Source organism: Streptomyces sp. DT224, from assembly GCF_049844595.1.
Taxonomy (GTDB): Bacteria; Actinomycetota; Actinomycetes; order Streptomycetales; family Streptomycetaceae; genus Streptomyces.
This window is the reverse complement of sequence record NZ_JBNCLI010000004.1, coordinates 1-115,343: the sequence shown is the minus strand read 5'-3', so window position 1 is coordinate 115,343 and position 115,343 is coordinate 1. Positions and strand designations below refer to the sequence as shown.

Here is a 115,343-nt window from a genome sequence, read left to right as displayed (position 1 = left end):
TCCGGTGGCGGACGCCTCACCGGTCAGTCCGACGAGGGAGCCGAGGGGTGTGGCGGTGAGTGCGGTGAGCCCGAGGCCGAGGCCGAGGACCGATCTGCGGGTGGTCCGGCGGGACGTGCCGGGGCCGGAGGTGCCGGGGCCGGGGGTGTCGCTGTCCATCCTGCTCTCCTTCTCCGTACTCAGTTACGGCCGCCGGCGAGCAGCAGGTCGTCGCGCAGGGCGCTGTAGGCGGGCTTGGCCTTGTAGTCCTCGTCGAAGAGGTTGGCCGCGCCCTCGCCCTCGAAGGTGTCGGGCACCCAGGAGTACTTGTCGGTGAAGCCCCACACCGTGAAGTCGGTGCACTTGCGGGTGAGCAGGCAGCCGCGCAGCAGCACGTCGTAGCCTTCGGCCTGGGCCTCCTGCTTGGTGCTGTCGGAGGGCATCGGGACGCGGACGTCGGCCTCGGTGATCGCGGTCTCCAGGCCGAGGTCGTCGAACCGCTTCATGTTCTCGGCGATGTCGTGGGGCGCGTTGTACTGGACGGACAGGTGGCCCTGGATGCCGACGCCGTGGATCGGTACGTGCTGCTTGCGCAGCTTGACGACCAGGTCGTAGAGGGCGGTGCTCTTCGCGTTGACGCCCTCGATGTTGTAGTCGTTGATGAAGAGCTTGGCCTTGGGATCGGCCTCGTGGGCCCAGCGGAAGGCGTCCGCGATGTAGCCGGGGCCCAGCTTCTGGAGCCAGATGCTGTCGCGCAGGGTGCCGTCGTCGTTGAACACCTCGTTGACGACGTCCCACTGCCAGATGCGGCCCTTGAAGTGGCGGGCCTCGTCGGTGATGTGCTTGCGCAGGATGGCGCGCAGCTCGTCGGCGGTGAAGTCGCCGGTGGTGAGCCAGGCGGGCAGCTGGTTGTGCCAGAGCAGGGTGTGGCCGCGCACCAGCTGGCCGTTGGCGCGGGCGAAGTCGACCAGTTCGTCGGCCGCCTTCCAGTCGTACTGTCCGCGAGCCGGCTCGACGACCTCCCACTTCATGACGTTCTCGGGGGTGACCGAGCTGAACTCGCTCGCGGCCTTGGCGCGGTAGGGCGCGTCGTCCGCCAGGGCCGCCATGTCGACGGCGGTGCCGATGCGCACGCCCGACCGCAGGCCGAGGGCGCCGAGGGTGGTGGCCCGCGTGTCCTGGTGTCCGCGTCCGTGGTCGTCGTGGGCGAAGGCGTTGATGGTGCACGGGGCGAGCAGAGCGGCGGCGGCGGTGCCGACCAGAACGGCCTTGATTGGCTTGCGCATGACAGAAACCCTTCGAGAGAGCGCGCACGGCCGGACCCGGTGACCGGGGGGCGTGCGCGGGTGTGGGTGTTTCGAAAGTTTCGTGGAGCTCTGGACCGGGCGGGGGTGCTGCGGTAAGGGCCGCGGCACCCCCGCCCGGGGTACGGGTGCGGTCAGCCCTGTACGGGGGCGACCGCCGGCACGGCTTCGACCTCCGCGTCGCACACCAGCCGGCGCCGGTGATCCACCGTGCGCTCGGGGCCGGTCAGGCGCAGGTGCACCGTGTGCCGGATGTCCTCGGCACCGCTGGACGTGGCGAGCCGCAGCTCCAGCGCGCCCGGCTCCACGACGCGCCGCCCGCCGATCCCGGTGAAGGACACCAGGTCGGCGTGGAACCGGAAGCGCACCCGCGCCTCCTGGCCCGCGTCGAGCGGGACCCGGGCGTAGCCGATGAGCCGTGTGTCGGGCCGGGTCGTCTGGGCGACCGGGTCGTGCACGTAGAGCTGGACGACCTCCGCGCCCGCCCGGTCCCCGGTGTTGCGGACGGTCAGCTCGATGTCGGCGGAGCCGTCGGTGGGGAGCTCCTCCGGGGCGGGGGCGCCGGGCTCCCAGGCGAAGGAGGTGTACGTGAGGCCGTGGCCGAAGGGGTACAGCGGCGTCGGGTCCAGGTTGCTGACCCCGTTGGCGAGCCCGAGCGGCGGCTGGAGGTAGGTCCACGGCTGGCCGCCCGGGTGGCGCGGGACGGAGACCGGCAGCCGGCCGGAGGGGCTGACCCGGCCGGAGAGGACGGAGGCCAGGGCCGGGCCGCCCTCCTCACCGGGGAAGAACGCCTGGACCACGGCGGCGGCGCGGTCCGCCCAGCGGCCGAGCGCGTACGGGCGGCCGGTCAGCAGGACCAGGACGACCGGGGTGCCGCTGTCCAGCAGCGCGTCGAGCAGTTCGCCCTGCACGCCCGGGAGCGCGAGGTCGTCGGCGTCGCAGCCCTCGCCCGAGGTGCCGCGCCCGAACAGCCCGGCCCGGTCGCCGAGTACGGCGACGCACACGTCCGCGTCCCGGGCCAGGCCGGCCGCCTCGGCGATGCCCGAGGTGTCGGTGCCGTCCACCTCGCAGCCGGGGGCGCCGGTGACCGTGGCCCCGGGGAACTCGCCGCGCACCGCGTCGAGCACGGTGGGGATGTCGATGCCCATGGCGGTCTCGGGGTGCAGGACGCCGACGTGGCTGGGGAAGGAGTAGCAGCCGAGCATGGCGAGCGCGTCGTCGGCGCGGGGGCCGATCACCGCGATCCGCCCGGTCCCGGCGAGCGGCAGCGCCCCCTGCGGGTTGGCGAGCAGGACCACGGCCTGTTCGGCGAGCTCGCGGGCGAGGGCGCGGTTGCGCGGCGGGTCCAGGTCGATGGTCTCGCGGGCCTGCTCCGGGTCGGTGTCGCGCAGGAGCGCGGGGAGCGGGGTCCAGTCGGGGTCGAGCAGCCCGAGTTCGCACTTCTGGAGGAGGACCCGGTGCAGCGCGCGGTCGACCAGGTCCTCGGGGACCGTACCGGCCACGACGGCGGCGGCGAGTTCATCGCCGTAGCTGCGGACGGTCGGCAGTTCCACGTCGACCCCCGCGTGCAGTGCGAGGCGGGCGGCGTCGGCGCGGCCCTCGGCGACCTTGTGCAGGGTCTCCAGGAAGCCGATGGCGAAGTAGTCGGCGACGACGGTGCCCTGGAAGCCCCAGGTGTCGCGGAGCAGCCCGGTGAGCAGGGCGGGGTCGGCCGCCGACGGCACGCCGTCGATCTCCGCGTACGACTGCATGACGGAGCGGGCGCCGCCGTCGAGGAGGGCCATCTCGAAGGGCGGCAGGATGACGTCGGCCAGTTCCCTGGCCCCGGCCCGGACCGGCGAGAGGTTGCGGGCGCCGGCCGATGCCGCGTACCCGGCGAAGTGCTTGAGGGTGGCGACGATGCCGGCGGACTCCAGGCCCTTCACGTACGCGGTCCCGATCGTGGCGACGAGGTAGGGGTCCTCGCCGATGGTCTCCTCGACGCGGCCCCAGCGCAGGTCGCGCACGACGTCCAGGACCGGGGCGAGGCCCTGGTGGATGCCCACGGACCGCATGTCGCTGCCGATCCGGTGGGCCATCTCGGTGACCAGGTCCGGGTTCCAGGCCGCGCCCCAGGAGAGCGGGACGGGGTAGGCGGTGGCGCCCCAGGCGGTGAAGCCGGCCAGGCACTCCTCGTGGGCGAGCGCCGGGATCCCGAAGCGGCCGGCGCCCGTGATGGCCCGCTGGGCCCGGGCGAGCGAGATCGCGCCGACGGCGGGGTCGACGGGGGCGGTGCCGAAGGGGCGGGTCAGCTGACCGAGACCGCGCGGGATCAGCGCCTCCCAGTCGATGTCGTCGACCATCTCGTTCTGGTGCGGGGCGACCCCGTCCCCGTCGGCGTCGGCGCCCACCCAGATTCCGTACAGCTGGGCGGTCTTCTCCTGGAGGGTCATCCGGGAGACGAGATCGGCCACGCGCTCCTCGGGGGCGAGCGCGGGGTCCTGCCAGGGGCCGTCGACGGCGGTGGCCGCTTCGGTCCTGCGGGCATGCGGAACAGGGGGGTTTGCCATGGCGGCGAGGATTCCTCTCGAGAGTGCGGTGGTACGCGGCGGCGTGGGTGTGTTACTTGCCGCCCACCCCCATCAGTCCGTTGACCAGTGCCTTACGTGCCACGAGGTACACGGCGAAGATCGGTACGACGGAGAGCACGATCGCGGCGAGCACGGCCGGGATGTTCACCCCGAACTGGGACATGAAGTTGAAGAGCCCGAGGGTCAGCACGCGCTTCTCCTCCGACTGGGTCAGGATCAGCGGGAACAGGAAGCCGTTCCACGCCTGGAGCGCCGTGTAGATCGCGACCGTGCTGATGCCCGCCTTGGACATCGGGATCGCCAGCTGCCACAGCATCCGCAGCGACGAGGCGCCGTCCAGCGCCATGGCCTCGTACATCTCCTCGGAGACGTCGCGCATGGTTCCGCTGAGGATCAGCACCGCCACGGGCATCGCGAAGGCCGCGGTCGGCAGGATGATGGCCGGCAGGCTGTCGTACAGGCCCATCTTGGTGATGAGCAGGTAGAGCGGCACGATCACGGCCTGGGCGGGGATGGCGACGCCGAGCAGGAAGGTGCGGAAGGCGAGCCCGGAGAGCCTGCTGCGGGTGCGTACCGCGACGTACGCGACGGGGATCGAGAGGACCAGCACGATCGCCGTGGTCGCCGCGGCGACGATCGCCGTGTTGGACAGCATCGTGGAGAAACCGCTGTCCAGCACCGTGCGGTAGTTGTCGAGCGTCGGGTTGGTCGGGAGGGCCAGCGGGTCGCCGTTCAGCGCCTCGTCCTGGTGCATCAGCGAGGACGAGACCAGCGTGTAGAGCGGGACGATCACGAGCACGAGCCAGACCAGCGAGCCGAGGCCGGCCAGCGGGTTGCCCCACCTGCGGCGGCGCGCGGCGGTGGCCGGGCGGGTGCGGGTCAGGGGCCGTGCGGGGCGCGCCGCGGGGCGGGTGTCGATCGACATCGCGTCACATACCTTCCCGGGTGGAGCGCATGTTCCCGAAGCCGCTGAAGCGGACGAGGATCAGCGAGATCGCGGTGGCCACGACGACGAGGGCGGTCGCGATCGCGGCGGCGTATCCGAGGTCGTAGGTCTGGAAACCGGTGCGGTACATCAGGTACGGCAGGATGGTGGTGTCCGTCCCCGGACCGCCCTTGGTCATGATGAGCACGGTGTCGAAGTAGGTCAGCGAGCCGACGATCATCAGGACCGAGGAGGTCGTGATGGTGTTGCGCAGCTGCGGCAGGGTGATGTGGAAGAACTGCCGGAACATGCCCGCGCCGTCGATCTCGGCGGCCTGGTAGAGGACCTGCGGGATCTGCCGGGTGCCGCCCTGGTAGATCAGGGTGTGGAAGGGCATGAACTGCCAGCCGCCGACGAACGCCACGGTGAGCAGGGCGCCGGTGGACGAGCCCATGATGTTCGGGTCGATGCCGAACCAGGGCCCGATCTCCTTGATGACTCCGAAGTTGGGGTCGAGCAGCGCGTGGAACAGCATCGCGATGGCGGTGGTGGACAGCAGCAGCGGGATGAAGAAGATCGCGGACAGCACGGCGCGGCTGCGCTGCCGGCCGGCCGCCCAGACGCCGAGGAGCAGGGCCACCGGGGTCTGGAAGGCCCAGCTGATCGTGGTGAGGAGCAGGCTGAGCCAGGCGGCCTGGCGGAACTCGGGGTCCTTGAAGAGCCGGGTCCAGTTGGCCGTGCCGGCGGAGGTCGGGGAGTTCAGCCCGTCCCAGTGGCAGAAGGAGAGATACACGGCGATCGCCAGCGGGACGATCGCGAAGAGTGCGAAGAAGAGGATGCCGGGCAGCGCCCAGGCGACCGGGGGGCGGCCGACGTTTCCGGCGGCCGCCTTCCGTCCTCCGCGCACCTTCGGTGACGAGGAGACGTGCGACATCGTTACTTGACGGCCTTCATTGCGGCGACGAACTGCTCGGGCGTGGACTTGCCGGCGAACAGCTTGCTGATCTCGGTGAGCAGCGGGGTGGCGATCTTGGACTCCAGCGCCTGGTCCCAGGACAGGGTGAAGTCGGGGGCCTTCTGGACCATCTCGTACTGGTCGGTGGCGAACTTCGGGTTCGGCGATCCGCTCAGCATGGAGGCGGCGTTGGAGGTGGTGGGCACGTCACCGTTGTCCACGAGGGCCTGCGCGTAGGACTTGGAGGCCATGGCCTTGAGGAAGGCTATGGCCGCGTCCTTGTGCTTGGTGCGGGCGTTCACCGACCAGTAGTTGGTGGGGTTGCCCACCACGTCGGCCGGGTCGCCGACGCCGCCGGCGACGGTCGGGAAGTTCGTCCAGCCGAGGTCCTTCTTGGCGAACTCGGGCGCCTTGCCGAGCTGGGTGGAGTACTCCCACGAGCCCATCAGGTGCATGGCCGCCTTGCCCTTGTTGAGCAGGGTGGGCGCACCGCCGTTGCCGTAGTCGACGGAGTTGAAGTTCTTGCCGAACGCGCCGTCGTCGACGAGCTGCTTGACGGTCTGGGCGGTCTTCAGGACGGCCGGGTCGCCCCAGGCGGAGCTGTCACCGTTCTGGATCTTGCGGAAGACGTCGGGGCCGCCGATCCGGTCGAGCAGGTACTCCAGCCACATCAGCTCGGGCCACTTGTCGGAGCCGCCGAGGGCGAACGGCGTGATGCCCTTGGCCTTGAAGGTCTTGATGGCCTTCTGCAGGTCCTCCCACGTCTTGGGGACCGTGACGCCGTTCTCGGCGAAGAGGGTCTTGTTGTAGAAGAGCATCACGGGCTGCATCCCGCGCATCGGGACGCCGTAGACCTTGCCGTCGAGGCTGCCGGCCGTGACGATCGAGGGCAGGAAGCCGTCCTTCAGGGTGGCGTCGCTCTTGAACGTCGACGTCAGGTCGACCAGCTGGTTGGCCTCGACGTACGGCTTGATGGAGCCGCCGCCCCAGTTGAAGAAGATGTCGGGGGCGCTGGGAGAGCCCATGGCGCTGCGGAGCTTGTTGACGTAGTCGGTACCGGGCACCGAGACGAGCTTGACCTTGACGTCGGAGGTCTTGTTGAACTCCTTCACCGCCGCCTGCTGCACCTTCACCGCGTCGTCGCCGTAGACGTACGCGGTCAGCGTGCCGCCGCCGTCACCGCCGCTGCCGCTGTCCGATCCGCAGCCCGCCAGGACCCCCGCCATGACCATGGCCGCACCGGCGGCGGTCCATCTCGCCGCACGCTTGCCCTGAGTGAAAATTCCCGACCGCATGACCGCACCTCTGTCGAATCTTTCGGAGTTGCTTGCGAATGTTGCCGGAACCGTACGGTTGGGTTTCCGGCCAGTCAAGAGGTCGCGGACAGCGAATTTTTCGCCGGGGCTCTCGCCGCCGATGGGCCGCGGGGCGGTTACGATTCGCTCTATGAGCCCCGCAAACGTCCAGTCACATCAGGAGAATGCGCCTGCCGCAGCGCCGTCGGACGGCACTGCCACGCTGGCGGAAATCGCCCGAGCGGCCGGAGTCTCGGCTCCGACAGTTTCGAAGGTGCTGAACGGGCGTGCCGATGTCGCGCCCGGTACGCGCACGAAGGTCGAGGAGCTGCTGCTCCAGCACGGCTACCGCCGCAGACGCGGCTCGACCACGCAGTCGCAACTCATCGACCTGGTCTTCCACGAGCTGGACAGCGCGTGGGCCATGGAGGTCGTACGCGGGGTGGAGAACGTCGCACGCGAGGAGGGGCTGAGCCTGGTCCTCTCGGAGAGCGCGGGCCGCCTCAGCCCCGGGCAGACCTGGGTCGACGGGGTCCTGGCCCGCCGGCCGGTCGGGGTCATCCTGGTGCTGTCCGACCTCACCGCCGCCCAGCGCGCACAGCTCACCAGCCGCAGCATCCCGTACGCGGTGGTCGACCCGGCCGGAGACCCCGGCGACGACATCCCGTCGGTCGGCACGACGAACTGGCAGGGCGGTCTGGCCGCGACCCGCCACCTCACGGGCCTCGGCCACCGCAGGATCGGCGTGGTCAGCGGACCGTCCCGGATGATGTGCAGCCGGGCCCGGGTGGACGGCTACCGGGCCGCCCTGGAGACGGCGGGCATCCCGATCGACCAGTCGCTGATCCGCGAGGGCGAGTTCTCGCACGAGGCGGGGTACGCGGCCGGGATGGAGCTGCTGCGCTCGGCGGACCGGCCGACCGCCGTCTTCGCCGGCAACGACCTCCAGGCGCTCGGCGTGTACGAGGCGGCGCGCGAGCTGGGTCTGCGCATCCCGGAGGACCTGAGCGTCGTGGGCTTCGACGACCTGCCGCTCACCCGGTGGATCGGCCCGCCGCTGACCACGGTGCGCCAGCCCCTGATCGAGATGGCCGAGACGGCCGCCCGGCTGGTCCTCGACCTGGGCCGGGGCCGGCAGCCCGCCACGACCCGGGTGGACCTGGCGACGAATCTGGTGGTCCGCAGCAGCACCGCCCCGCCCTGCCGCTGAGCCGCGGTCCGCCCGGACCGGAACATTCCGGGCCGTGGTCCGGGCCGCTGTCAGTGCCGGGGTGCAGACTGACCGGTATCCGGCACAACGGCGTTTCGGGAGGTTCGGTCATGACCGGGGTACTGCTCACCGTGGGCACCCGCAAGGGGCTCTTCATCGGCCGCAGGCGCGGCGGCACGTGGGAGTTCGACGGGCCGCATTTCAACGCCCAGGCGATCTACTCGGTCGCCATCGACACCCGGGGCGGCAGGCCGCGGCTGCTGGTCGGCGGGGACAGCGCGCACTGGGGCCCGTCCGTCTTCCACTCCGACGATCTCGGGGCGAGCTGGGTCGAGCCGAAGACCCCGGCCGTGAAGTTCCCGGAGTTCACCGGGACCTCGCTGGAGCGGGTGTGGCAGTTGCACCCGGCGGGGCCCGAGGCGCCCGGCGTGGTCTACGCGGGCACGGAGCCGGCCGCGCTCTTCCGGTCCGAGGACGGGGGCGAGTCCTTCGAGCTGGTGCGTCCGCTGTGGGAGCACCCGACGCGTTCGCGGTGGGTGCCCGGCGGAGGCGGCGAGGGGCTGCACACGATCCTGACCGACGAGCGGGACGCGCGCGCCGTGACGGTCGCGGTCTCCACCGCCGGGGTGTTCCGGACCTCCGACGGCGGCGCGAGCTGGGCCCCGGCCAACAAGGGGGTCTCGGCGGTCTTCCTGCCCGACCCGGACCCGGAGTTCGGCCAGTGCGTGCACAAGGTCAGCCGGGACGCGGCCGACCCGGACCGCCTCTATCTCCAGAACCACTGGGGCGTCTTCCGCAGCGACGACGCCGGGGGCCACTGGACGGACATCGGCGCGGGCCTGCCCTCGGACTTCGGCTTCGCCGTGGCCTCCCACCCGCACCGCGCGGACACCGCGTACGTCTTCCCGATCAACGCCGACGCCGACCGGGTGCCCGCCGAGCACCGCTGCCGGGTCTTCCGGACCACCGACGCGGGCGCCCACTGGGAGCCGCTGTCGGCGGGCCTGCCCGAGAGCGCGCACTACGGCACGGTGCTGCGGGACGCGCTCTGCACGGACGACGCGGACCCGGCCGGGGTCTACTTCGGCAACCGCAACGGCGAGTTGTACGCGAGCGCGGACGACGGGGACAGCTGGGAGCAGCTCGCCTCGCATCTCCCGGACGTGCTGTGCGTACGGGCGGCGGCGGTCGAGGTGTGAGCGCGTTGCGGAGCCCCTTTACGGAAGCCGCCAGTCGACCGGCTCGGCGCCCTGGGCGACGAGGAGTTCGTTGACCCGGCTGAACGGCCTGGAGCCGAAGAAGCCGCGGTCGGCGGACATCGGGGAGGGGTGGGCGGACTCGATGGCCGGCAGGTCGCCGAGCAGCGGCCGCAGATTGCGGGCGTCGCGGCCCCAGAGCACGGACACCAGTGGCTTGCCCCGGGCGGCCAGGGCACGGATGGCCTGCTCGGTAACCTCTTCCCAGCCCTTGCCGCGGTGCGCGCCGGGCGAGCGGGGCGCGGTGGTCAGCGCCCTGTTCAGCAGCAGTACGCCCTGGCGGGTCCACGGGGTCAGGTCGCCGTTCGACGGCCGGGGCAGCCCGAGGTCGGCGTTGAGCTCGCGGTAGATGTTCTCCAGACTGCCCGGCAGCCTGCGGACGTCCGGGGCGACCGCGAAGCTCAGCCCGATCGCCATCCCCGGTGTGGGGTACGGGTCCTGACCGACGATCAGGACCCGTACGTCCTCGAACGGCTGCTGGAACGCGCGCAGCACGTTCGCCCCGGAGGGGAGGTAGGTGCGGCCGGCCGCGACCTCCGCGCGCAGGAAATCGCCCATCGCGGCGATGCGCCCCGCCACGGGGGCCAGGGCGTCGGCCCAGCCGGGCTCGACTACTTCGTTCAACGGTCGCGCTGTCACGGAAGATCACCCTACCGGCGCAACGCGGTGCCCCGGGGATAGGGTGCTGCCCGTCCCTCACCTCTTCGCCCCCGGGAGCCGGTCCATGACGTCACACGGCCAACCGGGCGCCTTCGTCCTCGGCGTGGATTCGGGCGGCTCGGGGCTCCGGGTGGCGCTGGGCACGGCGGAGGCCGACGCCCCGCTGACGACCGTCGCGTGCGGCGGTCCGGTGCGCACCGGATCGCGCGGCATCGACGCCGCGCACCTCCTGGAGCAGGTGCTGCCCGCCGTACGCGGCCTGCTCGACGAGCACGGCCCCGGCGGGCGGATCACCGCCGCCGCGGTCGGCGCCGCGGGGATGGCCACGCTCGGCGACGAGCTGCGCGCCGAACTCCCGGGCGCCCTGGCGGACGCGCTGGGGGTCCGCCGGATCGCGCTCGCGGCGGACGCGGTGACCGCGTACGCCGGCGCGGTCGGGCAGCGGCCCGGTGCGGTGGTGGCCGCGGGCACCGGCCTGATCGCGCTGGGCACGGACCTGACGCGGTGGCGGCGGGCGGACGGCTGGGGGCACCTGCTGGGCGACAGCGGGGGCGGTGCCTGGATCGGGCGGGCCGGGCTCGACGCCGCGATGCGCGCGTACGACGGGCGGCGCGGCGGTTCACCCGCACTGCTGGCCCGGCTGGAAGCGGTGTTCGGGCCGCCTCAGGAGCTGCCCGGTCTGCTCTACCCGCGCACCGACCGGCCCGCGCTGCTGGCCTCGTTCGCACCGGAGGTGGCCGCGTGCGCGGACCGCGATCCGGTCGCGGCGGGCATCCTGTGGGGAGCCGCCGCGCACATCGCGGAGGCGGCCGCGGCGGTGTGCCCGGAGGCGAAGGCGGACGAGGACGCCTGCGAGGTCGCGCTGACGGGCGGGCTGTTCCGGATGGGCGAACCGTTGCTCGTACCGCTGCGCGAGGAGCTGGCACGGCTGCTGCCCCGGGCACGGGCCGTCCCCGGTTCGGGTGATCCCCTGATCGGTGCGCTGCGCATCGCCCAGGCCCTGGACGCCGGAGGGCTCAGGCTGCCGCACCACCCGACGCTGCTCTGCGTTCCGGCGCCCGGGCCCCGCCCGTAGGGCGACGGGCGCCCGGACGCTGACAGCAGATCAGGGCAGTCGCCCGGTAAGCCGCTGATCGGATAAAAGCGGACAGAGGCCGCTCGACCGGACCCTCCCCGCGCGGGGCGCCGTCCAAAACCAGTAGCATGCGGCGCCATGAGCACCCCCACTGGGCCCGCTTCCGGCCTGCCTGTACGAATGCCGCGACCTCGCCAGTCCGGACGGCACCGCCGCCCGGAGCCCGTGGTCGCACCCGAGGGCGCTGCCGCGCTCGTTCTCGCCGTTCCCGGTACCCCCTCCTCGACGAGCCGCGCTCTGGCCGAAGAGGTCATCAGCATCGCCCGTTCCGAGCTGCCCGGTCTGAACGCCCTGATCGGTTACGTGGACGGGGACGGCGCCGAGTACCCGGCGCTGGCCTCCGTGATCGCGCATTCCGCCGCCGAGCGCACCGCGCGCTACGAGCAGGCGCTGGCCGTGGGCCGTGAGGTCGCCGAGCCCGAGGGCCCGGCCGCCGTGGTGGTCCCGCTGCTCGCGGGCCCGGACAGCTCGCTGGTGCAGCGGATACGCCAGGCGATCACCGACAGCGAGGCCCCGGCGGAGCTGACCGACGTGCTCGGCCCGCACCCGCTGCTGGCCGAGGCGCTGCACGTCCGGCTGTCGGAGGCCGGGCTGGCCCGCGCGGACCGGGCCAGGCTCTTCACGGTGGCGACGGCCGCCGACGGCATCGTGCTCGCCACGGTGGGCGGCGAGGAGGCCGTGCAGGCGGCGGGGATCACGGGCATGCTGCTCGCGGCCCGGCTCGCGGTGCCGGTGATGGCCGCCGCGCTCGACGTGGAGGGTTCGGTCGCCGCGATCGCCGATCAGCTCAAGGGCTCCGGCTCGCTCCAGCTGGCCGTGGCGCCGTACCTGGTGGGCCCGGAGGTGGCGGAGGGCCTGCTGGACTCCGCGGCCAAGGAGGCCGGCTGCGCGAGCGCCCAGCCGCTGGGCGCGTACCCGGCGATCGGCAAGCTGGTCCTCTCGATGTACACCTCGGCCCTCGGGATCGTTCCCGCGGTGGCCCAGGGGGCGCAGGCCCGCTGACCCCTTCGGCATGCGTGAGGCCCCGGCCCGGACGGCAGTCCGGCACCGGGGCCTCGCCGGTTTTCAGCCGAAGACCACGCAGGACGCGGCCGGGGCCTCCAGGGTGCCGTCGTGGCGCGGGACACCGGTCTGGGGGTCCACGGTGAACCAGGCGACGTTCCCGCTGCGCTCGTTGGCCGCGTACAGCCGGTGCCCCGCCGGGTCCAGCGCGAGGTCGCGGGGCCAGTGCCCGCCGCAGCCCACGGTCGTGACCAGGGACGGCTTCTCACCGCTCGCGTCGAGCGCGAGGACGGAGATGCTGTCGTGGCCCCGGTTCGCCGCCCACACGAACCGGCCGTCGTGGGAGACGACGACCTCGGAGGCGTAGCTCTCACCGGTCACGCCCTCGGGGAGCACCGGGGTCTCGCCGAGCGGTTCCAGGACGCCGGCCGTGGCGTCCCAGCGGCACACAGTGAGCGTGGGTTCCAGTTCGTTCAACACGTAGGCGTGGCGGCCCGAGGGGTGGAAGGCCAGGTGGCGGGGGCCGGTGCCGGGGCGCAGGGCCGTCTCGCCGTGCGGGCGCACCTCGCCGGTGGCCGGGTCGACCGCGCAGACCCGTACCGAGTCGGTGCCGAGGTCGACGCTGAGCACCCAGGCCCCGGAGGGGTCGGGCAGGACCTGGTGGGCGTGCGGGCCCTCCTGGCGGTCCGCGACCGGCCCGCTGCCCTCGTGCGCGAGAACCGCCGCGACGGGGCCGAGGGTTCCGTCCCCGGCGACGGGCAGCACGCTGACGCTGCCCGAGCCGTAGTTCGCGGTGACCAGATGGCCGCCGGCGAGGGTGAGGTGGGTGGGGCCGTCGCCGTCCACCGCCCGGACCTCGCCGAGCGGACGGGGTTCGTCGGTGGTGACGTCCAGGGCCGCCGCACCCCCCGGCTCGGTCTCGCTGACCGCGTACAGGACCGTGCCGCCGGCGCCGAGCGCCAGGTAGGAGGGGTCGGGCACGGCGTCCGTGGCCCCCAGGACGGTGAGCGCGCCGGTCTCCGCGTCCACGGCGGCGACGGTGACGCCCCGCCCTCCCGCCGAGGTGAACGACCCGATGAATGCCCGTACCGCTCCGCTGCTGCTGTCCACCGCTGCTCCTCCCCGCCGGCTCTGCGCGGCGGACGTGGCCGTCGTGATCTTTTGCCGCGACGGTAGCAGCGTGCCGGTGCGGTCTAGACCAAGGGTGCCGGGTCCGGGCCCGGGCCCCAGGGGGTCAGGCGGTGACCAGGGGTGCGCTCGGCGGGCTGTGCAGCGGCGCGGCGAGTTCGGCGAGCGCGCGTTCCAGGCTGTGCAGATGGGCGAGGGCGGGTTCGGTGGTGACGGGGTGCGCCGGGACGGCGGACGCGACGGCCGTGCGGCCGGTCAGCGCCTCCACCGCGTTCTCGACGCGCCAGCAGGCGGCGGCGAGCCTGGCGTCGTGGGACGCCTCCGGGTCGGCGGCCACCGAGGCGAGGCCCCGCACCTCGCGGGCGCACGCGTCGAGCAGGGCCAGCACGTGTCCGGCCCGGGACCGGCGGGCGCGGAGCGGGCTCAGCGGGTGGACCAGCGGAGCGAGCGAGAGGCGGACGCGCCCGAGGAGCGCCTCCAGCTCCGCGATGCGCGGGGCCGGGTCGGCGGTGGCGGAGCCGGAGAGCCGGGCGGCGGCCTCCTCGGTGCAGGCGTGCACGCAGCGCAGGGCGCGCTGGATCCAGGCGTCGGTCGTGGCGTGCGTGGTGACGGGCAGGACGCACAGCACCGCGAGCATCGCCCCGAGCGCGCCGACGGCCGTCTCGCCGAGCCGCAGGGCGAGCAGCCCCGGGTCGAGCACGCCCAGCGAGCCGTAGAGCGCGCCGGCCATGACCGTCACGGAGAGCATCATCCAGGTGTAGGAGACCGCGGCCGTGTAGAAGATCCCGAACACCCCGGCGGCGACGACGAGGGCCGTGGGCACGGGCGCCCCGTGCAGCGGGACCACGACGGCGAGGCCGACCGGGATGCCGATGAGGGTGCCCAGCACCCGGCGGAAGCCGCGTACCAGGGTCTCGCCGCGCGAGGCGGTATTCACGAAGACCCACCAGGTGGCGCCGACGGCCCAGTACCAGCGCTGGTCGGACATCAGCTGCCCGGCCATGAGCGCGACGGCTCCGCCGGTGACCGCCTGGACGGCCTGGCGGGTGGTGACCCTGGCCAGGCCGGCGCCGGAGGGCGGGGCGGGCGCGGCGGGGACGGTCAGCCGGCGTTCGTAGCACCAGAGGCCGAAGCGGACGGCCGACGCGCAGAGCAGGGACAGGGCGACGGCGGAGTAGAGCCCGGGGAGCTGCCCGGGCAGCGTGTGGAGGAACTGCGCGGTGAAGAACGCCATGAAGGCGAAGATGCCGAGGGAGTGTCCGCGCGGCCCCCACCGCCTCGCGTAGACCCCCGCCCCCATCACCGCGAGGAACGCGGTGTCGCGGGCGAGCGGGTGGTCGTGGAGTACGGCGGCGAGCGCGAGTACCGGGAAGCCGACGGCAGGCAGCAGTGCGGTGGTGACCGCCTGGCCCCGGACCGTGGGGTCGGCGACGGTGAACAGGGCGAGCAGCGCGGCCAGGCCGCCGGTGATGGCCGCCACGAGCGAGTGGCCGACGAGTCCGCACACCACGACGGCGAGTCCGATGCCGAGCACCGCACGGCAGGCGAAGCGCAGGCGCAGCCGCCCCGGATCCCGGGCCACGAACGCTTTCCTCAGCACTGCTGCTCCCCCGGTCCGGTTCACCGGCTCTCCCTCCAGGCATGAAAAAGGCGCCGCGGAGGTCCGCAGCGCCATCGACAGATACATAAGACCACCCGAAGGGCGGTTGGCTCAAATTGAACTCGATTCACTGGACCATTGGCCCACTCCACAGCCCATCTGAACAACCAGCCGCCGGCCAACGGACCAGCACCACCGAGGGCCGCCCCGTGACGCACTTCCCTTGGTCTAGACATGTCAAATTGCCATCGCTACGCTCATCCTTGGTCTAGACCGCAGCACTCTCCGGACATCACCCCACACATCCAGGAGCGACGTATGCGCAAGAGGATCACTTCGTTACTGGCCGGGCTGGCGGTCGCCGGCGCGGCCCTGCTGGCCACCTCGGCCCCCGCCCAGAGCCACGGCTACACCGACTCCCCCATCAGCCGGCAGCAGCTCTGCGGCATCGGCACCGTCAAGCGCTGCGGGCAGATCCAGTGGGAGCCCCCGAGCGTCGAGGGCCCGAAGGGCTTCCCCACCCGGGGCCCGGCCGACGGCCACATCTGCTCGGGCGGCATCGGCCGCTTCTCCGAGCTGGACGACCCGCGCGGCGGCGCCTGGCCCGCCACCAAGGTCACCGCCGGCCAGAACTACACCTTCAACTGGCGGATCGAGGCCCGGCACGCCACGACCGACTTCCGTTACTACATCACCAAGGACGGCTACGACCCCGCCAGGCCGCTCACCCGGGCCGACCTGGAGACGCAGCCGTTCCTCACGGTGCCCTTCGGCGGACGGCTGCCCGGCTCGACGGTCAGCCACTCCGGCGTACTGCCGCAGAAGTCCGGCAAGCACCTGATTCTCGGCGTGTGGACGATCGCCGACACCGGCAACGCGTTCTACGCCTGCTCCGACGTGCAGTTCTGACCGTCCGGCCCGTGCCCCGCGCCACCCGCCCGCGCGCGGGGCACATCCGGCCGCGACGGTGACGCGGGGACCGTCGCGGACGGAGGCCGTTGGTACAGTCGCTGGCCCCCGGAGGACGCACCGAAAGAGGCCGGCGAAGCATGGCGGTGGACGCACTCGACACCCGTATCCTGCGGCTGCTCATCGAGCAGCCGCAGACGAGCGTGCGCGAGTACGCACGCATCCTGTCCATCGCCCGGGGCACCCTCCAGGCACGCATCGACCGGCTGGAGCGGGACGGTGTGATCACCGGGAGCGGCCCCTTCCTCTCCCCCGCCGCACTCGGCCACCCCGTCCTCGCCTTCGTGCACCTGGAGGTCACGCAGGGCCACCTGGACGAGGTCGGCGACGCTCTCGCCGCCGTGCCCGAGATCATCGAGGCGTTCTCGACCACGGGCGGCGGCGACCTGCTGACCCGGGTGGTCGCCCGGGACAACGGGCACCTGGAGGACGTCATCCAACGGCTCATCCGGCTGCCCGGCGTGGTCAGGACCCGGACCGAGGTCGCACTGCGCGAACGTGTGCCGCACCGGCTGCTTCCCCTCGTCGAATCGCTGGGCGGCGCCGCCCGTTGAGGAGGGCCGGTCGTACGGGGTCCGCGCGCCGGATATCCTGATCTTGCCGCGCTCCCCCACCCCGCTCTCGCCCCGGCGAGGCCGTCGCCGCGGCAGTCGAAGCGGTCCTCGGTCCGGGCCGCGCGAGGCCGAGCTATCGAGATTGGTGTGCACAGGTGCTGGTTGCTGGTCGGTACCGGCTGATATCCGCCATCGGCCGGGGCGGGATGGGTGAGGTCTGGCGGGCCACCGACGAAGTCCTCGGCCGTGCCGTCGCCGTGAAGCTGCTCCTCGGGGAACACGCCGACGAGTCGGCCACCGCCCGGTTCCGTCTGGAGGCCCAGACCGCCGCCCGCCTGAGCCACCCTCATCTGGTGGCCGTCTTCGACTTCGGGGCCTGGGAGAACCGGCTCTTCCTCGTGATGGAGCTGGTCGAGGGCCGGAGCCTGGCGGATCTGCTGCTGGCCCAGGAACGGCTGGGCCCCGAACAGGCCGCCCGCATCGCGGGGCAGGCCGCCGCCGGGCTGGCCGCCGCGCACCGCCAGGGCATCGTCCACCGCGACATCAAGCCCGGAAACCTCATGCTGGACGGCGAAGGCACCGTCAAGATCGGGGACTTCGGCATCGCGCAGTTCGTGGACGACCCGTCCGCCGCGCTGACGACGACGGGCCAGATCGTCGGTACGAGCCTCTACCTCGCCCCGGAGCGGGCGCTCGGCCGGACGGCCGACGCCGCGTCCGACATGTACTCGCTCGGCTGCGTCGTCTACCAACTGCTGCTCGGCGAGCCGCCGTTCCGTTCGGACACCGCGACGGCCACCCTCTACCAGCACGTGGACACGCCTCCGGTGCCGCTGCGCCGCCGCGGCGTGGACGTCCCCGCCGCCTTCGACACGTACCTGCTCGGTCTGCTGGCCAAGCAGCCGGAGGACCGGCCCACCGCCCAGCAGGTCGCCGACTGGTTCCACAGCGACGCCTGGCGGGGCCGCCCGGAACCGCTGCCGCCGCACCACCCGGAGCCCGCGCGGGTGCCGGCCCCCGCGCACTTCCCCGCCTCGCCCGCCCCGCTGCCCGGAGCGGACTCCGGTGCGCCGACGACGTACCGGCTGCCGCAGGCACCGGCGGGACACGGCACCCCGCAAGGACCTGGCGGGCACGGACGGCGTGCGGCGGCCAGGACCGGGACGGGCCGGCGGCGGACCGCCGGCGAGGCGATCCGGCGCCGGCCCAGGGTGGCCAGTGCCATCGCGGGTGCGATCGCCTTCCTGGCGGCCGTGTTCCTGGGGATGAGCCTGTTCTCCGGGCGGTGACTACCAGCGGTCGTGGACCGTCGCGCGGAACCTCCGGTCGTAGAGGTCGCGCACCGCGTCCAGCGTGCCCTGCGGGAGCGGGACGAGCGCGGCGGCGGCCGCGTTGGCCCGTGCCTGCTCCGTCGAGCGGGCGCCGGGGATGACGCTGGTGACACCCGGCTGCTGGATGATCCAGCGCAGCGCCGTCTGCGCCGGGGCCGCTCCCCCGGGGGCCAGCGCGGCGAACTCGGCAGCGGCGGCCACACCCGTTCCGTAGTCGACGCCGGAGAAGGTCTCGCCCTGGTCGAACGCCTCGCCGTGCCGGTTGAAGGTGCGGTGGTCCTCGGGGGCGAAAACGGTGTCCGCGGTGTACTTGCCCGAGAGCAGACCGGAGGCCAGCGGCACCCGGGCGATGATGCCCACACCGGCCGCCCGCGCCGCCGGCAGGACCTCGTCCAGCGGCTTGAGGCGGAACGGGTTCAGGATGATCTGGACGCTCGCCACCCCCGGGCGGGCGATGGCCGTCAGCGCCTCGGCGCACGTCTCGACGCTGACCGCGTAGGCGGCGATGCGCTGCTCGGCGACGAGCGTGTCCAGCGCGTCGTACACCTCGTCGGAGGAGTAGACCGCGGTGGGCGGACAGTGCAGCTGCACGAGGTCAAGGGTGTCGACGCCCAGGTTGGCGCGGGAGCGGTCGTTCCAGGCGCGGAAGTTGTCCAGGGTGTAGTTCTCCGGCACCTGGTCGACGCGACGGCCCATCTTCGTCGCCACGAAGACCCCGGCGTCGGGCCGCTCCTTCAGATAGCGGCCGATGAGCTGTTCGCTGCGGCCGTCCCCGTAGACGTCCGCCGTGTCGAAGAAGGTGACCCCCGATTCGACGGCCGCGTCGAGCACTCCGAGGGCGTCCTCCTCGCGGACCTCACCCCAGTCCCCGCCGAGTTGCCAGGTGCCCAGTCCGACGACCGACACATTGCGTCCGGTCCTGCCCAGTTCGCGCTGTTCCATGGGGATCATGCTACGTCCGCCCCGGTGGCCTGCCCGAGCGCGGTGAGGCGCGCCATCTCCTCGTCGGTCAGGCGCAGGGCGCCCGCCGCCACGTTGGCCTCCAGGTGGGCGGGGTCGCCGGTCCCCGGGATGGCCAGGACGTGCGGGCCCTGCTGGAGGCTCCATGCCAGCCGGACCTGGGCGGGCGAGGCGTCCCGGGCGCGGGCCACGTCGAGCAGCGCCTCGTGCTCGGCGACGACCCCGGACTCCCGGCCGGCGCCCGCGATGGCGTAGAAGGGGACGAAGGCGATGCCCAGTTCACCGCACAGGCGCAGGACGTCCTGGGAGTCGGCGCGCCGCTCGCCGACGCCGTAGCGGTTCTGCACGCAGACGACGGGGGCGATGGCCCGGGCCTCGGTTATCTGCTCCGGCCAGACGTTGGACAGGCCCAGGTGGCGGATGAGCCCTTCCTCGCGCAGTTCGGCCAGGGCGCCGAAGAGGTCGGAGACGGGGCGGTTGCCGTTCATCCGGAGGTTCACCACGTCGAGGTGGTCGCGGCCGAGCTGACGGATGTTCTCCTGGACCTGGCCGCGCAGCTGCTCGGGGCGGGCCCAGTCGAGCCAGTCGCCGGAGGGGCCGCGGCCCGGGCCCACCTTGGTGGCGATGACCAGGTCCTCCGGGTAGGGGCCGAGCGCCCGGTTGATCAGCTCGTTGGCCGAGCGCAGGGGCGAGAAGTAGAAGGCCGCCGTGTCGATGTGGTTCACGCCCAGCTCGACGGCGCGGCGCAGCACCGCGACGGCCCGGTCCCGGTCGTGCGGAGTGCGCTCGTCGCTGAACGCCCGGCCGTTCTGGGTCAGCCGCATGGCACCGAAGCCCATCCGGTTGACGGTCAGATCACCGAGCCGCCAGGTGCCGGCGGCCGCCGCGGTGAGGGAGTACGAGGTCAAGGCTGGTGCCTTCCTTGTGGGTTGGAGCAGGAGGAGGAAAGACAACACATGAAGGGTAGCCAGAAGTGCTTGCATGCCTGCCGATTGAGTGATATGATCGCCTCGACAGTTGCGTGCAGATCACCATTCTGGTGAGAGTGCAGGATAACGTCCCCCTCCTCGCCTGTCCATCCCCCCTTCTCGTGCGTTTCCCGCGGCACGTCCTCCCGACTTGACAGGACTTGCCAACTCCCTTGCGGGCGCCCGCAGTTCGTTGACGAGGTCATGACCACATGTGAGTGTTCGGTCGCTCGATCACGGACACCATGAGGAGCCTCGATGAAACGCAGACCGATGACGGCCGGGACGACCCTGGCCGTCCTCGCCGGGATGCTGGTCGCCGTCAGCGGCCCGTCCGCCTCGGCGGACCCCGCACCGCCGCCCGCCCCCAAGGCACTCACCACCGCCGTCTCGGCCGCCGACAAGGCCGCCGCCAGCGGGCTCGACACCCTGGCCAAGGGGCCGGAGGAGCGCTACGAGCGCCGGATGGTCACCCCGTGGATCAACGGCCTCTACTCCGTCGCGTACGAGCGCACCTACCGCGGCCTGCCCGTCGTCGGCGGGGACGCCGTCGTGGTGGCCGACTCCAAGGGGCGGGTGCGCGGTTCGCAGTCGGCGGTCTCGCGGCGCATCAACGTGCCCACCACCGCGACCGTCTCCGCGAAGACCGCCGAGGCCACCTCCCGCAGGCAACTGCGCACGGTGGACAAGGTCGAGAGCCACCGGCTCGTCGTCCGGGCCACCGGCAAGCGCTCCCGGCTGGCCTGGGAGACCGTACTCACCGGCCGGACCGCGAAGGCGCCCAGCCGGCTGCACGTGTTCGTGGACGCGGGCACCGGCGCGGTCCTCGACAGCTACGACGACGTGCGCGCCGGCACCGGCAACAGCCAGTGGAACGGGCCGAGCCCGCTCACCATCAACACCACGTCCTCCGGCGGAAGCTACGCGCTCCGCGACCCGAGTCGCACCGGCCTCAGCTGCGCCGACTACAGCACGGGGAGCGTGTTCACCAAGTCCACCGACTCCTGGGGCACCGGCAGCGCGTCCAGCAAGGAGACCGGCTGCGTCGACGTGATGTGGGCGGCCCAGCACGAGTGGGACATGCTGCGCGACTGGCTCGGCCGCAACGGCCACGACGGCAACGGCCGCAGCTGGCCGGTCAAGGTCGGCCTCAACGACGTCAACGCCTACTGGGACGGCTCCACGGTCTCCATCGGCCACAACCAGGCGAACCAGTGGATCGGCGCGATGGACGTCGTGGCCCACGAGTTCGGCCACGGCATCGACCAGTACACCCCGGGCGGCGCCAACAACGAGTCCGGGCTCGGCGAGGCCACCGGCGACATCATGGGCGCGCTGACCGAGGCGTACACCAATGAGCCGGCCCCGTACGACGACCCGGACTACACCGTCGGCGAGAAGATCGACCTCGTCGGCAACGGGCCGATCCGGATCATGTACAACCCCGGCCAGATCGGCGACCCGAACTGCTACAGCTCCTCCATACCCAACACCGAGGAGCACGCGGCGGCCGGGCCCCTCAACCACTGGTTCTACCTGCTCGCCGAGGGCTCCAGCCCCGGTGGCGGCAAGCCTTCCAGCCCGACCTGCAACAACTCCTCGGTGACCGGTGTGGGCATCCAGAGCGCCGGCAAGGTGTTCTACGGCGGCATGCTCCTGAAGACCAGCGGCATGACGTACAAGCGCTACCGTACGGCCACCCTCACCGCGGCCAGGAACCTCGACGCCACCTGCACGCTGTACAACCGCACGAAGGCGGCGTGGGACGCGGTCAGCGTGCCCGCCCAGAGCAGTGACCCGACCTGCTCGCCGAGCGGCAACAACGACTTCTCGCTGTCCCTGGACCCGGCGTCCGGCTCGGTGAAGCCCGGCAGCTCGGTGACGGCCACCGTGCGTACGACGGTCACCTCCGGCAGCGCCCAGACGGTGAACCTGTCCGCGAGCGGCCTGCCCAGCGGGGTGACCGTTTCGTTCAGCCCGTCCTCCGTGCAGTCCGGCGGCACCTCCGCCATGACCGTCTCGACGACGTCGGCCGCCGCCCCCGGCTCGTACACCTTCACCGTGAAGGGCGCGGGCACCCAGGACCACACCGCGCAGTACACCCTCACCGTCGATGACGGCGGCGGCACGCCCGGCGGCACCCCGCCCGACATCGACGTCGCCGAGGTGCAGGCGCACCTCACCCAGTTCAACACCATCGCCTCGCAGAACGGCGGCAACCGGCGGGCCGGGAGCAGCGGCTACAACGCCTCGCTCTCCTACGTGAAGGGCAAGCTCCAGGCGGCCGGCTACACCGTCACCGAGCAGACCTGCGCCACCTGCACCTACGCCGGCAAGAACCTCATCGCGGACTGGCCCGGCGGGCCCGCCGGCAGCACCCTGATGTTCGGCGCGCACCTGGACGGCGTGTCCGCCGGTCCCGGCATCAACGACAACGGCTCCGGCTCGGCCACCCTGCTGGAGAACGCGCTCGCACTCGCCCAGCAGAACCCCACCATGACCAAGCACGTCCGGTTCGCCTGGTGGAACGGCGAGGAGCAGGGCCTCCAGGGCTCCCAGTACTACGTGAGCCAGCTGAGTCCGGCACAGCGCAGCGCCATCACCGCCTACTACAACTTCGACATGGTGGCCTCGGTCAACGGCGGCTACTTCATCAACAACCTCACCTCCGCCGCGTCGGCCCCGATGAAGGCGTACTGGGACTCCCTCGGTCTCGCCCCGGAGGAGAACGTGGAGGGCCAGGGCCGCTCCGACGACTACTCCTTCCAGCAGGCGGGCATCGCGACCTCGGGGTACGCCACCGGGGCCAGTGACACCAAGACCTCCGGGCAGGCGTCCAAGTGGGGTGGGACGGCGGGCCGTTCGTACGACCCGTGCTACCACTCCTCCTGCGACACCACCGCCAACATCAGCGCCACCGCGCTGAACCGCAGCGCCGACGGGGTCGCGTACACGCTGTGGAAGTCCGCCGTGGGCTCCACCGCGCCCGACGACGACTTCTCCGTCTCGGTGAACCCGGTCTCGGGCAGCGTCCAGCCGGGCGGATCGGTCACCGCGACCGTGTCCACGGCCACCACCGGCGGCGACGCGCAGAGTGTCCGGCTTTCGGCGTCCGGTGCGCCGAGCGGCGTGACCGTCTCCTTCTCGCCCACGTCGGTGCAGTCGGGCTCGTCCGCCACGATGACGGTCTCCGCGAGCACCCAGACCGCGGCGGGTACGTACACGCTCACCGTGACCGGCACCGGCACGGCCACCCACACCACCACCTACTCGCTGGTGGTCGGAGGCGGCGGCGGCTGCCAGTCCCGGCAGGTCGTGACCAACGGCGGGTTCGAGAGCGGGACCGCACCGTGGACGCAGACCGACGGTGTGATCAACAACCGGACCTCCGAGAAGCCCGCGCACAGCGGCTCGTACCAGGCGTGGCTCGGCGGCTGGGGCAGCACCCACTCCGACTACGTCACGCAGTCGCTGACCGTGCCGGCCGGCTGCTCGTCGTACCGGCTGTCGTTCTATCTGCGCACCGATTCCGCCGAGACGCCCGACGGGAACGCGTACGACACGTTCACCGTGAAGCTGGGGTCCCGGACGCTGGCCACGTACTCGAACCTCGACGCGGCCGGGGGCTACGTCCTGCGGACCTTCGATGTCGCGTCGGCCGCCGGGCAGACGGTGACGCTGGGCTTCACCAGTAAGGAGGACGCCTACCTGCAGACCAGCTTCGTCGTGGACGACGTGGCCCTGGACGTGAGCTGACCGCCGAGGGCGTGTGTACGAGGGGCGGGGCGTGGACCACACGCCCCGCCCCTGTGCTTCAGCGGACGACTGCGGCCAGCCTGCGGACGAAGTCCCCGGTCTCCGCGCACCCGTCGAAGCGGCCGGCCAGTCGCCCGTACAGTCCGCGCAGCTCCTGGCCGAGCAGGGTCGCGGGGTGCACCGCGGTGCTGTCCAGGACCGGTCCGGCCACCGCCGGGACGGCGGCCGGTTCGCCCGCGCAGACGTACGCGTCCGCCGTGCGGGCCAGGAGCAGCCTGCGGGCCGAGTGCAGGCCCGGTGGCAGCAGCCGGATCGCGCTGCCGGCCGCGTCCAGGGCGCGCAGCGCGTGTTGGCGCTCCCCCGTCGCGGCGGCGAGGTCGCGCAGGGCGCCCGCCGCGCCGGACTCCACCCGCAGGCGCACGGAGGCGACGGAGAGCCAGGGCGCCTCGGCCTCGTCCCGCTCACCGGCCAGATCCATCTGCGACCAGGCCCGGGCGATGTGGTGCAGGGTGCGGTCGGCGTCGCCGAGCACCGCGTGGCCGCGCGCCTGGTACAGGTCGCTCATGGCTCCCGCCCAGTGGCGGCCCGCCGCTGCCTGGCGCACGGCCTCGCCGTACGCCAGGGCGGACGGGCCGTCGCCCTCCAGCCTGGCCAGGGTGCTCATGTCGCTGAGCGCCGCCACCCGGACGCCGACGTGGCCGGACACGGCCGCCCACACCAGGGAACGGTCCAGCCAGGCCATCGCCGTGCCGTTGCGGCCCCACAGGAGCCGGAGGCAGCCGGCCGACTGCGCGTACTCGGCGGCCAGGGCGGCGAGTTGGCGCTGGTACGGGGCGGCCGGGAGGGCCATCCAACGGAGCATCGCGTGCAGGGTGCGCTCGACCACGGCGGTCGCTCCGGGCCAGGCGCGCTCCTCGTCGGCGCGCAGGCAGACGGCGAGCAGCGCGGTCAGTGCGTGCACCGTGTCGGTGTCCAGGGCAGGGCGGTCGGCGGCGTCGGGGCCCAGAACGCAGAACCGCGCGTGCAGGGCGACGACATCGGCGAGCGCCGGGACCGCGCAGCCGTCTCGCCCGTGCAGCGGGCAGACCAGGCCGTACGCCGGGAGCCGTCCGGGCAGGACGGTATCCGGAGGCAGCATCGCCGGGAGTTCCCCGCCTCGGGGCTCGCCGGGCAGCGGGTCCTGCCGGACCGGGGCGGTAAGGGGTCCGGGCGCGACAGGGACCGCCGACGCCCGCTCACCCGCCTCCGCCTCCGCCTCCTCGCAGGCGGCGACGAGGTCACCGTCGGCCCGCAGCAGCTGATCCAGGCGGCGGGCCAGCGGGAGCGGGGTGCGGCGGCTGCCGTGTTCGAGTTTGCTGATGGCGGTGTGGTCGTAGCCGACCCGGGCGCCCACCTGGGCCTGGGTGAGACCGGCCCGCCTGCGCCAGCGACGCAGCCGGGTGCCGAACGACCGCCACGCCTGGATACCCCGGGCGTCCGCGGGTGCGGGGCCCGTCACCTCGGTCACCCCGGGCCTCGTCGCGCCTGGTCAGGGCTGCTTCTCGCGCCACGCTCACGGCTCATGCCCCGGAGGATAGCGAGGGGCCGGGGCCGCTGTCCCCACGGCGGGAACAACATGTCCGGTAACAGGCGCGGGAGTCGGCGGCGGAGAGGTCCGCGCGTCCGGCGCGCTCGCCCGGTGATTGCGGTGGCAACGACCCGCTCGGGCCCTACTCACTCCCGTACGCACCCCGTCATCACCTGAACCGACGGTGCGTCAGCTCTCGGGCACCGGCGCCCGCAAGATGTCCGCAAGGCGGACACTCGTGAGCTTTCCGTCGTCAACTGTTGTTCTCAGGGCCACGTGAACAAGCTGTTCCGGCACACCTATTGACGCGTCGGAAGCCAGGGTGAAGTATCCCCATCGGCCGGAGAGAGCGCTCTCCGGCTGTGTGTCGTGCACCCGTTCCGCGACTCAGGAGACAAGCCCCCATGTATGGACCCCCCTCGCTCCGCAGACCCGCACCTTCGACCGGAAGAAGACGCACCGGCGTACTGGCCGCCGTCGCCGGTCTCGTCGTCTCGCTCCTCGCCTTCGTACCCTCCACCCCGGCCGGCGCGGCCCCTTCCCTGCTCTCGCAGGGCAAGACGGTGACCACGTCCAGCCAGGAGAGCGCCGGCACCCCCGCCACCGCCGCCGTCGACGGCGACAACGGCACCCGCTGGTCGAGCGCGTTCTCCGACCCGCAGTGGCTCAAGGTCGACCTGGGCACCTCCGCCTCGGTCAGCCAGATCGCGCTGAAGTGGGAGGCCGCCTACGCCAAGAGCTACAAGATCGAGTTCTCCACGGACAACAACACCTGGAGCACGGCCTACTCGACCACCACGGGCCCCGGCGGCAACGAGACGCTGAACGTCTCGGGCACCGCCCGCTACGTGCGGCTGACCGGCACCGCCCGCGCCACCGGGTACGGCTACTCGTTGTGGGAGTTCCAGGTGTTCGGCACCACCGGCGGCGACGGTGGCCCGCAGCTCCCGGGCGGCGGTGACCTCGGCCCCAACGTCCTGGTCTTCGACCCGTCGACGCCGGGCATCCAGGCCAAGGTCGACGAGATCTTCCACCAGCAGGAGTCGGCGCAGTTCGGCAACGGCCGCTACGCGCTGCTCTTCAAGCCGGGCACGTACAACAACATCAACGCGCAGATCGGCTTCTACACGTCGATCGCCGGCCTCGGCCTCAAGCCCGACGACACCACCTTCAACGGTGATGTCACCGTGGACGCGGGCTGGTTCAACGGCAACGCCACGCAGAACTTCTGGCGTTCGGCGGAGAACCTGGCGCTGAACCCGGTCAGCGGCACCGACCGCTGGGCGGTCTCGCAGGCCGCGCCGTTCCGCCGGATGCACGTCAAGGGCGGCCTCAACCTCGCCCCGAACGGCTACGGCTGGGCGAGCGGCGGCTACATCGCCGACAGCAAGATCGACGGCCAGGTCGGCCCGTACTCGCAGCAGCAGTGGTACACCCGCGACAGCTCCATCGGCAGCTGGGGCAACGGCGTCTGGAACATGACGTTCTCCGGCGTCGAGGGCGCCCCGGCGCAGAGCTTCCCCAACCCCCCGTACACCACCCTGCAGAACACCCCGGTCTCCCGCGAGAAGCCGTTCCTCTACCTGGACGGCAACGACTACAAGGTCTTCGTCCCCGCCAAGCGCACCAACGCGCGCGGTGTCTCCTGGAGCGGGACCCCGCAGGGCGAGTCCATCCCGCTGAGCCAGTTCTACGTCGTCAAGCCGGGGGCCACCGCCGCCACCATCAACGCGGCCGTCCAGCAGGGCCTGCACCTGCTGTTCACACCCGGCATCTACCACGTGAACCAGACGATCAACATCGACCGCGCCAACACCGTCGTGCTGGGCCTCGGCCTCGCCACGATCATCCCCGACAACGGGGTCACCGCCCTCAAGGTCGGTGACGTGGACGGCGTGAAGCTGGCCGGACTGCTCGTGGACGCCGGACCGCAGAACTCCCAGGTCCTCGTGCAGGTCGGCCCCGAGGGCGCCTCCGCGAGCCACGCCGCCAACCCGACCAGCGTCCAGGACGTGTTCGTCCGGGTCGGCGGCGCGGGCGCCGGCAAGGCGACCACGGGCATGGTGATCAACAGCAACGACACGATCATCGACCACACCTGGCTCTGGCGCGCCGACCACGGCGAGGGCATCGGCTGGGAGACCAACCGCTCCGACTACGGCCTCCAGGTCAACGGCGACAACGTCCTGGCCACCGGGCTCTTCGTCGAGCACTTCAACAAGTACGACGTCCGCTGGTCCGGCGAGAACGGCAAGACGATCTTCTTCCAGAACGAGAAGGCGTACGACGCCCCCAACCAGGACGCCGTGCAGAACGGCAGCATCAAGGGCTACGCCGCCTACAAGGTGGACGACTCGGTCACCACCCACGAGGGCTGGGGACTGGGCAGCTACTGCTACTTCAACGTCGACCCCGGCATCCGCCAGGACCACGGCTTCGAAGCCCCGGTCAAGGCAGGCGTGAAGTTCCACGACCTGCTCGTCGTCTCACTCGGCGGCCAGGGCCAGTACAACCACGTCATCAACGACACCGGCGCCCCGACCTCCGGGACCTCGACCGTGCCGTCGAACGTGGTGTCCTACCCCTGACGGGGACACGCAGGACATCCGGCACCTGAGGTGAACCGGCGCGGGGCCCGGCAGTCCGCCGGGCCCCGCGTCCGCTCACAGCAGTCCGCCGGGCGGCGGGCCGCCGAGTGCCTGCTCGGACCAGATGACCTTGCCCCGGTCGGTGTACCTGGTCCCCCAGCGCTCCGCGAACTGGGCGACGAGGAAGAGACCCCGGCCGCCCTCGTCGGTGGTGGTGGCGTAGCGAAGGTGCGGGGAGGTGCTGCTGCAGTCCGACACCTCGCAGGTCAGGGCCCTGTCGTGCAGAAGCCGGACCGTGATGGGCCCGGAGCCGTAGCGGATGGCGTTGGTGACGAGCTCGCTCAGGATGAGTTCGGTGACGAAGCCCTCCTCTTCGAGGCCCCGGTCGGAGAGCCAGCGCATGGCCTGCTTACGGATTCCGGCGACAGCGGCGGGGTCCGGGGGCACGTCCCACTCGACGCGCCGGGACGGATCCAGGGTGCGGGTCCGGGCGACCAGCAGGGCCACGTCGTCACCCGGGCGGCTGGGCAGCAGGGCCTCCAGCACGTCGTCACAGGTCTCCTCGGGGGTGCGGTCGCGGTCGGCGAGCGAGCGGCGCAGCAGGTCCAGGCCGTCGTCGATGTCCCGGTCGCGGCGCTCCACCAGACCGTCCGTGTAGAGGACGAGGCGGCTGCCCTCGGGGACGTCCAGCTCGGTCATCTCGAAGGGCATGCCGCCGATCCCGAGGGGCAGTCCGGCCGGGATCTCCGGGAAGCCGACCGTGCCGTCGGGCAGCACGAGCGCGGGCCCGGGGTGGCCGGCCCTGGCGACGGTGCAGCGGCCGGTCACGGCGTCGTAGATCGCGTACAGGCAGGTGGCACCGGTGATCGCGCCGCCGTCCGACTCCTCGTCCTGGTCCATCCTGACCACCAGTTCGTCCAGGTGGCCGAGGAGTTCGTCGGGTGCCAGGTCGAGCGTGGAGAAGTTGAGGACGGTCGTGCGCAGCCGGCCCATGGTGGCCGCCGCGTGCAGCCCGTGCCCGACGACGTCGCCGACGACGAGGGCGACCCGGGCGCCGGACAGCGGGATCACGTCGAACCAGTCGCCGCCCACGCCCGCCTGGGCCGGCAGATAGCGGTAGGCGACGTCCAGGGCGTTCTGCTCGGGCAGGCCGCGCGGGAGGAGGCTGCGCTGAAGGGTGACCGCCATCTCGTGCTCGCGGGTGTAGCGGCGGGCGTTGTCGACGCTGACCGCGGCGCGGGCCACCAGTTCCTCGGCGAAGGAGAGGTCGTCGAGGTCGAAGGGTTCCTCGTTGTGCGCGCGCCAGAAGTTGGCGATGCCCAGGATGACGCCGCGGGCCCGCAGCGGCACCGAGAGCAGTGAGTGGTAGCCGTACTCCAGGACGCGGGCGGCCTGTTCCGGGTCGCTCTCGCACCACTGCCGGGAGGCGGCCAGGTCGGAGACGATCCAGGTGTGCCCGACGCCGGTGCCCAGGCCCTCGGCGGTGGTCGGGACGTGACCCACGACGTGCCCGGCCGGGTGGAACGGGTGATCCTCGGTGGCACTGCGGACGGCGGTGCGGCGGAGCTCCAGCGTGTCACCGGTGGGCGGTCCCGGCTCCCCGCCGCGCAGGACGGCGTCGGCCAGGTCGACCGTCACGCTGTCGGCGAATCCGGGGACGGCCACGTCCGCGAGTTCCTGAGCGGTGGTGGTGACGTCCAGGGTCGTCCCGATCAGGGCGCCCGCCCGGTAGAGGAGCGTCAGCCGTTCCCGTACGGTCTCGGCCCGGCCGGTGAGTGCCCGCAGTTCGGTGGTGTCGCGGAGGGTGGCGACCATGCCGGGCTGGCCGCCGCGCTCCTCGGTGGGGCGGAGGTTGACGGCCAGCAGCCGGTCCCCGGCGGGCCGCAGCTCGTCCGTGGCGACCTGCCCGGAGGCCAGCAGCTCCGCGGTGCCGGACGCCAGCCCGAGGTCGGTCACCGCGCGGCCCTCGGCGTCGGGCGGGAGGCCGAGCAGCCGCCGGGCCTCGTCGTTGGCGAGCAGCAGCCGGTGGTCGGCGCCGATGATGAGGACGCCCTCGCGCACGGCGTGCAGCACGGCGTCGTGGTGTTCGTACATCCGGGTCATCTCGGCCGGGCCGAGGCCGCGCGTCTGGCGGCTGAGCCGGCGGCTGACCAGGGCGGCGCCGGCCGTGGTGAGGGCGAGGGCGGCGACCCCCGCGCCGACGGTGAGCGGGATGCTCGGGTACGCCAGCTTGTTCACGGCCGCGACCTTGATGCCCACCGCGACCAGCCCGGCAGGCGTTCCGTCCCTGCGCGGGACGGGCACCGCCGAGCTGACGGCCTTGCCCCGGCTGGCGTCGACGGTCCGGGTGACCGGCCCGTGTTCCAGGGCCTCCTTGAACGGGCCGGGGATCTGCTTGCCGATGAGCGCGATGTCGGGGTGGGTGTAGCGGATGCCGTCGGTGCCGGCCACGATGACGTATTCGACGTCGGTGCTCTGCCGGATCTCCTCGGCGCGTGGCTGGAGGGCGGCCGTGGGGTCCTTGCTGTCGAGCGCCGCCGCCACGCCCGGGGCGTGCGCGAAGGTCTCCGCGACGCTCAGGGACTGGGCCCGCGCCGCGCTCATGCTGTCGCGCCGGCCCTGCACGACGAGGGCGACGACGGCGGCGGCGTCGAGCAGGACGACGATGCCGAGCATGAGGACGAAGAACTGTCCGGCGACGGTGCGGACGCTGAAGAGGAAGCGCGGACCGCGCCCCGGGGAGATCCGCCCGTGCGGCGGGCCGGCGGGCGCGGGTGCGTCACCGCCCGGGTGGCCGCCCTCGTGTCGCTGCGGACGCCGGGCGGAGCGGTGAAACCTCGCCCGGAATCGACCTGTGCCACCCACATATCCAGGTTTAACACGGATCGTCGCAGGGCGATCGGCGTGCGGGACCGGCCCATGTGCCCCGGCGGGCCGGGCGGGGCGCGATCGGGTGACACGCCGTCGGCGGGTGCGCGCCCGGGAGCCGGGAGCGCCGCCGTGGCCCGATGATCCGGAAATGGTGCCTGTATTCCTGACCAAGGCGGTCGAGCTGCTGCTCGGCCGGGAGAACCGCTCACTGCATCTGAAGGCGGCGGGCTGGGCGACGGTACTGCTCGCCCTGACCGTGCTGGCCGGCTCCTGGCTGGTGGTCCTGGCCGAGCGGCACGCGCCGGACGCCACGATCACCTCGTATCCGCGGGGGCTGTGGTGGTCGGTGGAGACCGCGACGACCGTCGGTTACGGGGACCTCTTCCCGGTGACGCTGTGGGGGCGGATCGTCGCCGTCGTCGTGATGGGTGTCGGCATCACGACGTACGGGATGGTCACGGCCGCCCTCGCGACCTGGTTCGTCGGGCACGAACAACGGCGCCGTCACCGGCTGACCGCCGAGGCCGAGCACGCCGCGCGCCGGATGCGGGACGACACGGAGCGGCTGCTGCACGAGCGCTTCGACCGCATCGAGCGGCTGCTCGCCGACGCGGGGCACAGGCCGCCGGGCTGAACGGCGGGGCGTCGGGCCGGGGCCGTGCCCCGCCCTTCCGGACACGGCCCGGGTCACCCGGCCGTGTATGAACGGCCCGGTACCGGGCGCCAGCATTTTTGATCACCCTCCCCGGGGCCCGGGAAACCGGCAGGATGGCGCTGTACAGGGTCGTCGTCCCCGGGCGGCGACGCCGGACAGAGGAGGGAGCCCCATGCGGGAGACGCGTGCAGAGCAGTCGCCGCCGGACGAGGAGACCGCTCACGACGCGGGCGAGGAGGCGCAGGTCATCGTGGTCGGTGCGGGCCCGGCCGGTTCGTCCGCCGCCTACCACCTCGCGAGAGCCGGGGTCGATGTGCTGCTCCTGGAGAAGTCCCGCTTCCCGCGCGAGAAGGTGTGCGGGGACGGCCTGACCCCGCGCGCGGTGCACCAGCTGATCCGCATGGGCGTCGACATCCAGGCCCCCGGCTGGACCCGGTCGCGCGGGATGCGCTGGGTGGCCGGGCCCCGGCAGGTGGAGATCGACTGGCCGGCGCTGGGCGGCTTCCCGGACTTCGGGCTCACCCGCAGCCGGCACGACTTCGACGACATCCTGGCCCGGCACGCCGTCGCGGCCGGGGCCCGGCTGCGTACCGGGGTGAAGGTGAAGGAGCCGGTGACCGACCGGGCGGGACGGATCACCGGGGTGGCGGCGGCGGCCGGGGCGGGCACGGTGGTGCACCGGGCTCCCGTGGTGATCGCCGCCGACGGCGCCTCGGCCCGGATCGCCCTGGCCATGGGGCTGGAGCGGGACGCCAAGCGGCAGATCGCCACGGCCGCCCGGCGCTACTACCGCAGCCCGGAGCGGTCCCGGGAGGACTTCCTCGAACTCTGGGCCGACCTGCGCCTCCCGAGGAGCGACGCCTATCTGCCCGGGTACGGCTGGATTTTCCCGATGGGGGACGGCCGGGTGAACGTCGGCCTGGGCGCGCTCCCCCACCGCCGGCACGGCAGCGCGGACCTGCGGGCCACGCTGGACCGGTGGCTCGCCCGTACGCCCGAGGAGTGGGGGCTGCGGGAGGAGAACGCCGAAGGGCCGGTGCGCAGCGCCGCCCTGCCGCTGGGCTTCAACCGCCACCCGCTGTACACCCGGGGGCTCCTGCTCGTCGGTGACTCCGGGGGCATGGTCAGCCCGTGGAACGGCGAGGGCATCGGGCAGGCGATGGAGGCGGGCGAGGTCGCCGCCGAGACGACGGCGCTGGCGCTGGCGCTGCCGCCGGGGCCGAGGCGGGAGCGTGCACTGCGCCACTACCCGGCCGAGATGAACCGGCGCTGGGGCCGCTACTACCGGCTCGGCAACACCGCCGCCGATCTGATCTTCAGCCGGTCGGGCTTCCAGCCGGTGCTGAACCGGTACGTGATGGGCTCGCCGGCCCTGCTCAACACCCTGGCCAGGCTCCTCACGAACCTCACGGAGCACCCCTCGCGCGACGCGATCGACCATGTCCTGAACACGGCGGTCCGCCTGGTGCCGGCGCCGGGCGCCCGGCGCCGCTGATCCGGAGCGTGCTCACCGTTCGCCGGTGGACACCCCGCACACCAGATGTGAGAACCGAAGGCAATCGATGCACAAGCAACAGACCGAAGAGACCGGCCGGGGAGCGGGCGCGCGCCCGGAAGCCTGGCTGCGCCGCTACCACGCCACGGACGCCCGCGCCGAGCTGGTGTGCTTCCCGCACGCGGGCGGTACGGCGGGGTTCTGGCGTCCGCTGTCCGAGGCCGTCCGGCACGCGCTGGACGTACGCGCGGTGCAGTACCCGGGCCGGCAGGACCGCTATCGCGAGGAGCCCGTCGAGGATCTGCACCGGCTCGCCGACCTGATCGCCGAGGCTTTGGCGGCCGGCCCCGCACCTGCCGGGCCGCGCGTCCTCCTCGGGCACAGCATGGGCGCCTCGCTCGCCCACGAGGTGGCGCTGCGGCTGTCCGGCGTACCGGGCCACGGGGCGTCGGCGCTGATCGTGTCGGGCAGGCGGGCGCCCACGCGGCTCGGCTCCGGCCGGTCGGAATCGGATGAGGCGCTGCTCGCGCGGGTCCGCAAGCTCGGTGGCACGGACCCGGCGGTGCTGGCCAGTCCGGAACTGCTCGACGTGATCCTGCCGGCGCTGCGCGCCGACTACGCGGCCGTCGCCGGGTACGTGCCGGGCGGCGGCCTCCTGACGTGCCCGGTCGTCGCCCTCACGGGGGACGGTGACCCGGAGGTGGCGCCCCAGGACGTGGGGCCGTGGCGCGAGACGACCACGGGCCCGTTCGCGATGCGGGTCCTGGCGGGCGGGCACTTCTTCCTGGACGACCATCTGCCGGTGATCGCGGAGCTGGCGGTGTCCCTGTCCGCCGCTCCGGCGCAGGGGCGGCTCAGCCGCTGACCCCGCCGGAAGCCCCCGACGCCGCCCCCGGCGCGTCGGGGGCTTTCCCGTGGGCGCCGAAGGCGCGCAAGAAGGTGTCGACGCCCGCCGTGACGACCTCGGCGACCTCCGCCGGGTCCAGCGGGCGGGTTCCCAGCGCGCTCATCCCCGGCAGCTCGTCGTAGACCAGCGCGATGAACTGGTTGGCCGCCCTGACCGGGTCCTCGACCCGCAGGTGCCCGGCGTTGGCCAGCCGGGCGAGGCGGCCCGCGAGCGCCTCGGTGAACTGGTTGGGCCCGCTGGCCCGTACCGCGTCGAAGAGGTCGGGGAAACGCACGGCCTCCGCGTACAGCAGCCGGCGTACGGCCTCGGACTGCTCGTCGCAGTAGCAGTCGACGAGCTTGGTGGCCAGGTCCTCGAGCGCGGGGCGCAGCCGGTCCGGGTCGCTGGGGAAGTCGGCGAGAACGTCCAGGGTCTTGGCGTTGGACCGGGCCGCCGTCTCCATAAGGACGTACCGGAAGAGCTTCTCCTTCGAGCCCAGGTGGTTGTAGATCGTCGGTTTGGAGACCCCGGCCTCGGCGGCGATCACGTCCAGGCTCGCCTGCGCGTATCCGGCCTGCGCGAAGACCCGCAGGGCCGCCTCCACGATCGCCCGGCGCTTGTCGAGGCGCCCGCGGTCCGCCGGGCGTCCGTCCGTCTCTTCCTTCTCGCCAACGCTCATGGGCCCATGCTACGGTGCCAGCCACCTAATTTAACTACCCAGTTAAATTTAATGACCGGCTCAGTTCAAAGGAGTTGCCGTGCCTGTAGCAAAGCCGGTAGGAAGCGGCGCCGCCCGGCTCGATGCCGCGCTGCTGACGCTGGTCGGGGTCATGGTGCTCGGCGGGATGATGTCGTATCTGGACGCGACGATCGTCAATGTCGGGATCAGCACGCTGGGCGGTGAGTTCCACGCGACGCTGGCCACCATCGAGTGGGTCACCACCGGCTATCTGCTCGCGGTCGCGCTGGCGATTCCGCTGGCCGGCTGGGCCGTGGTCCGGTTCGGCGCCAAGCGCATGTGGCTGATCGGCCTCTCGGTGTTCCTGATCGGCTCGGTGCTCTGCGCCTTCGCCCGGAACGCGGAGAGCCTGATCGCCTTCCGCGTCGTCCAGGGCTTCGGCGGCGGCATGGTCGACCCGATCATGATGACCGTGGTGGCGGGCGCCGCGGGACCCGCCAGGATCGGCCGGGTCATGGGCCTGGTCTCCGTTCCGATCACGCTGGGACCGGTGATCGGCCCGGTGGTCGGCGGGCTGCTGCTGGACACCTTCTCCTGGGAGTGGATGTTCCTGGTCAACGTCCCCTTCGCGCTGGCCGCGATCGTCCTGGCGATCCGGGTGCTGCCGGCCGACCCGCCGCCGGGCGGCGACCCCGTCCCGTTCGACGCGCTGGGCGTCGCGCTGCTCTCCCCCGGTTTCGCCGCGATCGTGTTCGCGCTGTCGCAGGCGGGCGGCGACGGCTTCGGCAGTACGAAGGTGATCATCGGGCTCGCGGGGGGCGCCGCCCTGTTCGTCGCGTACGCCGTGCACGCGCTGCGCACCTCGGGAACGCCGTTGCTGGACCTCCGGCTGTTCGCCGGCAAGGGCTTCAGCGCCAGCGTGACCACGATGTTCCTGCTCGGCGGCGGACTGTTCTCGCTGCTGTTCCTGCTGCCGCTGTACTACCAGCAGGTGCACGGCCACACCGTCCTGGAATCCGGGCTGCTGCTCGCCCCGCTGGGTCTCGGCACGCTGATCGGGATGCCGATCGCGGGCAACCTCGCGGACAAGGTGGGCGCGCGGCGGCTGGTGCCGACCGGTGCGCTGCTGATCGGCGCCGGCGCCCTGGTCTTCACCGGTTCGGGCTCCGGCACCTCCCAGGTGGCCCTGACCGCCGCGCAGTTCGCCGCCGGCTTCGGCATGGGCCTGGTGGGCGCGCCCACGATGGGCTCGGTCTACAAGACGGTCCCGGGCGAGTCGGTCGCCGGTGCCACGGGCGCGGTCTTCATCCTCAACCAGATCGGCGCCTCGCTCGGCATCGCCGTCGTCGCCCTCATCCTCCAGGGCGGCGGTTCCCACGCGGCTCCCACCGCCGGCTCCTTCTCCCACGCCTTCTGGTGGCCGGTCGCCGCGGCCGTCGTGGTCTTCGCCGCGGGGCTGCTGCTGCCCGGGAGGCCCAAGCCCGGACCGGCCGCCCCCGAGGCGCCGGAGGAGTCGTCCGCCGGCCCGGAGCCGGCCACCGGCCACGCCTGAGCCACCCGGCCGCCCACGCCCGCTCCCCGTACCCGCGAAGCCGTTCCGTTCCGCGCCGCCGGGTCACCGCCCGGCGGCGCGCTCCGGAGGTTTCCACGAGCCGTCCCACCGGCATTCCCCTGTCCTGCCCGGCCCGTACAAGGGCACCACCGTCAAGGGGAAATACGCGCGCGCCGGTGTCACCGCCGACGAGGTTCGGTACACCGAACTGCGGGGCACGGGTACGCCGGGCCCGGTCAGAGGTTCTCAGGCCGCCCGCCCACGGTCTCGCCGTCCTCGCCCGTCCACCGGGCCGCGAGGAGCAGGGCGATGTCGTCGGGGCGGTCCGCGGCCTGGCGGGCCCGGCCGATGACGTGGTCGGCGGTGTCGGCGAGCGGGGCGGTGCCCAGGGCCTGGAGGGTGGCGCGCAGCCGCTCGACCCCGACGTCGATGTCGATGCCCGCCTGTTCGACCAGGCCGTCGGTGTACAGGGCGAGCGTGGCTCCGGGGTCGAGGTGCAGTTCGGTGACGGGGTAGGCGGCATCGCCGTCGATGCCCAGGACGATGCCGCCGGGGAGCTCCATGACCTCGGCGGTGCCGTCGGGCCGGCGCAGGACGGGCTGGGGGTGCCCGGCGCGCACGGCGTGCGTCCGGCCGGTGGCCGGGTCCGTCACGATGTAGCAGCAGCTCGCGAACTGGCCGGTGTCCAGGTCGATGAGCAGGCGGTTGGTGCCGCTCATGACCTCCTGCGGGTCGTGGCCGCTGAGCGCGAAGGCCCGTACGGCGCTGCGGAGCTGGCCCATGGTCGCGGCGGCGGCCACGCCGTGCCCCTGCACATCGCCGATGACGAGGGCGAGGCGGCCGCCGGTCTCGATTACGTCGTACCAGTCGCCGCCGACGTCCATGCCCTGGGTGCCGGCGAGGTAGCGGCCCTGGGTGTCGATGCCGCGGACGGCGGGCAGCCGGTGCGGCAGCAGGGCGTCCTGGAGGCCACGGGCGAGGGCGGCCTCGGTGTCGTAGCGCTGGGCCCGCTGGAGGGCCTGGGCGATGAGTCCGGCCAGGGCGGTCAGGACCGTGCGCTCCTCGGGGCTGAAGCCGCGCGGCTGGTCGAAGCCGAGGATGCAGGAGCCGACGAGCCGCCCGGAGGCGATGAGCGGGAGGAAGGCGCGGGCGCCGACGTCGGTGTCCATGGGGATGCCCGGGTAGGCGGCGGCCAGGCGCTGCATCGACTCGAAGAAGATGGGGCGCCCGGTGGTGAGCGTTTCCACGCCGGGGATGCGGGCGTCCAGGCCGACCGCGTCGAACCGGTCGAGGAATCCCGGTGGGAAGCCGGTCTCCCACTCCAGGTAGAGGTGGCCCTCCTTGAGCAGGTAGATCGCCAGTTGCCGGCCGCCGAAGGCGGGCAGCAGCTCCTCGGTGACCACGCGGGAGACCTGCCGGGCGGTGACGGCCTCGGTGAGCGCGATGGCGAGGGCGACCGGCCGGTAGAGGGCGGCGGACCGGTCGGCCGGTGAGCCGAGCCCCAGTCCGGGCGTGACGACGGAGTCCGGGGCGTAGGCGGGCTTCTCGGCGGGCGTGAGGACGGCGGTCAGGCCGTCCTGCCCCGGGTACAGGGAGACGGAGAGCCAGGGGGGCGGGTCGCGGCGGGCGAGGAAGTGGACCGGGGCGTCGGAGATCATCGCGGACCGGTAGTGGTCCTCGTACGCCGGGTTCGCGAACCAGGGCAGCGCCTCCCAGAAGACCCGGCCGACCAGGGCGGCGCGGGACCGGCCGAGCATGTCCTCGGCGAGCGGGTTGACGTAGGTGAAGCGGCCGAAGCGGTCGAGCGAGAAGATGCCGCGCGGGAGCCGGTCGGCGGCCTCGGCGACGACCGGGTCCATGCCCAGGTCCACCAGGAAGCCGGTCAGGTGCCCGCCGGGCCCCTCGTGCGCCTGCCGGCGCCCGGACACCTCCAGCAGGTGGGAGCGCCCGTCCGGGCCGCGCAGCCGCATCCGGCGTACGACGGGGCCGCCGGATCCCGCCGCCTGCCGGGCGAGCGCCCAGAGCCCGTAGACGTCCTCCGGTGCGAGCCGGGCGGCCAGGGCGTCGATGGTGCCGGGGAAGCGGCCGGTCCCGGTGCCGAGGATCGCCGACAGGTCGTCGTCGGCCTCGACGGCACCGGTGGTGAGGTTCCAGTCGAAGCGGCCGATGCGCACGGGCGGGGACGTCCTGGCGGGCAGCTGTACGGGGAGCGGCTCGCCCTCCCACTCCGGCCGGACGCCCGCCTCCGCGAGGGCGGCAAGGTCGGCGCCCAGGCCGCGGGCGACGTGCTGGAGACGGCCCCGGTCGGCGGTGGGCACCGGCTCGTCGCCGGTCGCGGCGCGCAGGACGACGAGGACGCCGACCGGTGCGCGTCGGCGCAGCACAGGCACGTACAGGGAGCCGAAGGGGAACGGCAGTCCGGCCATCAGCTGCGGGAAGCGACGCATGGCGTCCTCGGCGTCGGCGAGGTACACCGGGCTGCCGGTGCGGAACGCCTCGGCGACCGGGAACGGCCGGTTCACGTGCATCCGCCACCAGGGGCGGAACAGGGGGCCGGGGAGCCCGGCGAGGACGGCGAGCCGGAGCAGGCCGGGGGTGCGCGAGGGGAGGTAGACCCCGCCGGCCCGGCCGCCGACCGCCTCGACGGCGTTCACGACGGACTGGGCGAGCACCAGGGACAGGTCGCCCGGCGCCCGGCCGTCCTCCGGTTGTGCGGGCGGGCCGTCGCTCGGGCCGAAGGGCAGCCGCCCGGCCGCGCCGTGCCAGGTCACACAGCCAGGATGCTCCCGGCCGGCCGGTGCGGCACGTCGGAGCCGCCCGGCCCATGCGCCCGGCGGGGCGCGGACACGCAGAAGCGGTGGACACCACGGCTGTGGCGTCCACCGCTCCCTCACGGCCCTGCGAGCGCCTACCGGCCCTCGTCGGGCGGGCGACGGTCACCGAGCTGGTCGTTCATCTTCTGCTGCGCCGAGTCGACCTGGCCGCCGTACTTGCCGCCGGTCTTCTTGTCGACGTAGTCGCCGCCCTTCTCGACTCCCTGGCGGGCCTGGTCCGGATGCCCCTTGATCATGCCCTTGATCTTGTCGAGCATGCTCATGACTGACCTCCTAGAGACGCTGACCGTTCCAGCATCCACGCCCCGCCGTGCCCGCGCATTCCGGGACGGACGGGCTCGGCGGCCCTACTCGTCGATCGCCTCGCCGAGGCGGGCCTTCGTCCGGGGGGCGCCGAGCGATCCGCCGTCGAAGGTCCACGATCCGGTGGCGCTCACACCGTCGGCCCCGGAGGGGAGCACCCAGACGACCCCGTTGCCCCCGTCCTCACCCGGAGCGGCGGCGAGCAGGTCGGAGCGCCCGTCGCCGTCGGGGTCGGTCAGGCGGACCCGGGCGCCCCAGGCGTCGTACGCCTCGGTCACCCCGGGCACCTCCCCGGAGTCCTGGTTCCAGGAGCGTGCGCCGGCCGTCGTGAGACCGTCCGACGCGCCGCGCAGCAGCCATACGGCCCCCGACTCGATGCGCGACATGTCCGCGCCCGGTGCTCCGACGTCCTCGCCGGGCGCTCCGACGACCACGTCCGCGTAGCCGTCGCCGTCGGTGTCGCCCACGGACAGGCCGGTGCCCCAGCCGTCGCCCTGCTCGGAGACGCCGGGGACGCCCAGGGAGTCCTGGGACCACCAGGCGGGCTCGGTGCCGGGCCCCGAGGCGCCGACGACCGGGCCGTCACCGGCACTGCCGTAGTAGACGCCGACCACGCCGCCCTCCGGCGCGTCGCTGCTGGTGCCGTCGGAGCGGTACGGGTCGCCCGTCACCAGGTCGTCGTAGCCGTCGTTGTTGATGTCCCCGGTGGCGACGGCGGGGCCGCCGCGCAGGGAGCGCTCGAAGCGGAGCCCCTGCACCTGGCCGGAGAAGTAGGCGGACCAGCCCTGCCCGCGGGCGGCGCCCGCGCTCGTCCCGGAGACGACGAGGTCGTCGAGGCCGTTGCCGTCGTAGTCGCCCGTGGTCAGGGACTTCGGGGCGATCTCGTGTCCGGGTTCGGCGGGGATCACGTTCTCGCGCTGGGCGGGGGCCAGGGGCGCGACCCCCTTCTTCAGCAGGGCCGGTTCGTAGCGGAAGAGCATGAGGTCGTACAGGTCGGTCACGGCCAGTTCGTCGCCGGGGATGTCGGGGCTGAAGTGGGCCGCCGCGAGCGCGCTGCCGAATCTCGCCCAAGCGCGGGGCTCGGCGGCCTGGAGCCAGTCGCTGTCGGCTCCGGTGAGCCCTTGCGGCGACCCCCACAGCACGACGGCGCCGCCCGCGTCGCCCACGGGCTCGATGTCCTCCCCGGGAACGCCGACGATCGCGTCGTCGTAGCCGTCGCCGTTCAGGTCTCCCGTGGCCAGGGACGCTCCGAAGGAGTCACCGGCCTCGGCGGCGCCGCGTACCCCTGGGGTGTTCTGGCTGAAGACGGCGGACGGGCTGGTGCCCAGGCCGTGCGCGGAGCCGTACTGCACGGTCACGAACCCGGCACCCGGCTTGGCGTCGATGGTCCCGCCGGGAGCGCCGATGAGCACGTCCTCGTGGCCGTCGCCGTCGAAGTCGCTGTGGCGGTCGTTCGCGTGCGTGGCGCCGGAGGTGACGGCGTAGGCGGAGGGCGCGGCGATGGCCGCACCCGTCAGCAGGAGGAGCGAGGCCGCGAGGACGGCGGCCGAACGGTACGTACGCACAAGTGGCTCCTTGGATCAAGGATGGCCGGGCGGGTCCGGGGGGCGCCGGGAAGAGCCCGCTGTCTTCCTGGACGCCCTGTTCGACACGTCTTGTGGCACAAGGGTTGTACGGTCTTTCCGCGACACGCGCGGTACGGCATGCGAAAGGGGTGGAAAGGAGCGCTTCCGCTCCTTTCCACCCCTGCTCACGGCCCTGCCCCGAGCGCGGGGCCGGTGTGGATCAGTACGCGCCGAAGACGTTGTCCATCGAGCCGTACGTGGCGGCGGCGTAGTTGCACGCGGCCGTGATGTTGGCGACCGGGTCGTAGATGTCCATCGACGTTCCGGGCACGTGGTAGGCGTCGAAGGTGGGCTGGATCACCTGGAGCAGACCCTTGGAGGGCGTGCCGTTGACGGCGTTGACGTCCCAGTTGTTGATCGCCATCGGGTTGCCCGAGGACTCGCGCATGATGTTGCGGTAGATGCCGTCGTAGCTGCCGGGGATGCCCTGCTGCGCCATGATGGCCAGGGATTCCTTGATCCAGCCGTCGAGGTCGTCGGTGTACGTGACGGCCGCCTGGGTCTCGGCGGGCTTCTCGGCGGCGACCGGGACGACGGTGCGCTCGGAACGGTCGGCGCGGTCGGCGCTCTCGGTCCGGGGAGCGGCGTCGCCGTTCTTCTCGGCGGTCTCCGCCTTGAATGCGCTCTTCTCCGCGGCCTTCGGGGCGGCGGCCTCGGACGTGGCGCCAATGGTCAGCTTCAGGCCCGGGTGAATGAGGTCGGGGTTGCTGCCGACAGCACCGCGGTTGTCCTTGTACAGCCGCTCCCAGCCGCCGCTGAGGGAATGCCCCTGGGCGATCTTGTAAAGCGAATCGCCGGACACCACGGAATAGGTGGAGGGCGCGGCCTCGCGGACGGCAATTCCCTTGCCGGCGACGGAAGTCGGGGCCGCCGCCTTTTCGGCGACGACGGACTTGGCGGGGGCGGCGGAGGCCGATCCGGCCGTGATCAGGGGGAGCGCGAGAACGGCTCCGCCCGCGCTGACGGCGATGAAACCGCGGGTCAGGGACGCGGACTTGGCACGACGGTGCTTACCCATGATGGGCATGGCGTATTTCCTCTCCGTCGCCTACGAGGTGAGCTGTCGGGTTCGGACTGGAGATGTCCGGTCGCGCATGGCGACTTCACCCCTAGCCGCTCCGGATTCCGGACCGGCGGCAAACCTGGGTCCCCCGCTCCTGCCGTACGTGAGTGGTCGGGTTCCCGGACGGCGGCAGGATTCGGCGTTCCATCCGGATTGATGACGGGACCGTAAGCGAGAAACGACGGCCGGAACAAGCCCGGAATTGCTGATCACAATTGTTTTGCAAGATCAATCAAAGGAAATGCTCATGATCGCCCGCGCCGGGGGAAGTCAAATTTCTTGGCACGACTGGGAACCGGGAGATCGGATCCTGCGTCAGAAACGGCCGACGTGACGCTGCCCACTGAAATCAGATTGCTCACGTTCGTCCGTTTTGAGGCGTTTGACCGCACCAAACCCTCTTTGATCGCCCTTCCTTGACCTTTTGCCCACTGGTCGACAAAAGGGGCATGGCGCGACGCGCGCGCGTCGTGGATCGCCGGTTCAGGCCCCCTCGCCCACGTGATCACCCTATGGTTAGGCTTACCTAAGTGTTGCCGTTTCCCGTTCACCGTCACATGGAGATCCCAGGACCATGGCGCCGCATTCCGCCTCTTCCTCCCGCCGTCCCCCCACCGCCGCGCCCGCCGTCGCCCCCGTCGAGCAGGAACTCACCGGCCGGCTGGCCCTCGTGACGGGAGCCGGACGCGGCATAGGCGAGGCGGTCGTGCGGGCCCTCGTCGCGCGCGGCTGCCGGGTTCTGGCGGCCGACGCGGCCCCGGAGGGGGTCGACGCCCTCGCCCGGGAGCACGACGGGGACGTCGTCGCCCGGACGCTGGACGTCACGGACGCGGCGGCCGTCGAGGCCCTGGTCGGCGAGGCCGAGCACACGCTCGGCGCCCTCGACATCGCGGTCAACGTCGCCGGGATACTGCGCTGTTCACCGGTCACCGAGCTGACCGACGAGGACTGGCGGGCGACATTCGCCGTCAACACCGACGGGGTGTTCCACGTCTCGCGGTCCGTCGCGCGCCGGATGGCGGACCGGGGCGCGGGCAGCATCGTCACCGTCGCGTCCAACGCCGCCGGCATCCCCCGCACGACCATGGCGGCGTACGCCGCGTCGAAGGCCGCGGCCGTCATGTTCACCAAGTGCCTCGGCCTGGAACTGGCCCCCCGGGGCGTCCGCTGCAACACGGTCTCGCCCGGCTCCACGCTCACCGACATGCAGCGCGGCATGTGGCCGGCCGATGAGGCGCACGACGACGGGCCAGCCGCCCAGCGCGTCATAGCCGGGGACCTGGCGAGCTACCGCACGGGCATTCCGCTGGGCCGGATCGCCGAACCGGCCGACATCGCCGAGGCGGTCGCCTTCCTCGTGTCCGACCGGGCCCGCCACATCACCCTGCACGACCTGTACGTCGACGGAGGCGCCACCCTGCGCGCCTGACCCGTCCGCCCGGCACCTCCGCAAACGCCCCCTGGAGTCCTGGAACGATGACCGCCTCACCGTACGAAGACGCCCCGACCTGGCCCGCCGAGTTCGCCGCCCGTTACCGCGCGGCCGGGCACTGGCGCGGCGAGACCTTCACGAGCATGCTGCGCGAACGGGCCGAGGCCCACGGCGACCGCGTCGCGCTGATCGACCCCGCGCCCGAGCGCCGCGCCTGGACGTACCGGGAGCTGGACGAGCGCGCGGCCCGGCTGGCGGCGGGCTTCCGGGCGCGCGGGATAGCCAGGGGCGACCGGGTCGTCGTCCAGCTGCCCAACATCGCCGAGTTCGCCGAGGTCGTCTTCGCCCTCTTCCGCATCGGCGCGCTTCCCGTATACGCGCTGCCCGCCCACCGCGAGGCGGAGATCGGCTACTTCTGCTCCTTCGCCGAGGCCGTCGCCTATGTCATCCCGGACAAGCACGCCGGATGCGACCACCGCGCGCTGGCCACCGCCGTACGGGAGCAGGCGCCCACCCTGAAGCACGTGTTCGTCGTCGGGGACCCCGGCGAGCACACCGCCCTGTCCGACGTGCCGTGCGACGCGGCCGGGGACCCGGAGGACGGGCCCGAGCCGCACGATCTGGCCTTCCTCCAGCTGTCCGGCGGTACCACGGGGGTGCCCAAGCTCATCCCCCGTACGCACGACGACTACATCTACTCGCTGCGCGGCTCCAACGAGATCTGCGGCGTCGACGCGGACACCCGCTTCCTGGTGGTCCTGCCCGCCGCGCACAACTTCCCGATGAGCTCGCCCGGCTGGCTCGGCACGCTGTACGCGGGCGGCACCGTGGTCCTCTGCCCGCGCCCCGACCCGGCCACGGCGTTCCCGGTCATCGAGCGGGAGCGCGTCACCATGACGGGCATGGTCCCGCCGCTCGCCCTGGTCTGGACGGACGCTGCCGCTTCGGCGGAGCAGGACCTGTCGAGCCTCGAACTGATCCTGGTCGGCGGCGCCAAATACAGTGAGACGGCCGCCCGACGGCTCGAACCGGCGCTCGGCTGCCGGCTGATGCAGGTCTTCGGGATGGCCGAAGGACTCGTCAACTACACCCGGCTGGACGACGACTACGAGACCGTCGTCACCACCCAGGGCCGCCCGATCTCCGAGGACGACGAGATCCGCATCGTGGACGACGCCGGACAGGAGGTTCCCGATGGGCAGTTCGGGCATCTGCTGACCCGGGGCCCGTACACGATCCGGGGCTACTGGCGCGCGCCCGGGCACAACAGGACCGCGTTCACCGAGGACGGGTTCTACCGCACGGGCGACATCGTGCGCCGCACCCCGAGCGGCCATCTCGTCGTGGAGGGACGGGCCAAGGACCAGATCAACCGGGGCGGAGAGAAGGTCGCTCCCGAGGAGGTCGAGAACATCATCCTCGCCCACCCGTCGGTGCACGACGTGTCGGTGGTCGGGGTGGCCGACCCGTATCTCGGTGAACGCACCCTCGCATACGTGATCCTGCGCGAGGGCGCCGAACCGCCCGGGGCGCTCGCCGTGAAGCGGCATGTGCGCGCACACGGGATCGCCGCGTACAAGGTGCCCGACCTCGTCGCATTCGTGGACGTCTTCCCGCAGACGGGGATCGGCAAGATCAGCAAGAAGGGCCTGCGGACCGATGCGGCCCCCGGCTCCACGTCAACTCCCCCCGCACAGCACTGAGTCCGCACCGCGCGGCACCGAAAGGCTTCCCCCATGGCACTTCCCGCCATCGCCCCCTATCCCCTGCCCGGCGCCGACGAGCTCCCGGCGAACCGGGTCGGCTGGACCGTCGACCCGGCGCGCGCCGTGCTGCTCGTCCACGACCTCCAGAACCACTTCCTGCGCGCCTATCGCCCCGGCGAGGAGCCGCTGACCGGCATGCTCGCGAACACCGCCCGCGTGATCGAGGCCGCCCGCCGCGCCGGAATCCCGGTGGTGCACTCGGCGCAGCGCGGCGGCCAGAGCGCCGAGGAGCGCGGTCTCCAGCTGGACTTCTGGGGGCCGGGGATGGCGGACGACCCGGAGGCGCTGGCCGCACCGGACCAGGTGGCGCCCGCGCCGGGCGACACGGTGCTCACCAAGTGGAAGTACAGCGCGTTCGTCCGCACCGAGCTGGAATCCCTCATCCGGAACGACGGCCGCGACCAGGTGGTGATCACCGGTGTGTACGCGCACATCGGCGTGCTGATGAGCGCCGCCGACGCCTGGATGCGCGACATCCAGGCGTTCGTGGTGGCCGACGCGGTCGCGGACTTCTCGCGCGAGGACCACGACATGGCGCTGCGCTGGGCGGCGGGCCGCTGCGCGGTCGTGACGACGACGGACGCGCTGCTGAAGGAGATGTGAGGGCCGGGACGCTCACGCCCGGAGGCGGCCGGCCGCCTCCGGCGTGAGGTGACGGGCGAGCACGTCGAGGGCGTCACCGACCGCGCGCAGCGTCTCCGGGTCGTCGGTGGCCAGCGCTGCGGCGAGCGCGCCGTCGATCCGGGCGGCCCGCACCTCGGCGACCCGGTCCGACACCTCGGAGGCCGTACGGATCAACTGCCGCCTGCCGTCCGCCGGATCGGGTGCGGACACGAGCGAGCCGGTCTCCTTCAGCCGGGCCACGGCTCCCGAGACCTGACTCTGCGGCAGGCCCGTGCGCGCGGCGATCTCGCTCACGGAGGTGTCCTCGTGTCCCAGGACGTCGCTCAGCACCACCAGGGCCGCACGCGTACCGCCGCGAGGCCCGGCGCCGGCCGGGGACGACGGCTCCGGAAGTGCCTCCTCACCGATCTTCATCAGCGTCCGGCCGAGCAGGAAGAGCTGGACCGGGGTCATCGAAGCGCTCATGGGCCGCCACCCTACCGCCCACCCATCACCGTTAGATGCATCTCTATTGATACATCTAAATAGATTCAGTACTGTGAGGGGCGCCGCCGGCGCTTCCCGCGCCGGTCACCTCACCGACCTGGGAGACCCGGATGTTCCTCGACACCGACGGCGCCACACTCCACTACGACGTCCGGGGCACCGGCCCCCTGCTGCTGATCGCGCAGAGCGGCGAGGGCGACGCCGACCGGAGCACGGACCTGGTGAACCACCTCACCGACCGGTACACCGTGGTCACGTACGACCGCCGGGGCCTGTCCCGCAGCACGCTCACCGCCCCCGAGCGGGGCGTGACCATGGAGGAGCACGCCGACGACGTCCACCGGCTGCTGGCCCGGCTGACCGACGAGCCCGCCCTGATGCTCGGATGCAGCATGGGCGCCGCCATCGGGCTCCACCTCGCGGTGGCCCATCCCGGGCAGCTGGGCACCCTCGTGGCGCACGACCCGGTCTCGCCGTCCCTGCTGCCGGCCGGGCCGCGCACCGGACACGCGGCGGAGCTCGCCCACCTCCAACGAGTCCACCGCGAGGGCGGCTTGAAGGCGGCGTTCCCGGAGATCGCCCGGGTCCTCGGCATCGACCCCGGCCGGCAGGAGACCGAGCCCGGTCTCACGCCCATGCCGCTCACCCCGGGCCGCGTCGCCAACTTCGGGTTCTTCATCGCACACGACTTCACGGCCGTCATCGAGGCGGAACTCGACCGGGAGGCCCTGCGGGCCTCGCCGGTGCGCATCGTGCCCGCGGGCGGTGCCACCACGGCGCCGGACGTCTTCGTCGGACAGTGCGCGCGCAGGCTGGCCGGTCTCGTCGGACGGGAGGTCGTCGCGTTCCCCGGCGGGCACAACGGCAACACCACCCACCCCCGGGCCTACGCCGAGCGGCTGCGCGAAATCCTCGCATAACCGCGCGGCCGTCGGCACTCCCGCCGCGCAAAGAGAAAATCCCCGGGCCCGAAGGGCCGGAGCGACGTTTATTGCGGACCGGGGTTTTCCCTGGGTATATTGAGTGGTTCTGTGCGCCCACAGAAAAAGGCCCCTCACTGGGGGCCAACAAGAATCACCATATCCGCCAGGGAGCTGTTTTGTCAACTCGGGAAAGCGCCGAATTGCAGAAGGAACAGGAATACGTCGACCGGCTCCACCACCGTGTCGACGTGCTGCGCGGTGACGCCGCCGAGCAGGTCCAGGACGCCCTGACGCCGGTCGGCACCGGCCAGCAGGCCCGCCTCGAACGCGATGTCCAGGTCGCCGAGCGTTCCGGTCTGCTCGCCGCTCTCAACGCGGTGGACGGCTCGCTGTGTTTCGGCCGTATCGATCTCACGGACGGCGTCGCGCACCATATCGGCCGTATCGGAATCCGTGAGGACGACAGCGACCACACGCCTTTGCTGATCGACTGGCGCGCCCCGGTCGCCCGCCCCTTCTATCTCGCCACCCAGCACACCCCGATGGGTCTGCGCAGGCGCCGCCACCTCACGACCGAGGGCCGCACGGTCACCGAGCTGCACGACGAGATCCTGGACGTCGGGGACCGGGAGCGCACCGGATTCGAGGACCCGAGCGGCGACACGGTCCTGCTCGCCGCGGTGAACTCGGCGCGGACCGGACGCATGGCGGACATCGTGCGGACCATCCAGGCGGAGCAGGACCGCATCATCCGGGCGCCCCACCGGGGCGTCCTGGTGGTGGAGGGCGGACCCGGCACCGGCAAGACGGCCGTCGCCCTGCACCGGGCGGCGTTCCTGCTGTACGAGCAGCGGGAGCTGCTGGCCAAGCGGGCGGTCCTCATCGTGGGCCCGAACCCCGCCTTCCTCAGCTACATCGGCGAGGTGCTCCCCTCGCTCGGTGAGACCGGAGTCCTGCTCGCCACCCAGGCCGAGCTGTTCCCCGGCGTCCACGCCCGCTCCACGGACACGCCCCGGGCCGCGGCCGTGAAGGGCGGCGCGCCCATGGCCGAGGCGCTGGCGCTCGCCGTGCGGGACCGGCAGCTGCTGCCCGAGCCGGGTGCCCCGCTGATCATCCCGCACGACGACGGCGACCTGGTCCTGGACTGGGAGATCGCCTACGAGGCCCGGCAGGCGGCCCGGGACACCCGGCTGCCGCACAACCTCGCCCGGCCGCACTTCGCGTTCCGGATCATCGACGCGCTGACCGCCCAGCTCACCGAGCGCATCGGCGCCGACCCGTACGGCGGGCCGAACTTCCTGGGCCCGGACGACATCGCCCAGCTCGGCAAGGCGGTGGCCGTCAGCCAGGAGGTGCACGCCGCGATCGAGGAGCTGTGGCCGGCCCTCACCCCCGAGGGCTTCCTCGCCGACTACCTGGCCGAGCCGGTCCACCTGCCGGAGGCGGACGCCGATGCCATCCGGCGGGCACCCGGCGAGGGCGGGTGGACCCCGGCCGACGTGCCGTTGCTGGACGAGGCCGCGGAACTGCTCGGGGTGGACGACAGCGCCGAACGGGCGGCGGCCGAGGCGGAGCGCCAGGAGCGGATCGCGTACGCCCACGGCGTCCTGGAGCTGTCCCGGGGCTCGGAGTCCTTCGAATTCGAGGACGAGGAGTCGGAGCTGCTCGCCGCCCACGACATCATCGACGCGGAGCGGATGGCGGAGCGCCAGGAGGAGGCCGACCGTCGCAGCGCGGCGGAGCGGGCCGCCGCCGACCGGACGTGGGCGTTCGGGCACATCATCGTGGACGAGGCGCAGGAGCTGTCGCCGATGGCCTGGCGGCTGCTGATGCGGCGGTCGCCGACCCGGTCGATGACGCTGGTGGGCGACCCCGCGCAGACCTCGGAGGAGGCCGGGGTCGGCTCGTGGCAGGAGATCCTGGAGCCGTATGTGGGCGACCGGTACGAGCATGTGCGGCTCGGGGTCAACTACCGTACGCCCGCCGAGGTGATGGAGGTCGCGGCGAAGGTGCTGCGGGCCGTGGACCCGTCGTTCGAGCCGCCGGGGTCGGTGCGCTCCACGGGCGAGGCGCCCTGGGTGCGCGACGCCGGGGCGGATCTGGCGGGCGCGGTGGCGCGGGCGGTCGAGGAGCTGACGCCCGGCAAGGGGCGCCTCGCGGTGATCGCGCCGCGCGAGCTGCACGAGGAGATCGCGGCGCCGCTGGACGGCGTGACGCCCGGCGGCGAGCCGGATCTGACCCGGACGGTGGTGCTGCTGGGGCCCCGGCAGGCCAAGGGACTCGAATTCGACCACGTCCTGGTGGTGGAGCCGGGCCGGTTCGGGACGAGCGACCTGTACGTGGCGCTGACCCGGGCCACGCAGCGGCTGGGCGTCCTGCACCGGGAGGCGCTTCCGGCGTCCCTGCGCTGACGGGGCCGCAATCGGGTGCGCGGGCCGGGCTGTTGTACGAGGACAGCCCGGCCGGACGGATGGATTCCGGGGAGCCTTGACACCTCGGACCGGCAGGAGGAGCATCCTCACGTCGTTGACAACGTTGTCGGGACGACGCCGTTCCCCCGCGGTCACGGCGCCGGCCTCGCGCCGCGTTGACCGTCCGTCACATCAGAAGGGCAGGAACGGTGCCACAGACGCACAAACGCCGTACGCACCCCGCGATCCGGGCCGTGGGCTCCCTCACGGCCGCCGCCATGGCCGTCGCGGGACTCGCGGCCGCCGCCGCCCCGGCTTCGGCCGCGCCGGGCAGGGACCTCGTCAAGAACCCGGTGTCGTACGTCGATCCCCTCATCGGCACGTCCAACGCGGGCAACACCTACCCGGGCGCCGTGCAGCCGTTCGGCATGCTGGCGTGGAGCCCGCAGAATTCGAGGGGCAAGCAGGTCTCGACGCCCGCTCCCGGCGGCTACCAGTACGACGCGAAGAAGATCCGCGGCTTCAGCCTCACCCACCTCAACGGGGTGGGCTGCTCGGGCGCGAACGGCGACATCCCGATCATGCCGTACGTGGGTGACGTGGACTCCTCCCCCACCTCGGACACCACCGACGCGAAGTACGCGAGCGGCTTCTCGCACGACGACGAGACGGCGGCCGCCGGGTACTACGCGGTCGGCCTGACCAGTGGCGCTTCGGCGGCGCTGACCACGACCGCCAGGACGGGGTCGGGAACGTTCGGATTCCCGGCGGACAAGCCGGCCAGCATGCTCTTCCGCACCTCCAACTCGGAGACCGGCAGCACCGACGCCACCGTGCGGATCGACAAGGCCGCGCGGACGGTGACGGGGTCCGTCACGGCCGGCAACTTCTGCGGGCCGCAGAGCGCGAACAACCGCAAGGACCTCTACACGCTGTACTTCACCGCCCACTTCGACAAGCCCTTCGCGAAGGTGGGCACCTGGAAGGACGGCACCCTCACCCCCGGCTCCACCTCCGCATCCGGTGGCACCGGTTACAGCTCGTCCGGCAACGCCGTGGAGGGCAAGGGCTCCGGCGGGTACATCACCTTCGCGGACGGCACCACCGAGGCGCGCGCCAAGGTGGCCGTCTCGTACGTCAGCGCCGCGAACGCCGAGGCCAACCTCCGTAAGGAGAACGGGCCCGGCAGGAGCTTCGACGCGGTGAAGCGGCAGGCCGCCGCGAACTGGAACAAGGCGCTGAAGGCCGTCGAGATCGGCGGCGGCACCGACACGCAGCGCACCGCGTTCTACACCGCGCTCTACCACTCCATGCTGGAGCCGACCCTCACCAGCGACGTGGACGGCCGCTACCTCGGCGCCGACCGCAAGCCGCACCGGCTGTCCAAGGGCCAGAAGGCGCAGTACGGCACCTTCTCCGGCTGGGACCAGTACCGGGCTCAGGTGCAGCTGATGGCGCTGATCAACCCGAAGGCGGGCAGCGACTACGCGCAGTCCCTGTTCAACTACGCGAACCAGCGGGACGGCGAGTGGGACCGCTGGCTGCTGGAGAACGGCAAGACGAGCGTGATGTCGGGCGACCCGTCCGACGCGGCGCTCGCCGGGATCTACGCCTTCGGCGGCCGTGACTTCGACGTCAAGGGCGCGCTGAAGTCGCTGGTGAAGGCGGCGACCGTGCCGACCGCCAACGACTCCGACAGCGCCGGCTGCAACGTGGAGTGCGTGGGCCAGCGCCCCGCGCTGGACAAGTACCTGGAGCTCGGCTACGTACCGGCGGACAACTGCCACTGCTGGGGCGGCGCGGCCGAGACGCTGGAGGACGCGGCGGCCGACTACGGCCTGTCGGAGCTGTCCCGGCGGCTGGGCGACAAGGCGGACGCCGAGAAGTTCCTGGACCGTTCGGGCAACTGGACCAACGTGTTCGACGCCAACGCCACGGAGCACGGCGGGTACATACGCGACCGGAAGTCCGACGGCAGCTGGGCGGGCACCTTCACGCCCGGCACCGGAGCCGGGTTCGTGGAGGGCACCAGCGCCCGGTACACCTGGATGGTCTACTCGGACGTGGCCGGTCTCGCCGGTGCGATGGGCGGCAACGAGCGCGCCACGGAGCGGCTCGACGCGTTCTTCCGTACGCCGGACGGGACGTTCGACTTCTCGGCGAAGGACGACACGCGCTACGACCCGACGAACGAGCCCGACATCAACGCGCCGTACCTCTACAACTACTTCGGCGCCCCGTACAAGACGCAGGAGACGGTCCGCGCAGAGCTGGACCAGCTGTGGACCGACGGTCCCGGCGGGATTCCGGGGAACGACGACGCGGGCACCATGTCGTCCTGGTACGTCTTCTCGGCGCTCGGCATGTACCCGCAGAACCCGAGCCGCGCCGATCTGACGCTGACCGCGCCGCTGTTCCCGCACGCCGTGGTGCACACCGGGCACGGCAAGAGGATCACCATCGAGGCGCCGGCCGCCTCCGCGGACCACACGTACATCCACGGGCTGAAGGTGAACGGCCGTACGTCCACGAAGCCGTGGGTCGGTGACTCGCTCGTGGAGCACGGCGGGCGGCTGGACTTCACGCTCGGTACGACGCCCGACACCTCCTGGGGCAGCGCACCGGCCGACGCGCCGCCGTCCTTCCCCGGCGGCGGGCTGAAGTACTTCACGGGCGCGTCCCCCGACCAGCTGAAGGCCGAGCCGGGCGGCGCGGGCACGCAGACCGTGCTCAAGGTGCAGAGCCTGGAGACGAAGGCCACCACCGTGCACTGGAAGGCCCAGGCGCCGGACGGCGTCACCGTGACGCCCGCCGAGGGCGACTTCACGGTCCCGGCGAGCGGTGCGGCGCAGGCGAAGCTCACCGTGTCGGCGGGGAAGGACACCGCCGAGGGCTACTACACGGTCCCGGTGACGCTGACGTCCTCGTCGGGGACGGAGCTGCCGAAGACGTCGGCGGCGGTGACGGTCGCCGAGAAAAACGGTCTGCTGTGGAACCGCAACAGCACCGGGATCTCGGCGGACGACGAGAACCCGCAGGCCAATTTCGACGGCGAGGGCTGGAGTTACTCGGCCCAGGCGCTCGCGGCGGCCGGTGCGAAGCCGGGCGGCACGGTCTCCTCGGGCGGCTTCGACTTCACCTGGCCGAAGGTGAAGGCCGGGGACCCCGACAACATCGAGGTGGCCGGTACGAGCCCCCAGGTGCTGAACGTCCCCTCCGACGGGGGTGACACGAAGCTCGCGTTCCTCGGCAGCGCCGCCGAGGGCAAGGCGTCGGGCACGGTGACGCTCACGTACACCGACGGCACCACGCAGCAGGCCGGGATCGGCTTCAGCGACTGGACGCTGGGCGGCGGCTCGCAGCAGCCGTCGTACGGGAACACGGTGGCCCTGCACACCGAGTACCGCGATGTGCAGGGCGGCGGAAAGGACCCGGTGGGCACCGAGGTCTTCACGACCGCGCCGATCGCGCTCCAGGCCGGGAAGCGGCTCGCGTCCGTGACGCTGCCGGCCACTACGGACGGCGGGATCATCCACGTCTTCGCGGTGGCCACCGCCTGACGGGATCAGGACAACGGCAAGGGCCGGCCCCCACGCGGGGGCCGGCCCTTGCGGCGTCGTCAGACGAGGTCGAACCGGTCCAGGTTCATGACCTTGTCCCAGGCGGCGACGAAGTCGCGCACGAACTTCTCCTGGGCGTCGTCGCTCGCGTAGACCTCGGCGACGGCGCGCAGTTCGGAGTTGGAGCCGAAGACCAGGTCGGCGCGGGTGCCGGTCCAGCGGACCTCACCGGTGACGGCGTCCCGGCCCTCGAAGGAGCTCTGGTCGTCGGCCGTCGACTTCCACGTCGTGCCCATGTCGAGCAGGTTGACGAAGAAGTCGTTGGTCAGCGTCCCCGGCGCGTCGGTGAGCACACCGTGCGAGGTCTGCTGGTGGTTGGCGCCCAGGACGCGCAGACCGCCGACGAGGACCGTCATCTCGGGCGCGCTCAGGTTCAGCAGGTTCGCCCGGTCGAGCAGCAGGTACTCGGCGGGGAGCCGGTTGCCCTTGCCGAGGTAGTTGCGGAAGCCGTCCGCGACGGGCTCCAGCTCCACGAAGGACTCGATGTCGGTCTGGTCCTGCGAGGCGTCGACCCGGCCCGGGGTGAACGGCACCTCGATCTCCGTACCGGCGTCCTTGGCCGCCTTCTCGACCCCGGCGGCGCCCGCGAGGACGATCAGGTCGGCGAGGGAGACCTGCTTGCCGCCACGCTGCTCGGCGTTGAAGGACTCCTGGACGGACTGGAGGGTGCGCAGGACGCCGGCGAGGCGGTCCGGGTCGTTGACCTCCCAGCCGTTCTGCGGTTCGAGGCGGATGCGCGCGCCGTTGGCGCCGCCGCGCTTGTCGCTGCCCCGGAAGGACGAGGCGGAGGCCCAGGCGGTGGAGACCAGCTCGGAGACGGACAGGCCGGAGGCGAGGACCTTCTCCTTGAGCGCGGCGATGTCGGCGGCGTCGATCAGCTCGTGGGTGCGCTCGGGCAGCGGGTCCTGCCAGATCAGGGTCTCCTGCGGGACCTCGGGGCCGAGGTAGCGGACGACGGGGCCCATGTCACGGTGGGTCAGCTTGAACCAGGCGCGGGCGAAGGCGTCGGCGAACTCCTGCGGGTTCTCGTGGAAGCGCCGCGAGATCTGCTCGTACGCCGGGTCGAAGCGGAGCGACAGGTCGGTGGTGAGCATGGTCGGGGCGTGGCTCTTGGACGGGTCGTGCGCGTCGGGCACGGTGCCCGCCCCGGCACCGTCCTTCGGCCGCCACTGGTGGGCGCCGGCGGGGCTCTTGAACAGCTCCCACTCGTAGCCGAAGAGGATGTTGAAGAAGCTGTTGTCCCAGGTGGTGGGGGTGTCCGTCCAGATGCCTTCGAGGCCGCTGGTGATGGCGTCGCCGCCCTTGCCGGTGCCGTGCGAGCTCTCCCAGCCGAGGCCCTGGCGCTCCATCGGGGCCGCCTCGGGGTCGGGGCCGACGGCGTCGGCGGGACCGGCTCCGTGGGTCTTGCCGAAGGTGTGGCCGCCGGCGATCAGGGCGACGGTCTCCTCGTCGGTCATCGCCATCCGGCGGAACGTCTCGCGGATGTCGCGGGCCGCGGCGATCGGGTCCGGGTTCCCGTTGGGGCCCTCCGGGTTGACGTAGATGAGGCCCATCTGCACGGCGCCGAGCGGGTTCTCCAGCTCCCGGTCGCCGGTGTAGCGCTCATCGCCGAGCCAGGTGGTCTCGGGGCCCCAGTACACGTCCTCGTCGGGCTCCCAGGCGTCCACGCGGCCGCCGCCGAAGCCGAAGGTCTTCAGACCCATGGTCTCCAGGGCGACGTTTCCGGTGAGGACGAGCAGGTCGGCCCAGGAGAGGTTCTTGCCGTACTTCTTCTTGACCGGCCACAGCAGGCGCCGGGCCTTGTCGAGGCTCGCGTTGTCCGGCCAGCTGTTGAGGGGGGCGAAGCGCTGCTGGCCGGAGCCGGCGCCGCCGCGGCCGTCGCTGATGCGGTACGTGCCGGCGCTGTGCCAGGCCATCCGGACCATGAAGGGGCCGTAGTTGCCGAAGTCGGCGGGCCACCAGTCCTGCGAGGTGGTCAGCACCTCGGCGATGTCCCGCTTGACGGCGGGCAGGTCGAGCGCGTCGAACGCCGCGGCGTAGTCGAAGTCCTCGCCGAGCGGGTTGGCCACGGCGGGGTTCTTGGCGAGAATCCGCACGTTGAGCCGGTCCGGCCACCACTGGCGGTTGCCGCCGCCCTGGGTGGGGTGCGGCGCGCGACCGTGCGCGACGGGGCAGCCGCCGGCCTCCTCCGACTTGGGGTCGGTGACGATCGCGTCGTGGTTCTCAGTCATGGAATTCCTTCCGGACGGGGCGGATCTCGGTGCTCTGAGAATGTGGGGGAATGGCCTGACCGGTCTCGTCCGGAGGACGTCCTGCCCTGGCTGCGGCCGGAACCGATCCTACGATGGACCAAGTCCAAGTCAATACGAACACGCGATGGAATGGATCAACGAGGGGCGTGACCGAGGCGCGCACCAAAGGGGCGACGGGATGATCTCGAAGCCCTGATCCGCTCGGATCCACGCGTGGCGACGCGCAGCGGGGTCGCATTCGGCGACGTGCCGATCGACCGAGCCGACGCGGGCCGCGCGGAGCGCCCCGGCAGCCGGAACGCACCACCACAGATCGCCACGATCACGACAAGGTCTCCGCCGCAGTAGATCCGGCACGTGCCGCGACCGGGCCGCAACGCGCGCTCTGCGGCGGCTTGTTCATCGTGTCCTGCGACGCAATCGCATGATGCGGCCGCTGGATCTCCCCCTTGACAGCTAACACCGGTAGCCATACATTGACGCACGCAGCTAACGCCGTTAGCCACATTGATGGGACGTCACGTGAAAGGGCCGCAGTGAGTACTGCCACAGCCAGCACCCTGCGCGGCAGCCCCCTGCCGCAGCCCCGCCGGAGAGCATGCGCAGCACTGGTGCTGCCCTTGGGGACGTGGGCGGTCTCCGGGGGAGAGCACCCGTCGCCGGCAGCCGCGCGCGCATGCCCTGCTGGGCCGAGCCCGTTCTCACCGAACCCCGCGAAGCACGCCGCGGACATCCGGTGCCCAGGTCTCGCCTCGTCCCCGGCTTCACCCGCCGCCCGGATGGCGATCGCGCGAACGGCCCGCCGTGGCTGACCGCGCGCAGCAGATCATGGTCGCCGCCCGGGAACTGCTTGACGCGGAAGGGCCGGATGCGTTGTCGATGCGGCGCATCGCCGAGCGCGTCGGCATCCGGGCGCCTTCCTTGTACAAGCACTTTCCGGACAAGGCCGCTGTCGAGGCCGGGCTTCAAGCGCAGGGAATGATCCGCCTGGCAGAGGACCTGGAGGCCGCTGAAGCCGGGATCGGCACCGACCCGCCCCTGCTCGTGCTCGCCCGCGCCTACCGACGTCATGCGCTCGCCGGTCCGCACCTCTACCGCATCACCCACAGTCGGCCGCTCGCCCGCACCGCGCTCCCCGAAGGACTCGAAGACCGTGCGGCGCTGCCGCTGGCCCGTGCGGTGCACGGCGACATCGACATCGCGCGCTCGTTCTGGGCATTCGCCCACGGCATGGTCGTGCTCGAACTCGACGACCGCTTCCCGCCCGGCGCAGACCTGGACGCGGCCTGGCGCACCGCCTGCGAGGCGTTCACCCAGGCGACCCGGACCAAGACCCGGGGAGAGTGATCTTGTGACACCCCCTTCGGCCCAGGGAGCCACCCGGAGTTCGGCCTCGGGTCCCGTCCGCGCAGCCTGGGCTTTGTTCGGCGCATTTCTGCTGTTCTGGCTCGTGTTGGAGATGGTCAACCACGGTGGCGGGACGATTCCGCTGGGGATTGCGGGCATCTTCGCTCCTGACCTGACGCTCTTCGTCGGGCCGTCGGGGGCGCACGAGCCCGGGCAGCTCACCCGCGGCCGGGTGCCCGGCTACAACCTCGTCCACCGGCCGATCGCGCCCGTTCTGTGGCTCGTCGTCTGCGTGGTGCTGCCTGACCCGCCTGGCACCGCACTGTTCACCTTCGGACTCGCCTGGCTGCTGCACATCTCCCTCGACCGCGCGCTCGGCCACGGGCTGCGCACCGCAGACGGCTGGCAGCGCTGAGCGATGGCCGAGCGACCCGCGCTTTCGGGCCTGGCACCCGAAGCCTCCACGACCTCGACCAAGGCTCTCACCTATGGATCTCGCTTACCTTCCCAGCCCTTCGACCGGCGTGCTTCACCTCGGCCCCGTCCCCTTACGGGCATATGCCTTCTGTATCATCCTGGGCGTATTCGCGGCAGTCCGGCTCGGCAGCCGGCGCTGGGTCGCCCGTGGCGGCGAGCCGGGCGTCATCGCGGAAGTCACCGTCTGGGCAGTGCCGTTCGGCCTCGCCGGCGGACGGCTGTACCACGTGATCACCAGCCCCGACGCGTACTTCGGCGACCGGGGCGAGCCCATCCGGGCCCTGTACATGTGGGAGGGCGGACTCGGCATCTGGGGTGCCATCGCCCTGGGCGGGGTCGGCGCGTGGATCGGCTGCCGCCGCCACCGCGTCCCCTTCCCCGCCTTCGCGGACGCGGTAGCCCCGGGCATCGCCCTGGCCCAGGCGATCGGCCGCCTGGGCAACTGGTTCAACCAGGAACTCTACGGCCGCCCCACCACACTCCCCTGGGGCCTGGAGATCGACCTCGCGCACCGCCCGTCCGGCATGCTCGACATCACGACCTATCACCCCACCTTCCTCTACGAGTCCCTCTGGAACATCGGCGTCGCCGCACTGGTCCTCTGGGCGGCACGCCGGTTCCCGCTCGGTCACGGCAGGACCTTCGCCCTGTACGTCGCCGCCTACACGGTCGGCCGGTTCTGGACCGAGTACCTGCGCATCGACGAGGCCCACACGTTCCTCGGTCTGCGCCTGAACAACTGGACCTCTGTCCTGGTCTTCCTCGGCGCTGTCGCCTGCCTCGTCGCATCGGACCGCCGCCACCCGGGCATCGAGGACGTGGCGCGGCTACAGGGCGAGGGTGCCATCGGGAGGGCCGATGAGCCGCGCCTGGCTGACGCCCCTGCCGGCCCCGCCTCCGGGCACGGGTAAGGGCCGAGCGCGAAGGGCGGCCGAGTCCCGGAGTGTCCGGAACGGATCGTGATGCGCTCGTGCGGACGGCAGACGGTGCTGGTGCGGCCCAGCCTCCCAGGGCGTCGAAAGGTGCATCACCGCGATGAACCGTGTGGGCTCATCAGCGGGCACGTTGAGGGCGGGGATCGGACGAGCGAATGGAACGAAGCCGGGAGCCGCCGACGATCGGCGTACATCCAGTACGAGGGACGCCGGCCGGTCTGGTGCATCCACGAGGTCGCCGGATCCACGGCCAACGACAGTGCCGCCGTGACACCGAGGGATGCCGGCCGGTGCGGCGAGAGTGCGTGCAGGCGTCGCGGGCCCGACGGGACTTCGCGGGCACGGCTTAGAGGCCGTCCCCCCGCCGGTGCACGCTCACCGCGTAGCCGCCGCCGTCGTACGGGGCGGCGTCCCAGGTGGCGAAGCGGTCGACGGGGGTGAGCCCGGCGGCGGCGCAGTGGGCGTCGTACTCGGCGAGCGTGAGGCCGGGCGGGACGGGGAGGTGGGCCGCGTCCAGGCCGAACCCGGAGACCAGCAGACCGCCCGGGCGCAGCGCCCCGGTGAGGCGGGCGACGACGGTGGCCTCGGTGCCGGGGGCGAGCAGCGCCATCACGTTGCCCGCGGCGACGACGAGGTCGAACCCCGGTCCGGCGGAGAGCGCCGCCGGGTCGAACGCGGCCAGGTCGGCGCGGTACCAGGGGAGCCCGGGCGCCTGCCCCCGCGCGACGGCCAGCATCGAGGCGTCGACGTCCACCCCGGTGCAGTCGTAGCCGAGTTCCGCGAGCCGGATCGCGACCCGGCCGGTGCCGCAGCCGGCGTCCAGCACCCGGGCCCCGGCGGGCACCAGGGCGGCGCAGAACCGCGCCTCGCCGTGCATGTCCCTGCCGCTGCGGGCGAGGGCCGCGAAGCGGGCGGCGTAGTCCTCGCCCGAGGTGTCTCCGGTCAGTTCGGTCCAGCGGTTCATGCGGGCCACTGTAGACGGGGCCCTGGTCAGCCGGACTTCGGCGGGTGGAGGGCGTCGAAGGCGAAGACCGTGTTCCGGGCCGCCGCCACGATCACCGCACGTCCGGCGACGGTCACGCGCGGGCTCGCGCCCTCCTGGCCGGTCAGGCCGTCGGCCCTCGGGTCCGTCGCCCACAGCACCGAGCCGTCGGACGGGGAGAGGGCGACCACGCGGCCGGTGGCGGAGCTGAAGAAGAGCGCGCCGTTCCCGGCCACGGGGCCCGAGGCGCCCTCGACGCTGGTCTGCCGGGACCACTTGGTGCGGCCCGTGGCGGGGTCGAACGCGGTGACGCGGCCGGTCTGCCCGCTCACGTACACGGTGCCGGCCGCCATGCCGGGCGTGCCCGCGTACGTGGTGGGCAGCGGGGCGTCCGTGACCTTCCCGGAGACCGGATCGACCTGTACCACCGCGTCGTACCCGGTGAGCGCCGGGCCCTCCATGTGTTCCGTGAGCAGGACGAGCCGGCCGCCGGCGACGCCCACCGGCACGGCGGGACCGTCGACCGCGACGGCCCCGCCCCAGGTGCCGGAGGCCGGGTCGAGGGGGTACAGGGCCGGGTGGCGCACCGCCGAGGCGTCGAGCTCGGCGTCCGTCGCGCACATGGCGAGCAGTCGGGTGCCCACGGGGACGGGGGCGCACCGGGAGCCGGCGGGGAACGGCGCCGTCCAGGCGAGGTCGCCGGTGTGCGCGTCCCGGGCCTCCAGGGCGGTGTCGGAGGCGTCGACCGTGATCACGTCGGTGCCGAACACCACGGCGTCCCGGGTCCGGCCCGTGACGGCCGTCGACTGCGCGCCGGAGGGCGTGGACCACAGCTCCTCGCCGCTGTCGGCGTCGAGGGCGACCACCTCGTCGGAGGTGCCCCGCGGGTCGTCCTGCGCGGCGATGCGGTAGCCGAGCACCGTGTCGTCGGTCGCGCCCACGAGGTGCAGGCCCTGGACGGGCACGCCCGGGCTCTTCGCCGTCCAGGCGCGTGAGCCGTCCCGGACGTCGATCCGGGCGGCGACGACCCCGCCGCCCCCGCAGAACACGGCGTCGGCGCGGGCGACGCACCGCAGTTCGTCCGGGATGTCCTCGCGGCCGCCCGGCACGGTCACGCGCCAGGGCGTGAAGCCCTCGGGCAGGGTGCCGGCGGGCGCGGCGACCGTGCGGGCCTTGCCCTCGTCCGGCTCCTCGCCGAAGCCGCCCGCCCGGAGGGCGGCCACTCCCCCGCCGATCGCCGCCACGGCGACCGCCGCCGCGAGCACGGGCCGCCAGCGCCCGCGCAGCCCGCGTCCGCCGAGGGGGCCGGTCTCCTGCGGAGCGGGGACGTGCGGCACCGGGGTGTCGCGCGTGGCCAGGTGGTGCTGGGTGGCCACGTCCCGGGTGCGGCCGGCGGCGCGCCCGGCCGCCGGCGCGCCGCCGAGGTCGGCGGGCAGGTCGCGCAGCAGCTCCAGCAGTTCGCCGGCCGAGGGCCGGCCCTCGGGTTCCTTGACCAGGCACGGTTCGACGACCGTGCGCAGCGCCTCCGGTACGGCGTCCAGCGAGGGTTCCTCGTGCACCACCTGGTAGGCGGTGAGGTACGGGCTGTCCGCGTCGAAGGGGCCGTGGCCGGTGGCCGCGTACACCAGGAGGGTCGCCAGTGAGAAGACGTCGGAGCGCGGTCCGACGCCGCGCGGTGCCTGGAGCTGTTCCGGCGACATGAAGGGCGGCGTGCCGATGACGCGTCCCGTCATCGTCAGGGTCTGCTGGTCGGCGGCGCGCGAGATGCCGAAGTCGATGACGCGCGGCCCTTCGGAGGACAGCACGACGTTCGACGGCTTCAGGTCGCGGTGGACGACCCCGACGCGGTGGATGTCGCGGAGCGCCTCGGCGAGCCCGATGGCCAGGCTGCGCAGTCCGGCGCCGTTGAGCGGGCCCTCGGCGGCGATGCGCTCGGCGAGGGTGGGGCCCTCGATGTAGGTGGTGGCCATCCAGGGCCGCTCGGCCTCGGGCGCGGCGTCCACCACGGCGGCGGTGAAGGCGCCGCTGACCCGGCGCGCCGCCGCGACCTCCTGGCGGAAGCGGATGCGGAATTCGCTGTCCCCGGCGAAGTGCTGGTGGATCAGCTTGATCGCGACGGGCCGGCCGGAGCTCGTACGGGCGAGGAAGACCGTTCCCATGCCGCCTGAACCGAGCCGCGCCTCTAGCGGATAACCGCCGATCTCGGCTGGATCGCCTGCGCGCAGCGACACTCTTCCCGACCTCTCGTCCCCGTGCGCTCTGCCGTCACGGACCGCCCGTCTGTGCTGGACACAAACTAGCCGCAGGGTGGTGGGGGTGGGCAAAGCGGGTGACGCGTACGGGCGGGTGCGTGGTACGGGTCCGCCCGGCCGGGACCGGGGCCGGCCGTCGGGTCAGCGGATCAGCAGGGGCCAGGTCCTGCCGGACGCCCCGCTCACCGGTGGCGCCGGGCGTCTCGTTCCGGGTCCACCACGTGGCCTCCGGGGTGTGGCCCCCGTACGCGCCGGTGCAGACGGCGTCGGCGCTCCACGCGGCGGCGGTGCAACTGCCGGTCGGGGGTGACGTGGTCCGCGAGGTGCACTGGCGGTCGCGGTTGAGGGACCGGAAGGTGAAGCGGTCCCTGTGGTGGCTGGTGGCGCACTCCAGGACGGCCTGGAAGCGTCGGCGGACGCACCCGATGCCTGCTGTGCGGCGAAGGCCGCGAGTCCTGCGGTGGCCAGGGCGGCGGTGGCCACGCCGGAGAGCACAGCGCACAGACGACCGCGTGACCGATATCAGAACACGCACCGTCCGCATTCCGATGCTCCTCCGCTAGGGTGTCGCGCGTGTCCTTCCCTCTCGCCTTCCGCCATCTCGTGGACGACGCCGCGGTCTTCCCGCCCGGCCTGGCTCCGCTGCCGCGCGCCGTCGCCGACCACGCCGGACACCTCGCGTCCGGGCACGCCGAACTCGTGGGCCCCTTCGTGATCGGCGCCGACCGGCTCGGCGAACTGGCCGGGCTGGCCGGGCCCGGGCTGTTCCCGGGCGGGCTGCGGGTGAGCGTGGTGGCCGGGCCGGCCGCGCTCCCCGCCGTCCTGGCCGCCTTCGCGGGGACCGGCCGGCTCGTGCCGGCGGCCGTGGAGTTCAAGCCGGACCCCGCCCGGCCGCTCGGACCCCAGATCGAGGAACTGGCCGCGCTCGGCTTCCCCGGGACGGTGTACGTCGAGGTGCCGCGCCCCGGTACGCCGGAGTGGGAGCGGGCTCTCGCGCCGGTGGTACGCCACGGCTTCCGGCTGAAGTTCCGCACCGGCGGGACCGAGGCGGCGGCGTTCCCGTCCGAGGACGAGGTGGCCGCGTGGATCCACGATGCCGTGGCCGCCGGGGCCGCCTTCAAGTGCACGGCCGGGCTGCACCACGCGGTCCGGCACACCGCCGCCGCCACCGGGTTCGAGCACCACGGCTACCTCAACGTGCTCCTGGCGGCGGCGCGGGCCCGCGCCGGAGCGTCCCTGTCCGCTGTCCGCGCGGCACTCGCCGAGCGCGACCCGGAGGCGCTGGCCCGAGCCGTGACCGCGCTCCCGGCCGCCGAGACCGCCGCCGCGCGGGAGGCGTTCGTCTCGTACGGGTCGTGCAGCGTGCTCGAACCGCTCGAGGACCTGACCGCCCTGGGCCTGCTCGGCCCCGCCACCACCTGATCACCCATCACCGAAGGGCGCCACGTATGACCACCCACCCCGTCACCTGGGTCGAGGCCGCGGCCGGCAGCGCGTACGACGTCGACAACCTCCCGTACGCCGTCTTCTCCACCACGGACACCGCCCCGCGCATCGGCGTCCGCATCGGCGACCACGTCCTGGACCTGGGCGCCGCCGCCACCGGTCTGCGCCCCGGCTGGGCTCCGCTGCTCGACGCGCCCGCGCTCAACCCGCTGATGGCCGCGGGCGCGCCGGTGTGGGCGGAGGTCCGCGCCTGGGTCACCGGTCTGCTCACCGACACCGCGCACCGCGACCGCGTCCGCCTGGTGCCGCTGGCCGAGATCACGCTGCACCTGCCGTTCGAGGTCGGCGACTACGTCGACTACTACGCCTCCGTGGACCACGCCACGAACGTCGGGCGGATCTTCCGGCCCGACGGGGACGCGCTGATGCCCAACTGGCGCCACCTGCCGGTCGCGTACCACGGCCGCGCGGGCTCCATCGTCGTCTCGGGCACCCCCGTGCACCGCCCCGCCGGACAGCGCAAGGCGCCCACCGACCCGGCGCCCACGTTCGGCCCGTCGCTGCGCCTGGACATCGAGGCCGAACTCGGCTTCGTCGTCGGCCGCACGGTCCCGCTCGGGCGGCGCGTCGCGACCTGCGAGTTCGCCGAGACCGTGTTCGGTGTCACCGGCGTCAACGACTGGTCCTCGCGCGACATCCAGGCGTGGGAGTACGTGCCGCTGGGCCCCAACCTGGGCAAGTCCTTCGCCACCAGCATCGGCGCCTGGGTCACCCCGCTCGCCGCGCTGGAGCACGCCCGCACCGACCTGCCCGGCCAGAGCCCCGCCGTACTGCCGTACCTGCGCGAGGAAGGCCCCTCGGGCTACGCCATCGACGTGGAGGTCGAGGTCAACGGCACGGTGGTGGCGCGTCCGCCGTACGCCTCCATGTACTGGTCGCCCGCGCAGATGCTGGCCCATCTCACGGTCAACGGCGCCTCGCTGCGGGTCGGCGACTTCTACGCGTCGGGCACCATCTCCGGCCCCGAAAAGCACCAGCGCGGCTCGTTCCTCGAACTGTCCTGGGGCGGCAAGGAGACCTGGACGGCGGGCGGCGAGGAGCGCACGTTCCTCCAGGACGGCGACGAGGTCGTCCTGCGCTACTCGGCGCCGGGCGCGCGGGGGCGCATCGGCCTGGGCGAGGTCCGTGGCAGGATCCTCCCCACCATCCGGCCGCTCCCCGAAGAGGTGGAATGACACCGCCGAACGACTCCGAGAGCGGCGGCTCGCAGACCCTGGAGCGCGGCCTCGCCCTCCTGGTCGAACTGAGCCGCCAGCCGGAAGGGCTGACGACCAGCCAGGTGTCGGCCGCGACGGGGTTCCACCGCTCCATCGCGCACCGGCTGCTCGTCTCGCTCCACCGGACGGGGTTCGCCGCGCGCGACGACAGCGGCCGCTACACCGTGGGCCCGGCGGTGGCCGGGCTCCTCGGCGGCACCGGCCCCAGCCTGCGGTCCGTCGCCGAGCCCGTCCTGCACCGCCTCGCCCGCCGCCTGGACGCCACCGCGAGCCTGGTCGAGGCCGTCGGCACCGCCGCCGTCACCACGGTGGTGGCCGAACCGCCGACCGACGGCCCGCTGTTCTGGTACCGCAAGGGCAGCCGAGACCCCCTGGACCACGGCTCCGGCGGCCTGGCCGCCCTGGCCTCCGGCCCCGCGCGCGCCGCCGAACCGCCCCGCGTGCAGGCGATCCGCGAGGCCGGCTACGTCATCACCCACAGCGAGGTCAACATCGGTGCCCACGGCATCGCGGCCCCGCTGCCGGGCTGGCCCGTCCGGGCCGCGGTCAACGTGGTCACCTCCGACCCCGACCTCGCCGACCGGGCCGTGGCGCACGTGAGGGATGCCGCCGCGGCGATCGGCACACTGAGCGACCACCTCGGCGCCGGCTGAACGCGGGCCCGTCAAGGCGGCGGGGCCTCGCACGGCTCCCGAACACCGGGGCCCGGAGCGCCGACGCGCCGGGGACCGGTGGCCCCGACGCGGACCGGCCTCCCGCACATCGAGGAGGGAACGGTCCCGCTCGCGTCACCCGCGACCTGCACATTCTCTATGATTGACGCCATGGGGAACGGGATTCGACAGGATGTGCTGGCCGAGCGTGTCTACGAGGACATCAAGGCGATGGTCATGGACCACGGCATCGCCCCGGGCGCGCGCGTGGGGATCGACGCGCTGGCCCGCCGGCTCGACGTGTCGGCCACTCCGGTGCGCGAGGCGCTGGCGCGGCTCGAATCGGACGGCCTCGTGGTCAAGCGGCCGAACGCCGGCTACCGGGCGACCGACCTGCTCGATCCGGACGGCCTGCGCGACCTTTTCGAGATGCGGCTGCTCCTGGAGCCGAAGGCCGCCTCGCTCGCCGCGGAGAACGCGGACGGACCGGATCTCCAGCGGCTCAGGGACATCGCGGAGCGGATGCGCAGCCACCCCGAGACCGGTGAGAGCTATGCGGTCTACCACCGGTTCGCCCTGCTGGACCAGGAGTTCCACGACACGCTGGCCCGTGCGGCGGGCCGCCCGCTGCTCGCCGACGCGGTGAACCGCCTCCACTCCCACCTGCATCTGTTCCGCCTGACCAGTGCTCCGGGGGCGGCCGGCACGACGATCGAGGAACACGAGCGGATCCTGGACGCGGTGGCCCGGCGCAACCCGGAGCAGGCCGCCGAGGCGATGACGACGCACCTGCGCTCCAGCCGCGTACGGCACCGCACCGGCACGCAGCCCCACCGGAACGGAAAACAGACGCGGGCGCGGCCCTCGTGAGGCCCGAGGGTGCGCCCGCGTCTGCCCGGTGATCACTGCGGGCGCAGCCGCAACCCCTGCATCCCGCCGTCCACCGCGAGGTCGGTGCCGGTGGTGGCGCCCGACCGGGGGCTCGCCAGGTAGGCCACCGCGTGGGCGACTTCGGCGGCGCTGACGAGGCGGCCGCTCGGCTGGCGGGCGGCCAGGGCGGCGCGCTCCGCCTCGGGGTCGCCCGAGGCGTCCAGCAGGCGGCCGACCCAGGGGGTGTCCGCCGTGCCGGGGTTCACGCAGGTGACACGGATACCCTCGCGCAGGTGATCGGCGGCCATGGCCCGGGTCAGGGCCAGAACGGCGCCCTTGCTGGCCGAATACAAGGCCCGCTGCGGCAGCCCGGCCGTGGCCGCGATCGAGCACATGTTGACGACCGCCGCGTGGCCCTCGCCGCCCGCGGCCGCCTCGCGGAGTGCGGGGAGGGCCGCCGCGGTGACCCGGGCGATGCCGACGACGTTGACGTCGAGCACCCGGTGCCACTCCTCCGGGGTGTTGTCCTCGACGGTGCCCTGTGCTCCCATCCCGGCGTTGTTGACCAGGACGTTCACTCCACCGAGTCGGGCGGTCACCTCGTCGACGGCCGCGCGCACGGCGTCGTCGTCCGTCACGTCGCAGCGCACCTGCAGGAACGGCCCGTCCGAGGTGTCCCGGTCGAGCACGGCCACCCGCGCGCCGCGCGCGTGCAGCTCCCGGGCGGTGGCCAGGCCGATTCCGGACGCGCCGCCGGTCACCACCGCGACGAGGCCGGCGAACTCGGGTGCGGTCATCGGGTTCATCTCCTGTGTCTCCTGTGTCTCCTGTGTCATCGGGAGCCCTCCGCTGCCATGGTCTGGCGCTGCCTGCCGAGCCCTTCGCCTTCGATTTCCACGACGTCACCGGCGGCCAGATAGGGGAAGCGGCCGGAGAGGGCGACGCCCTCGGGCGTGCCGGTCAGGACAAGGTCGCCCGGCTCCAGGGTCATGAACTGGCTGAGGCGGTACAGGATTTCAGGCACCGAGAAGATCATGTCGGCGGTGCTGGAGTCCTGCCGCGCAGCCCCGTTGACGCGGCTGCGCAGCCGCACCGCCGCCGGGTCGAGCGCGTCTTCGGTGACGAGCCACGGCCCGACGGGCGTGAACGTGGGGGCGCACTTGCCCTTGGACCACTGGCCGCCCGAGGTGCGCAGTTGCAGCTCGCGCTCGGAGACGTCGTTGACGAGGACGTACCCGGCGATGTGGGACGCGGCGTCGGCGGGCGATGCGAGGTAGCTCGTACGCCGCCCGACGACCACGCCGAGCTCGGCCTCCCAGTCCGTCATGGTGCTGCCGCGCGGGATGGTGACCGGGTCGTCCGGGCCGACCACGGTGTTGGGGTGCTTGAGGAACACCACCGGTTCGGTGGGCGGCTCGGCGCCGGACTCGGCCGCGTGCCGTGCGTAGTTCATGCCCACGCAGACGACGGCGGTGGGGCGGGTGAGGGGCGGGCCGTGGCGGAGCTGCTGGGCGTCCGGGAGTTCGGGCAGCGCGGTCACGTCGAGCGCGGGCAGGCCGCGCTCCAGGAACTCCGGTGTGATGTCCGGGGTCACTCCGCGCAGATCGAGGACGCGGTCGCCGTCGAGGACGACGGGGATCTCCTGGCCCGGGGGGCCGAGGCGGGCGATGCGCATGGTGCCTTCCTGAAAGGGTGCGGGTATGGCTGCGGCCGCCCCACGAGCGGCCGGCCGGTTCAGCGGTAGGTTCCGGTCGAGGCGTGCAGTTCGGCGACGGTGGTGGCGGCGAGGTCGCGCCCCCTGGTCTCGGGGCCGAGAGCCACCGCGACGCCGCCGATCAGGCATGCGGCGACGACGAAGAGGGCGACACCCCAGGAGCGGTCCCCCGCCGCGGCGACCAGGGCGACGGCGATGAGCGGGGTGAGCCCGCCGGTGACCGCGCCGGCGATCTCCCGGTACAGGGCCAGTCCGGTGAACCGGGAGCGGGCGGTGAACAGTTCGCTGTAGTAGGCGGCCTGCGGGGCGAACATGCAGCCCACCCCGATGCCCATGCTCGCCACGACCACCAGGGTGACGGCGAGCGAACTGTGGCTGTGGTCGATGACCCAGAAGTACGGGAAGACGAACGCGGCGGAGAAGACGATGCCCGCCAGGGCCACCGGCTTGCGGCCGACGCGGTCGGTGAGGTGCCCGAAGAGGACGAGGGTCACGGCGGTCACCGCCGTGCCGACGGTCACCGCCAGTGGACCGGTCGAGCTGGACATCTCCAGCGTGTCGGTGAGATAGGCGGCCAGGAACGTCAGGTTGAGGTAGGCGACGACGTTCTGGGCGGTCTGCAGGCCGAAGACGACCAGGCCGGCCCTCCACTCGTGGCGCACGACGTCCCGCACGGGCGAGACCTCGGCCGTCTCGGTGCGCTCCTGGGCCGCCTCGAAGGCGGGGCTCTCCGTCAGCCGCAGCCGGATGACGAGCGCCACGCCGATCACGAGCACACTGGCCGCGAACGGGATCCGCCAGCCCCAGGCGAGGAACTGGTCCTCGGGCAGCCGGGTGACCAGCGCGAAGGCGCCGGAGGCCATGAGGATGCCGATGTAGACGCCGATGCTGGGCGCCGCGCCGAACAGACCGCGCCGGCGGGGCTCGGAGAACTCGGCGGCGAGTACGGCGGCCCCGCCGTACTCCGCGCCCGCGCCGAGCCCCTGGACCGCCCGCAGCACGACCAGCAGGACGGGCGCGAGCACACCGGCCTGCTCGTACGTGGGCACGAGGGCCATGCCGACGGTGGAGGCGCCCATCACCAGCAGGGTGAGGACCAGGACGCGTTTGCGGCCGAACAGGTCGCCGAGGCGGCCGAAGACGACGCCGCCGAGCGGACGTACGAAGTAGCCGATGGCGAGCGTGCCGAACGAGGCGAGCAGCGAGGCCGTGGCGTCGAACGACGGAAAGATGATCTTGTTGAAGACGAGGGCCGCGGCGGTGCCGTAGAGATAGAAGTCGTACCACTCCAGGGCCGAGCCGACGAGTGAGGCCAGCAGGACGCGCCGGCGGTGCGCGGCGACGGCCCGGGCGGGCTTGGCCGGGGTGAGGGTGGACATCGTCGTCCTCCGGGTGTGCTGGGACAGCGGGACGGGGGCGGTGGAGGTGCGGGGCCGGCTCGCGGCCGGCGGTCAGGCGACGCGCCGGTCGTCGATGGCGTCGGCGTCCCAGGCGATGCCGAGGCCGGGCTCGGACGGGGCGTGGGCGAGGCCGCCTTCGATCCGCAGCCCGTGCGTCGTGACGGCGCGCAGCTGCGGGATGTACTCGACATAGCGGGCGTTGGGCACGGCGGCCGTCAGGCTGACGTGGATCTCCATCAGGAAGTGCGGGCAGACCTCGACGTTGAACGCCTCCGCGAGGTGGGCGACCTTGAGCCAGGGCGTGATGCCGCCGATCCGGGCCACGTCGGGCTGCACGATGCCGGCCGCGCCGCGCTGCAGGTACTCGCGGAAGTGGCCCAGCGAGTACATCGATTCGCCGACGGCCACCGGGATGGACGTCGAGGCGGCGAGCCGTTCGTGCCCCGCCACGTCGTCGGCGGGCAGCGGCTCCTCCAGCCAGCCGATGTCGTACGGCTCCAGCAGGGCGGCGCGGCGCACGGCCTCGGCGCCGGTGAACGCCTGGTTGGCGTCGACCATGATGTCCAGGCCGGGGCCGACCGCCTCGCGCACGGCCCGGATGCGGGCGGCGTCCTCGCCCGGGCTCGGCTTGCCGACCTTGATCTTGACGCCGGAGAACCCCTGACGCTGGGCCTCGCGGGCACCGGCGACCAGTTCGTCCTCGCCGAGCTGGAGCCAGCCGCGCTCGGTGTCGTACACCGGCACCGCCGGCCGGGCTCCGCCGGCCACGCGCCACAGCGGCTCGCCCGCCCGCAGGCAACGCAGATCCCACAGGGCGAGGTCCACGGCGGCGAGGCCGAGCGCGGTGAGCGCGCCGACCATCGTGGCCCGCGTGCTGTCGTACATCGTCCGCCAGGCGCCCTCGATCTCCCGGGAGTCGTGCCCGGCGAGCGCGGGCAGGAGGTGGTCGCGCAGCATCGCGAGCACGGCGCGGCCTCCGGTGCCGATGGTGTACGCGTAGCCGGTGCCGGTCAGCCCCTCGTCCGTCGTCACCTCCACGAAAAGGGTCTCCTGCTTGAGGAACGCCTGGGTCGCGTCGGTGCGTACCGTCTCCACCTCGATGTCGACGAGGTACGCCTCGGCCTTGATCACTTTTGCCACTGCTGCTCCGTGCGTTGTACGTGAATGGGTTGAAGAAGTCGTCGTGTCGTGCGCGTGTCCGCTCCCGGGACGCGTGGGTGCCGGGAGCGTCAGGGGCGCGCGCCGTCCAGGGCGGCGACGAGCGCCAGGACGGTCCGGCACATGGGCACCGCGATCCCCTGCGCGTCCGCCCTGCGGACCACGGCCCCGAGGAGCCCGTCGTGTTCCATGGGCCGGCCGGCGAGGCGGTCGGCGAGCATCGAGGAGCCGGCTCCGGGCGGACGGGCATCGATCCAGGCGAGGACCTCGTCGGCGGCATTGCCGGGCAGCCGCGCGCCCTCGGCCCGGCCCACCTCGGCCACCTCGTCGAGCATGGTGGCCGCCATGGCCCGTACGGCCGGGTCGGCGAAGACCTCGACGCGGCGGGAGGTGAGCGCGGTGACGGGGTTGGCGACGGCGTTGACCATGAGCTTGCGCCAGGCCGCGGTGGTGAAGTCGGCCACCGGGTCCACCCCGAGCCCGGTTCCTTCGAGCAACGGACGGGCCCTGCGGCCCGGTTCGTCGTCGCCGATGACGAGCCCCGCCCCTTCGCCGCGCACCGCGACCCGGCCCCTGCCGAGGCGCTCCGCGTTGAAGTGGACGAGCGCCGGGACCACTTGGCCCGGCGGGGCGTACGGGGCCGCCTGCTCGCGGTGCTCGACGCCGTTCTGCGCGACGACCACCACCGACTCCCGGTCGACGAGCCGCTCCAGCCAGGCGCGAGCCGCAGCGCCCTGATGCAGCTTGGTCGTCACGAGGATCCAGGCGGCCGGGCGCGCCCGCGCCGGGTCGTCCTGCCAGTGCACCCGCGCCGTGCGGGCGCCCAGGTCGCCGGTCTGCTCGATGTCGCGGACGGGTGGCGAGCCGGGCCGTCCGCACAGCGTGACCGGATGCCCCCGAAGGGCGAGCCGGCCCGCCAGCGCGAGGCCGACGGCTCCCGGGCCCACGACGGAGACCGGGTCGGCCTCGGAAACCACATGCTCAGGCACGCGCACACCCGCTCAGTTCATATAGGAATCTGGAGTGAGTTGCAGAATGCTATAGGTTCCGCAGGAAAACAACCCCTCCGAACAACCCCTCCGAACAACCCCTCCCGCATCCGCCCGGACCCGGTGCGACTGCGCGTCCGGACACGGCAAAGGGCCGGTGCCGGCCTCTTCCGAAGCCCGCACCGGCCCGCCGCGGCCGCCCGTCTCCCGCTCGCCGGGCGGCCGCCCGTCAGCAGCCGATCGGCTCGGAGCCGACGGCCACGTCGTCGAACCACAGAGTGTCGTCGCCGACCCCGTAGCTCTCCCAGCCCAGCCGCAGAGCGGTGGGCCGGGGCGGCGTGGTCCGCGAGAGCCACTGGTCGTCCACGTCACGCGTGGGTACGCCGTCGGCGTGCAGGCCCGGCACCTGCTCGTCGCCCAGCCAGGTGTCGAGCCCCGGGGCCGAGGTGTCGACCGCGAACCGCAGGCACTGCCAGCTGCCCGTGGGCAGGGGCCTGCTCAGCCCCACCCCGGTCGGACTCTGCGCCGGGAGCGTCGCGTCGTCGGTCTCCCGGTTCCACTGGAGCGCCCCGTTCTGCCCGCCGATCCGCAGGGCCTTGCCGCCCTGGGAACTGTCGGGCATCGACACGAAGGCGACGTGCGCCGCCGGGAGTGCCGTGGTGTGCCGCACCCACATGCGGACGTACAGCACGGGGCCGACGGCCGACAGGTCGGCGGTGGAGGCCACGAAGGCGTGGTTGCAGTAGCCGGCCTTCCCGTCGAGCCGCAGCGAGCGCGTGCCGCTGTGCGCGGTCTCCGTGTCCACGGCGGCCGTCCCGGTGCCCTGGCAGTCGGGTGCGGTGAAGCGCCAGTCGCCGGCGGGGGCCGGACCGGTCTGGCCCTCGAAGTCGTCGCAGACGACCGCGTCGCCGCACTCGGCGGAGGGCGGTGTGGTGGGAGGCGGTGTGGTGGGAGGCGGCGTGGTCGGGGGCGTGGTGCCGTCGCCGCCGCACGGCACGCCGTTGAGGGCGAAGTCGCCGGGAGCGGGTCCGCCCGACTGCGAGGTCCCCTGCACCCCGAAGGAGACGGTGCCGCCTTCGGCCACCGCCCCGTTCCAGGCCGTGCTGACGGCGGTCACGGCGTGGCCGGTCTGCGTGACGGTGGCGTTCCAGCCGGAGGTGACGTGCTGGTCACCGGCGTACGTCCAGGTCAGGCGCCAGTCGCTGAGCGCCGGGCCCTCGTTGGTGACGCGGACCTCGGCAGTGTAGCCGCCGGTCCACTCGTTGGCGGTGTAGTCCACCTGGCACCCGGATGCGGACTCCGCCGCAGCGGCCGGCCCACCGGCGGGCATGGCGACGAAGAGCGACAGGGCCAGCGCGACGGCGGAGCCGGCCGCCGTCCAGGGTCTGCGCGGTAAGCGGCGGGGGTGGATGGTCATGTGCGCCTCCTCGGGGCGTGGGGAAGGGTGGGAGCGCTCCCATGTATGACAGCGACTTGACGGCACACTGTCAATACGGCGGTGGTCCGCGACTTTTACAGGGTCCGAAAGTTTCGCCGTACGAGCTCCCGCCGCAACACCCTCTCAGCCAAGCGCGCCGTTGCGTCATCCCGCAGGACAGCCCCGCACGCCGCTGACGTGCACTGTTGAAGCCCAAGCACGATCAAAGCAGTACCGACGCTTTCGAAACACTTGCCGAAACTATTGACAGTCACCGGAGGCGGCCCAAAAACTCCGTGCTCAGACCCGGCCGCGCCGCCCGTGCGGCCGGAACTCTGCTCACCTGGAGGACCCCCTCATGCGTCTCCGATTCCACCGCCGCCCCGCCGCTCTGGCGGCGGGGCTCGTGCTCGCCGCGGCGAGCTCCCTGGGTCTGACCGCCACGGCCGCCGCCCCGGCCCAGGCCGCCGCCTGCAACGGCTACGTGGGCCTGACGTTCGACGACGGCCCGTCCAACGACCACACCCCCGCCCTGCTCAACGCCCTCAAGCAGAACGGTCTGAGGGCCACGATGTTCAACGAGGGCCAGTTCGCCGCCTCGTACCCGGCACAGGTGAAGGCCCAGGTCGACGCGGGTATGTGGGTCGGCAACCACAGCTACACCCACCCCCACCTCACCCAGCAGAGCCAGGCCCAGATCGACTCGGAGCTCTCCCGGACCCAGCAGGCCATCGCGAGCGCCGGCGGCGGCACGCCGAAGCTGTTCCGGCCGCCGTACGGGGAGACGAACGCCACCCTCAAGGCCGTCGAGGCCAAGTACGGGCTCACGGAGGTGATCTGGGACGTCGACTCGCAGGACTGGAACGGGGCGAGCACCGACGCGATCGTCCAGGCCGTGTCCCGCCTCTCCAGCGGCCAGATCATCCTGATGCACGAGTGGCCCGCCAACACCCTGGCCGCCATCCCGCGCATCGCCCAGTCGCTCGCCTCCCGGGGCCTGTGCTCCGGCATGATCTCGCCGCAGACCGGGCGGGCCGTCGCACCCGACGGCAGCAGCGGCGGAGACGACGGCGGCGGGAACACCGGCGGCTGCACCGCGACCCTCTCCGCCGGCCAGAGCTGGGGCGACCGCTACAACCTCAACGTCGCCGTCACGGGTTCGTCCAACTGGACGGTGACGCTGCGCCTCCCCTCCCCGGAGCGGGTCCTCTCCACCTGGAACGTCAGCGCCTCCTACCCGAGCGCCCAGGTGCTGACCGCGAAGCCCAACGGCAGCGGCAACAACTTCGGCGTCACCATCCAGACCAACGGCAACTGGACCTGGCCGGCGGTCTCCTGCGCCACGGGCTGAAGCCCCTCGCCCCCACGGTGAAGCGCCCCGCGCCCGCGCGCGGGGCGCTTCGCCATGTCCCCGGACCGGCGTGAGCTACCGGAAACCAGTCGTTCACCCCACCGTGGACTCCGGTGAAACAACCGGTTCCTAGCGTCTCCGCCCATGGATGCGACGCTGGATACGACGCTGTATACGCCCCCGGACACAGCGCGGGGCGCACGTGCGGAGCCCGCGCCCCCGCTCCGCGAGACGGTGTACGGGCAGCTGCGCGCGGCCGTGCTCGACGGCGAGTTCGGGCCGCGCGAGCGACTGGCCGAGACGCGGCTCGCCACACGCTTCCGCGTCTCGCGGACCCCGGTGCGCGAGGCCCTGGCGCGCCTGCTCGCGGACGGCCTGATCGAGCGCGGGGACGGCGGCTTCTTCGTCACGATCCCCAACCTGGCCCAGCTGCGGGACCTGTACGAACTCCGGGTCACCCTGGAACTGCGCGGCATCGCCCGGGCGATCGACGACCCCTCCGTACAGCATGATCCGGCCGTTCTCAAGGCCGAGTTGGACCGCTGGTACGCCATGCGCGAGCGGCCGCCGGACCCCGATCCCCGCTTCGTCGTGCAGGACGAGCGCTTCCACGCCGAGCTGTCCCGCGCCTCCGGGAACCCCGCCCTGACGGATGCCCTCGTGGCCGTCGGTGAGCGCATCCGCCGGGTCCGGATGTACGACTTCCTCACCCCGGACCGGATCGGGACGACCATCACCGAGCACATCGCGATCATGGAGGCCGTCCGCGACGGGCGCCTCGCCGACGGCCACCGCGCCCTGCACGCCCATGTCGGCGACTCCATGGCCGTCGTGCTCGAACGGGCCCGGCGCGCCATGACGCAGATGGCCCTGCACGCCGACCGCCTCTGAAACCCCGGCGGCCGACGGCGTCCGCCCCCGCCCGTCCTCAGCACGGCCTTCCCTCAGCTCACCGCTTCCCGAGAGGCTGCCCATGAGTACGACCGAGTCACGTGCGACGTCCACCCCACCGACCGCTGCCGAGACCAGGGCGACGAGCGAGACCCTGGAGGACTACACCCTCCGCTTCGCGCCCCGCGGTTACCGCCGCTGGACCCCCGCCGTCGTGGCCACCACCGCCCTGGGCGGCATCGCCTACATGGCGGACTTCTCGATCGGCGCGGGCATCGGACTGGCCCACGGCACCGGCAACGCGCTCCTGGCGATTGCGGTGGCGGCCGTCGTCATCTTCGCCACCGGCTTCCCGCTGGCGTACTACGGCGCCCGGTACAACCTCGATCTGGACCTGATCACCCGGGGCTCCGGCTTCGGGTACTACGGCTCGGTCCTGACCGGGGTCATCTTCGCCAGCTTCACCTTCATCTTCTTCGCCCTCGAAGGCTCGATCATGGCGCAGGGCCTGAAACTGGGCCTCGGACTGCCGCTCTGGCTCGGATACCTCGTCTCCACCCTGATGGTCATTCCGCTGGTGATCTACGGAATGTCCGCGCTCAGCAAGCTCCAGGTGTGGACGACGCCGATCTGGCTGCTGCTGATGGCCGGCCCGCTGGTCTACCTGGTCGCCACCGACCCCGGCACGGTCGACCGGTTCCTCTCGTACGCCGGAACCGACGGCAAGGGCGGCATCGACACCGCGTCCGTGCTCCTCGGTGCCGGTGTATGCCTCTCGCTCATCGCGCAGATCGGCGAGCAGATCGACTACCTGCGCTTCATGCCGCCGAAGACCGACGCCAACAAGCGCGCCTGGTGGACCGCCGTGGTGATGGCCGGGCCCGGATGGGTGGTGCTGGGCGCGCTCAAGCAGGCCATCGGTGTGTTCCTCGCCGTGTACGTCCTCGCGGAGGTCGGAGCCGATGCCGCGCCCGAGCCGATCCAGCAGTTCCGGGGCGCCTTCGACGCGATGCTGCCGTCCTGGCTGGTCGTCCCGCTGGCCGTGGTCCTGGTGGTCATCAGCCAGATCAAGATCAACGTCACCAACGCGTACTCCGGCTCGCTCGCCTGGACCAACTCCTTCACCCGGGTCACCGGGCACTACCCCGGCCGGCTGGTCTTCGTGCTGGTCAACCTCGGCTTCGCGCTCGCGCTGATGGAGGCCGACATGTTCAGCTTCCTCAACGACATCCTCGGCTTCTACTCCAACTGCGCCATCGCCTGGATCGTCACCGTCGCCACCGACATCGGCGTCAACAAGTACCTGCTGCGCATCTCACCGCTCCGGCCGGAGTTCCGCCGGGGCATGCTGTACGCGGTCAATCCCGTCGGCGTGGTCGCCTTCACCGCCGCCTCCGGCCTGTCGATCGCGATGTACTTCCACGCGCTGGGCGACACCCTCCAGCCGTACTCCCCCGTCGCCGCCGCCGTCCTCGCCTTCGTGCTGACGCCCCTGGTCGCGTACGTCACCAAGGGCCGCTACTACCTGCGCCGCACCGACGACGGCCTGGACGAGCCGATGCTCGACGCGGACGGCAACCCGAGCGCGGCGACCTACGACTGCCATGTCTGCCACCAGTCGTACGAACGCCCCGACCTCGCCGCCTGCGCCACCCATGACGCGGTCGTCTGCTCGCTCTGCCTGAGCACCGACCGGGTGGGTGACCACGTGCTGCCCGCGCAGCCTCCGCTCGCCTGACCCCCGGCCCCGTACCCAGGAGTTGCCGTCATGTTCGACACCCTGCTCATCGCCAACCGCGGCGAGATCGCCTGCCGGGTCATCCGCAGCGCCGAAGCCCTCGGTCTGCGTACGGTGGCCGTGTACTCCGACGCCGACCGCACCGCCCCGCACGTCCGCCTCGCCGACGAGGCCGTGCGCCTCGGCCCCGCCCCCGCCGCCGAGAGCTATCTGCGGGCGGACGCGGTCCTGGAGGCGGCCCTCGCCACCGGGGCCGGGGCGGTGCACCCCGGCTACGGCTTCCTGTCCGAGAACACGGCGTTCGCCGCCTCCGTGGAGAAGGCGGGCCTCGCGTTCGTCGGCCCCACGCCCGCCCAGCTGGAGGTGTTCGGCGCCAAGCACACCGCACGGGCCGCGGCGCTCGCGGCGGGTGTCCCTCTGCTGCCCGGCAGTGGGCTCCTCGCCGACGAGGAGGACGCCCTGCGCGCGGCGGAGCGGACCGGCTACCCGGTGATGCTCAAGGCGACCGGCGGCGGAGGCGGGATCGGCATGCGGGCGTGTGCCGGGCCCACGGAGCTGCGGGACGCCTTCGCCCGGGTGTCGCGGCTGGCCCGGGGCAGTTTCGCCGACGGCGGGGTCTTCCTGGAGCGTTACGTGGAGCGCGCCCGCCACGTCGAGGTGCAGGTCTTCGGGGACGGCGCCGGCGCGGTCGTGGTGCTCGGCGACCGCGACTGCTCCCTCCAGCGCCGCAACCAGAAGGTGCTGGAGGAGGCCCCGGCGCCGGACCTGCCGCCGCGGCTGCGCACCGTGCTCCGCACCGCCGCGAGGGAGTTGTGCGCGTCGGTGGACTACCGGTCGGCCGGCACGGTCGAGTTCGTGTACGACCCGGTGCGCGAGGAGGCGTACTTCCTGGAGGTCAACACCCGCCTCCAGGTGGAACATCCGGTGACCGAGGAGATCCACGGCATCGATCTGGTCGCCTGGATGCTGCGCCTGGCGCGCGGCGAGAGCGGCTTCCTGACGGAACCGCCCGCCCGGGGCCACGCGGTCGAGGCGCGGATCTACGCCGAGGACCCGGCCCGGGACCACCGGCCGAGCTCCGGTCTGCTGACCCGCGTCGCCTTCCCCGAGGGCGTACGCGTGGACAGCTGGGCGGAGACCGGGCAGCACGTCTCCTCCGCGTACGACCCGATGCTCGCCAAGGTCGTCGCGACCGGTGACACCCGGACGGAGGCGTTCGCCCGGCTGGCCGAGGCCCTGGACGGGACGGTGGTGGACGGGGTGGAGACCAACCTCGGGCTGCTGCGCGCCGCCTGCCGCGAACCGGTGGTGCTCGACGCCCGGCACACCACGGCGACCCTGGCCGGTCTGCGCGATCCGCGTCCCCGGATCGACGTGGAACGCGGCGGCGCCCAGACGACGGTGCAGGACTGGCCGGGCCGCACCGGCTACTGGGAGGTCGGCATCCCGCCCGGCGGCCCGATGGACGACCTCTCCTTCCGCCTCGGCAACCGGGCCGTCGGCAACCCGGAGGGCGCCCCCGGCCTGGAGTGCACGCTGGAGGGCCCGGCGCTGCGCTTCTCGGCACCGGCCGTCGTCTGCGTCACCGGCGCCCCCGCCACGGTCACCGTCGACGGGCACCCCGTCGCCCTGTGGGAGCCGGTCGAGCTGGCCGCCGGGCAGCTGCTCGACGTCGGCACCGCCCTCGGCCCCGGGATGCGTACGTACGTCCTGGTGCGCGGCGGTCTCGACGTCCCCGGCTACCTGGGCAGCGCGGCCACCTTCACCCTGGGTGGCTTCGGCGGCCACGCCGGCCGCGCCCTGCGCACGGGCGACGTGCTGCGACCCGCCCGGCCCGTGCCGGAGGCCCCCGCGCCCGCGCCCGTCCCGGCCGCCTCGCGTCCGCACTTCGCCTCGCACTGGCGCATCGCGGTCAGCGAAGGGCCCCACGCCGCACCGGACTTCCTCACGCGGGAGGGGATCGGGACGGTGTACGGGACGCACTGGAAGGTCTCCGCGCAGTCGGCGCGGACCGGGGTGCGCCTCGTCGGGCCCCGCCCCGAGTGGGCCCGCCCGGACGGCGGGGAGGCGGGACTGCATCCGTCCAACGTGCACGACACCGCGTACTCCGTCGGCGCGGTCAACCTCACGGGCGACACCCCGGCCATCCTCGGCCCCGACGGACCCAGCCTGGGCGGTTTCGCCTGCCCGGTCACCGTGGTGCGCGCAGAGCGCTGGAAGACCGGGCAGCTCCGTCCCGGCGACACCGTCCAGTTCGTCCCGGTCACCGAGCGGACCGCCGACGCGCTGCGCCGGACCCCCGCGCTGCTCACGCTGCCGGCTCCCGGCGGCCCGGACGGCGACGACGGTGTGCTCGGCCGCCGCCCCGCCACGGACACCGTTCCCGAGGTCACCTACCGGCGGGGCGCCGACGACAACGTCCTGGTCGAGTACGGGCCCATGACCCTCGACCTGGGTCTGCGGATGCGCGTCCACGCCCTCGCCGAGCACGTACGGGCGCTCGCGCCGCGCGGTCTGGTCGACGCCACTCCAGGCGTACGCTCGCTGCATCTGCACACCGATCCGGACGTGCTGCCGCTGCGCACCCTGCTCGGTCTGCTCCGGGAGGCCGAGGACCAGTTGCCGGCCACCGCCGGTCTGCGGGTGCCCAGCCGGGAGGTGCGCCTTCCGCTGTCCTGGGACGACCCGACCGTGGACGAGGCCATCGACCGCTACGCCGCCTCGGTACGCGAAGACGCCCCCTGGAACCCGTCCAACATCGAGTTCATCCGCCGTATCAACGGTCTGGACAGCGTCGAGGACGTACGCCGCACGGTCTTCGACGCCCGCTATCTGGTCCTGGGGCTCGGCGACGTCTATCTCGGCGCTCCGGCCGCCACGCCGCTCGATCCGCGCCACCGCCTGGTGACCACCAAGTACAACCCGGCGCGCACCTGGACGGCGGAGGCCGGGGTGGGCATCGGCGGCTCGTACCTGTGCGTCTACGGGATGGAGAGCCCCGGCGGCTACCAGCTCATCGGCCGGACGGTCCCCGTGTGGGGCGGTCTGCGCCCGCCCCGCTCCTTCGCCGACGGCACGCCCTGGCTGCTGCGGTTCTTCGACCGGATCGCCTGGTACCCGGTCGATCCGGCCGAACTCCTGGACATCCGGGCCGATCTCGCCTCCGGGCGGACCGCCCTGGACATCCGCCCGGGTGTCTTCTCGCTCGCGGAGCACGAGGCGTTCCTGCGGGAGAACGCGGAGGACATCGCCGCTTTCCGGAGCCGCCAGTCCGCCGCCTTCGAGACGGAGCGGCGGGCGTGGGAGGCGGCCGGCGAGTTCGCACCGCGCGCCGAACCGGAGCCGGCCGGCGACGTCATGGCCCCGCTCGCCCTCCCCCCGGGCTCGGGCCTGGTCGAGGCCCCGCTGAGCTCCACCGTATGGAAGGTCGAAGCGGTGCCCGGCACCCGGGTCGAGCCGGGTCAGGCCCTCGTGGTCCTGGAAGCCATGAAGATGGAGGTCGTGGTGCGCGCTCCCGCTCACGGGGTCGTCACCGATGTCCTCGTCACCCCCGGAAAGCAGATCGACGCCGGCACGCCGCTGGCCGTCGTCGCACGAGAGGAAGCAGCGTGACCGAGAGCTGCGTCGCACGCGTCACCGCCGCCTACCGCCGCATCGCCGAGACCGCCCGCCCGGAGATCTGGATCACCCTCCGGGCGGAGGCGGACGTCCGGGCCGAGGCGGCCGCCCTGGACTCCCGGCCGGCCGCCGGTGAACCGCTGCCCCTCGCGGGCGTCCTGGTCGCGGTGAAGGACAACATCGACGTCGCCGGGCTGCCCACCACCGCCGCCTGCCCGCCGTTCGCGTACACCCCGGAGACGGACGCGCCGGCCGTGCGGCGGCTGCGGGAGGCGGGCGCGGTCGTGCTCGGCAAGACGAACCTGGACCAGTTCGCGACCGGTCTGGTCGGGGCGCGGAGCCCGTACGGCGCCGTGCGCAGTGCCCTGCGCCCCGAGAAGGTCTCCGGCGGTTCCAGTTCCGGGTCGGCGGTCGCCGTGGCCCTCGGAATCGCCGACATCGCGCTCGGCACCGACACGGCCGGTTCCGGACGCGTTCCGGCCGCCCTCAACGGCATCGTCGGCCTCAAGCCCACGCTGGGCCTGGTCCCCACCACCGGAGTGGTCCCCGCCGCCCGCTCCTACGACGCGGTCACCGTGTTCGCCCGCACCCTCACCGAGGCCCAGCGGGCCCTGGGCGTCATGACGGGAACGGACGACGGTGACCCGCGCGGCCGGGTCTGGCCCGACGATGTCCGTCTGGCCGCCCCGCCCCGGCCCCGGGTCGCGGTCCCCCGGGACGAAGACCTCGTCCCGCTGTCGCCCGGGGGGCGCGCCGCGTTCGCTGCGGCGGTCGAGCAGTTGGAGGCCGCGGGCGCCACGACCGCCGTCGTGGACGTGTCACCGCTGCTGCTGGCGGCCCGGCTGCTCTACGACGGTGCGCTCGTCGCCGAACGCTACGCCGCCGTCGGTGAGTTCATCTCCCGGGACCCGTCGGCGGCGGACCCCACGGTCGCCGGGATCATCCTCGCCGCCGCCGCTCTGCCGGCCCACGCCCTGGCCGCCGATCAGGAACGGCTGGACCGCTACCGGGCCCTCGCGCGCCGGATCCTGTCCGGTTTCGACGCGCTGCTGCTGCCCACGACCACCTGCCACCCGGACATCGCCGAGGTGCTGGCCGACCCGGTGGCCGTCAACTCGCGGATGGGGACCTACACCAACTTCGTGAACCTCCTCGACATGGCGGCCGTCGCGGTGCCGGCCGGGGAGGCGGACGGCAGCCCGTTCGGCGTCAGCGTCGTCACCCGCGCCTTCGAGGACCAGCCGGCCATCGACATCGCCGCCCTGCTCACCGGGGAACAGGCGCCGGCTCCCCTGCCGGACGGCGGCGTGGACCTCGCCGTGTTCGGTGCCCACCTGACCGGGCAGCCGCTCAACCACCAGCTCACCGATTGCGGTGCCCGGTACGCCGGTGAGGTGACCACCACCGCGTGCTACCGGCTCGCGGCCCTGCGGACGACCCCGCCGAAGCCCGGCCTCGTCCGCGTCGGGCCGGCACGGGGCGCCCCGATCACGGGCGAGCGGTGGACCCTTTCGCCCGCCGCACTCGGGCGCTTCCTCGCGGCGCTTCCGGCGCCCATGTCCCTGGGCCGGGTCGAGCTGGCCGAGGGCACTTGGGTCCTGGGCTTCCAGTGCGACCCGGACTCGGCGGCCCGGGGCACCGACATCACGGAGCACGGCGGCTGGCGGGCGTATCTGGAGGCGAACGGGGAGGCGGCGACCGCCTGACGGCCGGGTGCGGGGCGGAGTACCCGACCGGAGGGGTCATTGGTCCCGGTTTGCCCCTCCGGTGGTGGGCATCACCCTGTGAGCCCGGCCCCGTGCCGGGTTCGTCCGACCCGCACCGCCCAGTGGAAGCGATACGCATGCCCTCTCAGCACCTGCCCCGGCTCGACGCGGACGGCCTCGCGGACCTCGCCGTCGCGGCCTTCACCCGCGAGGTGTTCCTCACCCCCAAGCCGGGACTGCCGGACTGCCGCACCGCGCAGACCCCCGCCAACTCGGTGTTCTCCTCACTCGTCGATGTCGGGGTGCGGCTCCACGGGCCGCTGCGCGCGGCCGCCGCATCCGGCGCCGGAGCGGACATCGGCCGGCTCGCCGCCGCCTGCCGCGCGGCCCAGGACGTGGTGCCCCACACCGCGTCCCTGAACGGATTCGACGTCGCGGCCCGCGCGCTGTGCCTGCTGGCGGCCGCATGGGCGCAGGGCCCCGCCGGCCCCCGGGACGCCTGCGCACGGGCCCTCGCCCTCGATGAGCGGGTGGAGCCTTCGGGCGACTTCCGGGACAGTTACCGGATGCTGTCGGGCCGCACGAAGCGGCACGGTCTCACGGCCACCGAGGCGGCGCTCTCCGCCGTGCGCGACGCCCGGACGCGGGGCGTCGCCGAGGAGACCGCGCAGCTCGACGCGCTGCTGACGCTGATGGCGGACATGGACGACGAGCGGGTCGTACGTGACAAGGGGCCGCTGGCGCTGCGGATGGTCCGGGAGGACGCCGCCGGAGTCCTGGCCGCCGGTGGGGCCGGCATGCCCGAGGGGCGCCGGCGGCTGACCGAGCTGGACGAGCAGCTGACCCGGTACGCGATCTGCCCGGCGACCAGCGGCGCGCTGCACACCGCGGTGCTCTTCCTGGACTCGGTGGACAGCCGGCCCCTCGCCGCCGCCTGAGCCGAGCCCGCCGGCCGGGGCGACGCCGCCACCCGGCGTACACCGAGTGGTGCCTCCGGTCCCCCGCCCCGATGCTGTTCCGGCGCCGCCCGTACACCCGCACCGAGAGGCCCGACATGCCTGTGGACCCACCTCCTCCCGCGGGCGGCGGACGCGCACGTCTGGACCTGCAGGCGATCCGGGCGCTGCTGGACGCGCAGCGCCGGCGCGTCACCCGGTACGCCGAGCGCTACGGGGCCCCGGCGCCCGCCGCCGTCGTGCCCCCGGCCGCGGCAGCCGTCGCCGCTCCCCCGCCCTCCGGTCAGCAGGTGCTCGACGCCCTCCCGGTGGCGGCTCTGCTGCTGGCCCCGGAGTTCGGCGAGGACGGCGAGATCCGTGAGGTGGTCCTCCTCGCCCGCAACGCCACAGCCCGCGCCTACGCGGCCTCCCGCTTCCCCGACGAGGCCATGCCCCCGTGGACCGGACCGGTGTCACTGTTCGAACGCGTCCCGTCCCTGGCCGCCACGGCGATCCCGCGCATGCTGGCCGACGCGCACCGCCAGGGCGTGCCGCAGCAGAGCGACACGGTGGAATGGCTGGTGAACACGCGCAGGGGGCCGGTGCGGATCAACGCGGAGGTGCGGATCGCGCCCTGCGGCGACCACTTCCTGCTCACCTGGGAGCCGGGCGGGCGGCTCAGCATGGCCGGCGCGGCCCAGCAGCTGGTGCGCGCGTGCTGGGCGGAGTGGAATCTCGCCGACGACGGCATCCAGCCCTCCAGGGGGTTCCGCCAGGTGCTCGGCCTGGCGGACGACGCGCCGGTGCCCCGCCTGTCCGAGCTGGCCGCCGCCGTCACACCGGACTGCCTGCCCACGCTGTACCAGGCGTTGTACGACGTGCTCCTGCGCAAGCGCGTCACCCAGTGCGAGCTGCGCTTCCGTGGCAGCGAGCGCGTCTTCCGCATGGTCGCCGAGCCCGTCCGCATCGTGCCCGGCGGCCTGGTGTGGGCCCTGCGGGCCGTCCTGATCGACGTCACCACGGACCGGCGCAGGCGGGAGGCGGCGCAGCGGGCCGAGCGCCACGCGCGCCGCGAGCACGAGCGCGCCGAGGCCGTCGCGGAGGTGGCCGGTGTCCTGCGGGACGCGGTGCTGCCGCACTTACAGGACGAGCTGGACGGCTACGGTCTGGAGGCCGCGGCCGTCTACCGCCCGGACGCGCGCGGGGCCGGGGTCGGCGGCGACTGGTACAAGGCCCGCGGGCTGCCCGACGGCCGCCTGCTGCTGGCGCTGGGCGATGCCCGGGGCCACGGGCTGGCGGCGGTCACTCTGATGGCCAAACTCCGCTACGCACTCGCGGGGCTCGCGTACACCTCGGAGTCCGTGGAACAGCTGACGCAGTGGCTCAACGAGGTGGCCTGCGCGGACGACAGGGAGTCCACCGCCACCGCGATCATCGCCCGCTACCACCCCGAGCGCACCCTGCTGCGCTGGACCTGCGCCGGGCATCCCCGTCCGGTGCTGCTGCGTGACAGCCGCGCCGGTCAGCTGCCGGCGCCCGCCGGGGGGCCGGGGCTCACCCTGGGGGTGCTCCCGGGGACGTCGTACAGCGCCACCGAGACGACGCTGGAGACCGGCGACATCGTCCTGATGTACTCGGACGGGCTGACCGAACGCCGCCCGGCCGACCCCGAGAAGGACACGCTCCGCTTCCTCGGCGCGGCCGAGCGCTGCTTCCGGGAGGCCGCGCCGGGCCGCGGCCACGCCGGGCTCCAGGACTACGTCGAACGGCTCGTGGCCTGCCTGAACGGTCCCCACCGCACCGACGACGCGACGCTCCTGGCCCTGCGACGGCCCTGACCCGTGCCGGCGGTGGTGTCAGCGGGCTCCCGTAGTCTTCCGGCCACCACTCACCGCCCGGAAGGACCAAGAGAGTTGACTGGCCTGCCCCCCTTTCCGCTGCCGTTCCACACCTCCCGTTCCCGGTCGTGCGCGGAACCCCGGACCGTGCGCGAACTGGAGATGATCGCGTGCAGCGCGCACCTTCGGGCGAAGCCGGACTGGTTCGAGAAGATGCACGACACCGCCATAGCCGCCACGTGGACGCGGGAGGCCGTGGACCAGGGCCTCACCGAGGCGCAGGTGCGCCATGTGCTGGCGGAGCTCGCGCACTACGCGCGGCTGCGGGACGCGCGGACCGGCGTCGAGGTGTCCGCCGTCGACGGTGTCTGGCAGTCGGACACGCTGATCGACGAGGAGCTGCGGTCGCGGCTGCGGGAGGCGGTCCGGGTGCTGGAGGACGTACCCGAGGAGGAGAAGGACTGGCACCCGGGGACGGACGGGCAGGTGCTGGACCTGGTGCATCCCTCGCTGTTCTGCCTGGTACGGGGCGTGAGCGGCGGCCCGGAGCGGGCCTGGGAGAACCCGGCGGACCGCTACGCGACGTACGAGTTCTCGGACCGGTTCCAGTGGCTGCCCACGGATGTCGACGTCAGCGCGGACGGCGAGGCCGCCTTCCGTTCGTACGTGAACAACGTCCACCCCGAGGCCCACCGGGAGCTGGCCGCCGTTCTGCCGGAGCTGTTCACCCGCATGCTCCCGCTGTGGGAGAACGTGCTCACCGATCTGCGCCGACCGCGGCCCCTGCGGATCGAGGCCGACCCGTTCGGGTGGTACGGCCCGGAGCCGGAGTACCCGGACGAGGACGACTACAGCGACAAGGAAGCGTACGGGCGAGCGGTCGAGGCACACGAGGCGGCCCAGGACGACTGGTACGAGAACCGTCGCCCGGTCGTGCCGGACGCCCCGGACTTCACCCCGCCGGAGCCGTGTGACGCGTCCGGCCGGGTTTCCCTGCGCGGTCGCCGGCTCCAGGTCATCACCAAGCTGGCGACCATCCGCCTGACACCCGAGAAGCCCGAGTACGCCGGCGGTTCGTGGCACGTCGAGGGGATGCTGAACGAGCGGATCGTCTCGACCGGCATCTACTACTGGGACAGCGAGAACATCACGGAGAGCCGGCTGGGCTTCCGCACCGCGGTCGACGATCCGGAGTACGAGCAGAGCGACTACGACGGGGTCCGCGAGGTGTACGGCCTGGAGAACGAGGGCCCGCTCAACCAGGTGCTGGGCTCGGCATCCACACCGGCCGGCCGCTGTCTGGCCTTCCCCAACGTCCTGCAGCACCGGGTCGGTTCGTTCCGTCTCGCGGACCCGAGCCGCGCCGGGCACCGCAAGATCCTGGCGTTCTTCCTGGTGGACCCGTCGGAGGCGATCGTCTCGACCTCCGACGTGCCGCCGCAGCAGCCCTGGGCCGGGACCTCGATCATGACGCTCGAAGAAGCGAAGAAGTACCGCGACGAGCTCATGCGGGAGCGCACGTTCTTCATGGACGAAAACAACGAGCAGCTGTTCGAGCGGGAGTTCTCCCTCTGCGAGCACTGAGTACGTCCGGCCGGCTCACACCCGGCGGGGTGGGAGCCGGCCGGACGCGGTCGAACAGCCCAGGTCAGCGCAGTCCGGCGAAGAGGTCGTTCTCGGGGACGGGGGCGCCGGTGGTGTCCCGGACACGCACGAAGGTCTCCATGCCCATCAGCTCGCCGAACCGCTCCTTGCCCATCTTGAGGAAGAAGATGTTCTCGCCCTGGCTGGCGTGCGCGGCCAGGGAGTCGAACTTCTGGCCGCTGAACGCGGTGGTGTCGACCCAGGTGGTGATCTCGTCGTCGGGCAGGCCGATCTGCGCCATCGCGGCGGCCTCCTCGGGGTCGGGCTCCGGCAGGTCCTCGCCGAGTGCGCGCATGGTCTCCCCGAAGCGCTGCATCATCGAGCGCGGTGCCGTCGTCCAGTAGACCTTCGGCGTCAGCTCGGTCATCTCCAGGGCGGCCATCGTGATGCGGTTGGCCTGGATGTGGTCGGGGTGGCCGTAGAAGCCGTTCTCGTCATAGGTGACGACCACATCGGGGCGGTAGTGGCGCATCAGCTCGGCGAGCCGTGCGGCGCCCTCCGCCACGGGCGTTCCCCAGAAGGCGCCGGGCGCGTCGTTGGCCGGCCAGCCCATCATCCCGGAGTCGGCGTAGTCGAGGGTCTCCAGATCGCTGATCTTCAGGACCTCGCAACTGGCCTCCAGCTCCCGGCGCCGCATCACGGCGACGGCGGCCGGGTCGTGCCCGGGATCGCCCGGCTTCACGCCTCCCGGCCCGTCCCCGCAACCGCCGTCGGTACAGGTCACGAGCACCGTGCGGAAGCCTTCCGCCGCATACCGGGCGAGCACGCCCCCGGTCCCGGTGGCCTCGTCGTCGGGGTGGGCGTGCACGGCCATCAGGGTCAGCGGCCGGTCAGTCATCACACAGTCCTCCAGCGGAATCGAGCATGCGGTACGGGGACGCGACGAACGCGCCGCGCCCCCGTCGGTGCAACCGTCCGGACCGGACCCGGTGTTCCCGGCGGGACCGAACCGCCTGGCCGAAACCCGCCGCCTGACCTCCCTGGCGGTGACAGAGTCCTCAGGGAGTCGGTGAGCACATGCGCGGGGAGGCGACGCTACATGGCTGAGGCAGACCTTTCGGCGGGCACGATCGAGTATCTGGACACCGGCGGCGAGGGGCCGGTCGTGGTCCTGCTGCATGGCGTCGCCATGGACGGCTCCCTGTGGCGGAACGTGGTGGAGCCTCTGCGATCCGATTTCCGCTGTGTGGTGCCGACGTTGCCGCTGGGTGGTCACCGCCGGCCGATGCGCCCCGACGCCGACCTGTCGATCGCGGGCGTGGCGCGGCTGGTCGCCGAGTTCCTCGAGCGGCTCGGCCTGCGCGACGTCACGCTGGTGATGAGCGACTGGGGCGGTGCGCAGGCCCTGGTCTCGGAGGGCAGGGACGAGCGGATCGGGCGGCTCGTCATCACGTCCTGCGAGGCGTTCGACAACTTCCCGCCGGGCGTGCCGGGCAGAAACCTGTTCGCCTCGGCGAAGCTGCCGGGCGGCATCAACCTCGCCTTCAGGCTGCTGAAGTCGAAGCCGATGCGCCGGCTGCCCATGACCTGGGGCTGGATGAGCAAGCGGCCGGTTCCGCACGAGGTGATGGACGCGTGGTTCACCCCGCTGTGGACCTCCGAGGAGATCCGCCGGGACCTGCGCAGGTACGTACTGGGCGTCCCCCCGAAGAGCGAACTGCTCGGCTGGGCGGAGAAATTGCGGGACTTCGACCGGCCCGCCCTCGTGGTGTGGGCGGCGGAGGACAAGGTGATGCCCCCGGAACACGGGCGCAGGCTCGCCGAGCTCCTGCCCAAGGGCCGGCTCGTGGAGATCGAGGACAGCTACACCCTGATCCCCGAGGACCAGCCCGCCCGGCTGAGCGCCCTGATCCGGTCCTTCCTGCTGGACGACGGAGCCGCCTCCTGAGGGCCGTCCCGTGAGGAAGACTGGGGCCATGAGCGATGTCGTTTTCACACGCGGGAGCGGCTGGATCCCGAGCGTGGTCCGCGAGGACGGTGTGCTGAAGCTGATGCTCGGGGCCGGGGCGGATGCCCTTCACGAGCCCCGTACGTTCTCGTTCCCGATCGGGGAGGAGCATCTCGCGGTGATCCGGGAGGACCTGGGCAGGCATCTGCTGCTGTGGAGTGCGGTGCTGCCGCTCTGCGACGCCGCCGGCACCCGGGGCCGGCTCGACGAGGACGCCGCCGTCGCGCTCCTGGACCCGGTCCTTCTCTCCGCGCCCGCCGACGTCGACGCGTATTTCGGGCGCATCCGCTGGGACAAGGACCGGCTCGTCGCGCATGGAGCCGGCGTCGAGTTGCTCGAACGGGGGCAGGTCTGCGCGGCGATGCGCACCGCCACGGAGGCGTCCGACGCGAAACGGGCCCAGGAGTACCACGCACAGCGCCGCCGCGCCGAGCGCGGCACCGTCCTCGGTCCGCTCGACGCCGCGGTCCTGAGGTACACGGGCCAGTACGTGCACGGCGCGACGGTCCCGAGGCGGCTGCCCGACGCCGTCGACCCGGCGCTGCTGCCCGAGGTCGTGCGGGTGGTCGCCACCGCGGAGCACGCCTGCGACGGCCTGCGGATCGGCCGCGATCCGCGACGGGGCAGGCGCGGCACGGACAAGCGGGACTGGGAGCGGATGGCGGCGACGATCGAGGCGGCCGTACGCCGGGCACACCCGGAACTCGCCGACGAGGCGGTGCGCACCGTGGCCTTCCTGATGTGCTCGGAGGCCGCCGGCCGCGCCAGGAACACCCCCCTGGAAGCGTACGAGGAGGCTGCCGGCGGGCGTACGGTCCTGTCGTTCACCGACGACAAGGGCGCCGAGAAGAAGTGGCGCCCGGGCAGTCCCCGTACCGCCGCCGTGGAGTTCTGGGAGTTCGTCGAGGCCCGTGTCGCTTCGGGCAACCAGGTCTTCACCATCGAGGACGAGGAGAAGGGCGAGGGCATCCAGGTCCACTTCTCCGCGGATTCCGCCGCCCGGATCACGACCGTGCGCGAGGGCCGGGGCGGGGCGGGGCCGGAGTACCGGGTCGAGTACAGCCTGGTCGACGGGATGAGCGGGTACCGGAGCCTGGTGAGCGCCTTCGTCCGTGGCGGCTGCGCGGCGCTCGACGGGCTGGGCCCGTGGATCTTGGACCACGCCGAGTTCGAGCGCGCGCGTCGGCGGCGGGGCGGCCGGTAGAGGACGCCGAGCTCAGACCGAGCCGCCCGGCGCCACCACCGTGAGCAGGTCCACGACGAAGACCAGGGTCGAGTTCGGCGGGATGAAGGCGGAGGGCGACTGCTTGCCGTACCCGAGACGCGGAGGAACGATGATCTCGCGCCGGCCGCCGGCCTTCATGCCCCGCACGCCCCGGTCCAGGCCCTTGATGGCCTTGCCGCCGCCCACGGCGAACTTGAACGGCCGGTCCTGCTCCCAGGAGGAGTCGAACTCCCTCCCGGTCGCGAACGTGACCCCGACGTAGTGGACCCGGACCACCGTGCCCGGCAGCGCCTGGGGCCCCTCCCCGACCACCAGGTCGCGGGTCGTCAGCTCGGTGGGCGCGGGGCCCTCCGGCACCTCGGCCTCGGGCTTGGCCGGTTCACTCATCGTGGGTCCCTTGCTTGTCGGCACGGCTGCTGCGTGCAGGTGTGGACGGTCGCCCGCGAGATGCCCGTCCGGCCGGGGGTGCGCCGGACGGGACTGCGGGTCATCGTGTGCCGCCCGCTTCCCGGGCGTCGTCACCGGGGCCGGTGAACACCGCGGCCATCTTCTCGGCGGACTTGAGACCCGCGCCGGTGAGCACGACGACGGTCGTCTCGTCCGGAGCGATCTCACCGGAGGCGATGAAGTGGTCGAGGGTCGCCGCGGCGACACTGCTGGTCGGCTCGGCGTACAGGCCGCGCGCGCTCAGGGCGCGTACCGCAGCGTGGATCTCCGCCTCGGGCACGGCGTACGCGGCTCCGCCGGAGCGGCGGATGGCCGCCACCGCCTCGGGCAGCCGGACCGGCCGGGCGATGGACGCGCCCTCGGCGATCGTCGGGACCCGCTCGCCGCGGGAGCCCGGGGCGACGCCGTTGAACGTGTCCGCGATGGCCGCCCAGTGCTCGGGCTGCCCGACGAAGAGGCGCGGGCGCCTCTCGATCTGTCCGGCGGCGAGCAGTTCACCGAACGCGAGGTCGCAGCCGATGACGTTGCTGCCGGCGCCGGCCACGAGGACCACGTTGTCGGGCGCGGCAAAGCCCAGGGACTCCCACATCTCGTAGGCGACGGTCTTGGTGCCCTGGAGGAACATGGGGTGCCAGTTGTGGCTGGCGTAGGGGATCCGCCGCGACTGCCGGACCGCCTCCTGCGCGACCTCGTCGCGGGTGCCTTCCACGAGCTCGATCTCGGCCCCGTAGGCCCGGGCCTGGAGGATCTTGGCCGCCGAGGTGGCGGCGGGAACGATGATCTTGGCACGGATACCGGCAGCGGCGGCGTAGGCGGCCACCGCGGATCCGCCGTTCCCCGAGCTGTCCTCGAGTACACGGTCGACGCCGTGCGCCACGAGGTGCGAGATCATCACCGACACACCCCGGTCCTTGAAACTGGACGTCGGATTGAACCATTCCAGCTTGAAGTGGACCCGCCGACCGGCCCAGTCGACCGCAATCATCGGCGTACAGCCTTCCCCCAGGCTCACCCGGCGGTCGGCCGGGACGGGGAGGGCGGCGCGGTAACGCCAGAGGGACCGTTCGGCGGTATCGATCTGCTTCGGCCGCAGCCCCGGCAGCGCGCTGACGGCGAGTGGACCACCGTCGTCACCCCGCCAGCGCGGGTCGTCCAGGGAGTAGCGCGCGCCGGACCGGTCGATGAGGAAGGGGGCGTCCCCGCCCGAAGGCTGTTCGTCGTTCATGGGCGGTCCCGGCTCCCCCTCACTCGCGTAGCTCTCAGATTAGACGCATGGCCGGAGACGAGCAGCGTCGCGCACGCGCCTCACCCTGTGGACCATTGCGTTCACCTCGCCCGAGCAGGCGCGGGGCGAGCCCTCGACACCCGCGTCCGACGTCTGCTCGCTCTTCCACGCAGCGACCGGGCACCCGCCCTACGCGGAGACGGAGGACCCGCTGTGGCTCCTCGCCCAGGTGGCCCGGGGCGCGGTCGTCAGCCGAGCACGGTGGCCGGGTTCGTAGCAGGTCAGGGCGGCGAAGGCGATCCGTCTGCGGCAGCGTCCGCCCGCAGTCGGGCACACGGTGCCGCCCGCGACGCGCCTCGCCGAACCCGATCGGCCGCTGCCTTGGAGGCAGCGGCCGATCGTAGGGCTACCGGTCGCTCGTTCTCGCGCTCAAACGCTCGGCCTCGTCCAGCAATCGGGTCCGCGCGGACTTGTCCGGTACGAACCGGTCATCTGCGGCGACCGTGCGGAACCTCTCCCACGCCTTGCGCGCGATGTCCGTCGCGCCGGGCTTCCGGGCCCGTTCGGCCGCACGGAGCGCAGCCGTGAGACGGGCCTCGCCGGCCCGTGTCACCTTGTGTGCGTCGGCAAACCCCGTCACCGTGGACCTGAGGCTGGGGAACGTCACCGGGGTCGTGTACGACGTGACGATCCACCGGTACGGGTATGCCGCGTTGAGGTACTCGCTCTGGGCGACCCCGTACACCTTGGAGCCGTCCGGGCTCGCCAGTACGAACCCACCCTGCTCGGACGTGATGCCGCCGATGTTGTGCCGGGCCGAGTCCAGCCTTGCGCCGGTTGCCGCGTCGTACGCGGTGACGACCTGGTCGCGGGGGGCCAGGCTGGTGCGTGTCGCGCAGCACGTCGCGGCGACGTAGACCCGGGTTCCGTCCGGGCTGACCGCTACGGACGTGTGCAGCGTCCGGGGGATCGGCGGGCTCTCGACGGCGTCGAGGTGCGACCACACCTTCTTGCCGGTCCGCTGGTCGTAGGCGAGGACGACACTGGCGAAGTCACCGCTGCACGAAGCACCCTCGCAGTGCCCGCCCGTGACGTAGACCAGATCGTTGGACGGGCTCACCGCGATCGCCGGCGTCTTCGGGTTGTTCGCCCCGCGGCTCGGCTCCGTGAGACCGGGGAGCCAGCCCTCTTCGGCGGCGCCGTAGGTGGTGGTCCAGAGCACCTTGCCCGTGGCCGTGTCGATGGCGTGCGTCTCCATGCGCTCGTCGAACGGCTCGTCGTCCACCTCCACCGTGGCGGTGACGAACAAGCGGTGCCCGTCGGCGCTGAGGGCGTTGTGCCACGACTGGTAGTTGCTGGTGACGGAGTCGTGGCGGGCCACCCACTGCTCCTTCCCCTGCTCGTCGCCGGTGAGCGCGTAGGCGACGGTGACCGGGTGCGCCGGGTAATCGCGTTCCTTGATCTGCCCGAACCCGGTGACGTACGCGTGCCGGCCGGACGCGTCGATGGCCAGATCGAGCCCGGCGAACGTCCGCCCCTTCTCGCCGTGACGGGCCACGAACCGCTGCTCACCGTTTGCGGCGTCCAGGGCGAGGATCATCATCGAGGCGTCGGGGAAGTCGGTCCATTCGGTGCCGCTCACGACGACGCTGTCGCCGTCCGGGGTCACGGCGATCTGGGAGCCGCCGCCCGGACCCAGCCCGCGGATGGCGACGCCCGGATGCACGGCCCGCCACAGTTGCTCGCCCGGCTCGGGGTCGTCCGCGGTGCGCGCGGGCGCGTTGTTGTACGCGAGGACGACCAGGTCCAGGCGCTCCGTCTCGGGGTTCCACTCCTCCCCGGACACGTAGACCGTCCTGCCGTCGGGGCTGACGGCGACGCCGGCTCCGCGGGTGCCGCCCCAGTCGGGCACGGGGTAGTGCGCGGTCCAGGCGGTCTTGCCGGTGGCCGTGTCCACGGCGGCGGTCGTGAACTCGTGCTCCATGAGGGCTCCGCCGAACATGAACAGCCGCTTGCCGTCGGGGCTGAGCGCCGAGTCGCCGAGGACGTGGCCCACGTCGTCCGCCGCCGGGTCGAATCCGGCTGCCCAGTCCTCGCTCCATGTGTCGGGGCTGGGGTCGATGACCCGGGAGACCCGGAAGCCGAATCCGGTGCGGAGCGAGACATCGGCGCCGGTTGCAGTGACCACACCGCTGACGGTGCCCAGGCCGGCGGCCGCGGGGTCGACGGAGACCTTCACCGTGGCGCCGGCGTGCGGGGGGACACTGAGCTCCGCTGCGGACAGCCTCACCTTGCCTGCGGGCTCGGCCGCCAGTCGGAGGCTGACGGCCGCATCGGTGTCGTTGGTGTACGTCACCGTCCGCTCGACCGGCTCGTTCCGGTCGTTCAGCGCGCCGAACGCGATGGCCGCGTCCGCGTACACGCCCTGAGCGGCGGCGCGTGCGACGTCCACCCGGCCGGTGCCCTGATCCGTGACGGGGTGTCCGGTGTCGGCCGCAGTCGAGGTCAGGGCGTTCTTGAGTTGTTCCCCGCGGAGACCGGGCCGGGCCTGCGCGACGAGCGCGGCGGCGCCGGCGACGACGGGCGTGGCCATCGATGTGCCGCTCGCGCCCATGTAGTAGTCGTCGATCACCTGGGCGTTCCCGGCCATGGAGGTGCCGCCGGCCCGCGGGGCGACGATTCCGACGCCGGGAGCGACGATGTTCGGTTTGACCGCGTAGTTCTTCAGGCGCAGACCGCGGGACGAGAACGACGCCATGTCGTCGTTCTTGTCCACTGCTCCGACGGTCAGGGCCGAGTCCGCGGCGCCGGGTGAGCCAATGGGGCCGTACGGACCGGAGTTCCCCGCCGAGATCACGAAGAGGGTGTCGTGTTCCTTCGCGAGGCGGTCGACGGCCTGGGACAGGGGATCGCTTCCGTCGGTCGGGCTGCCGCCCAGCGACATGTTGACGATGTCGGCGCCGTTGGCGACGGCCCACTCCATACCGGCGATGATCCACGACTCCTGCCCCTGGCCCGAGTCGGACAGCACCTTGCCGTTGAGCAGTTTCGCACCGGGGGCGATGCCGCGGTAGCGCCCGTCGGATGCGGCCCCCGTGCCGGCGACCGTGCCCGCCACGTGCGTCCCGTGGCCGAGGAGGTCACCGGCGAACTTGGCGCTGCTGAAGCCGATGACGACCTCTTCCGCGTCGCCCTTCCCGATGAGCTCCTTCAGGCTCGTGCCGTCGGCCTGGCTGATTCCGGCCGCCCACACCGCATTGCGGTGCTCCGCATCGAGGAGGAGCCCCGAGAAGAGGCCGCGTTCGTCGTTGCGCACGACCACGCCGGTGGCGCCCGCCTCCACTGCCGCGTCGTACTCCTCGGAGAGCGGACATGCCTTCTGGTCCCGGTCGATGAGCGCCACCTTGCCCGCCGGGGAGGCGAGCAACTCATCGCCCGCGCTGTCGACGCACGCCCGGCCGACGTACACCAACGACTCCGACGCGCCGGTCTTCGGCACGGCCCGGCCGCCGGGCATGCCGACGTAGCCGACCGGCTCGTCGAGCTGCGCGATGTCGAGGACGCCGGACGTCGCCGAGGAGCTGAAGACCTCCTCCTTGGTGACCTTGCCCTTCAGGTCGGGGTGCGTACGGTCCACGCCGGAATCGAGAACCGCGACCGTCACCCCGGAGCCGTCGACTCCTTCGGCCCACAGTTTCGGTGCCCCGATCTGCGGGGCGGCCGTGTCGAGGGCCGCGTGCACGGTCCCGTCCAGCCACAGCTTCCCGACGCCCTCGGGCCACCAGCCGGTGACTCCGGGCTGGGCGGACCGGCGTGCGGACCCGTCCGGCGCGGAGAGACCCGCCCAGAGCGCCGCGTCGTCGCCGCGGTCCGCCTTGACGGCGCTCACGCCCAGATCCGGGAACTTACGGGTCACCGCGGCACCCGCGTCCGCCGCCAGATCGCGTGTCGCGGCCGGGTCGCCTTCCACCAGGAGCGGCAGCTCGTTCCTTTGCGTGTCGGCGTATCCCTCCCTGACCAGGTACGTGAGATCGAACAACCGCTCGTCGACGCGCCCGCTCGCGAGAAGCGGGTCCGCGTCGGAGGGTACGACCAGGAGCTTCCCCTCCTGGCCGCGGACGTCGAAGGTGATCCCGTCGCGGTCGTCGCCCGCCTTGACGGTGGGGGCCCGGTCGGGACGCAAGGTGACCGCGTCACCGGTCACGAGCGTGACGGTGACGGGCTTGTCGAGGCCGAGACCGGCGATGGCGCCGAGCACGTCGGCCGAGGTCGTGCCGGTCACGGCGGCGGTCCTGGGCAGGCCTGCGGGGTCCGGCGCCGCGGCCGCCGCGGCACCGGTGGTGAGCAGCCCTGCTGTGAGCACGGCCGCCAGCGGCAGCGCCAGACGCGGCCTGCGGAATCTTCCGGGCGGGCTCTCTGTGCGTGAATTCAACTGGTCCTCCAGGTCGGATCCGGCCGGCGTCGGTGGTGGCGGGCAGGCTTCAGAGCGGTTCGAGTGCGTCGTGCGTCGCATCGTCCACGTCGTCGTCATCGGGGAAGTCGTCGAGGCCGTCGTGGACATGGGGGTGCAAGTCGCCTGTCGCGTCGTCGGGCGCGCCGGGGGCGGCTGAATCGGGCTGCATCCGGCCAGGCTGCCCTCCCGGCCCGCCGACACCTATAAGGCGAATGCCTAGTTGTTACGTGCACGGACCGCCTGCCGCCGCCCCGAGGGGCGGCGAACACGTCACCCCGGGCTGTGCCCGGTCGGGATCAGACCGTTCTCCATGGCAGTGATCGCGGCCGCTGTGCGGGAGGACACACCGAGCTTGCGCATGGCCGAACCCAGGTGCACCCCGACCGTCTTGGGTGACAGGAACAGCGCTGCGGCGGCTTCCCGGTTGGTCATGCCGCGCGCCACCAGAGCGAGTACCTGCTGCTCCCGGGGGGAGAGCGCGTCTCCGTAGCCACGCGGGCCACGGCGCCCGGAGCGTGTGGTGACCGGCCCGGCTTCGTGCAGCACTCGTTCGACCCTGGCTGCGTCCCACGGGGCGCCGAGGCCGGAGAACCGGAGCCGCACGTCACGCAGGAGGGAGAGGCCGGCCTCGCGGTCGCCGCCGGCCAGCAGCGACCGGCCGCGCCGTTCGCGCGCGAGGAGTGCGTGGTGACGGGCGGGCAGGTCATCGAGTGCGACGGCTGCCTCACCGAACAGGGTCGCGGCCCGGCCGAATGCGCCACGAGCCTGGGCCACGTACCCTCGGCCGGTCAGGACCATTGCCGCCAGTACGGGGGCGGAGCGCTGTTGTGACCAGGCGGCCATCCGGTCGAGGAGCGCCTCGGCGTCGTCGATCCTGCCGGTGGCGGTCAGCGCGTCAAGGTGCACGGGAGTCGCGAGGGTCCCGTCCAGCCAGGTGCCCTTCTCGGCGACGACCGTCATGAGCGGTGTGGTGAACTCCAGGGCCGCTACCGCGTTGCCGTCCGCCAGGGCGAGCCGGCCCAGGGCCGCCGCGGCGAGTACGGCAGGAGATGTCGCCGGGCTGGCCGTGGTCCTCTCAAGGATCGTCCGCAGCAGTGTCACCGCACTCTCCCGCCGGCCCTCCGCGACTTCGAGGGTGCCTCGGATCGCACCCCCCGCCAGGCGGATCAACGGATGGGTTCCCTCGGACTCCAGCCGGGCCGCCGTGTCGGGGAGACCGCCCCACTCCCCGGTCCAGAGGTCGAGCAGCGCGTGGTCGAACTCGGCGAACTCGACGGCCCGCAGGTGGCCGACGGCCCGGGCGGAGCCGATGACCGCGTCAAGGCGCTCGCGGGCCTCCGGGAACCGTCCCCAGTCGATCGCGTGCTGGGCGACGTTGAGCAGCCCGCGCAGGAAGTCGTACGACTCCTCGAAGGAGGTGGCCGACGAGGGAATCGCGTCGGCGGCCGCCCAGCCGGACTCCTCGCCCAGGTCGAGGAGCCGCACCGCGCGGTCGATGTACAGGGCCCGGCGTGCCGAGGCCGGTTCGACTTGGGAAATGACCACGCTCGCACGGTCCAGCCACGCCAGGTGGCGCGCCACCGGCCAGTCACGAGGGGCTTCGGGACGGGAGAGGAAGATCATGGCGCGGGCCGCGCTCGCCGGGCGGTCGTGCAGTTCGTCGACCGCGGCCCGGAACTGGTCGTGCCCCGCGTCGAATTCGGCGAGCTGGAACAGCAGCCATCCGAGGAGCAGCCGGATCTCTCCCCGCTCCGGCCCGACGAGGGCGCCGTCCCCCAGGATCTCGGTCAGTGCGTTGCGCACCGCGATCTCCAGGTCACCGAGCGGTTCGGTGCGGTGCACGGTCACCGAGCCGAGCTTCCGGGCCAGGCGGGCACGTTCTCCGTCCGTCAACGGGGCCGTGGTGAGCAGCGTGTACAGCATGGTCACGGCGGTGTGGTCGTCGCCGGACTCCCGCGCGAGGTCGGCTGCCGCCTCGGCGTATCGGCTCCACCCCTGTACATCCGCGGCGTCCTGGAAGTGCCGGCAGAGCCTCGCGACCGGTGGATGGGTGATCCGTTCGAGCGTCCATGCCGCCCGGTGGGCAAGTAGACGGCGCCGGGGGGCCGGTATCGCTTCGCCCACAGCGGTCGCGTCGAGGACGTGCCGGAAGGCGTACTGGCCGGGGGCTGCCTCAAGGAGGAGACCCGACGACAACGCGGCGGCGAGTCCGTTCCGCGCGGTCGCCCTGTCCACGTCGGCAACGGCAGTGAGCGTGTCGGCGTCCGCGGACTCGACCAGCACCGCCGCGGCCTCCAGCATGTGGCGTGTGCCGGAATCCAGCCGGGCGACACGTTCGAGGACGGAGTCCCGCACGGTCGGTGGCACCACCAGGCCGCGCAGCGCCCGCCGTGCCCAACGGCCCTTGCGGCGCACGATATCGCGTCGGTCCCGCAGGAGCCGGACCGTCTCCTCGACCGCGAGGGGTACTCCATCGGCGTGCTCGTGCAGAAACTCGGTGAATTCTCGCGAAACCTCTTCCGTGCTGAGCATCGACATCACGAGCTGCCGGGTCGCCTCCGCGTCCAGCGGGACGAGTTCGGCCCGCACATGCCGCGCGCCGGCCGGCGGACGGGCGGTGAGGCGACGCAGGAGGGAGCCGTCGGTGACATCGGTGGGCCGGTAGGTGACCACGATCGACGGGTGCGCGCCGCCGCCGGCCGTCAGGGCCAGCAGCCACTCCAACGTCGCCGGATCGGCCCACTGGGCGTCCTCCACCGCGAGGAGTTCGACGCCCATCCTCTCGACGAGTTCGGTGAGGGCGCGCATCACCCGGTGCCGGGTGCCCTGCGCGTCGTGCAACGGCGGAAGCGGTGGCGGCAGTTCGTCGGCCCATTCAGGGAAGAGCGGCTGCAGTGCGCCTGCGAGCCGGCTCAGGACGAGGCCGTCGATCGAGGGGCGGAGCCGGCGCAGGGCGTCCACCAGCGCGCCGAACGGAAAGGGTTCCTCGACCGGCGGGCAGGTGACGACCAGTGCCACCGGACGCGACCGGGACGGGGAAGGGACGAGGGCCGCGAGAGCCTCCCGCAGCAACCGGGTCTTCCCGATCCCCGCCTCGCCCTCGATGACGACGAAGGCTGGCCCCTCGCGGAGCGCGTCGAGCACCGCTTCGAGGACCTCGGTCCGGCCGACGAAACCCGGCGTCAGCCGCTCCTTGACGCGCTTGGGTGCACTGCTGCCGAAGTCCTGGCGGCCGTCGTGCCGACTCGTCACCTCGTGCTCCCCCGGCCGTCGTCGGATCATTCCGGTCGCCTCTACGCCGTGGCGAACACTAATGCCTCGGCGGGGCAACGTTGATCTGCCGAGGACGGTCGGCATGCGGGCCCGGCACTCTGACGAAACCGACGTAGGCGACACACGTGGCGGGACGGCCCCCGCTTCATGCCCGCAGCCACCCACGACCAGCCGACCGAGACTCCCCGTTCGACGCCCACCCCTCACCATCGGAACGGCAACAGCTACTCAGACGTCAGGTTGGAAAGCGCTCACTGAGTCGCGGACAGTGCGATCACAGTGGTGACGAGACCGTCACGGACCAGCCATCGGCCGGAGAAGCCTCCCAGCTCTCGGCCGGCCACCACTGGCCCGGTGCGGAGCAAGCGAGCAGAAAACATACCTTGGTCCGGTTCGAAACTGACTTCCGCCTCCTCAAATCCCAGCTCCAGACCAGTAAGCGGATACCAAGCCTTGAACACGCTTTCCTTGGCACTGAAGAGCAGCCGGTCCCAACACACGCCGGGGTCGCGCTCTGTGAGTTCGCGTATCCACCAGCGTTCGAGCGGCAACGAGATGGCGTCCAGAATTCCTTCCGGCAACGGGCCGTGCGGTTCTGCGTCGATCCCGATGGCTAGAGTTTCGACGGCCCTGGCCACCACCGCCGCCCGGTACCCGTCACAGTGCGTCATGCTACCGACTACCCCGTCCGGCCACTGAGGTGCCCCGCGCCTATTGGGCAACAGCGGCACGGGAGGCAGGCCCAGTTGAGCGAGTGCGCGCCGAGCAAGTGCGCGCACGGTTGCGAATTGTTGCTGCCGTTGCGGGACGGCCATGGCCACAACCGCCGCTTCCTCGGGGAAAAGCACTGCAGACGGACCCAACTGACCGAGCAGTTGATCGTCGAAGGCCTCCGCCGAGAGGACCTCAGCGGGAAGTATTTCCTCGATCACAGGTCCACTGCCTCCCGAGGCGGTTGCGGAAGAATCTGGCGAAGGGGGTCACGCCAGGCTCGGGTGCGCCACTCGCGGGGATAGCCGACGGAAACCTCTTCGAAGCGGACTCCGTCGTGCCAAGTGACGCGAGGGATGTGCAGGTGCCCGTAGACGACGGCCGCGGCGCGGAAACGTACATGCCAATCGGAGGTCAGTTCCGAGCCACACCACTGCGCGAAGTGCGGGTAGCGCAGGATGTGGGTGGGGTGGCGCGTCAAAGGGAAGTGGTTGATCAGAACGGTCTGACGAGCCGGGTCGGCAGCGGCTAGCCGTCGTTCGGTCTCCGCTACCCGGGCGTGACACCAGGCGTCGCGTGTCGGATAGGGGTCGGGGTGCAGAAGGTACTCATCGGTGCAGACAATCCCGGCCTCACGAGCCAGGCAAAGGGATTCTTCCTTGCTGCGAGCTTCCGGAACCCGGAACGAGTAGTCGTACAGGACGAAGAGGGGGGCCACCGTCACCGGGCCGCCCTCTCCGCTCCACACCGGGTACGGGTCTTCAGGAGTGGAGATGCCCAGGCCGCGGCAGAGTTCGACCAGATGCAGGTAGCGCTTCTCGCCACGCAGGCGGACCGGATCATCCGGATGTGTCCATAGCTCATGGTTGCCAGGCGCCCAAACCACCTTTGCGAACCGTTCGCTGAGAAGCCTCAGAGCCCAATCGATGTCCGCGTACTTCTCCGCGACGTCGCCGGCGATGATCAGCCAGTCGTCTGCCGATGACGGCCGTAGTGACTCCACGATGGCGCGGTTCTCTTGATGGACAGTGTGCAGATCGCTGACGGCCAACAGCTTGCCGGTTCCCACAGTTACTCCCTTGCGACGGCGTGCCGGCCTAGCTTGCCCCGCACGCGGGGCGTTGGAAAGTTCCACCCACGGTGGCCCATGGCCCGAAAACGGTAGATTGAACCCTTCCGGGTTCCGCAGAGGCTTCAGATTGTGCTTGTGGCCTGGGGTCTCGTGGTCGTGAGGTAGTAGTTGGCTTCGAATGCGACGGGTGGGATGTGCCCTATTTCGCCGTGGACTAGGCCGGCGGCAGTGAGCCCTTCCCCACCTGACTTGAGCGTCGGAGAGTTGACGAGTGAGGGCTGCACGGAACGACGAAGGTCCTGGCACACGGGTTTCTCGACCAAGATCACCCGTGTCTGCCGGGATCTTCGCGTGCTTGTCTACCCGCCCTCGATCCATCTGTCCAGCCCCACCCTGAGATACCTGAGCAGGCAACTCGCCGCTCGCCGGCGAACCACTATCTGAAGTCTCTGCGGAACCCGGAACGGTGCAGTGACACCCGAGGGCGGACACCTGCTGAACTGGCCATGCTGCGCGATGTCCTCGTGGCATGGCCAGTCCTCGTTCGTCTGATCACTGGCCGGAGCGGGACACGTTCAGCTCAGGCATCGCGGGTCCGGAAGGCGACGGCGGCGGCGACGAGGGCTGCGCCCACGAGAAGCAGTAGCAGAAGCAATCCGCCCCACGGGCCGAGTGCGTCTGCCGGCTGCTTGATCGCCATTACCTGAGCTGCGGCGTTCGGCGGCCACCACTTCTGCAACCACGCCTCCCACGCGTGCGGGAGCGTGTTGCTCAGTGTGGGGATCACCAGAGTCACCACGGTGACCAGCACGAGCCCCAGCGTCGCCGAGCGTACGAGGGCGCCAAAGGCCAGCCCGAGGAGCCCGACCGCAGCCAGGTAGAGGCCACACCCAGCCACCGCGCGCAGCACGAGTGGCTCGCCAAGCGACGCGTGCGGCACATGCTTCGACGACAGGATCATCTGGCCGCCGAGGAACGACAGGAAACCGATTACCTGTCCTACTGCCAGTGCCGCCGTGGCAAAGGCGATAATCTTCGCTGCCATGAGCCGGCCACGCTGCGGCACCGAGGTCAGGCTGGTACTGATCGTTCCCGTCGCATACTCCGACGCGAAGACGCTGACACCGACGGCTGCGAAGGCCAGCTGGGCGAAGATGTAGCTGCCCAGGCTGCTTGCGACCGGGTCGAAATCCTGCTGGGCGGCGGCGGACGCGGCGCGGAACTCCCTCGCACCGGATGCGCTGAAGAGCAGGCCGAGGCCGGTGCCCAGCGCCAGGGCGGTCAGGAAGGTGAAGGTCGTGGACCGCAGGGTGAACAGCTTGGCCCACTCAGCCATCAGCAGCTGGCGTATGGTCACCTGCCGACGCTCCGCACCGTTGCCCGGTTCTTGCTCCGCGACCGTGGGGGGCGTGGTCACCTCTGCGCTCCTTCGCCTGCCGAGTATTCGACACTGCTCTGTGTCAGCTTCATGAAGGCTTCTTCGAGAGAGAGCCTCTGCGGAGTAAGTTCGACCAAAGGCACCTCCTTCGCCATGGCCAGCGCGCCGATCACGCCGCTGTCCAAGCCGGACACGACCAAAGCTCCGGATCCGTCGGGGCGTACGGAACCACCCGCGTCCTGCAGGATCCGTTCGAATGTGTCTTCCGCGGGCGGCGTGCGTACCAGCACGGTCTGCCGGGACTGCTCCTCCATGAAGTCGGCCATGGTCATGTCGGCGATCAACTGCCCTCGTCCGATGATGAGCAAGTGGTCCGCCGTGAGCTCCATTTCGCTCATGAGATGGCTGGACACCAGGACCGTGCGCCCTTCGCTCGCAAGGTCACGCATGAGGTGTCGCATCCACAACACCCCTTCCGGGTCCAGACCGTTGACCGGCTCGTCAAAGATGAGCACCTGTGGATCGCCCAGCAGGGCCAACGCGATTCCCATCCGTTGTCCCATGCCGAGAGAGAGCCCTCCTGCCTTGCGCCGCCCTGCCTGGCCAAGGCCGACGAGCTCCAGGACCTCGTCGACTCGGCGCCGCGAAATCCCGTTGCTCAGCGCCTGGCACAACAGGTGGTTGCGTGCGGTGCGCTGGGGGTGAACCGCATTCGCCTCCAACAGGGCGCCGACGGACCGCATCGGCGAAGGCAGTTGCGCGAACGGCACACCCCCGACGGTCACCGTTCCTGAGGTGGGCGAGTCCAGTCCGAGGATGAGCCGCATGGTGGTGGTCTTGCCGGCTCCGTTGGGGCCGAGGAAGCCGGTGACGACGCCCTCGCGGAGACGGAAAGTGAGATTGTCCACGGCCGTCTTGTCGCCGTAGCGTTTCGTGAGCCCTTGTGCTCTGATCATTGGGCGATCTCCTCGGCAGGGCAGCATGGCCGATCGGCGGCGGCCGCTGCAGAACCTCGCGGCTGACATTTCATGCCCTGATCGTGCCCTTGCCAGGTGTCCGGCTCCTCCGAGAATCCTGAGTGCTTCCTGGAAAACTCGGACGAAGACTCGAACCCAGCCTCTTTCAACTTATTGTCTGTACGAACGGTCGGGCCGATCGGCGCGACAGTGAAGGGAGAGACGCATGGCAGCCGTGCCACTGGCCAGGGAGATAGCGGTGCGGCCCAATGACGGTGTCTTGCTGGTGGTCGAGGACGAGCCCACCCTCAGGGAACTGCTCGCCGCCAGTCTGCGTTTCGCAGGGTTCCGTGTCATCTCGGTGGCGAGCGGCGAGGAGGCCCTGGTCGCGGTGGCACGTGAGCGCCCAGACCTGGTCGTCCTCGATGTGATGCTCATCGGCCTGGACGGTTTTGAAGTGGTCCGCCGGCTGCGCGACCCAGCCCTCAGTGCCACGGGCTCACCGGCCGGGTACGTACCGGTTCTCTTCCTCACCGCGCGCGACGACATCGAGGACAAGGTCAACGGCCTGACGCTCGGAGGAGACGACTACGTGACCAAACCGTTCCGGCTGGAAGAGCTGATCGCCCGGATCCGGTCGATCCTCCGCCGGACCGGAGGAGGACCGACCGACGGAGTGCTCCACGTGGGCGATCTCGAACTGGACCCGGCGACACGTCGGGTCAGACGCGCCAAAGTCCCCGTGGAGCTGTCCCCCACGGAATTCAAACTGCTCCGGTATCTGATGGAGCACGCCGATCAGACGCTGTCCAAGTCGCAAGTCCTGGAGGAGGTCTGGCGCTACGACTTCGGCGGTGATCCGAGCATCGTGGAGTCGTACATCAGCTACCTGCGCCGCAAGGTCGACCACGTCGAGCCGAAGCTGATCCATACGGTCCGCGGCATCGGTTACGTCATGCGAAGCCCTTGGTCATGAAATTCCCGCCTCTGCGCATCCGGCTGTCGCTCCGCATCCGCCTCGTGTTCATCACTACGGCGGTGCTCGCCGTGGGGCTGCTGCTCGGCAACATCGTGCTGCTGAGCTTTTTCACCCCGGCCTTGATGACGCGCGCGGACAACCAACTGCGCACCACGGGGAATCTGGTGGTCATGGCGCTGCCGAAGCACACCGCCTCACCTCCGTCCACCCGGGGGCTGCCGCAACCGTCCGGGGCCGATCTGCTCGGGGACATCTACGTAGCTCATGTGTCTGCGGACGGCCGGATCGAGCGCACCGAAACCGCCGGGACCGGCGGCTCCCGTACCCCACCGCCCCAGCTTCCCGACCTGAGCGCGGCGGCAGTCCGGGAAAGGGCGTCGAGGCCGTTCACCACCGGGAGCACGCGGGGCCCCACCGAGTGGCGCGTTCTTCTCCTTCCGAAGCCGTCCTGGGCGGCGGGCGGGAGCGTCGTGATCGCCGGCAAGCTCGACCATGTGAACGCGACCATCAAGGGGGTACGGGGCAATTCCGTCGCCCTGAGCAGCGCCCTGCTGCCCGTTCTCAGCCTCATGGGCTTCTTTGCGATCCGTGCCGGCCTCCGGCCGCTGCGGAAGATCGAGGAGACCGCCGAGGCGATCGCCGCGGGTGATCTGTCCCGACGGGTTCCCGGATCCGCAGCGGCCAATACCGAGATGGACAGACTGAGCACGGCGCTCAACGGCATGCTGCAGCGCATCGAGGCGGCAGTGGCGGCCCGGACCGACTCCGAGGCGAGGATGCGGAGGTTCGTGGCGGACGCAAGCCACGAGCTGCGCACGCCACTGGCGGGCATCAGCGGCTTCGCCGAGCTCTACCGGATGGGTGCGCTGTCGGACCAGTCCGACGTCGACCGGACCATGGACCGCATCGAGCGCGAGGCGGACCGGCTGACTCGTCTCGTAGAAGACCTGCTTCTCCTGGCGCAGTTGGACGAGCACGAGGTGGCTGGGACCGCGCTGCTCCGCGTCGCGCCGATGGATTTGCGCGCGGTCGCCGTGGACGCGCTCCATGATCTCCGCGCCCTGGACCCGTCACGCCACGTGACCCTCACCGGGCTGGACGGTGGTCAGATCGGCGTGGCACCGGTGCTGGGCGACGAGGCCCGGCTGCGGCAGGTCGTGACCAATCTCGTCGGCAACGCCATCGCCCACACACCGGCGGGGTCAGCGGTCGAGATCCGGGTAGGCACCAGTGACGGCGAAAGCATCCTTGAGGTCGCTGATGAGGGGACCGGTATCTCGCCAGAGCACGCAGAGCGCATTTTCCGTCGCTTCTACCGGTCCGACGACGCCCGCAACAGGTCCGAGGCGGACGGGAGGACCGGAGCCGGGCTGGGCCTCGCCATCGCTCAGTCTCTGGTAGTGGCGCACGAAGGTTCCCTGAGCGTCCACACCGCACCCGGCGAGGGAGCCACCTTCCGGATCACCTTGCCACTCGGGGACCAGGGATGACCGCCTGATGAGCCGGAGGGCGGGTCGAATCCCGGTGCCGGGCACAGGGTTGGCGCTTTGCCTGCTGTGGAATCTGCCGCGCGGGACGGGCCGGAAGCCGGTCCCTGCCCGTGGAGGGGCGGTGCCGGCCTGCGGGAGTGGGGTGGCGGGGGGGCACTAACGAGGGTCGGGCAGCCAGTTGCCGTGGAAGCCGTAGGGGACCCGTTGAGGGAGATGGACGGTGGCCACGGGCGGGGCGGAGAGGTCCGTGGCGTCGACGATCACGAGGTCGCTGGTGTCGGTAGCCGCGTTGTAGACGTACGCCATCAGCCAGCCGTGGCCGCCGGGGCGGTCGTCGGACGGGGCGAAGGCCGCCTCGCTCGGGATGCGGCCGGGGCCCAGGGTGTGGCGGGTGACAGCCCCGGTGCTCAGGTCGTACTGGAGCAGAGCGCCGGGGATGTCCGCGTGGCGGGGGTGTGCCGGGGCGACGATGGTGTGCACGTAGCGGGCGTCCAGGGTCGCGAGCCGGTCGTCGATCCGGGGGAACTCCGTGAACTGGTCGTCGAGTTGCTCCTCGCGCACCGATCCTGAGGCCAGGTCGACGGTCCACCGCCAGAGGGTGGAGAACGGGTATGCCTCGGAGCTGTCCTTGCGCCACAGGTCGGGGTAGCGGACGACGGTCAGGACTATCTGCCCGGGCCCCGCGTCGTGGGCGTTGCAGACGTGGAACACGTAGCAGGGGTCGATCGGAAACCAGCGGATCGCGCCGTGCGGGTCATCCCGGCTGAGCACACCGAGCCGGGCGCCGTACGTCTCATCCCATACGTAGGGCACCGCGTCGCCGGCGGAAATCCGGTTCGCGTCGAAGACAACCGGCAGGTCCATGAACACGACGTGCCGCGAGGTGAGGCTGAAGTCGTGCATCATGGTCGGCCCCGCCTCCTCGATGCCCCGGCTGACGACGAGGTTCCCGGCCGCGTCGGCCCGGTGGTAGGTGAGGTAGGGGGAGGAGAGCACCTCCTGCCCGAAGAAGTGCAGTTCACCCGTAACCGGGCAGGTCTTGGGGTGCGCGGTCATCGCGGTGGTCAGCTTGCCGTCGAAGTCGTGTACGCCGACCGTGTTGAGATCCGGGGTGAGCTGGTACGGGAGCGACGCCTCGGCCAGAGCCAGCAGCCGCCCGGCGTGCCGGACGACGTGGGTGTTGGCCGTTCCGGCCGCCAGGTCGCGGCGGCCGGAGGCGTCGTAGAGCTGGGCGTCATCGGTCAGCACGGAGGTGCGGACCCAGCGGTTGCGGAAGGCGGTCGCCCGGCCGCCCTCCAGCCGGACGCCGTGCACCATGCCGTCGCCGAGGTACCAGTGAGAGGACTCCACCTCGCACGGGTTGGGCCCGTTGCGCAGGTACCAGCCGGTGAGTTCGGGGGGGATGGCGCCGCTGACCGGCAGGTCGTGTCGAGTGAGCTCGCGTGTGACCGGAGCGTAGTTGCCGGCGAGATGGGGCAGCGGATCGTTCATCAGGGCAGCCCCGGGTCAGCCGCGCTTGGTGGCGAAGAAGAAGAAGTTCCGCGGAACGCCCATGGCCTCGCGCGGGATGGCCGGCCCCGGCCAGCGGCCGAAGTTGGCGCCCGGGTGGCCGAGGATGAGGACCTCGGTCGGCTCCCAGCCGCCGGTGCTCAGGTACTCCTCCGGGTCATCGGTGGCGAACAGCCAGGGGCTGCCGTCCTCCTCCAGGAGGACCAGGTTCCGCCTGGCCGCCTCGGACTCGCTGACCATGGTCTGCCGGCTGACCAGGTCGCCGGAGAGGATGTCGCCGGGGGCGGCCTGCTCGGCGATCCGGGCCAGCAATTCCCGGGCACCGTCCTCGGGCAGGTAGTAGAAGAGGCCCTCGGCGATCCACAGGGTCGGGGCACCCGGGACCCAGCCGGCCGCCTCCAGGGCCTTCGGCCAGTCCTCGCGCAGGTCGATGCCGACGGTGTGGCGCTCCACCGCGTGCTGGGCGCCGAGCTCGGTCAGGCGCTGCTCCTTCCACGCGACCAGGTCAGCGTGGTCGACCTCGTACAGCGTGGTGCCGGGGGCCCACTCCAGCCGTACGGAGCGGGTGTCCAGCCCGGCGGCCAGGAAGACGACCTGGCGGAACGATGGGTGACGAGCGATCACCTCGTCCAGATAGCGGGTCCGTTCCGCGATACAGGCCCGAACCCCGGCGTTGTCGTACCGGTCGCGCAGGGCGAAGCCCTTTTCGCCGGCGAGATCGGCGGCGAGGTCGTCCACGAAGAGGGCGTCCTCAAGCTGGGACTCGTCGGCCCGCACGGCGGCGGCCCACAGCGCGGTGTCGGAAACGGCTTCCATAACGGGCGTGCTCCTTTAGCGGGGATATGAGAATGAACGCAGGTCAGGCCGTAGGGAAATCCCCGGTCCGCTCATTCAGTATTTGCGCAGCCGAGCGCGGGACGTAACCCCTAACAGCCCCTAAGCGCCATCCCCAGTCGGTCGGATAGTCTGCCCGGCGTGGTGAGCACTGAGCCGAACCAATCCGACCGCTGGCAATGGCCCCTCGACGGGCCCCGGGACGAAGCGCGGAAGCACTGGTCAGTTCGCCTGCGCGGCTGGATCGTGGTGGCTGTCCTCGGGGTGATACTCATTCAGCCTGCGACCCGGTTGGGCCCGGACGCCTCCGGGCTGCGGACGGCGCTGCTGGTCGCCGACCTCGTCGTCTATCTGATCAGCTTCGTGGTCGTCGCGCGGATCGGCGCCCGCAGCCCCTGGCCGACCAGGGTGCTGATGATCGCCTGGCTGCTGCTGCTCGGCCTGGTGCTGCCGTTCCTGACCGGCGATGGCGACTCGCTGATCTATCTGGCCTTCGCGATCGTGGCCGCCGTGATGCTGCTGCCAGCACAGGCGAGCCGGCTGGTCGGCCTGGGCGCCGCGGTGGCCCAACTGGTGGTGACCCGGGTGCTGGACGGTGAGGTGCACTGGACCGGCACGATCCTGCTGGTGCTGCTCACCCTGTCGATGTCGCTGATCTTCATGCTCACCCGTGTGGTGGCCCAGCTGAGGGCGGCCCGGGGGGCGCTGATGCACCAGGTGGTCGCGGACGAGAGGGCCCGGGTAGCCCGCGACCTGCACGACGTGCTCGGGCACTCGGTGGCTGTGATCGCGGTCAAGAGCGGGCTGGCCCGGCGGATGCTGGAGGTCGGCACGGATCCCGCCGCGGTGGTAGCTGAGGTCCGCGAGATCGAGGAGCTCTCCCGGACGGCGCTCGGCGACATCCGCAACACCGTGCTGGACACACGTTCCTCCTCACTGGACGAAGAGCTGGCCAGCGCCCGGATGGCGCTGCGCGCGGCCGGCATCGAGGGCACCCTGCCGGAGAGAGGGGACGCGGTCCGCGTCGACCTGCGGGACGTCTTCGGCTACGTGCTGCGCGAGGGCGTCACCAACGTGATCAAGCACAGCGGTGCGCGCAGCTGTACGGTGCGGACCGGACCGAACTGGCTGGAGATCCAGGACGACGGCCGCGGCGGGCGGTTCGCGGTGGCAGGCAGCGGCTACGGGCTGCTGAGCCTTGAGGAGCGGCTGCGGGCGGTCGGCGGAACCCTGGAGAGCGGGCGGGTGCTCGGCGGCTTCCGGCTCCGGGCCAAGGCGCCGGCCGAGCCGGTGACCGCCCGGGCCGCCCGGGGGGACTGAGCACGGCCCGTCGCGCGGGAGCGGGCCCGGGACGTGACCGGGGCGGGCCGGAGCCGCTGCCGGGACTGGGTACGGGCCTGTCGCGGGAGACCCGGCCCGGTCCCGTGACACCAGTCGTCCGTGCCCGTGCGTACCCGTGACAAATGTCGTGGCGCGCACCCGGCCGGGCCGGTGAGGCTGACCAGACCTGCGATTTGGCGAACTTGGGGAGACGTAGCAATGACCCGGTACACGATGACCATCGACGGCCGGAGTGCACCGGCCGCGGCCACCTTCGGGGTGATCAACCCGGCCACCGGCGAGGTGTTCGCTCGGGCACCGGATTGCTCGGAGCAGCAGTTGGACGCCGCGTTCGCCGCCGCCGAGCGGGCCCAGCGCGAGTGGGGCAAGGACGAGGCGGTACGCCGCAAGGCGCTGCACGCGGCCGGCGACCTGCTGTTCAACCGCGCCCAGGAGCTCGCCCCGCTGCTGACGGCGGAACAGGGCAAGCCGATCCCGGACGCGCTGTTCGAGATCGCCGGCGCCGGGATCTGGCTCAAGCACTTCGCCGACCTGCCGGTCCCGCGTGAGGTGATCCGCGACGACGATGCCGCCCGGGTCGAGGTGATTCGCCGCCCGATGGGCGTGGTGGCCGCGATCACGCCGTGGAACTTCCCCCTGGTGCTGGCCACCTGGAAGCTTGCGCCGGCTCTGCTGGGCGGCAACACGGTCGTCCTCAAGCCGTCCCCGTACACCCCGCTCACCACACTGGCCGTCGGCGAGCTGATGCGCGAGGTCCTCCCGCCGGGCGTGCTGAACGTAGTCACGGGGCTCGACCCGCTGGGTGCCGCGATGACGGCACACTCCGTCCCGCGCAAGATCAGTTTTACCGGGAGCATCGCCACCGGCAAGAAGGTCGCGGCCGCTGCGGCCGCCGACCTCAAGCGCGTCACCCTGGAACTGGGCGGCAACGACCCGGCGGTCGTGCTGGACGATGCCGACCCGGCCGCGATCGCGCCGAAGCTGTTCAGCCGGGCCTTCCAGAACAACGGCCAGCTCTGCTCGGCGATCAAGCGCGTCTACGTTCCCGAGCACCTGCACGACGACCTCGTCGAGGCGCTGGCCGCGACGGCGCGGGCCGCCAGGGTGGGCGACGGCACGCAGGAGGGCGTCCAGTTCGGGCCGATCAACAACCGCCCGCAGCTGGAGCGCGTCAGCGGGCTGGTTGCGGACGCCTTGGCCCGCGGCGGCCGGGCCGCGGCCGGTGGCGGACCGATCGAGGGGCCCGGCTACTTCTACCGCCCGACGGTGCTGGCCGATGTCGAGGACGGCTTCCGGATCGTGGACGAGGAGCAGTTCGGCCCCGTCCTCCCTGTGGTCCGGTACGGCTCGGTGGACGAGGCCGTCGAGCGGGCCAACGGAACCCACTTCGGCCTGTGCGGCTCGGTCTGGGGCGCCGACGTCGACCGGGCGACCGAGGTGGCCGGCCGGCTGGAGTGCGGCACCGCGTGGATCAACACCCACGCCGACCTGCACCCGGGCCAGCCGTTCGGCGGCTTCAAGTGGAGCGGGGTGGGCACCGAGAACGGTCCATGGGGGCTGGAGAGCTTCACCGAACTGCAGGTCCTGCACCGGGCGAAGTCCTGACCGGGCGTGGCCTCGGTCCTGTGGCGGCAGGCCCGAGGCGGCGCTCAGATCGCCTCGACGCTGTCCATCGCCCAGAGCTCAAGACTGGCCGGCAGCGCACTGCGCTGGTTGATCCTCAGCTTCCGGTAGACCCGGGTGAGGTGCTGCTCGACGGTGCTGACGGTGATGTGCAGCGCCTCAGAGATCTCCCGGTTGCTGTACTTGAGCGCGGCCAGCGAGGCGACCCGGCGCTCCGACTCGCTGAGCGTGGCACTCAGCTCCGACACCGTGGGGTCGAAGGCCGACACGGCCGGCGGGCTCGGATCGGCCGGGGCGAGGACCCCCGCCTGGATCCGCTTCTGCAGGGCGCCGGCCCGGCACTCGGAGGCCAGCGCCAGCGCCTCCCGGCCGGTGACCCCGGCCAGCGGGTCGCCGAGGGCCAGCAGCGCCTCGCTCAGCTCGGCCTTGGCGTGGGCGGTCTGCACACGGTCGCCGGAGAAGCCGAACTCGGCGACGGCGCGGTGCAGCAGGGCCGGCCGCTTGCGCAGGTCGCTCATCTTCGCCCGCAGCCGCAGCGAGGTGCCGCGGATCCACGGGTGCCGCGCCTCGGCCATGGCGAGCTGTTGCAGGACCAGCCGGTCGGCCTGGTGCTGATGACCGACGTTCAGCAGCACCTCGGCCGCCTCGGTGCGCCACGGGAGCACCAAGGGATGGTCCATGTCCCAGTCCTTCATCAGCCGGCCGATCTCGTAGAGGTCATCCAGTGCGGCCCTGAACTGCCGGGTGGCGGAGTAGTAGCGGGCCCGGGCCCGCAGGTACCCCAGCTCGTGGATGGTCCGGCTGGTCCCCTGGATGCCCTGGCTGTGCACGATCGCGGCGGCGTCGGCGTAGCGGCCCATCTCGGTCCGGGCCCGCAGCAGGGTGGCGAGCGGGGCGAAGGCGTAGTCGCAGTTCCGGTCCGGCAGGCTCTCCAGCGCCGTGACGGCGTGCCGTTCGGCGCTTTCGAGGTCGCCGCGACGCAGCTGGGCCTGGGCAAGCAGGGCGGAGAAGACGGAGTGCCAGCCGGGAGAGTCGGAGCGGAGGGCCTGCTCCAGGAAGACCTGGCACCAGGCGACGCCATGCTGCGGCTCGGCGGAGAGGATGAGCGAGGTGATGGCCTGGATGATCGAGGTGAGCGTCGGACCGGTGAGCGTCGTCGCCTGCAGGAAGCGCTCGATGTCGGGCAGGTGGGCGTCGTCGAGGGTGTAGCTGTGCGGCTGGAGGTCCTCGGCCGGCGCCTTGTCTCCGTCCGCGTCGAGCAGCAGGCAGCGCACCTCGGCGGCCTCGGGGATCCGGCCCTGCGCGAAGAGGGACTGGAACAGGGGCTTCAGCCGGGCGGAGGGTATCGGGGCGGAGCGCGCGACAGCGACGGCCTCAGCCAGGTGCTGCTCGGACCGCGCGGGGTCGACCTGCCAGAGCAGGCCGGAGAGCCGGGTGATGATCTCGACTCGTCTGCCCGGGTCGTCGCAGGTGTCGCGGGCGAGGGTGAGGAGGCGTGCGGCCCGGTCGACGTCCCCGACGCGCGCCGCCTGGTCGACCGCGGTGTTGAGCAGGTCGGAGGCCCAGACCGGCAGGTCGTCCGAGCCGCATCCGGGGTGGGAGTCCATCAGGTGCTGGGTGACGACCTCGGCGTCGGCGCCGCTCCGGTGCAGGATCTCCGCCAGCCGACGGTGCATTCCGGCGACCGTGCTGGGCGGCATGTTCTCCAGCACGGTGGCTCGCACCACGGGGTGGCGGTAACCGCGGCCGTCCAGCAGCCGGGCCGCCTGCAGCGCGGAGAGCCCCTGCTCGGCCTCGGCCAGGGTGAGGTTGGTGAGCTGGGCGAGCAGTTCGGTCGTCGCCCCCTGGCCGAGCACGATGATGGCGGTGGCGAGCAGGAGCGCGTACTCGCCGCAGCGCTGCAGGCACCTGAACGCGGCCCGGGCGAAGGGGCCGCCGAACTGCGGCACCACCACCTGGGACAGCGGGCGCAGCCGGGCCGCCGACTGCTCGAATATGAGGGCCCGTATCAGCAGCGGGTTGCCGCCGCTGATCCGGTGCAGCTCGGCGGTCAGGCCGTCTGCCTCATCCGGCTCGACGAGGGTGGAGGCGGCAACGGCAGCGGTCACCTCGTCGGTGCTCATCGGCCGGGTCTGGATCCGATGCAGATTGGTGCGCAGCAGCAGCTCAGTGATGAACTCGGCGTCCAGAGGGGTGCAGTGCAGGGTCTGGGAGAGGACCAGGAGGGTCGGGCTGCGGCGGCCGTGCTTGGCGAGGTGGAGCAGGAACTCCTGCGTCGCCGGGTCGGTGAGGTGGAGGTCGTCAACGAAGATCACAAGGGGCGAGTCGGCGGCGATCCGGTTCAGGGCCTGGTGGAGCAGGCGCAGGGACTCCCGGGTGAGCGCACCGGTCTCGGTAACCGGCAGATCCTCCGGGGAGATCCCGGTCGTCCGGTCGAGAAGCTGCTGCAGCGTGCTCAGCGGCACCGCTCGGTCGGTGGCCGAACTAGTGGCAGTCAGTACGGTGGCGCCTTCGCGCTCCGCGCGTGCGGCGAAGGCTTCCATGAGCTCGCTCTTGCCGGAGCCCGCGGCGCCCTCGATCAGAAGAATCTCGCCCGTACCGGTTCTACTCAGCCCGAGTGCGGTCTCGAATAGGGCGAGTTCGGATTCCTGACTTATCAGCTGCATGAGTTCCCCCGTCATTTAGCTTTGAAATACGACCAGAGCTGCCGATGTCATCGGCTTCGACTCGCTTGTCCTACCTCCGACTGGCATGGATCGATCCGTACGCAATCCCCGGAAACCCTAGGAGAACCCCAGTGACGACAGAGTCGGCCTTGTTTGTCGATTTGATGAGCGACAGGCGGCCCTTGACTTAAGTGCACGTCAAGCCCTCTCGTTCGAACCGGCTTCAGCGATTCACACGATACCGGCCGGGCACTGTGGCTTGGATCACAGCGGCGCCGCGCAGCCCCCTCGGGCCCGGCGGACCTGTGGAACAGGACGGGAGGACGCTGCAGGCAGGATGCTCACCGCAGATCACGGGGTGGCGGCGCATGCGGGCGATTATGGCACGGGCCACTGGCAGGAACCCGAAGTGGGTTACAAGAGGGCTTTTGTGACGATGTGTTAGGCGATGCGTTAGGGGTGGCCCGTCAGGCGAGATAGGGGATCGGGTAGGGGAGAACGTCGACCGGTGTTCAGGGGGCGATCCCGGTAGCTAACGCCCGACCTCATGGACTGAAATGAGGGTCGAAGCGGGCCGACCCGCCCCCCCGGATCCTGCAGTGACGCCCTGACGGAATGCAGCAAGGGCCGGCCCACGGCCCCGCCGGCTCCGGGGTCCCCTCAGCAGACTCACAGGAAATTCCGATCGATGCGACCGAACGAGCCAGGGGTCGGCGGGTGAGCGCCCGGGTTCGGGCCGTGCGGTCGTCCGGGCGGACAAGGCCAGGCCGCACCGACGACCGGTTCGCCGTTCCGACGGGCCACCTGCCCACCGGGACGGATGCCGCGCGCGCCCGGGCGGGGGCTGTCCGGGGTGAGTTCGAACACTGTTGGAAGGTTGGAAGGAACGTCAAGTGTCCAAGGAAAGCGGAACGTGGCTGAGGCGGTTCCACCCCGCCCCTGCCGGTGGGACCCGTCTGATCTGTTTCCCGCACGCGGGTGGCTCGGCGTCGTACTTCCACCCCGTCTCGCGGGAGCTGTCGCCCGTGCTGGACGTCCAGGCCGTGCAGTACCCGGGTCGGCAGGAGCGCCGTCACGAATCGCAGATCTCTGACATCGCGGGTCTGGCCGACGGTGTGATGGCCGAGATCCTCCCCCTGGCGGACCGCCCGCTCGCGTTCTTCGGCCACAGCATGGGGGCCGTCGTCGCGTTCGAGGTCGCGCTCCGGCTGCGCGAACAGGGAGTCATCCCCCTCGGCCTGTTCGCGTCCGGTCGGCGCGCACCCTCGTGCGTACGCGAGGAGACCCTCCACAAGGAGAGCGACCAGGCACTGGTCGCCGAGGTCAAGAGCCTGGGCGGAACGGACCCGCGGATGCTGGACGATCCCGAGCTGCTCGCCATGGTCCTGCCGGCCATGCGCGCCGACTACACCGCGGTGATGACCTACCGGTGTCAGCCCGACGCAGTGGTCGACTCACCCGTTCACGTCCTGGTCGGGGACGACGACCCGCACGTGAGCCAGGACGAGGCGCTGCGCTGGAAGGAGCACACCAGCGGCGCCTTCGAGATGAAGGTCTTCGGTGGCGGCCACTTCTACCTCAACGACCACGCCCCGGCCGTCCTGCGGTACATCACCGAGACGTTGACCGCCCGCTAGCCCCCGGTCCGGGTCCACCAGCCGGGCCTGCCCAGTCCTGTCCGTCAAGCCCGACCCGTCAAGTGCAGCTGTCCACCCTGTCTGCCACGACGCCCTGATAGTCCGTATCGCGAGAGCACGAGGCGAGAATGTCTACGCACGATCCGAAGCTCATCGAAGCTCTGCGGTCCTCGTTGAAGGAGACGGAGCGGTTGCGGGAACAGAACCGTTCGCTCCTGGAGGCGGTCCGCGAGCCGGTGGCGATCGTGGGGATGGCGTGCCGGTTCCCGGGTGGGGTCGGATCGCCGGAGGATCTGTGGCGGATGGTGGCGGCCGGGGTTGACGGGATCGGTGAGTTCCCGGCCGACCGTGGCTGGGACCTGGAGCGTCTTTACGATCCGGACCCGGAGTCGGTGGGGACCTCGTATGCCCGGCATGGTGGATTCCTTTACGGCGCGGGTGAGTTCGATCCGGGGTTCTTCGGGATCTCGCCGCGTGAGGCGCTGGCGATGGATCCGCAGCAGCGTCTGCTGCTGGAGACCTCGTGGGAGGCGATGGAGCGTGCGGGTATCAGTCCGTCCTCGCTGCGGGGGAGCCGGACGGGTGTATTCGCCGGTGTGATGTATCACGACTATGCCGCTCAGTTCGGTGCGACGCCGGCTGAGTTGGAGGGTCTGGTCGGGATCGGAAACGCGGGCAGTGTCGCCTCGGGGCGGGTGTCCTACACGTTTGGTTTCGAGGGTCCGGCGGTGACGGTGGACACGGCGTGT

Annotated in this window: 82 protein-coding genes, 1 pseudogene and 1 riboswitch (1 of these 84 running past the window's edge); of the genes and pseudogenes, 42 read left to right on the top strand and 41 right to left on the bottom strand. The window is 72.1% G+C overall.

Annotated elements, in window-relative coordinates; all coding sequences use genetic code 11:
* The 6 genes from ACLQ2N_RS10870 to ACLQ2N_RS10845 form a co-directional block, all read right to left on the bottom strand.
* Positions 1-159, bottom strand: the 5' portion of a protein-coding gene (locus ACLQ2N_RS10870) for a glycosyl hydrolase 115 family protein (protein WP_425811505.1). Its footprint begins 3,054 nt before the window's first position; the window shows 159 of its 3,213 coding nt (coding positions 1-159); the start codon lies at positions 157-159; the stop codon falls past the left edge of the window.
* A gap of 20 nt (positions 160-179) precedes the next feature.
* Complete coding sequence (locus ACLQ2N_RS10865; protein WP_425811503.1) at positions 180-1,265, bottom strand: endo-1,4-beta-xylanase; 1,086 nt, start codon at positions 1,263-1,265, stop codon at positions 180-182.
* 152 nt (positions 1,266-1,417) lie between these two features.
* The gene (locus ACLQ2N_RS10860; RefSeq protein WP_425811501.1) at positions 1,418-3,832 is read right to left on the bottom strand and encodes a glycoside hydrolase family 3 N-terminal domain-containing protein; all 2,415 of its coding nucleotides are present in this window, start codon (positions 3,830-3,832) and stop codon (positions 1,418-1,420) included.
* Between the two features lie 52 nt (positions 3,833-3,884).
* Positions 3,885-4,778: a carbohydrate ABC transporter permease gene (locus tag ACLQ2N_RS10855; protein ID WP_425811499.1), complete on the bottom strand. Its 894-nt coding sequence runs from the start codon at positions 4,776-4,778 to the stop codon at positions 3,885-3,887.
* Positions 4,779-4,782: 4 nt separating this feature from the next.
* Positions 4,783-5,712, bottom strand: a complete 930-nt coding sequence (locus ACLQ2N_RS10850; RefSeq protein ID WP_425811497.1) for a carbohydrate ABC transporter permease — start codon at positions 5,710-5,712, stop codon at positions 4,783-4,785.
* Between the two features lie 2 nt (positions 5,713-5,714).
* Positions 5,715-6,965: an extracellular solute-binding protein gene (locus ACLQ2N_RS10845; RefSeq protein ID WP_425812348.1), complete on the bottom strand. Its 1,251-nt coding sequence runs from the start codon at positions 6,963-6,965 to the stop codon at positions 5,715-5,717.
* 214 nt (positions 6,966-7,179) lie between these two features.
* Here ACLQ2N_RS10845 and ACLQ2N_RS10840 point away from each other — a divergent pair, with 214 nt between their 5' ends.
* Both ACLQ2N_RS10840 and ACLQ2N_RS10835 read left to right on the top strand, forming a co-directional pair.
* The gene (locus ACLQ2N_RS10840; RefSeq protein ID WP_425811495.1) at positions 7,180-8,238 is read left to right on the top strand and encodes a LacI family DNA-binding transcriptional regulator; all 1,059 of its coding nucleotides are present in this window, start codon (positions 7,180-7,182) and stop codon (positions 8,236-8,238) included.
* A gap of 110 nt (positions 8,239-8,348) precedes the next feature.
* Positions 8,349-9,437, top strand: a complete 1,089-nt coding sequence (locus ACLQ2N_RS10835) for a WD40/YVTN/BNR-like repeat-containing protein (RefSeq protein WP_425811493.1) — start codon at positions 8,349-8,351, stop codon at positions 9,435-9,437.
* 18 nt (positions 9,438-9,455) lie between these two features.
* On the opposite strand, the gene ACLQ2N_RS10830 is transcribed toward ACLQ2N_RS10835, so the two are convergent.
* Positions 9,456-10,133 carry a uracil-DNA glycosylase gene (locus tag ACLQ2N_RS10830; protein ID WP_425811491.1) on the bottom strand — a complete coding sequence of 226 codons (678 nt, stop codon included), beginning with the start codon at positions 10,131-10,133 and terminating at the stop codon, positions 9,456-9,458.
* A gap of 85 nt (positions 10,134-10,218) precedes the next feature.
* Here ACLQ2N_RS10830 and ACLQ2N_RS10825 point away from each other — a divergent pair, with 85 nt between their 5' ends.
* A complete protein-coding gene (locus ACLQ2N_RS10825) occupies positions 10,219-11,229 on the top strand; it encodes an N-acetylglucosamine kinase (protein ID WP_425811489.1) in 1,011 nt (336 codons plus the stop codon).
* Between the two features lie 138 nt (positions 11,230-11,367).
* On the top strand, positions 11,368-12,291 hold the full coding sequence (locus ACLQ2N_RS10820; protein ID WP_425811487.1) for a sirohydrochlorin chelatase: 924 nt from the start codon (positions 11,368-11,370) through the stop codon (positions 12,289-12,291).
* A gap of 63 nt (positions 12,292-12,354) precedes the next feature.
* Here the strand turns inward: ACLQ2N_RS10820 and ACLQ2N_RS10815 are convergent, their stop codons facing one another.
* Positions 12,355-13,401: a lactonase family protein gene (locus tag ACLQ2N_RS10815; RefSeq protein ID WP_425811485.1), complete on the bottom strand. Its 1,047-nt coding sequence runs from the start codon at positions 13,399-13,401 to the stop codon at positions 12,355-12,357.
* A gap of 124 nt (positions 13,402-13,525) precedes the next feature.
* Positions 13,526-15,019, bottom strand: a complete 1,494-nt coding sequence (locus ACLQ2N_RS10810; RefSeq protein WP_425811483.1) for an FUSC family protein — start codon at positions 15,017-15,019, stop codon at positions 13,526-13,528.
* 318 nt (positions 15,020-15,337) lie between these two features.
* On the opposite strand from ACLQ2N_RS10810, the gene ACLQ2N_RS10805 reads away from it, so the two are divergent.
* From ACLQ2N_RS10805 to ACLQ2N_RS10795, 3 genes are all read left to right on the top strand, one after another.
* On the top strand, positions 15,338-15,928 hold the full coding sequence (locus tag ACLQ2N_RS10805) for a lytic polysaccharide monooxygenase auxiliary activity family 9 protein (protein ID WP_425811481.1): 591 nt from the start codon (positions 15,338-15,340) through the stop codon (positions 15,926-15,928).
* Positions 15,929-16,068: 140 nt separating this feature from the next.
* Positions 16,069-16,542 carry an Lrp/AsnC family transcriptional regulator gene (locus tag ACLQ2N_RS10800; protein ID WP_164398671.1) on the top strand — a complete coding sequence of 158 codons (474 nt, stop codon included), beginning with the start codon at positions 16,069-16,071 and terminating at the stop codon, positions 16,540-16,542.
* 206 nt (positions 16,543-16,748) lie between these two features.
* Positions 16,749-17,831 (top strand): serine/threonine-protein kinase, encoded by a 1,083-nt coding sequence (locus ACLQ2N_RS10795; RefSeq protein WP_425812346.1) that lies wholly within the window; start codon positions 16,749-16,751, stop codon positions 17,829-17,831.
* Here ACLQ2N_RS10795 and ACLQ2N_RS10790 read toward each other — a convergent pair whose 3' ends face one another.
* Both ACLQ2N_RS10790 and ACLQ2N_RS10785 read right to left on the bottom strand, forming a co-directional pair.
* On the bottom strand, positions 17,832-18,824 hold the full coding sequence (locus tag ACLQ2N_RS10790; protein ID WP_425811478.1) for an aldo/keto reductase: 993 nt from the start codon (positions 18,822-18,824) through the stop codon (positions 17,832-17,834). It lies immediately after the preceding gene.
* Positions 18,821-19,741, bottom strand: coding sequence for an aldo/keto reductase (locus ACLQ2N_RS10785; protein WP_425811476.1), 921 nt, complete (start codon positions 19,739-19,741; stop codon positions 18,821-18,823). Before ACLQ2N_RS10785 ends, ACLQ2N_RS10790 begins: the two co-directional genes overlap by 4 nt.
* Positions 19,742-20,074: 333 nt before the next feature.
* On the opposite strand from ACLQ2N_RS10785, the gene ACLQ2N_RS10780 reads away from it, so the two are divergent.
* On the top strand, positions 20,075-23,557 hold the full coding sequence (locus ACLQ2N_RS10780; RefSeq protein WP_425812344.1) for a M28 family peptidase: 3,483 nt from the start codon (positions 20,075-20,077) through the stop codon (positions 23,555-23,557).
* A 58-nt stretch (positions 23,558-23,615) separates the two neighbouring features.
* Here the strand turns inward: ACLQ2N_RS10780 and ACLQ2N_RS10775 are convergent, their stop codons facing one another.
* Entirely contained in the window at positions 23,616-25,064 is a 1,449-nt protein-coding gene (locus ACLQ2N_RS10775) for a helix-turn-helix domain-containing protein (RefSeq protein ID WP_425811474.1), read from the bottom strand.
* 464 nt (positions 25,065-25,528) lie between these two features.
* Between ACLQ2N_RS10775 and ACLQ2N_RS10770 the strand changes: the two genes are divergently transcribed.
* Entirely contained in the window at positions 25,529-27,712 is a 2,184-nt protein-coding gene (locus ACLQ2N_RS10770) for a discoidin domain-containing protein (RefSeq protein ID WP_425811472.1), read from the top strand.
* A 75-nt stretch (positions 27,713-27,787) separates the two neighbouring features.
* Here ACLQ2N_RS10770 and ACLQ2N_RS10765 read toward each other — a convergent pair whose 3' ends face one another.
* The gene (locus ACLQ2N_RS10765) at positions 27,788-30,388 is read right to left on the bottom strand and encodes a SpoIIE family protein phosphatase (protein ID WP_425812342.1); all 2,601 of its coding nucleotides are present in this window, start codon (positions 30,386-30,388) and stop codon (positions 27,788-27,790) included.
* Positions 30,389-30,731: 343 nt separating this feature from the next.
* On the opposite strand from ACLQ2N_RS10765, the gene ACLQ2N_RS10760 reads away from it, so the two are divergent.
* From ACLQ2N_RS10760 to ACLQ2N_RS10750, 3 genes are all read left to right on the top strand, one after another.
* Positions 30,732-31,217, top strand: a complete 486-nt coding sequence (locus ACLQ2N_RS10760; RefSeq protein ID WP_425811470.1) for a potassium channel family protein — start codon at positions 30,732-30,734, stop codon at positions 31,215-31,217.
* Positions 31,218-31,410: 193 nt separating this feature from the next.
* Positions 31,411-32,733 (top strand): geranylgeranyl reductase family protein, encoded by a 1,323-nt coding sequence (locus tag ACLQ2N_RS10755; protein ID WP_425811468.1) that lies wholly within the window; start codon positions 31,411-31,413, stop codon positions 32,731-32,733.
* A 67-nt stretch (positions 32,734-32,800) separates the two neighbouring features.
* Positions 32,801-33,598 (top strand): thioesterase II family protein, encoded by a 798-nt coding sequence (locus ACLQ2N_RS10750; protein ID WP_425811466.1) that lies wholly within the window; start codon positions 32,801-32,803, stop codon positions 33,596-33,598.
* Here ACLQ2N_RS10750 and ACLQ2N_RS10745 read toward each other — a convergent pair.
* Entirely contained in the window at positions 33,588-34,298 is a 711-nt protein-coding gene (locus ACLQ2N_RS10745; RefSeq protein ID WP_425811464.1) for a TetR/AcrR family transcriptional regulator, read from the bottom strand. The genes ACLQ2N_RS10750 and ACLQ2N_RS10745 overlap by 11 nt on opposite strands.
* A gap of 79 nt (positions 34,299-34,377) precedes the next feature.
* Between ACLQ2N_RS10745 and ACLQ2N_RS10740 the strand changes: the two genes are divergently transcribed.
* Positions 34,378-35,850 (top strand): DHA2 family efflux MFS transporter permease subunit, encoded by a 1,473-nt coding sequence (locus ACLQ2N_RS10740; RefSeq protein ID WP_425811462.1) that lies wholly within the window; start codon positions 34,378-34,380, stop codon positions 35,848-35,850.
* A 236-nt stretch (positions 35,851-36,086) separates the two neighbouring features.
* Here the strand turns inward: ACLQ2N_RS10740 and ACLQ2N_RS10735 are convergent, their stop codons facing one another.
* The 4 genes from ACLQ2N_RS10735 to ACLQ2N_RS10720 all read right to left on the bottom strand — a co-directional run bounded on the left by ACLQ2N_RS10735 (position 36,087) and on the right by ACLQ2N_RS10720 (position 41,639).
* Positions 36,087-38,621 (bottom strand): SpoIIE family protein phosphatase, encoded by a 2,535-nt coding sequence (locus tag ACLQ2N_RS10735; RefSeq protein ID WP_425811460.1) that lies wholly within the window; start codon positions 38,619-38,621, stop codon positions 36,087-36,089.
* Between the two features lie 137 nt (positions 38,622-38,758).
* Positions 38,759-38,947 (bottom strand): antitoxin, encoded by a 189-nt coding sequence (locus ACLQ2N_RS10730; RefSeq protein ID WP_425811458.1) that lies wholly within the window; start codon positions 38,945-38,947, stop codon positions 38,759-38,761.
* A gap of 84 nt (positions 38,948-39,031) precedes the next feature.
* Positions 39,032-40,552 carry an FG-GAP repeat protein gene (locus ACLQ2N_RS10725; RefSeq protein WP_425811456.1) on the bottom strand — a complete coding sequence of 507 codons (1,521 nt, stop codon included), beginning with the start codon at positions 40,550-40,552 and terminating at the stop codon, positions 39,032-39,034.
* A gap of 220 nt (positions 40,553-40,772) precedes the next feature.
* A complete protein-coding gene (locus ACLQ2N_RS10720; protein WP_425811454.1) occupies positions 40,773-41,639 on the bottom strand; it encodes a transglycosylase SLT domain-containing protein in 867 nt (288 codons plus the stop codon).
* Between the two features lie 3 nt (positions 41,640-41,642).
* Positions 41,643-41,827, bottom strand: a riboswitch (cyclic di-AMP (ydaO/yuaA leader).
* Positions 41,828-42,249: 422 nt separating this feature from the next.
* On the opposite strand from ACLQ2N_RS10720, the gene ACLQ2N_RS10715 reads away from it, so the two are divergent.
* Genes ACLQ2N_RS10715 through ACLQ2N_RS10705 form a run of 3 tightly spaced genes read left to right on the top strand, consistent with a single transcriptional unit; the run spans position 42,250 to position 45,476 of the window.
* Positions 42,250-43,104, top strand: coding sequence for a 2,3-dihydro-2,3-dihydroxybenzoate dehydrogenase (locus ACLQ2N_RS10715; RefSeq protein WP_425811452.1), 855 nt, complete (start codon positions 42,250-42,252; stop codon positions 43,102-43,104).
* A gap of 47 nt (positions 43,105-43,151) precedes the next feature.
* Positions 43,152-44,810 (top strand): (2,3-dihydroxybenzoyl)adenylate synthase, encoded by a 1,659-nt coding sequence (locus ACLQ2N_RS10710; protein ID WP_425811450.1) that lies wholly within the window; start codon positions 43,152-43,154, stop codon positions 44,808-44,810.
* A gap of 33 nt (positions 44,811-44,843) precedes the next feature.
* The gene (locus tag ACLQ2N_RS10705; RefSeq protein ID WP_425811448.1) at positions 44,844-45,476 is read left to right on the top strand and encodes an isochorismatase family protein; all 633 of its coding nucleotides are present in this window, start codon (positions 44,844-44,846) and stop codon (positions 45,474-45,476) included.
* A 12-nt stretch (positions 45,477-45,488) separates the two neighbouring features.
* Here ACLQ2N_RS10705 and ACLQ2N_RS10700 read toward each other — a convergent pair whose 3' ends face one another.
* Complete coding sequence (locus ACLQ2N_RS10700) at positions 45,489-45,950, bottom strand: MarR family transcriptional regulator (protein ID WP_425812340.1); 462 nt, start codon at positions 45,948-45,950, stop codon at positions 45,489-45,491.
* Between the two features lie 143 nt (positions 45,951-46,093).
* Here ACLQ2N_RS10700 and ACLQ2N_RS10695 point away from each other — a divergent pair, with 143 nt between their 5' ends.
* From ACLQ2N_RS10695 to ACLQ2N_RS10685, 3 genes are all read left to right on the top strand, one after another.
* A complete protein-coding gene (locus ACLQ2N_RS10695; protein ID WP_425811446.1) occupies positions 46,094-46,903 on the top strand; it encodes an alpha/beta fold hydrolase in 810 nt (269 codons plus the stop codon).
* A gap of 203 nt (positions 46,904-47,106) precedes the next feature.
* Positions 47,107-49,317 carry a HelD family protein gene (locus ACLQ2N_RS10690; RefSeq protein WP_425811444.1) on the top strand — a complete coding sequence of 737 codons (2,211 nt, stop codon included), beginning with the start codon at positions 47,107-47,109 and terminating at the stop codon, positions 49,315-49,317.
* A 278-nt stretch (positions 49,318-49,595) separates the two neighbouring features.
* Entirely contained in the window at positions 49,596-52,877 is a 3,282-nt protein-coding gene (locus tag ACLQ2N_RS10685) for a GH92 family glycosyl hydrolase (protein ID WP_425812338.1), read from the top strand.
* Positions 52,878-52,936: 59 nt separating this feature from the next.
* On the opposite strand, the gene katG is transcribed toward ACLQ2N_RS10685, so the two are convergent.
* Positions 52,937-55,168 (bottom strand): catalase/peroxidase HPI, encoded by a 2,232-nt coding sequence (gene katG / locus ACLQ2N_RS10680; RefSeq protein ID WP_425811442.1) that lies wholly within the window; start codon positions 55,166-55,168, stop codon positions 52,937-52,939.
* An 849-nt stretch (positions 55,169-56,017) separates the two neighbouring features.
* Here katG and ACLQ2N_RS10675 point away from each other — a divergent pair.
* The 3 genes and pseudogenes from ACLQ2N_RS10675 to lgt all read left to right on the top strand — a co-directional run bounded on the left by ACLQ2N_RS10675 (position 56,018) and on the right by lgt (position 57,976).
* Positions 56,018-56,536: a TetR/AcrR family transcriptional regulator gene (locus ACLQ2N_RS10675; RefSeq protein WP_425812336.1), complete on the top strand. Its 519-nt coding sequence runs from the start codon at positions 56,018-56,020 to the stop codon at positions 56,534-56,536.
* A gap of 73 nt (positions 56,537-56,609) precedes the next feature.
* A complete protein-coding gene (locus ACLQ2N_RS10670) occupies positions 56,610-56,951 on the top strand; it encodes a DUF4260 family protein (protein ID WP_425811440.1) in 342 nt (113 codons plus the stop codon).
* A gap of 73 nt (positions 56,952-57,024) precedes the next feature.
* A pseudogene (lgt, locus tag ACLQ2N_RS10665) lies at positions 57,025-57,976 on the top strand (prolipoprotein diacylglyceryl transferase).
* Positions 57,977-58,294: 318 nt separating this feature from the next.
* Here the strand turns inward: lgt and ACLQ2N_RS10660 are convergent.
* Both ACLQ2N_RS10660 and ACLQ2N_RS10655 read right to left on the bottom strand, forming a co-directional pair.
* Complete coding sequence (locus ACLQ2N_RS10660; protein WP_425811438.1) at positions 58,295-58,912, bottom strand: class I SAM-dependent methyltransferase; 618 nt, start codon at positions 58,910-58,912, stop codon at positions 58,295-58,297.
* Positions 58,913-58,938: 26 nt separating this feature from the next.
* Positions 58,939-61,161, bottom strand: coding sequence for a serine/threonine-protein kinase (locus ACLQ2N_RS10655; protein ID WP_425811436.1), 2,223 nt, complete (start codon positions 61,159-61,161; stop codon positions 58,939-58,941).
* Positions 61,162-61,755: 594 nt separating this feature from the next.
* Here ACLQ2N_RS10655 and ACLQ2N_RS10650 point away from each other — a divergent pair.
* From ACLQ2N_RS10650 to ACLQ2N_RS10635, 4 genes are all read left to right on the top strand, one after another.
* The gene (locus tag ACLQ2N_RS10650; RefSeq protein WP_425811434.1) at positions 61,756-62,604 is read left to right on the top strand and encodes a hypothetical protein; all 849 of its coding nucleotides are present in this window, start codon (positions 61,756-61,758) and stop codon (positions 62,602-62,604) included.
* Positions 62,605-62,630: 26 nt separating this feature from the next.
* The gene (fahA, locus tag ACLQ2N_RS10645) at positions 62,631-63,863 is read left to right on the top strand and encodes a fumarylacetoacetase (protein ID WP_425811432.1); all 1,233 of its coding nucleotides are present in this window, start codon (positions 62,631-62,633) and stop codon (positions 63,861-63,863) included.
* Positions 63,860-64,558: an IclR family transcriptional regulator gene (locus ACLQ2N_RS10640; protein ID WP_425811431.1), complete on the top strand. Its 699-nt coding sequence runs from the start codon at positions 63,860-63,862 to the stop codon at positions 64,556-64,558. The genes fahA and ACLQ2N_RS10640 overlap by 4 nt, the downstream gene beginning before the upstream one ends.
* Positions 64,559-64,729: 171 nt before the next feature.
* Positions 64,730-65,428, top strand: coding sequence for a GntR family transcriptional regulator (locus ACLQ2N_RS10635; protein WP_425811429.1), 699 nt, complete (start codon positions 64,730-64,732; stop codon positions 65,426-65,428).
* A gap of 32 nt (positions 65,429-65,460) precedes the next feature.
* On the opposite strand, the gene ACLQ2N_RS10630 is transcribed toward ACLQ2N_RS10635, so the two are convergent.
* From ACLQ2N_RS10630 to ACLQ2N_RS10605, 6 genes are all read right to left on the bottom strand, one after another.
* Positions 65,461-66,264, bottom strand: a complete 804-nt coding sequence (locus ACLQ2N_RS10630; RefSeq protein ID WP_425811427.1) for an SDR family NAD(P)-dependent oxidoreductase — start codon at positions 66,262-66,264, stop codon at positions 65,461-65,463.
* Positions 66,261-67,103 (bottom strand): fumarylacetoacetate hydrolase family protein, encoded by an 843-nt coding sequence (locus tag ACLQ2N_RS10625; protein ID WP_425811425.1) that lies wholly within the window; start codon positions 67,101-67,103, stop codon positions 66,261-66,263. Before ACLQ2N_RS10625 ends, ACLQ2N_RS10630 begins: the two co-directional genes overlap by 4 nt.
* A gap of 59 nt (positions 67,104-67,162) precedes the next feature.
* The gene (locus ACLQ2N_RS10620) at positions 67,163-68,521 is read right to left on the bottom strand and encodes an MFS transporter (protein WP_425811423.1); all 1,359 of its coding nucleotides are present in this window, start codon (positions 68,519-68,521) and stop codon (positions 67,163-67,165) included.
* Positions 68,522-68,593: 72 nt separating this feature from the next.
* Positions 68,594-69,682 carry a mandelate racemase/muconate lactonizing enzyme family protein gene (locus ACLQ2N_RS10615; RefSeq protein WP_425811421.1) on the bottom strand — a complete coding sequence of 363 codons (1,089 nt, stop codon included), beginning with the start codon at positions 69,680-69,682 and terminating at the stop codon, positions 68,594-68,596.
* Positions 69,683-69,771: 89 nt separating this feature from the next.
* Positions 69,772-70,689 (bottom strand): 2-dehydropantoate 2-reductase, encoded by a 918-nt coding sequence (locus ACLQ2N_RS10610; protein WP_425811419.1) that lies wholly within the window; start codon positions 70,687-70,689, stop codon positions 69,772-69,774.
* 229 nt (positions 70,690-70,918) lie between these two features.
* Positions 70,919-72,106, bottom strand: a complete 1,188-nt coding sequence (locus tag ACLQ2N_RS10605) for a cellulose-binding domain-containing protein (protein WP_425811417.1) — start codon at positions 72,104-72,106, stop codon at positions 70,919-70,921.
* Between the two features lie 358 nt (positions 72,107-72,464).
* On the opposite strand from ACLQ2N_RS10605, the gene ACLQ2N_RS10600 reads away from it, so the two are divergent.
* From ACLQ2N_RS10600 to ACLQ2N_RS10565, 8 genes are all read left to right on the top strand, one after another.
* Positions 72,465-73,457: a polysaccharide deacetylase family protein gene (locus ACLQ2N_RS10600; protein WP_425811415.1), complete on the top strand. Its 993-nt coding sequence runs from the start codon at positions 72,465-72,467 to the stop codon at positions 73,455-73,457.
* Positions 73,458-73,601: 144 nt separating this feature from the next.
* Positions 73,602-74,348: a GntR family transcriptional regulator gene (locus ACLQ2N_RS10595; RefSeq protein WP_425811413.1), complete on the top strand. Its 747-nt coding sequence runs from the start codon at positions 73,602-73,604 to the stop codon at positions 74,346-74,348.
* Positions 74,349-74,430: 82 nt separating this feature from the next.
* The gene (locus tag ACLQ2N_RS10590) at positions 74,431-76,086 is read left to right on the top strand and encodes a purine-cytosine permease family protein (protein WP_425811411.1); all 1,656 of its coding nucleotides are present in this window, start codon (positions 74,431-74,433) and stop codon (positions 76,084-76,086) included.
* A gap of 30 nt (positions 76,087-76,116) precedes the next feature.
* Complete coding sequence (gene uca / locus ACLQ2N_RS10585) at positions 76,117-79,698, top strand: urea carboxylase (protein ID WP_425811409.1); 3,582 nt, start codon at positions 76,117-76,119, stop codon at positions 79,696-79,698.
* Positions 79,695-81,410: an allophanate hydrolase gene (gene atzF / locus ACLQ2N_RS10580; RefSeq protein ID WP_425811407.1), complete on the top strand. Its 1,716-nt coding sequence runs from the start codon at positions 79,695-79,697 to the stop codon at positions 81,408-81,410. The genes uca and atzF overlap by 4 nt, the downstream gene beginning before the upstream one ends.
* A 137-nt stretch (positions 81,411-81,547) precedes the next feature.
* Positions 81,548-82,348: a triphosphoribosyl-dephospho-CoA synthase gene (locus ACLQ2N_RS10575; protein WP_425811405.1), complete on the top strand. Its 801-nt coding sequence runs from the start codon at positions 81,548-81,550 to the stop codon at positions 82,346-82,348.
* A gap of 116 nt (positions 82,349-82,464) precedes the next feature.
* On the top strand, positions 82,465-84,183 hold the full coding sequence (locus ACLQ2N_RS10570) for a PP2C family protein-serine/threonine phosphatase (protein ID WP_425811403.1): 1,719 nt from the start codon (positions 82,465-82,467) through the stop codon (positions 84,181-84,183).
* 75 nt (positions 84,184-84,258) lie between these two features.
* Entirely contained in the window at positions 84,259-85,767 is a 1,509-nt protein-coding gene (locus ACLQ2N_RS10565) for a DUF4246 domain-containing protein (protein ID WP_425811401.1), read from the top strand.
* A gap of 64 nt (positions 85,768-85,831) precedes the next feature.
* Here the strand turns inward: ACLQ2N_RS10565 and ACLQ2N_RS10560 are convergent, their stop codons facing one another.
* Complete coding sequence (locus ACLQ2N_RS10560; RefSeq protein ID WP_425811399.1) at positions 85,832-86,665, bottom strand: PIG-L family deacetylase; 834 nt, start codon at positions 86,663-86,665, stop codon at positions 85,832-85,834.
* 201 nt (positions 86,666-86,866) lie between these two features.
* Here ACLQ2N_RS10560 and ACLQ2N_RS10555 point away from each other — a divergent pair, with 201 nt between their 5' ends.
* Together ACLQ2N_RS10555 and ACLQ2N_RS10550 are read left to right on the top strand one after the other, a co-directional pair.
* Positions 86,867-87,715: an alpha/beta fold hydrolase gene (locus ACLQ2N_RS10555; protein WP_425811397.1), complete on the top strand. Its 849-nt coding sequence runs from the start codon at positions 86,867-86,869 to the stop codon at positions 87,713-87,715.
* 28 nt (positions 87,716-87,743) lie between these two features.
* Entirely contained in the window at positions 87,744-88,979 is a 1,236-nt protein-coding gene (locus ACLQ2N_RS10550; RefSeq protein ID WP_425811395.1) for a DUF6357 family protein, read from the top strand.
* A gap of 12 nt (positions 88,980-88,991) precedes the next feature.
* Here the strand turns inward: ACLQ2N_RS10550 and ACLQ2N_RS10545 are convergent, their stop codons facing one another.
* The 9 genes from ACLQ2N_RS10545 to ACLQ2N_RS10505 all read right to left on the bottom strand — a co-directional run bounded on the left by ACLQ2N_RS10545 (position 88,992) and on the right by ACLQ2N_RS10505 (position 102,515).
* Positions 88,992-89,387, bottom strand: a complete 396-nt coding sequence (locus ACLQ2N_RS10545) for an FKBP-type peptidyl-prolyl cis-trans isomerase (RefSeq protein WP_425811393.1) — start codon at positions 89,385-89,387, stop codon at positions 88,992-88,994.
* A gap of 100 nt (positions 89,388-89,487) precedes the next feature.
* Positions 89,488-90,672 (bottom strand): threonine synthase, encoded by a 1,185-nt coding sequence (locus ACLQ2N_RS10540; RefSeq protein ID WP_425811391.1) that lies wholly within the window; start codon positions 90,670-90,672, stop codon positions 89,488-89,490.
* 406 nt (positions 90,673-91,078) lie between these two features.
* Positions 91,079-95,104, bottom strand: a complete 4,026-nt coding sequence (locus ACLQ2N_RS10535) for a S8 family serine peptidase (RefSeq protein ID WP_425811389.1) — start codon at positions 95,102-95,104, stop codon at positions 91,079-91,081.
* Between the two features lie 49 nt (positions 95,105-95,153).
* A complete protein-coding gene (locus ACLQ2N_RS10530) occupies positions 95,154-95,294 on the bottom strand; it encodes a hypothetical protein (protein WP_327712500.1) in 141 nt (46 codons plus the stop codon).
* 101 nt (positions 95,295-95,395) lie between these two features.
* Positions 95,396-98,377 (bottom strand): helix-turn-helix transcriptional regulator, encoded by a 2,982-nt coding sequence (locus ACLQ2N_RS10525; RefSeq protein WP_425811387.1) that lies wholly within the window; start codon positions 98,375-98,377, stop codon positions 95,396-95,398.
* 272 nt (positions 98,378-98,649) lie between these two features.
* Positions 98,650-99,330, bottom strand: coding sequence for a 4'-phosphopantetheinyl transferase family protein (locus ACLQ2N_RS10520; RefSeq protein WP_425811385.1), 681 nt, complete (start codon positions 99,328-99,330; stop codon positions 98,650-98,652).
* Positions 99,327-100,178, bottom strand: a complete 852-nt coding sequence (locus ACLQ2N_RS10515) for a metallophosphoesterase family protein (RefSeq protein WP_425811383.1) — start codon at positions 100,176-100,178, stop codon at positions 99,327-99,329. The genes ACLQ2N_RS10520 and ACLQ2N_RS10515 overlap by 4 nt, the downstream gene beginning before the upstream one ends.
* 583 nt (positions 100,179-100,761) lie before the next feature.
* Positions 100,762-101,598, bottom strand: a complete 837-nt coding sequence (locus ACLQ2N_RS10510) for an ABC transporter permease (protein ID WP_425811381.1) — start codon at positions 101,596-101,598, stop codon at positions 100,762-100,764.
* Complete coding sequence (locus ACLQ2N_RS10505; RefSeq protein ID WP_425811379.1) at positions 101,595-102,515, bottom strand: ABC transporter ATP-binding protein; 921 nt, start codon at positions 102,513-102,515, stop codon at positions 101,595-101,597. Before ACLQ2N_RS10505 ends, ACLQ2N_RS10510 begins: the two co-directional genes overlap by 4 nt.
* A gap of 226 nt (positions 102,516-102,741) precedes the next feature.
* Between ACLQ2N_RS10505 and ACLQ2N_RS10500 the strand changes: the two genes are divergently transcribed.
* Both ACLQ2N_RS10500 and ACLQ2N_RS10495 read left to right on the top strand, forming a co-directional pair.
* Positions 102,742-103,491 carry a response regulator transcription factor gene (locus tag ACLQ2N_RS10500; protein ID WP_425811377.1) on the top strand — a complete coding sequence of 250 codons (750 nt, stop codon included), beginning with the start codon at positions 102,742-102,744 and terminating at the stop codon, positions 103,489-103,491.
* 71 nt (positions 103,492-103,562) lie between these two features.
* Positions 103,563-104,984 carry a sensor histidine kinase gene (locus ACLQ2N_RS10495; protein ID WP_425811375.1) on the top strand — a complete coding sequence of 474 codons (1,422 nt, stop codon included), beginning with the start codon at positions 103,563-103,565 and terminating at the stop codon, positions 104,982-104,984.
* 156 nt (positions 104,985-105,140) lie between these two features.
* Here the strand turns inward: ACLQ2N_RS10495 and ACLQ2N_RS10490 are convergent, their stop codons facing one another.
* Complete coding sequence (locus tag ACLQ2N_RS10490; RefSeq protein WP_425811373.1) at positions 105,141-106,475, bottom strand: carotenoid oxygenase family protein; 1,335 nt, start codon at positions 106,473-106,475, stop codon at positions 105,141-105,143.
* A gap of 15 nt (positions 106,476-106,490) precedes the next feature.
* Positions 106,491-107,309, bottom strand: coding sequence for a class I SAM-dependent methyltransferase (locus ACLQ2N_RS10485; RefSeq protein ID WP_425811371.1), 819 nt, complete (start codon positions 107,307-107,309; stop codon positions 106,491-106,493).
* Between the two features lie 159 nt (positions 107,310-107,468).
* On the opposite strand from ACLQ2N_RS10485, the gene ACLQ2N_RS10480 reads away from it, so the two are divergent.
* Complete coding sequence (locus tag ACLQ2N_RS10480; protein WP_425811369.1) at positions 107,469-108,647, top strand: sensor histidine kinase; 1,179 nt, start codon at positions 107,469-107,471, stop codon at positions 108,645-108,647.
* Positions 108,648-108,866: 219 nt separating this feature from the next.
* Positions 108,867-110,273 (top strand): aldehyde dehydrogenase family protein, encoded by a 1,407-nt coding sequence (locus ACLQ2N_RS10475; RefSeq protein ID WP_425811367.1) that lies wholly within the window; start codon positions 108,867-108,869, stop codon positions 110,271-110,273.
* A gap of 44 nt (positions 110,274-110,317) precedes the next feature.
* On the opposite strand, the gene ACLQ2N_RS10470 is transcribed toward ACLQ2N_RS10475, so the two are convergent.
* On the bottom strand, positions 110,318-112,957 hold the full coding sequence (locus ACLQ2N_RS10470) for an AAA family ATPase (protein WP_425811365.1): 2,640 nt from the start codon (positions 112,955-112,957) through the stop codon (positions 110,318-110,320).
* Positions 112,958-113,850: 893 nt separating this feature from the next.
* Between ACLQ2N_RS10470 and ACLQ2N_RS10465 the strand changes: the two genes are divergently transcribed.
* Complete coding sequence (locus tag ACLQ2N_RS10465; RefSeq protein ID WP_425811363.1) at positions 113,851-114,594, top strand: thioesterase II family protein; 744 nt, start codon at positions 113,851-113,853, stop codon at positions 114,592-114,594.
* 128 nt (positions 114,595-114,722) lie between these two features.
* On the top strand, positions 114,723-115,343 hold a 621-nt coding region (locus ACLQ2N_RS10460; RefSeq protein ID WP_425811361.1), incomplete at its 3' end, for a beta-ketoacyl synthase N-terminal-like domain-containing protein.

Coding starts and splice junctions, on each gene's coding strand:
- ACLQ2N_RS10780 (WP_425812344.1), top strand. CDS start 20,075: ATGACGGCCGGGACGACCCTGGCCGTCCTCGCCGGGATGCTGGTCGCC.
- ACLQ2N_RS10695 (WP_425811446.1), top strand. CDS start 46,094: ATGTTCCTCGACACCGACGGCGCCACACTCCACTACGACGTCCGGGGC.
- ACLQ2N_RS10705 (WP_425811448.1), top strand. CDS start 44,844: ATGGCACTTCCCGCCATCGCCCCCTATCCCCTGCCCGGCGCCGACGAG.
- ACLQ2N_RS10605 (WP_425811417.1), bottom strand. CDS start 72,106: ATGACCATCCACCCCCGCCGCTTACCGCGCAGACCCTGGACGGCGGCC.
- ACLQ2N_RS10850 (WP_425811497.1), bottom strand. CDS start 5,712: ATGTCGCACGTCTCCTCGTCACCGAAGGTGCGCGGAGGACGGAAGGCG.
- ACLQ2N_RS10840 (WP_425811495.1), top strand. CDS start 7,180: ATGAGCCCCGCAAACGTCCAGTCACATCAGGAGAATGCGCCTGCCGCA.
- ACLQ2N_RS10560 (WP_425811399.1), bottom strand. CDS start 86,665: ATGACTGACCGGCCGCTGACCCTGATGGCCGTGCACGCCCACCCCGAC.
- ACLQ2N_RS10620 (WP_425811423.1), bottom strand. CDS start 68,521: ATGTCCACCCTCACCCCGGCCAAGCCCGCCCGGGCCGTCGCCGCGCAC.
- ACLQ2N_RS10715 (WP_425811452.1), top strand. CDS start 42,250: ATGGCGCCGCATTCCGCCTCTTCCTCCCGCCGTCCCCCCACCGCCGCG.
- ACLQ2N_RS10805 (WP_425811481.1), top strand. CDS start 15,338: ATGCGCAAGAGGATCACTTCGTTACTGGCCGGGCTGGCGGTCGCCGGC.
- ACLQ2N_RS10505 (WP_425811379.1), bottom strand. CDS start 102,515: ATGATCAGAGCACAAGGGCTCACGAAACGCTACGGCGACAAGACGGCC.
- ACLQ2N_RS10845 (WP_425812348.1), bottom strand. CDS start 6,965: ATGGTCATGGCGGGGGTCCTGGCGGGCTGCGGATCGGACAGCGGCAGC.
- ACLQ2N_RS10800 (WP_164398671.1), top strand. CDS start 16,069: ATGGCGGTGGACGCACTCGACACCCGTATCCTGCGGCTGCTCATCGAG.
- ACLQ2N_RS10630 (WP_425811427.1), bottom strand. CDS start 66,264: ATGACACAGGAGACACAGGAGACACAGGAGATGAACCCGATGACCGCA.
- ACLQ2N_RS10470 (WP_425811365.1), bottom strand. CDS start 112,957: ATGCAGCTGATAAGTCAGGAATCCGAACTCGCCCTATTCGAGACCGCA.
- ACLQ2N_RS10595 (WP_425811413.1), top strand. CDS start 73,602: ATGGATGCGACGCTGGATACGACGCTGTATACGCCCCCGGACACAGCG.
- ACLQ2N_RS10500 (WP_425811377.1), top strand. CDS start 102,742: ATGGCAGCCGTGCCACTGGCCAGGGAGATAGCGGTGCGGCCCAATGAC.
- ACLQ2N_RS10790 (WP_425811478.1), bottom strand. CDS start 18,824: ATGATCCCCATGGAACAGCGCGAACTGGGCAGGACCGGACGCAATGTG.
- ACLQ2N_RS10660 (WP_425811438.1), bottom strand. CDS start 58,912: ATGAACCGCTGGACCGAACTGACCGGAGACACCTCGGGCGAGGACTAC.
- ACLQ2N_RS10530 (WP_327712500.1), bottom strand. CDS start 95,294: ATGCAGCCCGATTCAGCCGCCCCCGGCGCGCCCGACGACGCGACAGGC.
- ACLQ2N_RS10750 (WP_425811466.1), top strand. CDS start 32,801: ATGCACAAGCAACAGACCGAAGAGACCGGCCGGGGAGCGGGCGCGCGC.
- ACLQ2N_RS10855 (WP_425811499.1), bottom strand. CDS start 4,778: ATGTCGATCGACACCCGCCCCGCGGCGCGCCCCGCACGGCCCCTGACC.
- ACLQ2N_RS10730 (WP_425811458.1), bottom strand. CDS start 38,947: ATGAGCATGCTCGACAAGATCAAGGGCATGATCAAGGGGCATCCGGAC.
- ACLQ2N_RS10600 (WP_425811415.1), top strand. CDS start 72,465: ATGCGTCTCCGATTCCACCGCCGCCCCGCCGCTCTGGCGGCGGGGCTC.
- ACLQ2N_RS10555 (WP_425811397.1), top strand. CDS start 86,867: ATGGCTGAGGCAGACCTTTCGGCGGGCACGATCGAGTATCTGGACACC.
- ACLQ2N_RS10685 (WP_425812338.1), top strand. CDS start 49,596: ATGGCCGTCGCGGGACTCGCGGCCGCCGCCGCCCCGGCTTCGGCCGCG.
- ACLQ2N_RS10640 (WP_425811431.1), top strand. CDS start 63,860: ATGACACCGCCGAACGACTCCGAGAGCGGCGGCTCGCAGACCCTGGAG.
- katG (WP_425811442.1), bottom strand. CDS start 55,168: ATGACTGAGAACCACGACGCGATCGTCACCGACCCCAAGTCGGAGGAG.
- ACLQ2N_RS10490 (WP_425811373.1), bottom strand. CDS start 106,475: ATGAACGATCCGCTGCCCCATCTCGCCGGCAACTACGCTCCGGTCACA.
- ACLQ2N_RS10710 (WP_425811450.1), top strand. CDS start 43,152: ATGACCGCCTCACCGTACGAAGACGCCCCGACCTGGCCCGCCGAGTTC.
- ACLQ2N_RS10590 (WP_425811411.1), top strand. CDS start 74,431: ATGAGTACGACCGAGTCACGTGCGACGTCCACCCCACCGACCGCTGCC.
- ACLQ2N_RS10765 (WP_425812342.1), bottom strand. CDS start 30,388: ATGCTCGGCATCGTCGTCCTGCTCGACGCCGCCGCCGTCGTCGCCCTC.
- ACLQ2N_RS10825 (WP_425811489.1), top strand. CDS start 10,219: ATGACGTCACACGGCCAACCGGGCGCCTTCGTCCTCGGCGTGGATTCG.
- ACLQ2N_RS10755 (WP_425811468.1), top strand. CDS start 31,411: ATGCGGGAGACGCGTGCAGAGCAGTCGCCGCCGGACGAGGAGACCGCT.
- ACLQ2N_RS10485 (WP_425811371.1), bottom strand. CDS start 107,309: ATGGAAGCCGTTTCCGACACCGCGCTGTGGGCCGCCGCCGTGCGGGCC.
- ACLQ2N_RS10575 (WP_425811405.1), top strand. CDS start 81,548: ATGCCCTCTCAGCACCTGCCCCGGCTCGACGCGGACGGCCTCGCGGAC.
- ACLQ2N_RS10745 (WP_425811464.1), bottom strand. CDS start 34,298: ATGAGCGTTGGCGAGAAGGAAGAGACGGACGGACGCCCGGCGGACCGC.
- ACLQ2N_RS10550 (WP_425811395.1), top strand. CDS start 87,744: ATGAGCGATGTCGTTTTCACACGCGGGAGCGGCTGGATCCCGAGCGTG.
- uca (WP_425811409.1), top strand. CDS start 76,117: ATGTTCGACACCCTGCTCATCGCCAACCGCGGCGAGATCGCCTGCCGG.
- fahA (WP_425811432.1), top strand. CDS start 62,631: ATGACCACCCACCCCGTCACCTGGGTCGAGGCCGCGGCCGGCAGCGCG.
- ACLQ2N_RS10635 (WP_425811429.1), top strand. CDS start 64,730: ATGGGGAACGGGATTCGACAGGATGTGCTGGCCGAGCGTGTCTACGAG.
- ACLQ2N_RS10570 (WP_425811403.1), top strand. CDS start 82,465: ATGCCTGTGGACCCACCTCCTCCCGCGGGCGGCGGACGCGCACGTCTG.
- ACLQ2N_RS10860 (WP_425811501.1), bottom strand. CDS start 3,832: ATGGCAAACCCCCCTGTTCCGCATGCCCGCAGGACCGAAGCGGCCACC.
- ACLQ2N_RS10820 (WP_425811487.1), top strand. CDS start 11,368: ATGAGCACCCCCACTGGGCCCGCTTCCGGCCTGCCTGTACGAATGCCG.
- ACLQ2N_RS10475 (WP_425811367.1), top strand. CDS start 108,867: ATGACCCGGTACACGATGACCATCGACGGCCGGAGTGCACCGGCCGCG.
- ACLQ2N_RS10720 (WP_425811454.1), bottom strand. CDS start 41,639: ATGCCCATCATGGGTAAGCACCGTCGTGCCAAGTCCGCGTCCCTGACC.
- ACLQ2N_RS10675 (WP_425812336.1), top strand. CDS start 56,018: ATGGTCGCCGCCCGGGAACTGCTTGACGCGGAAGGGCCGGATGCGTTG.
- ACLQ2N_RS10795 (WP_425812346.1), top strand. CDS start 16,749: ATGGGTGAGGTCTGGCGGGCCACCGACGAAGTCCTCGGCCGTGCCGTC.
- ACLQ2N_RS10770 (WP_425811472.1), top strand. CDS start 25,529: ATGTATGGACCCCCCTCGCTCCGCAGACCCGCACCTTCGACCGGAAGA.
- ACLQ2N_RS10865 (WP_425811503.1), bottom strand. CDS start 1,265: ATGCGCAAGCCAATCAAGGCCGTTCTGGTCGGCACCGCCGCCGCCGCT.
- ACLQ2N_RS10700 (WP_425812340.1), bottom strand. CDS start 45,950: ATGACCCCGGTCCAGCTCTTCCTGCTCGGCCGGACGCTGATGAAGATC.
- ACLQ2N_RS10835 (WP_425811493.1), top strand. CDS start 8,349: ATGACCGGGGTACTGCTCACCGTGGGCACCCGCAAGGGGCTCTTCATC.
- ACLQ2N_RS10760 (WP_425811470.1), top strand. CDS start 30,732: ATGGTGCCTGTATTCCTGACCAAGGCGGTCGAGCTGCTGCTCGGCCGG.
- ACLQ2N_RS10625 (WP_425811425.1), bottom strand. CDS start 67,103: ATGCGCATCGCCCGCCTCGGCCCCCCGGGCCAGGAGATCCCCGTCGTC.
- ACLQ2N_RS10545 (WP_425811393.1), bottom strand. CDS start 89,387: ATGAGTGAACCGGCCAAGCCCGAGGCCGAGGTGCCGGAGGGCCCCGCG.
- ACLQ2N_RS10540 (WP_425811391.1), bottom strand. CDS start 90,672: ATGAACGACGAACAGCCTTCGGGCGGGGACGCCCCCTTCCTCATCGAC.